Genomic DNA, 113,608 nt, shown 5'->3' with positions numbered 1-113,608 from the left:
GCGGCGCGCAGCGAGGACTTCAAGGTGAGCGAGGAGCAGCCGGGGTATCGGTGGCTGCGCCTGCATGCGGACGGGCGTTTGGAAACCGGGGTGGAGCGAGCGACGGACTTCGAGGTCAGGCTCGACTTTGACAGCCCGGGGTATTGAGAAACTGGGGCTTCTGCGCAGCCCAATCGCCGGCAAGCCGGCTCCCACATGAAGGCCCAGTGAGAGCCGGCTTGCCGGCGATTGGGGCGCAAGGCACCGCTGAAATTGTTGCGAAAAACCTGGCGCGGCGCCAAAACCCGGCGAACACGCTACACTGCGCATCCCTGCGCCCGCACCCACGGGCGCGAAGCCTAAGATTCCGGGGGCAGCATGTCGGGTTCCATCCTCTATATCCATGGCTTCAACAGCTCTCCACTGTCTACCAAGGCGCGCCAACTAGAGGCCGTGATGCAGCAGCTCGGGCTATCGGCCCAACTGCGCCTGCCCGCCTTGCACCATCACCCGCGCCAGGCCATCGCCCAGCTCGAAGCGGCCATCGCCGAGCTGGGTGCGCCGCTGCTGGTCGGCAGTTCGCTCGGCGGCTACTATGCCACCCACCTGGCCGAGCGCCATGGCCTGAAGGCGCTGCTGGTCAACCCGGCAGTCACCCCGCACAAGCGCTTCGACGGCTATCTCGGCAGCCAGCGTAACCACTACACCGGTGAAACCTGGGAGCTGACCCACGACCATGTGCAGGCGTTGGCCGAACTGGAAGTGCCGGCACTCAAAGACCCCAGCCGCTATCAAGTGTGGTTGCAGACCGCCGATGAAACCCTGGACTATCGCGACGCCGAACGCTATTACCGAGCCTGTGCCCTGCGCATCCAGGCCGGTGGCGACCACAGCTACCAGGGCTTTGCCACGCAGCTGCCGGCCCTGCTGGCGTTCGCCGGGGTTGCCCGGCAGCAATACGCGGCACTCGATTTTTCTGTATTTTGATTTTTTCGCATTCACCAGACTGACGACGAGAACCCATGGCCAATCCCAGCGCTAGCGCCTATAACGCAGACGCCATCGAAGTCCTCTCGGGCCTTGACCCGGTCCGCAAGCGGCCGGGCATGTACACCGATACCAGCCGGCCGAACCACCTGGCCCAGGAAGTCATCGACAACAGCGTCGACGAAGCCCTGGCCGGCCACGCCCGGTCGGTCCAGGTCATCCTGCATGCCGACCACTCGCTGGAAGTCAGCGACGACGGCCGCGGCATGCCGGTGGATATCCACCCCGAAGAAGGCGTGTCGGGTGTCGAGCTGATCCTCACCAAGCTGCACGCCGGCGGCAAGTTCTCCAACAAGAACTACCAGTTCTCCGGCGGCCTGCACGGCGTCGGCATCTCGGTGGTCAACGCCCTGTCGACCCAAGTGCGCGTGCGCGTCAAGCGCGACGGCAACGAGTACCAGATGACCTTCGCCGACGGCTTCAAGGCCAGCGAGCTGGAAGTGGTCGGCAGCGTCGGCAAGCGCAACACCGGCACCAGCGTGTACTTCAGCCCGGACCCGAAGTATTTCGATTCGCCGAAATTCTCCATCAGCCGCCTCAAGCACGTGCTCAAGGCCAAGGCCGTGCTGTGCCCGGGCCTGTTGGTGAGCTTCGAGGACAAGGCCAGCGGCGAGAAGGTCGAGTGGCACTACGAGGATGGCCTGCGCTCCTACCTGGTCGACTCGGTCAGCGAGTTCCTGCGCCTGCCCGACGAGCCGTTCTGCGGCAGCCTGGCCGGCAACAAGGAGGCCGTGGACTGGGCCTTGCTGTGGCTGCCCGAAGGTGGCGACAGCGTTCAGGAAAGCTACGTCAACCTGATCCCCACCGCCCAGGGCGGTACCCACGTCAACGGCCTGCGCCAGGGCCTTCTGGATGCGATGCGCGAATTCTGCGAGTTCCGCAACCTGCTGCCGCGTGGGGTGAAGCTGGCGCCGGAAGACGTCTGGGAACGCATCACCTTCGTGCTCTCGATGAAGATGCAGGAGCCGCAATTCTCCGGGCAGACCAAGGAACGCCTGTCGTCCCGCGAGGCCGCGGCCTTCGTTTCGGGCGTGGTCAAGGACGCTTTCAGCCTGTGGCTCAACGGCCACCCCGAAGTGGGCATGCAGCTGGCAGAGCTGGCCATCAGCAACGCCGGGCGCCGCCTGAAGGCGAGCAAGAAGGTCGAGCGCAAGCGCATCACCCAGGGCCCGGCGTTGCCGGGCAAGCTGGCCGACTGCGCCGGGCAGGACCCGATGCGCGCCGAGCTGTTCCTGGTCGAGGGCGACTCCGCCGGTGGTTCGGCCAAGCAAGCACGGGACAAGGAGTTCCAGGCGATCCTGCCGCTGCGCGGCAAGATCCTCAACACCTGGGAAGTGGACGGCGGCGAAGTGCTGGCCAGCCAGGAAGTGCACAACATTGCCGTGGCCATCGGTGTCGACCCTGGCGCCGCCGACCTGTCGCAGCTGCGCTACGGCAAGATCTGCATCCTCGCCGACGCCGACTCCGACGGCCTGCACATCGCCACCCTGCTGTGCGCCCTGTTCGTCCAGCACTTCCGCCCGCTGGTGGAAGCCGGCCACGTGTATGTCGCCATGCCGCCGCTGTACCGCATCGACCTGGGCAAGGAAATCTACTACGCGCTCGACGAAGCCGAGCGCGACGGCATCCTTGACCGGTTGGTCGCCGAGAAGAAGCGCGGTAAGCCACAGGTCACGCGATTCAAGGGCCTGGGCGAGATGAACCCGCCGCAGCTGCGTGAAACCACCATGGACCCGAACACCCGGCGCCTGGTCCAGCTGACCCTGGACGACCTGCCGGGCACCACCGAGATCATGGACATGCTGCTGGCCAAGAAGCGCGCAGGCGATCGCAAGAACTGGCTGGAAACCAAAGGCAACCTGGCCGAGGTCCTGGTTTGATTCGTCTGCTGGCCGCAGTGCTGCTGAGCCTTGTTGCCCTGCCAAGCCTGGCGGGCAACTGGCCAGAGCTGAAGCTGGTAGCCGAGCACCCGATCGACGGCATGCGCGGCGGCAACCTTTCCGGGTTGGCCATTTGCCGTGGCGCGCTGTGGGGTGTTTCCGACCGCGACGACGACCGCATCTACCGCCTTGACCAGCAAGGCAGCGTGTGGCGCGCCCAACCCTTGACCTTCACGCCGCCGCCGGTGCCGGAGAGCGGCTTGCCCTGGGGCTTGAAGACCCGCAATTGGGCCGCGTCGTACATCCGCGGAGGCGAGCTGGACTACGAAGGCATCACCTGCGATCAGGCCGACAACATCTACCTGGTCAGCGAAGCCCATGCAGCGGTGCTGCAATTGCCGCTCGAAGGTGAGCCAGATTGGCTGAAGATCGACCCGGCGATGATTCGCCAGGCCCGTGCCAGCGGCATGCTGCTGCACTTCAACGCCTTGTTCGAAGGCCTGGCGATCAACCCCGCCGGCGACCGCCTGTGGCTGGCCGCCGAGCGCGAGCGCCGCGGGCTGGTGGCGATCGAGCGCCAGCAGTCGGTGTGGACCTGCGGCGCCACCTGCGTGCTGCTGAGCGAGGCCGGGGTGGAAATGCAGCCGCCGCAGATGCCCAACGCGCGGGCGCTGGCGCGGGATTTTGCCGACCTGGCCTGGTTCGAGGGCAAGCTGTTCACTCTCGAGCGCAATGCCTACCGCATCTGCCGGCGTGATGCCGACAGCGGCAAGGTCGAGCGCTGCTGGTCGTTCGCCGCCGATGCGCTGGTGCCGCAGCGCCTCTACGATCAGCCGTTCGGCCTGGCCGAAGCGCTGGTGATCGACGCCAAGGGCGCCTGGGTCGGTATCGATAACAACAACGGCGACCGCGCCGATGGCGAAAGCCGGCCGGTGGTCTGGCGCTTCGACGCACCGCAAGGTGGCTGGAGCGCCAAACCATGAGCCAGGCACCGGGCAAGCGTGCGGGCAGGGTACTGATGATCGTCGCCTGGGCGGCGGCGATGTTCCTCGCCACGCGTTTCTTCGGGGACTGGGAGACGCGCCAGAGCAACCCCAACGCCCAGGTGCAATCGGCGCATGGCGAAGGCTTCATCGAGGTGCGCCTGCTGGGCAACGGCCAGGGCCATTTCGTGGCCGATGGCGCGATCAATGGCCAAGCGGTGCATTTCATGCTCGACACCGGCGCCACCGACGTGGCGATCCCCGAGGTGCTGGCTCGCGACCTGGCCCTGCAGCGTGGCAGCCCGGTGATGCTCAGTACCGCCAATGGCCGTACCGAAGGCTACCGCACGCGCCTGGACAGCCTGCAGCTTGGCGATATCCGCCTGCAGAACGTGCGTGCCCTGGTGGTGCCCGGGCTGGATGGGCAAACCGTGCTGCTCGGCATGAGCGCACTGAAACAACTTGAATTTACCCAGCGCGGCGGCACCATGCTGCTGCGCCAGAACCTGAAATGACGAGGCCCGCATGAGCGACTCACTGGAACTCAGCCTCGACGGCGTCGAACGCCGTTCGCTGGCTGACTTCACCGAACAGGCCTACCTCAACTACTCCATGTACGTGATCATGGACCGGGCCCTGCCGCATATCGGCGATGGCCTGAAGCCTGTGCAGCGACGCATCGTCTATGCCATGAGCGAGTTGGGGCTCGATGCCGATGCCAAGCACAAGAAATCGGCGCGTACCGTCGGCGACGTGCTCGGCAAGTTCCACCCCCACGGCGATTCGGCCTGCTACGAGGCCATGGTGCTGATGGCGCAGCCGTTCAGCTACCGCTACACGCTGGTCGATGGCCAGGGTAACTGGGGGGCGCCGGACGATCCGAAGTCGTTCGCCGCCATGCGTTATACCGAGGCGCGGCTGTCGCGCTATTCCGAAGTGCTGCTCAGCGAGCTGGGCCAGGGCACCGCGGACTGGGTGCCGAACTTCGACGGCACCCTGCAGGAGCCGGCGGTGTTGCCGGCGCGGCTGCCGAACATCCTGCTCAACGGCACCACCGGCATTGCCGTGGGCATGGCCACCGACGTTCCGCCGCACAACCTGCGCGAAGTGGCCAGCGCCTGCGTGCGCCTGCTCGACGAGCCCAAGGCCACCCTCGAGCAGCTGTGCGAGCATATCCAGGGCCCCGACTACCCGACCGAAGCCGAAATCATCACCCCGCGTGCCGAGATCCTGAAGATCTACGAAAGCGGCCGTGGCTCGATCCGCATGCGTGCGGTGTACCGCGTCGAGGACGGCGACATCGTCGTCACCGCGCTGCCGCATCAGGTCTCCGGCGCCAAGGTGCTGGAGCAGATCGCCGCGCAGATGCAGGCCAAGAAGCTGCCGATGGTCGCCGACCTGCGTGACGAGTCGGACCACGAGAACCCCTGCCGTATCGTCATCATCCCGCGCTCCAACCGGGTGGATGCGGCCGAGCTGATGCAGCACCTGTTCGCCACCACCGACCTGGAAAGCAGCTATCGGGTCAACGTCAACATCATCGGCCTCGATGGCCGGCCGCAGCTGAAGAATTTGCGCGCCTTGCTGCTGGAGTGGCTGGAGTTCCGCATCGGCACCGTTCGTCGCCGGCTGCAGCACCGCCTGGACAAGGTCGAGAAGCGCCTGCACCTGTTGGAAGGCTTGCTCACCGCGTTCCTCAACCTGGATGAAGTGATCCATATCATCCGCACCGAGGAGCACCCCAAGCAGGCGCTGATCGCCCGTTTCGAGCTGTCCGAGATCCAGGCCGAATACATCCTCGAGACCCGTCTGCGTCAGCTGGCGCGCCTGGAAGAGATGAAGATCCGTGGCGAGCAGGACGAGCTGCTCAAGGAGCAGGCCAAACTGCAGGCCCTGCTGGGCAGCGACGCCAAGCTGCGCAAGCTGGTGCGCAGCGAGCTGATCAAGGATGCCGAAACCTACGGCGATGCGCGCCGTTCGCCGATCGTCGAGCGCGCCGAAGCCAAGGCGCTGTCCGAAAACGAGCTGATGCCGACTGAGCCTGTCACCGTGGTGCTGTCGGAGAAGGGCTGGGTGCGTTGCGCCAAGGGCCACGACATCGATGCCACCGGCCTTTCCTACAAGGCGGGCGATGGCTTCAAGGCCGCCGCCGCTGGCCGTTCCAACCAATTTGCCGTGCTCATCGACTCCACCGGGCGCAGTTACTCGCTGCCAGCCCATAGCCTGCCTTCGGCGCGGGGCCAGGGCGAGCCGCTGACCGGCCGGCTGACGCCGCCGCCGGGCGCGACTTTCGAATGCGTGCTGTTGCCTGAAGACGATGCCCTGTATGTGGTGGCGTCCGACGCCGGTTACGGCTTCGTGGTCAAGGGTGAGGACCTGCAGGCCAAGAACAAGGCCGGCAAGGGCCTGATCAGCCTGCCCAACGGCTCCAAGGTGATGAGCCCGCGCCCGGTGGCCAACCGTGAGCAGGACTGGCTGGCGGCAGTGACCACCGAAGGCCGCCTGCTGGTGTTCAAGGTGGCCGACCTGCCGCAGCTGGGCAAAGGCAAGGGCAACAAGATCATTGGCGTGCCAGGTGATCGAGTGGCCAGTCGTGAAGAATATGTCACCGACCTGGCCGTGATTGCCGAGGGTGCGACCCTTGTTTTGCAAGCCGGCAAGCGTACCCTGTCACTGAAGCCCGACGACCTCGAGCATTACAAGGGCGAACGCGGCCGGCGTGGTAGCAAGCTGCCACGCGGCTTCCAGCGCGTCGATGGGTTGCAGGTAGAAGGCCCGGCCTGACCCGATGAGTGGTCTGGAACGGCATTTTCAGCGCCGTTCCAGGCGGAAATGCTGGAGTCGGGCCGATATTTCGCGGATGATAGTGCCCTTGCGGTGCCGGCGTGGCCGTGTGCCCGAATGAACGAATATCAGTATCACTGCGGTTTGCCGGGGGCGACCGCTTGGATGGGATGAATGAAATTTCTGCGCCTTCCATTTGCGCTGTTGATGACGGGCTTGCTGGGGCTGAGCGGATGCAGCATGCATCAGCCGGTTGCCCTGTATCAGCTCGACAGCGGTGATCCTGGCCAGCCTTCGCAAAGTGCGGGCATGGCCGTGGTGCTCGGCCCGGTGTCGATTGCCGATTACCTGCAACGTGAAACCTTCCTGCAGCGCCAGGCCGATGGCAGCCTGAGTTCGGCGACCGACGGTCGTTGGGCGGGTAGCCTGTCGGCAGACATCGATCAACTGCTGGTGCGTCAGCTGGCCTGGCGCCTGGACAGCCAGCGCGTGGTGCTGTCGCCGGCCAGCACCGGCTTCTCGCCAGACGTGCAGGTGTTGCTGTCGATCACCCGCCTGGACTCGGGCAAGAACCAGCCGGCGATTCTCGACGCCCAATGGCGTTTGCTCGACCGCCGTGGCCATGTGCGCGACAACCGCATCGTTCACCTCGAGCAGCAGCATGAGGGTACCGAGTCGTCGCAGGTGCAGGCTCAGGGGCAGCTGTTGCAGAAGCTGGCCGAACAGTTGAGCGCGGCGGTCAAGCCGCTGGCCAACCAGCCGGCGATCGCCGAGGAGGCGCCGAAGAAGCCTGCTGCACCGGTGCAGGTGAAGAAGGAGCCGGAGAAGTCGAAGATCCCGATGGCTTCGCCGATCCGTACCGATATGGAAGTCTATCGGTTCTGATACTTGCGCCAGTCACGAAAAAGCCCGCACATGTGCGGGCTTTTTTATTGCCTGGTTTGACGCATGCCCTTGTAGGAGCGGCCTTGTGTCGCGAAAGGGCCGCAAGGCGGCCCCAGGATCTTCGCGGCGCTGCTGATATTGCTGGGGCCGCTTTGCGGCCCTTTCGCGACACAAGGCCGCTCCTACAAACAGCGGCGCTTGGCCTTACGCCCTGCGCTCGTGCATCCGCGCCAGCTGGCGCTCCAGCATCGACGGATAAGGCTCCATCAGCCGCTCCACGCAGCAGGCGCCCTCAGGGCTGGCAATCGGCCGAATGCGGGCACGTTGGCGAATCAGTGCGTCATCGCTGATCGGCCGCTCCACCAGCAGCAGGTTACGGCTGTGCTGGGACAGCGCCAGGGCGTCCTGGGCCTTTTCCTCCAGCAGCAGGTCGACCTGCTCCAGCCCCTGCAGGTCGTCGCCCAGGGTCAGGCCAAGCTGCAGTTGCAGGGTGATGCCACTGTCGGCTACCTCGATCTGCAGGGCGTGCCCCAGGGCGCGCAGCAGCTCGCCGCAGCAAATGGCATTGGTCAGGTAGTCCTCGCCGCAGTCGCTGCTGTGGAACAGCACCAGGGTGCTGCCGTCATTGAGCGTGAAGGTTTCACCTTCGTACAGCGACGCCGCCTGTTCCAGGCAGTCGCGGTAGCGCTCCAGCAGTTCGGTCAGGCGTGTGCGCGGCAGGCGGCGCAGTTGCTCCTGGGAGCCGAGCTGCACCGCCAGCACTGCGGTGTACTGCGGTTCGTCGGACTTGACCACGGCCGGCTTGGGTGCGGGCTCTTCGTCCAGCAGCCCGGCAAAGGCCTCGTCGTCGTCGTCTTCGTCGACGTCGGCCGTGACCTTGGCGCGTGGCGCAGCTTTGGGCGCCGGCGCGGGCGCAGCCTCGTGCAGGTCGTCGAACTCGTCTTCCGGTTCTTCTTCAGGCGCAGGCTCCGGCTCCGGCGGTGGCGGCGGAGCCAGGCGGGCGTGCAGCTGGCGGGCGATATCGCCGATCTCATCCTGGCGGTCGATCGCCGGGGTGTAGGGGTGCGGGTCGCGCAGCCATACACGCAGCTGCAGCAGCGGCAGGGTGATGTGGCGGCCTTGGCGCAGGCTCAGGCTCAGCGCCAGGGCCAGCAGGATCGCGGCCAGGATGCCCATGCTCTGCAGGCTGATCAGCATCGGTTGCTGGAACTGGTTCATGTCCAGGCTGATGCGCAACTGCCCGGCGGTCACGTCCTGGAAGGTGATCTTGGTCTGGTACAGGCCTTGCGTCTCGCCCAGCAGGCTGTTGCGCGGGCGCTGGCCGGCCTCGGCGAGGATGCGGTTGTCGACGCTGTAGATCGCCGCATGGGCCACCAAGGGGTTCTTCACCAGGTTACCCAGCAGCACGTTGAGGCTGAGGATGTCGTTGGACACCAGCAGCTCGGTCGCCGAGGTGGCGGTCTGGGTGGTCAGGCTCTGGCCAAGGGCGTCGGCCTGTTCGTGCATGGCCTGCTTGAACTGCAGGCCCATCACGCAGGCATAGATCACCAACGCCAGCGCCACCAGGAAAATGTTGGTGCTGGCGATGCGCAGTGCCAGTGGAACGCGACGTTGGCGCAGGGCTCGGAAGATCATGAGGAAGAAGTTGTCTGGTTTGACGGGCGTGGGCCGGTTCACAGAGCGCGGCTCTTAGTGGCGGAAAAGTGTTGCGCAGTATAGCGACCCGTGTTTTGTCGGCAAAGTATCGATGGCGCCCGATGGTCACGGAAAATCGGTAGAATGCGCATTTTTCATCGAAGTCGGAGCCAGGTTGTGCGCGAAATCGTCCTGATCAACATCACCGGTGAGGACCGTCCCGGTCTCACCGCCGCAATTACCGGCGTCCTGCTCCAGGGCGGTGTGAACATCCTCGACATCGGCCTGGCCGTCATGCACGGCACCTTGTCGTTCGGCATCCTGGTCGATATCCCGGACAACGAAGTGGCCACCAGCCTGCTGCAGAGCGTGCAGTCCAAGGCCCATGAGCTGAACCTGCAGGCCCGCTACACGCCGATTTCCGAGGCCGATTACCAGCACTGGGCCGATGGCCACGGCGAGGCTCGCCACATCGTCACCCTGCTCAGCCGCAAGATCACCCCCGAGCAGCTGCAGCGGGTGAGTGCGGTCATCAGCCAGTACGGCCTGACCATCGAGCGCATCGAGCGCCTGTCTGCCCGCGTTGGCCTCGATGCCGCGAGCGAAAAAGGCAAGGCAGCCGTGGAAATTTCCGTGCGTGGCGTGCCGAGCGATGCCCAGGCCCTGCGCGCCGACTTCTTTGCCTTGTCCGAAGCGCTGAGCATCGACATTGCCTTCCAGAAGGACGACCTGTTCCGCCGCAACCGCCGCCTGGCGGTGTTCGACATGGACTCGACGCTGATCGAGGCCGAGGTCATCGACGAGCTGGCCAAGGCGGCGGGCGTCGGCGAGCAGGTCGCGGCCATCACCGAGCGGGCGATGCGCGGCGAGCTGGATTTTCGCGCCAGCTTCAAGGAGCGCATGGCGCTGCTCAAGGGCCTGGATGTCGGCGTGCTCGACGAGATCGGCGCTTCCCTGCGCCTGACCGAAGGCGCCGAGAACCTGTTCGCCGAACTCAAGCGCCTGGGCTACAAGACCGCGATCCTTTCCGGTGGCTTCACCTACTTCGCCAAGCAGGTGCAGGCGCGCCTGGGCATCGACTACGTGTTCGCCAACGAGCTGGAAGTGGTCGACGGCAAGGTGACCGGCGTGGCCGTGGAGCCGATCGTCGATGCCCAGCGCAAGGCCGAGCTGCTGCAGCAGTTGGCGAGCGAAGAGGGCTTGCAGCTGGAGCAGACGATTGCCGTGGGTGACGGGGCCAACGACCTGCCGATGCTGTCGCTGGCGGGCCTGGGTGTGGCCTTCCGCGCCAAGCCGCTGGTGCGTCAGTCGGCCAAGCAGGCGATTTCGACCCTGGGGCTGGATGGGGTGCTGTATCTGTTGGGGCTGCGCGACCGCGACGCCCGCGTCTGATCTGAAATATTGGGGCCGCTTTGCGGCCCTTTCGCGACACAAGGCCGCTCCTACAGGTGTACGCGATCCCCTGTAGGAGCGGCCTTGTGTCGCGAAAGGGCTGCAAAGCAGCCCCGAGGGCGAATCAACCCTGTGCAGGCACCGCCAGCAGCTCACCCATGCGGGTTGCCGAACCGGCACCCAGGGTTTCGGCCCATTTCACCTGCTCCGGCCCGAACAGCACGATGGCCGTGGAGCCCAGCTTGAAGCGGCCCAGCTCCGCACCTTTTTCCAGGTGGATCGGCGCACGGCTGCCTTCGTCATAGCGGAAGGTCTTCAGCTCACGCTTGGGTGGCGTGACCAAGCCTGCCCAGACCGTCTCGATCGAGGCAACGATCATCGCACCGACCAGCACCACGGCCATCGGCCCGCGCTCGGTATCGAACAGGCACACGACGCGCTCGTTGCGGGCGAACAGTTCAGGGACGTTTTCCGCCGTGGTCTGGTTCACCGAGAACAGGCGGCCCGGCACATAGACCATCTCGCGCAGGGTGCCGGCCAGCGGCATGTGCACGCGGTGGTAGTCCTTGGGCGACAGGTAGATGGTGGCGAACTCGCCGCCCATGAACGGCGCGGCCAGGGCCGGGTCGCCGCCGAGCAGCTCCAGGGCGCTGAAGCTGTGGCCCTTGGCCTGGAAGATGCGGCCGTGCTCGATCGGGCCGAGCTGGCTGACGGCACCGTCGGCCGGGCAGAGGATCGCCCCCGGGGTTTCGTCCAGCGGGCGCGCGCCCGGCTTCAGCGCACGGGTGAAGAAGGCGTTGAAGTGCTCGTAGGCACTCAGGTCTTCGACCAGCGCTTCGCTCATGTTCACCTGGTAGCGCTTGGCGAACCAGGCGGTGAAGGCATTCTTGAACCAGCGTGCGCGGCACTCGGCGACGCAGCCGGCCAACCGCGACAGCAGGTGGTGCGGCAGCAGGTACTGGCTGATGATGAACAAACGGGATTTCATGCAGGTTCCTTAAACTTCTACAGGCGTGTCCGGGTGGTTGCCCCATTCACTCCACGACCCGGCGTAGGCCTTGATGCGCGGGTAACCGAGGGCTTTGGCCACCAGGTAGGTGAAACCGGAGCGGCGGTGTGACTGGCAATGGGTGATCACTTCCTTGTCGGGCGTGATGCCCAGTTGCTGCAGGACTTCGGCGATGTCCTGGCGAATGCGCAGGTGGTCGTTGAGGTCCATGCCGGCGGTCCATTCGAAATTGATGGCGCCGGGGATATGCCCGCCCTTGGCTGCCAAGACCTTCTCGCCACTGAATTCTTGCGGTGCGCGGGCATCCCAGATGACCAGGTCGTCGGCGCCCAGGCGGCTCTGCAGGTATTCGCGGGTGGCGGTCGGCTCGCCATGCACGTGCAGGCGCACAGGCGTGTTGGCCGCAGGCGGCACTTCGGTGACCAGCTTGTCGGCCGGCCAGGCCTGGATGCCGCCGTTGAGGTAGTGATAGGCCCGATGGCCGATCACGTCGAGCAGCCAGATGAAGCGCCCGGCCCAGCCGCCGCCTTCGTCGTCGTAGACCACGTAGACGGCATCGTCGCGATGGCCGAGTTCGCTGAACAGTTTCTCCAGGTCGGCAACGGCCGGCAGCAGGCCGGGCGCAGGCGGCAGGCCCAGCTGGGTGCGCTTGCCCTCGACGAAGCGAGCGCCGGGGATGTGGCCGCTGACATAGCGGTTGGCGCTGCTCAGGTCGACCAGGATCAGTTGCGCTGAGCCCAGGCGCGGCAGCAGATCCTCGGGCTCGATCACCAGGGGCAATCCGGAAAAGTCTGTCATCCACGGTCTCCAGTGTGGAAAGAGGGGGCGATTGTAGCGCAAGGGTCAGGCATTGCGATTGGCAAACACCGCCAGGGCGCGTTCGATGCATTGCGCGGTTTTGCCAAAGGCCTGCACGCTGACGTCGGCCAGCGGTTTGCCGCCCTGGTCGGCCACTGCCAGCATCAGCACCTGGTCATTGACCGCCAGCGAGCGCAGCAGCACGTGTTCGCTGCGAAACAGCGCGCGCAGGGCCGGTGGCAACAGGGCAGAGAACTGGCCGTGGTTTTCTGGCGTCAGGCGCAGTTGCCCGGCCTTGCTGACCAGCTTCTGCAGCAGTTTGTTCTGGGTAAGGGGCAGGGCGATTGCCGCCGCCTCCTTCGGCAGGCCGGCCGCTTGCTGGACGCGCAGCAGGTCGTTGGCTTTGTCCAGGTTGAGCAGCAGGATGCGCTGCATACCGCATGCCTGCAGGGCTTCGCGCGCCTGGGTGGCCAGGTGCACGCCATTGCTGAACGGGCTGGGCTGGGCCAGCAGGCCCTGGCACAGGGTGCGCCAGAGGCCGAGCTGCTCGGCGTTGGGCGGTGGTGGCGCCAGCATGTCGGGGTGCGGGCGGCGTTGCTGCCAGGGCCAGAGCAATGCCTCGGCCGGGTGGAACAGCGCGTGCCGGGCATGGCGCCGGGCACTGGCGGCAGCCTGTTGGTGAACCTGCTGCTGCACGTCTTCCAGCGAGGTTTGCAGGTACAGCGCGGTCAGCAGCTGCCAGCGCAGCAGGTGCGGGTTGTCCCAGCCTACCTGGGCGGCCAGCGCGAGGTTGTTGGCCAGCAGCACGGTGTTGGCGGGCTGGTTGAACCAGCGGCGCAGGCCCGGTGTTTCGTCCAGGCGGTGCTGTTGGCTGAGCAGGTCTTCGTCGCGGGCGATACTCAGCACCTGGGCCAGTTGCTCGCGTTCTTCGAGCAGCAGGCGGTAACCCTGGGTGACCCACTGCGGCAGGCGCCATTGTTCGGCCACGGCTCGGCACAGGGCCATGATGCGCACGCCGAACAGCTCTTCTTCGACCTCGGCGGCCTCTTCGCCCTTGTGGATAACCCGAAGCTCCCAGGTGTCCAGCAGCTTGGGGCAGGTCAGCGCCATGGGCCACAGCGGCGAGAGGAACAGCAGGCTGCCCCAGTGGATTTCCTGCCACAACCGCGCCAGGCGGCTGGCGAACAGGCCGCTGGCCTGCTGCGCGGCATGCTGGCTGATCATCAGGAACTGGCCCAGCACCGGCGGAACCTCGGCCTCCGGCACTGCCGGCAGGCGGGTGAGCAGCTCGCGGGTGCGCGCCAGGCCCAGGCGGTTGAGGGCGATTTCAAGGCTCTCGGCCGGTTCTGCCTGGCTGGCGTTGGCCGAGTGATTGGCCTCGCGCATCACCGACAGCACCAGGGCCGGGCTGTCCTGCATCAGTTCGGCGATGTCGCGCAAGGAGCGGCGGCTATCGTTGATGGCGCTCATGACCCGGTCGTAACTCTGCTTCGGCACCGGTACACGCACACCGTCGAGCAGTTTTACCCAGGCCTCTAGGGTACGCGGATTCTGAGTGGACACCTTGGATTCCATTGGCATTTTGACATCAGTCCAAACTGGCTTTTCTCATTATGTGGCTATAGTCTGGCGCAGTTCTGCCGATAAGTAGAAGAAGAGTTTTAAAGCTCCCGTCCCTCACCCTGACCACGACAGCAAGTGCTTTGAACCTATGGCTAAAATTATCGGCATCATCGTCGTATTCGCGAGCGTGCTCGGCGGATATGTGCTCTCCCACGGCAAGATCGCGGCGCTGATCCAGCCGTTCGAAGTGCTGATCATCGGCGGTGCGGCCTTTGGCGCTTTCATGCAGGCCAACCCGGGTTACATGACCATGCATGTAATCAAGAAGTCGATGAAGATGTTCGGCTCGCGCTTCACCCACACCTTCTACCTGGAAGTGCTGGGCCTTATCTACGAGATTCTCAACAAGAGCCGTCGCGAGGGCATGATGGCCATCGAGGGCGACATCGAGGACGCCGCGGCCAGCCCGATCTTCGCCAAGTACCCTGCGGTGCTGGGCGATGAGCGCATGACCGCGTTCATCTGCGACTACCTGCGCATCATGTCCACCGGCAACATGGCGCCCCATGAACTCGAAGGCCTGTTCGACATGGAGCTGCTGAGCATGAAGGAAGAGCTCGAGCACCCGTCGCACGCGGTCTCCGGCATTGCCGACGGCATGCCGGGCTTCGGTATCGTCGCGGCGGTACTGGGTATCGTGGTGACCATGGCGTCGCTGGGTGAGGGCGATCAGAAGTCCATTGGCCTGCACGTGGGTGCGGCGCTGGTGGGTACCTTCTTCGGTATTCTGGCGGCCTACGGCTTCTTCGGCCCGCTGGCCAAGTGCCTGGAGCACGATGCCAAGGAGGAGCTCAACCTCTATGAGTCGATCAAGGCGTCGCTGGTGGCCTCGGCCTCCGGCATGCCGCCTTCGCTGGCCGTGGAGTTCGGGCGCAAGGTGCTGTACCCCAAGCATCGCCCAAGCTTCGCCGAGCTGGAACAAGCGGTTCGCGGTCGCTGATCCATGGAAAACAATCAGCCGATAATCATCAAGCGCGTCAAGCGCTATGGTGGCGGGCACCACGGGGGTGCCTGGAAGATCGCCTTCGCCGACTTCGCCACGGCGATGATGGCGTTCTTCCTGGTGCTGTGGCTGCTGTCCACCGCCACGCCGGAACAGAAGATCGCCATCGCCGGCTACTTCAAGGACCCGATCGGCTTCTCCGAGAGTGGTACGCCCTACGTCATCGACCTGGGCGGATCGCCCCAGCTGGCGCCGGAAAAGACCATCAACCCGGAAGAAAAGTCCGAGCCTACGCCTGATACCAGCATCCAGCTGGACAAGGACCAGGTCGAGACCATGGCCGAGCAGGTGGAGCGCGAGCGCCTGGAGCTGTTGCTGCAGGAGTTGCAGAACAAGGTCGAAGAGAACCCGCAGCTGCAGAAGTTCAAGGACCAGATCCTGTTCGAGATCACTCAGGACGGCCTGCGCATCCAGATCATGGATGCCGAGAACCGGCCGATGTTCGACATTGGCAGCGCGCGCCTGCAGCCGTACTTCGAAGACATCCTGCTGGCCATGGCCGACACCATCAAGGCGGTGCCGAACAAGATCAGCATCAGTGGCCATACCGATGCCAAGCCTTATTCGGGCAGCGGTGAGTTCGGCAACTGGGAACTGTCGGCCAACCGTGCCAATGCCGCGCGCCGTGCGTTGGTGGCCGGTGGCTACCCGGATGACCAGGTGGCGCGCGTGGTGGGCTACGCCTCGTCGTCGCTGTTCGACCGCAAGGACCCGTTCAACCCGGTCAACCGCCGTATCGACATCATCGTCCTGACCAAGAAAGCCCAGCGCAACATCGAGGGCGAGCAGGGCACGCCAGAGGCGACGCCGCCGGCCCAGGCGCCGGCACCTGCGGGTGCTGCACCGGGCGCTTCGGCGGCGCCGGGTGCCGATGAGGCGCCGATGCAGCCGCGTGAGCTGCGCCAGAAGCTGAACATCTTCGAGGATGGCACCTTGAAGATGGACGAGGCGAAGGACCAGTAAGGCCTGAGGGGCCGCTTTGCAGCCCCTGCCGGCGTTCAAAACCCCCGCCGGATCTTGGCCTTGAGGTCGGCATGGAAGTAGTCCGCATTGTCCCGGTCCGCCCAGCTGCCGCCAGGCGCTGGCAAGGTCAGGGCGCGGGCGAAGGTGCGCTCGTCGTGGTAGGCCCGTACGAACAGGTCGATGTGCGTGCGCTCGCGCATCACCGGCCACTTGCAAAGGTGCGCCGGCAGCGTATCGCCGGTGGGTTGAAAGAAGCTCACCCGGCGCCCGGCCATTACCGCGGCCCCGAGCAGCCAGGCGGTCCACCACTCTTCGCTGAACGCTTCTGGCAGCAGGCCGATCCAGTGGGTCGCATCACTCATGTGCTGGCAGAAACTGCCATACAGGTCTTCGCTGGTCTGCCCGTCGAAGTCGAACAGGACCAGTTGTGCGGGGATGCCTTCGAGCAGCAGGCGCTCGTTGAGAATGAAGGCGTCAAGCCGCTCTTCGTGGCGGTAGCTGATGAACACCGGCATCGCGGTTGCCCTCCCTGATAGAAGCCATGACCATCAGGGAAAGCAGCGGTGGGAGCAATAGATGACGCTAAATCCGGAATCGTCCTACTTTCTGCGGTAAAAAATCCTACAGATCAGTAGGCGTCTTCCGGCAGGCTGGCAATGATCGAGCGGTAGCTGTTCATCCGTTGCGGCTTGATGCGGCCGTCTTCCAGTGCCTTGAGCAGCGCACAACCGGGCTCGCGGTCATGTTTGCAGTCGCGGAAGCGGCAGGTGCCGAACAGGTCGCGGAATTCGATGAAGCCATCTTCCACATCGCTGCGGCTGACGTGGCCGAGGCCGAACTCGCGAATGCCCGGCGAGTCGATCAGGTCACCGCCATTGGGGAAGTGATACAGGCGCGCGGTAGTGGTGGTGTGGGTGCCCTGGCCGGACCATTCGGAAAGGTCGCCCACGCGGGTGCCGGCATCCGGCAGCAGGCTGTTGACCAGCGATGACTTGCCCACGCCCGACTGGCCGACGAACACGCTGATGTGCCCGTCCAGCATCTGCTGCAGGCGTTGCATGCCATCGCCCTGGTGCGCCGACACTTCCAGCAGCGGGTAGCCCAGCTCGCGGTAGACCTCGAGCAACGCGTGCAGGCCGGGGCCGTTGTGCTCGTCGATCAGGTCGGCCTTGTTCAGCAGCAGCAGCGGGCGGATACCGGCGTGCTCGGCGGCCACCAGGTAGCGGTCGATCAGGTTCGGGTGCGGCTCGGGGGCCGGGGCGAAGACGATCACGATCAAGTCGACGTTGGCCGCCACCGGCTTGAGCTGGCCGTGGTTGTTCGGCCGGCACAGCTCGGTGCTGCGCGGCATCTGCGCGACGATCACGCCAATGCCCTGGTTGCCCGCACGCCATACCACGCGGTCGCCGGTGACCAGCGCTGGCAGGTTGGCCCGCAGGTGGCAACGGAACACCTGGCCGGCAGCTTCGCCGTCCTGGGCCTCGACCTCGACCTGTACACCGAAGTGGGCGATCACCAGGCCGAGTTGTTCAGGTCCAAGGTCACCCCCCTCCAGCTCCTGCAGCGCATGCTGTTCGCGTTTGGCGGCGCGTGCGGCGCGTTCGTTCTGGATTTTTTCGATGCGCCAGTTCTGGCGGCGATTGAGCTGGCGTTTGGCCATGAAGGTTCCGTGGAGGGGCGAATGAAATCGGCGGGCAGTTTAGCACGCCAGGCGCCGGACCATGGCCCCTGGCGTTGCAGTGCGCATGCGCAGGCCATGCCCGCTAGGCTAATATGAGCGCCTATATGAGGAGCCCTGCATGCAGAACCCACAGAACCTGATCTGGATCGACCTGGAAATGACCGGCCTCGATCCGGACAACGACGTCATCATCGAGATGGCCACCATCGTCACCGACAGCGAGCTGAACACCCTGGCCGAAGGCCCGGTGATCGCCATCCACCACAGCGACGAAGTGCTGGCGCGCATGGACGAGTGGAACACCCGCACCCACGGCGCCTCGGGCCTGACCCAGCGCGTGCGCGAAAGCCAGGTCAGCATGGCCGAGGCCGAGGCGCAGACCATCGCCTTCCTCGAGCAGTGGGTGCCCAAGGGCAAGTCGCCGATCTGCGGCAACAGCATCTGCCAGGACCGCCGCTTCCTCTACCGCCACATGCGCGGCCTGGAAAACTACTTCCACTACCGCAACCTCGACGTCTCCACCGTCAAGGAGCTGGCTGCACGCTGGGCGCCGGAGGTGCGTGACAGCTTCAAGAAGGGCAGCACCCACCTGGCGCTGGACGATATCCGCGAGTCGATCGCCGAGCTGCGCCACTATCGCCAGCACTTCATCAAGGTGTGAGCCGAAGGGCGCAGATAATCTATCGGCGCCCTCTTTTGGTGCCTTGGGCAACTGGTTAGACTGCGCGCCTTTCTCGCACGGACCCGCACCATGTTGCTGATGCTCTACCTCATCGCCATCACCGCCGAAGCCATGACCGGCGCCTTGTCTGCCGGCCGTCGCGGCATGGACTGGTTTGGCGTGGTGCTGATTGCCTGCGTCACCGCCCTGGGGGGCGGCTCGGTGCGCGACGTGCTGCTCGGGCACTACCCGCTGACCTGGGTGAAGCACCCGGAATACCTGGTGTTGACCAGCCTTGCCGCGCTGCTGACGATTTTCATCGCGCCGATGATGCGCCGCTTGCGCTCGCTGTTCCTGGTGCTCGATGCCCTGGGGCTGGTGGCCTTTACCCTGATTGGTTGCATGACTGCGCTGGAGATGGGGCAGGGCATGCTGGTGGCATCGATCAGCGGGGTGATCACCGGGGTGTTTGGCGGGATCCTGCGGGATATCTTCTGCAACGACATTCCCCTGGTGTTTCGCCGTGAGCTGTATGCCAGCGTGTCGTTCGCGGCGGCGTGGTTCTACCTGGGGTGCGTGTATTTCAAGCTGCCGGCCGAGCAGGCGATGCTGCTGACCTTGTTCGGTGGCTTTCTGGTGCGCTTGCTGGCCATTCGTTTTCATTGGGAAATGCCCAAGTTCCACTACAACGACCAGCAGTGAGGCGGTGCCGCTGTGGGCCCTATCGCCGGCAAGCCGGCTCCCACGGGTAGGGCAGCGCCGCTGTCACTGTGGGAGCCGGCTTGCCGGCGATTGGGGCGCGCAGCGGCCCCTAGCGGTGCTCATGCTGCGCCAGCGCCCACTGCACATGCTCGCGCACTAGCTCCGACGGGTCGTCCTGGCGAGCCTTCAACGCCTCCAGCACCGGTATGGTCGAAGGCGCATTGCCCAGCCCCACCGCCAGGTTGCGCAGCCACCGCTCGTACCCCGCACGCCGCAGCGGCCCGCCTTCGGTCTTGCGCAGGAAGGTGCGTTCATCCCACAGGAACATCTCGGCCAGCTCGGCGTTTTCCAGCCCGTGCCGAGGCTGGAAGTCGTTTTCCTGGGTGGGCCGGGCAAAGCGGTTCCACGGGCAGACGATCTGGCAATCGTCGCAGCCGAACACCCGATTGCCCATCATCGCGCGCAACTCCACGGGAATCGCGCCCTTCAGCTCGATGGTCAGGTACGAGATGCAGCGCCGCGCATCCAGCACATAAGGCCCGACGAAGGCCTTGGTCGGGCAGATATCCAGGCAGGCCTCGCAGCGCCCGCAGTGTTCACTGGCATGCGCCTCGTCCACCGGCAGCGGTAGGTCGACGAACAGTTCGGCGAGGAAGAAGTAACTGCCGGCCTTGCGGTTGAGCAGCAGGGTGTTCTTGCCGATCCAACCCAGCCCGGCCTGTTCGGCCAGGGCCTTTTCCAGTACCGGAGCGCTGTCGACGAAGGCGCGGTAGCCGAACGGGCCGATCGCTTCCTGGATGCGGTCGGCCAGGTGCTGCACGCGCTTGCGCACCAGCTTGTGGTAGTCGCGGCCCAGGGCATAGCGCGACACATAGGCCTTTTCCGGCTGTGCCAGGCGTTGCGCCATCTGCGTGTCGCCGGGCAGGTAGTCCATGCGCAGTGACACCACGCGCACGGTGCCGGGGATCAGCTGTTCGGGGTGGGCGCGCTTGCTGCCGTGGGCGCCAAGGTATTCCATCTCGCCCTGGTAGCCGGCGTCGAGCCAGCGCTGCAGGTGATGTTCGTGCTCGCCAAGGTCCACCCCGGCGATGCCGACGTGGGCAAAACCGAGTTCTCGGCCCCAATTCTTGATCGATTGGGCCAGTGCGGCGAGGTCAGGTGCGGAAGCGGACATGGATGGGCAAGGCAATACGGGCTCAGGTGCGTATAATTCTGCCAGACATTGGAGCCTTTGACCCCATGCCCCAGACCAAACACCCCGGCCACGCCCCGCAACTGCTCACTGGCTTGACGGTCGCGCGCCTGCCTGCACGGCCTGCGCAGGCCCAAAAGGGCGACTTCGGCCACCTGCTGGTGGTCGGTGGCGACCTCGGCACCGGTGGCGCCGTGCTGCTCAGTGCCGAGGCGGCGCTGCGCTGCGGCGCTGGCCTGGTCAGCGTGGCGACCCGCCCCGAACACGTGGCCGCTAGCCTTGCGCGCCTGCCGGAAGTCATGTGCCTGGGGCTGAGTTCGGCCAACCAGCTCATGGCCCCGCTCGAGCGTGCCTCGGTGCTGGTGGTGGGCCCTGGCCTGGGCCAGGCGGCCTGGGGCCGCAGCCTGCTGTCGGCGGTGGCCAATGCCGAGCGGCCGCAGGTGTGGGACGCCGATGCCCTGAACCTGCTGGCGCGCACGCCGCTGGCCCTGCCCAGCGCCAGCATCCTCACCCCGCACCCGGGGGAGGCGGCGCGGCTGCTGGGCATTTCCACCGAGGCGGTGCAGGCCGACCGTGCTGGAGCCGCGCGCAAGCTGGCGCGGCGCTATGCCAGTGTGTGCGTGCTCAAGGGGGCCGGCACCCTGGTCGCCGACCCTGCGGGCAAGCTGGCGCTGTGCGAGCGCGGCCACCCGGCGATGGCCGGCGCGGGGCTGGGCGATGTGTTGACGGGGGTGCTGGGTGCGCTGCTGGCCCAGGGGCTGGCTACCTGGGATGCCGCGTGCCTGGGGGTGTGGCTGCACGCCTGTGCGGGCGAGCGCCTGGGGAGCAAAGGTAGAGGCTTGGCGGCCAGTGATCTGGCGCCGGTCATTCGTGAGTTGTTGGAGGAGCATTCTGCGTGTCTGGCATAACCCTGTTTCTGGCCGATGAAGCGGCCACGGTCGCCTTTGGCGGCAAACTGGCCGAGGTGACCGGCGGTCACGGCGTGATTTTTCTCGAAGGTGACCTGGGCGCTGGCAAGACCACCCTGTCCCGTGGCCTGATCCGTGGCCTGGGCCATACTGGAGCGGTGAAAAGTCCGACATTTACTGTGGTAGAACCCTACGAGATCGGCGACGTGCGTGCCTACCACTTCGACCTGTATCGCCTGGTCGATCCGGAAGAGCTGGAGTTCATGGGCATTCGCGACTACTTCGAAGGCGACCCGCTGTGCCTGTTCGAGTGGCCACAAAAGGGTGCGGGCGTTTTGCCAAAGCCTGACCTGACCATTACCATAAGCCCCCAAGCGGGCGGACGCTCGCTGAACCTTTCGCCGCAGGGGGCTCGCGGCGAGGCTTGGTGCACTGCACTGGCCGAACACAATAAACAGTAAGTGGGGTAGGTATGCGCATACGCGCACTGGTCGCTGTGGTTGGGCTGCTGCTGACAGCAGTGACCGTTGACGCTCTGGCCGTCACACAAGTCAAGAGCATGCGCCTGTGGCGCGCGCCGGACAACACACGGCTGGTCTTCGACCTGTCCGGCCCGGTGCAGCATAGCGTCTTCACCCTGAGCGCGCCCGACCGCCTGGTGATCGACATCAATGGCGCGACCCTGGCCGCGCCGCTGAACGTGTCCACTTCCAACACGCCGATCAGCAGCGTGCGCTCTGCCCAGCGCACGCCCACCGACCTGCGCGTGGTGGTCGACCTGAAAAAATCGGTCACCCCGAAGAGCTTCACCCTGGCGCCCAATGCCCAGTACGGCAACCGCCTGGTGGTAGACCTGTACGACCAGGAATCGGACGCCATTGCGGCCACCGCACCGCCGCCAACGCCCACCCCGACGCCTACCCCGGCGACCACGCCTGCCGTGCCGGTCAGCCCGGCGCAGCCTGCGATCAAGCTGCCGCCGGTACCCGCCGGCAAGCGCGACATCGTGGTCGCCATCGACGCCGGCCACGGCGGCGAGGACCCGGGTGCCTCCGGCTCGCGCGGCCAGCATGAAAAAGACATCGTGCTGCAGATCGCCAAGGAACTGCAGCGCCAGATCAACACCGAGAAGGGCTACCGCGCCGAGCTGACCCGCACCGGTGACTACTTCATCCCGCTGCGCAAGCGCACCGAGATCGCCCGTAAGAAGGGCGCCGACCTGTTCATTTCGATCCACGCCGACGCCGCGCCGTCGCGGGCCGCGTTCGGTGCTTCGGTGTTCGCCCTGTCCGACCGGGGTGCCACCTCCGAGACCGCGCGCTGGCTGGCCGACACGGAAAACCGCTCCGACCTGATCGGCGGTGCCGGCAACGTCAGCCTCGACGACAAGGACCGCATGCTGGCCGGTGTGCTGCTCGACCTGTCGATGACCGCCACCCTCAGCTCCAGCCTGAATGTCGGGCAAAAGGTGCTCGGCAACATGGGTCGGGTCACTTCGCTGCACAAGCAGCGCGTGGAACAGGCGGGCTTCATGGTGCTGAAATCGCCGGATATCCCATCGATCCTCGTTGAAACCGGGTTCATCTCGAACAACAACGAAGCCGCCAAGCTGGCCACCGCTAGCCACCAGCAGGCCCTGGCGCGTTCGATCCATACCGGCGTGCGCCAGTACTTCCAGCAAAACCCGCCGCCTGGCACCTACGTGGCCTGGCTGCGCGACAGCGGCAAGATTGCCCAGGGGCCGCGTGACCATACCGTGCGCCCTGGCGAGACGCTGGCGATGATTGCCGTGCGCTACCAGGTCAGCGTGCCGAGCCTGCGCAGCAGCAACAGCCTGAAGACCGATGAACTGAAAGTCGGCCAGCACCTCAGCATCCCCGCCACCACCCTGGCCTCGCAGCAATGAGTGGCGGTTCGCGCATCCAGCTGCTCAGCCCGCGGCTGGCCAACCAGATTGCCGCAGGTGAGGTGGTCGAGCGCCCGGCCTCGGTGGCCAAGGAGCTGCTGGAAAACAGCCTCGACTCCGGTGCCCGGCGCATCGATGTCGAGGTCGAGCAGGGCGGCGTCAAGCTGCTGCGGGTGCGCGACGACGGCGGCGGTATCTCCGCCGACGACCTGCCGCTGGCCCTGGCCCGTCACGCCACCAGCAAGATTCGCGAACTGGAAGACCTCGAAGGCGTGCTGAGCCTCGGTTTTCGCGGTGAGGCCCTGGCATCGATCAGCTCGGTGGCGCGCCTGACCCTGACTTCGCGCACTGCCAACGCCAGCGAAGCCTGGCAGGTGGAAACCGAAGGGCGCGACATGACGCCGCGGGTGCAGCCTGCCGCTCACCCGGTCGGTACCTCGGTGGAAGTGCGTGACCTGTTCTTCAACACCCCGGCCCGGCGCAAGTTCCTCAAGGCCGAGAAGACCGAGTTCGATCACCTGCAGGAAGTCATCCGGCGCCTGGCCCTGGCCCGTTTCGACGTCGGCTTCCACCTGCGCCACAACGGCAAGAGCATTCTCAGCCTGCACGAAGCGCACGACGAAACCGCCCGTGCCCGCAGGGTCGGCGCCATCTGCGGCCCAGGCTTCATGGAGCAGGCGCTGCCCATCGATGTCGAGCGCAACGGCCTGCGCCTGTGGGGTTGGGTCGGCCTGCCGACGTTCTCGCGCAGCCAGGCGGACTTGCAGTACTTTTTCGTCAATGGCCGCGCGGTACGCGACAAACTGGTCGCCCATGCCGTGCGCCAGGCCTATCGCGACGTGCTGTTCAATGGCCGTCACCCGACCTTCGTGCTGTTCCTCGAGCTCGAGCCCAATGGCGTCGACGTCAACGTGCACCCGACCAAGCACGAAGTGCGCTTCCGCGAGGGGCGCTCGGTGCATGACTTCCTCTACGGCACCTTGCACCGTGCGCTGGCCGACGTTCGCCCGGAAGACCAGCTGGCTGCGCCTGCTGCTGGGGCTGAAATCGCCCGCCCGAGTGGCCAGCAGGCGGGTGAGTTCGGCCCGCAGGGCGAAATGCGCCTGGCCTCGCCGGTGCTCGAACAGCCCCAGGCTCCGCAGTTTGCGGTTTCCAATGGCGGCAGTGGCGCGGGCTACCAGTACCAGTACACCCCGCGTCCATCCCAACCGCTGCCAGCGGCCGAGTCGCAGGCGGTCTATCGCGAGTTCTACAAGCCGTTGAACGACGGCGCCGGGGCGCCTGCCGCGCTGCCCGAGAGCCAGGGCGATATCCCGCCGCTGGGCTATGCCCTGGCCCAGCTCAAGGGCATCTACATCCTGGCCGAGAATGCCGTCGGGCTGGTGTTGGTGGACATGCACGCCGCCCACGAGCGCATCATGTACGAGCGGCTCAAGGTGGCGATGGCCAGCGAGGGCCTGAGCGGCCAGCCGTTGCTGGTGCCGGAGACGCTGGCGCTGAGCCAGCGCGAAGCCGACTGCGCCGAAGAGCATGGCCAGTGGTTCCAGCGCCTGGGCTTCGAGTTACAGCGTCTGGGCCCGGAAACCCTGGCGATCCGCCAGATCCCGGCCTTGCTCAAGCAAGCCGAGGCCAACCGCCTGGTGCAGGATGTGCTCGCCGACCTGATGGAATACGGCACCAGCGACCGCATCCAGGCGCACCTCAACGAACTGCTCGGCACCATGGCCTGCCACGGCGCCGTGCGCGCCAACCGGCGCCTGGCCATCCCCGAGATGAACGCCTTGCTGCGCGACATGGAAAACACCGAGCGCAGCGGCCAGTGCAACCACGGCCGCCCGACCTGGACCCAGATGGGCCTGGACGACCTGGACAAACTTTTCCTGCGCGGTCGATGAAATGAGCGGCAAGCCCCCAGCAATATTCCTCATGGGCCCAACGGCGGCCGGCAAGACCGACCTGGCCATCGAACTGACCAAGGTGCTGCCCTGCGAGCTGATCAGCGTCGACTCGGCGCTGGTCTATCGCGGCATGGACATCGGTTCGGCCAAGCCCTCCAAGGAGATCCTGGCCGCCCATCCGCACCGCCTGATCGACATTCGCGACCCGGCCGAAAGCTATTCGGCCGCACAGTTTCGCGCTGATGCCCTCGAGGCAATGGCCGAAATCACCGCACGCGGCAAGATCCCGCTGCTGGTGGGCGGCACCATGCTCTATTACAAGGCCCTGGTCGACGGCCTGGCGGACATGCCTGCGGCCGATGCCGCGGTGCGCGCCGAGCTGGAGGCCCAGGCGCAGGCGCTGGGCCTGGCCGAACTGCACCGGCAGCTGGCCGAAGTGGACCCGCAATCGGCCACGCGCATTCACCCCAACGACCCGCAACGCCTGATTCGGGCGCTGGAAGTGTACCGGGTGAGCGGCGAGAGCATGACGGCCCATCGGCAACGTCAATTCGCGGAAAGTCGCGGCGCAGACGCAGGCGCTGACTCGCATTTGCCCTATACTGTCGCGAGTTTGGCGATTGCTCCTACAGATCGTCACATTTTGCATCAGCGAATTGCGCTACGATTTTCGCAGATGCTGGAACAGGGCTTCATCGACGAGGTCCGATCGCTGCGAGCCAGAAGTGACTTGCACGCGGCGCTGCCGTCTATACGGGCAGTGGGGTATCGGCAGGTCTGGGACTACCTCGACGGCAAGCTGACTGAGAATGAGATGCGAGAACGCGGTATCATTGCTACCCGGCAGCTGGCCAAGCGGCAGTTCACCTGGTTGCGTAGCTGGCCCGACGTACACTGGCTCGACAGCCTGGCCTGCGACAATCTGTCCCGCACCTTGAAATACCTTGGGGCCGTCTCCATATTGAGATGAGTCCCTGCTGATTGCCGTCTATTCTTGCGAAGGGACGGCCAACTTATCGATTTCTTTGACTTTCTATTATTGATCCTTACAGGAGTGCGGCATATGTCAAAAGGGCATTCGCTACAAGACCCTTACTTGAATACCTTGAGAAAAGAAAAGGTTGCGGTTTCTATCTATCTGGTCAACGGCATCAAACTGCAAGGCCAGATCGAGTCGTTCGACCAGTTCGTCGTTCTGCTGAAGAACACTGTCAGCCAGATGGTTTACAAGCACGCCATTTCGACCGTAGTTCCTGTGCGTGCGATTCGCCTGCCTAGCCCGTCCGATTCCGAACACGGTGAAAGCGAGCCAGGCAACGCCTGATAGGAGCCTGCATTGTTCTTTGAGCGCCACGGTGGTGGTGAGCGAGCGCTGCTCGTTCACTTGGAAGGTCAGAACCCTGAGGCGCGCGAAGATCCGCAGGAGTTTCAGGAACTGGCATTGTCGGCCGGCGCCGACATCGTTTCGCTGGTCACGGTGGCCCGGCATCAGCCGACCGCCAAATACCTGATTGGCAGCGGCAAGGTCGAGGAATTTCGCGACCTGGTCAAAGCCGAACAGGTAGACCTGGTGATTTTCAATCACACCCTCACGCCCAGTCAGGAGCGCAACCTCGAACGTGTCTTCGAGTGTCGCGTGCTCGACCGCACCGGGCTGATCCTCGATATCTTCGCCCAACGGGCGCGTACCCATGAAGGCAAGCTGCAGGTCGAACTGGCCCAGCTTGAGCACATGAGCACGCGGCTGGTGCGCGGCTGGACCCACCTTGAGCGTCAGAAGGGTGGTATCGGCCTGCGCGGCCCGGGTGAAACCCAGCTTGAAACCGACCGTCGTTTGCTGCGGGTACGCCTGCGGCAGATCAAGGGGCGCCTGGAGAAGGTCCGCAGCCAGCGTGAGCAGGCTCGCCGTGGCCGCCGCCGTGCGGATATCCCGTCGGTTTCGCTGGTGGGCTACACCAACGCCGGCAAGTCGACGCTGTTCAACGCCTTGACCCAGTCCGAGGTGTACGCCGCCGACCAGTTGTTCGCCACCCTCGACCCGACGTTGCGCCGTCTCGAGCTCAACGACCTCGGGCCGATCGTGCTGGCCGACACCGTGGGCTTCATTCGCCACCTGCCGCACAAGCTGGTCGAGGCTTTTCGGGCTACGCTCGAAGAGTCGAGCAACTCCGACCTGCTGCTGCACGTGATCGACGCCCATGAGCCAGAGCGCATGGAGCAGATCGAGCAGGTGCTGGCGGTATTGGGCGAGATCGGTGCCGAAGGCTTGCCGATCCTCGAGGTCTATAACAAACTCGACCTGCTCGAAGATGTCGAGCCGCAGATCCAGCGCAACGCCGACGGCAAGCCGGAGCGGGTCTGGGTCTCGGCACGAGATGGACGTGGCCTGGAGCTGGTGGGTCAGGCGATTGCCGAGTTGCTGGGGGATGATCTGTTTGTCGGTACCCTGTGTCTGGAGCAGCGTTTTGCCCGCTTGCGCGCGCAATTCTTTGCCCTGGGTGCCGTGCAGAGTGAGGAGCATGACGAAGAAGGGCGCAGCCTGCTGAGTGTGCGACTGCCCATGGTCGAGTTGAATCGCCTGGTCAGCCGTGAAGGCATGGAGCCGCAAGTGTTTGTCGAGCAACACACTTTGCAATAAATGCCCGGCGAGGTCGCCGGGCGGCAGTGGCAGGCATTCTGTAGCATTGGACGGCGCGCCGTGGGCGCGTCTTTGCTTTATCAGATGGAGAGCGCTATGGCTTGGAACGAGCCGGGTGGCAACTCGAACAATCAGGATCCCTGGGGCGGTCGCCGTGGTGGCGGCGGCGGTGGTGGCGATAAAAAAGGCCCGCCGGATCTGGACGAGGCCTTCCGCAAACTGCAGGACAGCCTGAATGGCATGTTCGGCGGTGGCAAGAAACGTGGCGGCGGTGACCGCAATGTCGGCAAGGGCGGCGGCTACGGCCTGCTGGGCATCGGCCTGGCGGTACTGGCTGCGATCTGGCTGTACAGCGCCGTGTACGTGGTCGACGAGCAGGAGCAGGCCGTCGTGCTGCGCTTCGGCAAGTACTATGAGACGGTCGGTCCCGGCCTGAACATCTACTTCCCGCCAATCGATCGCAAGTACATGGAAAACGTCACGCGCGAGCGTGCCTACACCAAGCAGGGCCAGATGCTCACCGAAGACGAGAACATCGTCGAAGTGCCGCTGACCGTCCAGTACAAGATCAGCAACCTGCAGGACTTCGTGCTCAACGTCGACCAGCCCGAGGTGAGCTTGCAGCATGCCACCGACAGCGCCCTGCGCCACGTGGTGGGTTCCACTTCGATGGACCAGGTGCTGACCGAAGGCCGTGAGCAGATGGCCGTGGATATCCGCGAACGCCTGCAGCGCTTCCTCGACAACTACCGTACCGGTATCACCGTTACCCAGGTCAACGTACAGAGCGCGGCAGCCCCGCGTGAAGTGCAGGAAGCCTTCGACGACGTGATCCGTGCCCGTGAAGACGAGCAGCGTGCCCGCAACCAGGCCGAGTCCTACGCCAACGGCGTGGTGCCGGAAGCCCGTGGTCAGGCCCAGCGCATCATCGAGGACGCCAACGGTTACCGCGACGAAGTCATCGCCCGCGCCAAGGGTGAGGCGGACCGCTTCACCAAGCTGGTCGCCGAGTACCGCAAGGCACCTGACGTGACCCGCCAGCGCCTGTACCTGGAGACCATGCAAGAGGTCTACAGCAATACCAGCAAGGTCATGGTGGCCACCAAGGACGGGCAGAACAACCTGCTCTACCTGCCACTGGACAAGATGGTCGAAGGCAGCCGCAACACGTCCGCGCCGGTTACCAGCGCAACCCCGTCGGCCAACGACGCGGCAGCGCGTGCAGCGCAGGACCTGCAACAGCAACAGCAACAGCTGCGTACTAGGGAGAGCCGCTGATGAGCAATAAATCGCTGATCGCCCTGATCGCCGCTGTGGTTCTGGCCGTGGTGGCCTGGAACAGCTTCTACATCGTGTCGCAGACCGAACGCGCGGTACTGCTGCAGTTCGGCCGTGTGGTCCAGGCGGATGTCCAGCCGGGCCTGCACGTGAAGGTTCCGTATGTGAACCAGGTGCGCAAGTTCGACGCCCGTCTGATGACCCTCGACGCCCCGACCCAGCGGTTCCTGACCCTGGAGAAGAAAGCGGTGATGGTCGACGCCTACGCCAAGTGGCGCGTCAAGGATGCCGAGCGTTTCTACACCGCCACGTCCGGCATGAAGCAGATCGCCGACGAGCGTCTGTCGCGTCGTCTGGAAAGCGGCCTGCGTGACCAGTTCGGTAAACGCACCCTGCACGAAGTGGTATCCGGTGAGCGTGACGCGCTGATGGCTGACATCACCGCCTCGCTGAACCGCATGGCCAACAAGGAGCTGGGTATCGAGGTGGTCGACGTGCGCGTCAAGGCCATCGACCTGCCGAAGGAAGTCAACCGCAGCGTGTTCGACCGCATGAGCACCGAGCGTGAGCGTGAGGCTCGCGAGCACCGTGCCAAGGGTAACGAGCTGGCTGAAGGTATCCGTGCCGATGCCGACCGTCAGCGCCGTGTACTGCTGGCCGAAGCCTATCGCGAAGCTGAAGAGACCCGTGGTGATGGCGACGCCCAGTCGGCCGCCATCTATGCCAAGGCCTACACCCAGGACGCCGATTTCTATGCGTTCTACCGTAGCCTGCAGGCATACCGCGAAAGCTTCTCCAGCAAGAGCGACGTGCTGGTCCTGGATCCGAAGAACGAGTTCTTCCGCTTCCTCGACAAGAGCAAACCCTGATGCATTGAGGGGCGCATACCCCGCCTGGCAGCTAAAACACCAGGCGGGGTGCATCCTGAATGAAAAGGGGTGTATGATGCGGCAGCCGGGAAATTTCCCGGCTTTTTTGCGTCTGCAAGGTTGATTGGCAAACGGCCAGTTGACGGTTTGGTCAGGTCGCAAGGCAATTCGAGGGTATTGGGTACGGTGGTGGCGCTGGGATCAGTGCTGCCTGCTGCTGTGCGCCAATGCCTGCTTTACTGACGGCTCGCCTGCAGGCAAGCCGCCCGGACCAGAGGGGAAATGGCGTAATGGCAACGGTAGACCGCTGGCTGCTGCCAGATGGCATCGAGGAAGTACTGCCACCTGAGGCTGCGCGCATCGAGATCGCGCGCCGCCAGGTGTTGGACCTGTTCCAGAGTTGGGGCTACGAACTGGTCGTCACCCCGCATATCGAGTACCTGGAGTCGCTGCTCACCGGCGCCGGCCAGGACCTGGACCAGCGCACCTTCAAGGTGGTCGACCCACAGTCCGGCCGCCTGATGGGCTTCCGCGCCGACTTCACCCCGCAGGTGGCGCGTATCGACGCCCACACCCTGCGCCGTGAAGGCCCGAGCCGCCTGTGCTATGCCGGCAGCGTGCTGCACGCCGAGCCGCGCGCCCTGTCCACTTCGCGCAGCCCGATCCAGCTGGGTGCCGAGCTGTACGGCGACGCCAGCCCCACCAGCGATGTCGAGGTCATCAGCCTGATGCTCGCCACGCTGCAACTGACCGACGTCGCGGACGTGCACATGGACCTCGGCCATGTCGGCATCTACCGCGGCCTGGCGCGCGCCGCCGGCCTGTCGGGCGCTGTCGAGCAGCAGTTGTTCGACGCCCTGCAGCGCAAGTCGGTGGATGAAGTGCAGGCGCTGACGGCCGACCTGCCGAAGGACCTGGGCAACATGCTGCGCGCCCTGGTCGAGCTGTGCGGTGGCCGTGAAGTGCTGGCCGAAGCCCGCGTGCGCCTGGGCCGTGCCCCGGCCAGCGTGCTGGCGGCGCTGGACGATTTGCTGGCGATCGCCGATCGCCTGGCTTCGCGTTACCCCGAGCTGCCGCTGTACTTCGACCTCGGCGAGCTGCGCGGCTACAACTACCACACCGGCGTGGTGTTTGCGGTGTTCGTGCCGGGCGAAGGTCAATCGATCGCCCAGGGCGGCCGTTATGACGACATCGGGGCCGATTTCGGCCGGGCGCGCCCGGCCACCGGTTTCTCCACGGATTTGAAGACCCTGGTCACACTGGGGCGAGCGGAGGTCGTATTGCCAACTGGCGGCATCTGGATGCCCGACAGTGGTGACGCGGCCCTCTGGCAGCAGGTCTGCCAGTTGCGCAACGAGGGCCAGCGAGTGGTCCAGGCCCTGCCTGGCCAGCCGTTGAGTGCTGCTCTCGAGGCGGATTGTGATCGTCAATTGATTCAGCAAGACGGGCGCTGGCAGGTACTGCCGCTGACCCAATGAGTTTCTGCGCCGGCAGTTGGCCGGCAACCAAGTTTGCGTGAATGAGGACAAGTGTTATGGGTAAGAATGTCGTCGTCCTAGGCACCCAGTGGGGTGATGAGGGCAAAGGCAAGATCGTCGATCTGCTGACCGAACATGCTGCCGCCGTAGTGCGCTACCAGGGTGGCCACAACGCGGGCCACACCCTGGTGATCAACGGTGAAAAAACCGTTCTGCACCTGATTCCGTCCGGCATCCTGCGTGAAGGCGTGCAGTGCCTGATCGGCAACGGCGTGGTCGTTGCCCCGGATGCCCTGATGCGTGAAATCACCAAGCTGGAAGAGAAGGGCGTGCCGGTGCGCGAGCGCCTGCGCATCAGCCCGGCTGCGCCGCTGATCTTGTCGTACCACGTGGCCCTGGACCAGGCCCGCGAGAAAGCCCGTGGCGAAGCCAAGATCGGCACCACCGGCCGTGGTATCGGCCCAGCCTACGAAGACAAGGTCGCTCGCCGCGGCCTGCGCGTTGGCGACCTGTTCCACCGCGAGCGTTTCGCCGCCAAGCTGGGTGAGCTGCTGGATTACCACAACTTCCAGCTGGTGAACTACTACAAAGAGCCGGCCATCGACTTCCAGCAGACCCTGGACGAGTGCATGGCCTACGCCGAACAGCTCAAGCCGATGATGCTCGACGTCACCGCCGAGCTGCACAACCTGCGCCGCGCCGGCAAGGACATCATGTTCGAAGGCGCCCAGGGCTCGCTGCTGGACATCGACCACGGTACCTACCCGTACGTGACCAGCTCCAACACCACTGCCGGCGGCATCTCCACCGGTTCCGGCGTTGGCCCGATGTACCTGGACTACATCCTGGGCATCACCAAGGCGTACACCACTCGCGTAGGTTCCGGCCCGTTCCCGACCGAACTGTTCGACGAGACCGGCGCTACCCTGGCCAAGCGTGGCCACGAGTTCGGTTCGACCACCGGCCGTGCCCGTCGTTGCGGCTGGTTCGATGCCGTGATCCTGCGTCGCGCCATCGACGTCAACAGCATCTCGGGCATCTGCCTGACCAAGCTGGACGTGCTGGACGGCCTGGAAACCATCAACATCTGTGTTGGCTACAAGAACGAGAACGGCGCCGTCATCGACGCACCGTCCGACGCCGACAGCTACATCGGCCTGGAGCCGGTGTACGAAGAGATGCCAGGCTGGAGCGAATCGACCCTGGGTGCCAAGACCCTGGAAGAGCTGCCAGAAGCTGCACGCGCTTACATCAAGCGCATCGAGGAGCTGACCGGCGCGCCGATCGACATCATCTCCACCGGCCCGGACCGCAACGAGACCATCGTGCTGCGTCATCCGTTCGCCTGATCTGCCCACCAGGCTGATCTGACGCCGTGGCCCTGAAAGGGGCCGCGGCGTTTTCATTTCTGCTGCTGGACCTTGGCACTTATCCCTGCTGCCCTCGGCACAACCCTTGCTGTAAGAAGTTTCTGTAGATGCCATCAAAATAATGGCGCCAGAATGCACGAGGGTTTCACCGTGTCTGCCATCCTCTCATTGTTACGAAGCCGCCTGTTGCGGCCTGTGTTTGTTGCCTTGGGTATCGCCCTTTTGGTGCAGGTGCTGGTTGCCGTTGCGCTGACACGAAGCACCGTCACTGCCCTGGAGGCCGATCTTGGCGAGCGCCTGGGCAATGACAGCCGCAAGCTCGCCAGTGAGCTGGAGCAGGCGGGCCAGGACGTGCGCTCGGGGCTCGAAAGCCTTTCCAGCAGCACCCGCCAGCGCCTCAGTGCAGGCCTGTCCGAGCGCCTGCAGAATGAACAGCAGCAACTGCGCGCGACCCTGGAAAAGAACCTCAAGGATTCCGCCAACGACATGGCCGAATTGCTGGCCTCGGTCGCCCCACGGGCGATCTGGGACAACGACGTGCCGACGCTGTCCGACTTCGCCCGCCGCGCCCAGCGCAATCCCAACGTGCTGTTCGTGATCTACGACGACGCCCAGGGCCAGCACCTGACGCGCTACCTGAACCGGCAGAACCCGATCAACCAGGCCCTGATCGAAAAAGGGCAGGGGGAGCGGGCGCTGGACAAGGTGCTTGAAGCTGCCCGCCGCGACCCATCGGTGTACTTCGTCGAGGCATCGATCAGCCCCAATGGCGCGGAAATCGGCAAGGTCCTGATGGGGGTTTCCACCGCCGCTGTGGACGAGGAACTCAAGGCCCTGGACCAGCGCTTCAGTGCCCTGATCGCCAGTGGCGAGCAACTGGTCGGCGACAGCCTTGGCGCGGCGGCGGCAGACAGCGGCAAAGCCCTGCGCGACCGGCTGGAAGCCGCGCAGGGCAGCGCCACAGCCATGCAGGCCAACACCGCGCAAACCGTGCGCGATGCAGCGGCGGAGCTGCGCTGGCGTATCGGCCTGGGCCTTGTGCTGGTCGGCCTGGGTGTACTGCTATTGGTTGCCCTGGTGCTGGGCCGCCGCGTGCTGAGCAAGCTGCGCCTGCTGATCACTGCGCTGAACGACCTGGCCGCCGGCGAAGGCGACCTGACCAAGCGCGTGAACCTGGACAGCCGCGACGAGATCGGCGACATGGCCTCGGCAGTCAACCGCTTCGTCGACAAGCTGCAGCCGATCGTGCGCGAGGCCGGTGAAGTGGCCCAGCGCACTGGCGTCGAAATCGGCGCCATGGCCCAGCGCAACGCCGGTGCCGACGCCGCTGCGGCCTTGCAGCGCGATGAAGTGGCCGCCAGCCTGCGTGACCTCTCGAGCATGGCCGACGAAGCCCAGGCCGAGAGCCAGGCGATGCAGGCGGCGCTGCGCCAGGTGGTGGACATTCGCCAGGCCACCGATGAGAACAGCCGCACCTCGACGCAATTGGCCGGGCTGATCGAAAACCTCGCCGGGCAGGTCGAAACCGGCTCGCAGGTGATCGAGCGGCTGGCCAAGCAGAGCGAGCAGATCGAAGTGGTGCTGACGGTGATCCACGGCATCGCCGAGCAGACCAACCTGCTGGCCCTCAACGCCGCCATCGAAGCTGCGCGTGCCGGCGAGACCGGGCGCGGGTTTGCCGTGGTCGCTGATGAAGTGCGGGCATTGGCGAGCAAGACGCAAAGCTCCACCGGCGACATCCAGTCGCACATCGCTGCGTTGCAGAAGGGCGCCAAGGAGGCGGTGGCCACCATCAGCCAGGCCGGCCTCAAGGCCAGCGAAGGCCTGCTGGTGCTGCGCGACAACGAGCGCCGCCAGCAGTCGGTGCAGGCGGCGGTGGAGCAGGTGCATGCGGCCATCGGCCTGGCTACCCGCGCCGCGGAGCAACAGGCGAACGGGGCGCAAGCGGTGCGCGGGCGTGTCGAGAACATCCATGCCCAGGCCGAGCGCTCGGCCGAGGTGGTGATGCAGACCACGGCCAGCAGCAAGGTGCTCGATGACCTGGCCGCGCAATTGCGCGCCAGCCTGGGCCAGTTCCGGGCCTGAGACCGAGCAACACCTCTTGTGGGAGCCGGCTTGCCGGCGATGGGCCGCGCCGCGGCCCCTCCTGCTTTGCTAAGCTCCCGGGCGCCCCATGACAAAAGGACTTGTACATGCCCGCCCAACTCATCGCCGCCCCAGCCGACCTGGACTTCCTGCACAGCGACAGCGTGCCGCTGAACGCCCCGCTGACGGCCCTGCAAGCCTACTGCGCCATGACCTCGCACACCCCCGCCTGGCTAGCCGGCGCCTTCCGCCTGCGCGACTTCATCTCCCGCCGCTTCAACGTCGCCGACATCCAAGGCTTTACGCCCCGCGGCCCCGAGCACGTGCCAAAAGTGGGCGAGCGTCTGGATTTCTTCACGGTCGAGGACATCAGCGACCGGCAACTGGTCCTGACGTCGCGTGATACGCACCTGGCGGTGATGGTTTACATGGACGTGGACAGGCAGCATTTGAGCGTGACCACGTCGGTAGTGTGCTTCAACACCTTTGGCCTTTTATACATGGTGCCGGTCGGAAGGGTTCATGGTGTGATCGTGCGGCGGATGCTGGGCAATCTGCAGGGGTATCGTTTCGAGCTTCAGTGAGAAACATATTCTTACTCGATAAATCAGAATTCTTACCGGACCTTGTAGGCAATTTCCCAAAGTTTGCCTTGGTTGGTGCGTGCTATTGCGTGGCTTGGCACTCGGAATTAGTGTCAACCGGCCTCAATTCAGGCGCAACTGCAAAACGACAATGTCAGAGCATTGTCGTTATCAGCCCAACATTACCAAGGAGAGGTAAGCATGGCTTTCGATGCTTATATTCAAATCACAGAAATTGCTGGCGAAGCACTGGACGAGCAATACACCAACTGGATCGAGATTGCTGGCTACAAGTTCGGTGCCAACCAGAGCACTTCTGCCACCGCCAGTTCCGCCGGCGGCGCGTCATCAGGCCGCACCACCTTGACCCACTTCTCCTTCACCAAGCACTTGGACAGTGCCAGCTGCAAGCTGCTGGAAGCTAGCTGCGCCGGCCAGCACCTGAAGGAAGTGAAGTTGGTGCTGTGCCGTGCGGGCGGCGACAAGCTCAAGTACTACGAAGTCGTCCTCGAAGAAGTGATCATCGCCGACTACACTCAGAGCGCCAGCGCCGGGGTGCCGATGGAAGTGGTCCAGCTGAACTACGGGCGTATAAAGACCACCTACACGCGACAGAAGCGCCTCGATGGCAGCGCCGGCGGCAATGTGACCGGCGGCTGGGATCGCATCAGTAACAAGAAATATGCTTGAGGTGCAACCATGACTCAGGCACGTAGCTACATTAATCCGCAAGCGCAGTCCTATGGGTCGCTGAAGGCCGATACACCCATGAATGCGAATCAGCGGGCAAAGTTTGATGTGTTGAATGCGCATATCGCCAACACTGTTGTTTTCCCTGGCGAACTGATAATCGTGGGTGACCCAAGCACGCCATCCTGTACTGCTCATGAGGCATTTCTCATGGGTAAGGCGTTAGGTATACACCTTGACATCGAATTGAACGGCGGTGGGATTGACGGGTTCCTTCTGGAGAACTTTGAGCTACTTCAGAGCCTGCTGGCTCGTGTTTCCATCGGCGCTGGTACAGCTAGTGACGCCTGGAGCAAACATCTTGAAGCTATCAGGAAAACGTTAGGAGAGATAGAGCAGCTACACCGAGATTATTTGCATCAAGGCACGTTGAAAGCGCGTGATGAATTTTACGTAAAACGTACAACGTTGTTTTTGAAGTTGGAGGCGCAGCTAGATAGTATGGCTGCGTATGGGGCAGGGTTGCGCAATCGGGGTAAAATAAAGCATGCGTTGAATATATCTACCAAAAGATTTGTCCGCAGCGCTGAAATTAAAGGTTATGCAGAAAAGATATCCGGTGTGGCGAAGGCGGCTAGTTGGGTAAAGAAAGGGACGTATTTAGGGATGGCGCTTGATGTGGCGTCAACCGAACTGTCCATTCGTAACGCTTGCGTACTTGGGCGGGAAGAGGATTGTAGAAAGGCTAAATATGTAGATAGGAGTTCGCTAGTTGCGGGCTTGGGGCTAGGAGGAATCGGTGGACATGTCGGGGGCGTATTGGGGCCAATTGCATGTGTTGCTTTAGGTATTCCCACCGGTGGAGCGGCAACCCTCACATGCGTGGTGTTGGGTGGTGCGGCTGGAGGTATTGTGGGTGGTGAGTTTGGCGACATGTTGGGGGAAAGGGTGGGGGAGATTTTGTATGAGGCTGTGCGATGAGCAACTTGCATTTAGCCGTGCTTGGTGTGTTTGTAATTATTTCGCCGTTCTTTATGTTTGGTGTGTGGATATTTGTTGCGTATCGATATCTGGAGCGTATCGAATCAAGCTTGTCAAATAGCCGAATGGTGGTTGTGAATAGAGAAATATATTCTCATGCTGGGTTGCTCGGGAAAGTCATGCGGCTAGGGTCGATTTCTGCAATGCTATCTATGAAATATTTTAGCCTTCGAAAGGGTCTATTGGATAGTGAGGACGTTAGCAAGGCTCCCGACGACCTGCAGAGGCTGTTAGTGCGTTTGTGGACTGTACAAATTTTGCTGATTGCACTGATTGTGCTTTTTTTTGTTTGGATAGAGTACTGGAGGTAAGCTCGTGTGTGTCGTTCAATAATCCAGGCTGCTCGCCAGCCTGGATTCACTCTCACGCCTTGTTCAAATACATCCGCGTAGTCAGCAGATAAACCGGCAACCCCGACACCACAATCAACAACGCCGCATAAGGCGCCGCCGCCGCAAACTCAACGTTGGCGGTATGCGCCCAGACCTCTGTGGCCAGGGTGGTCATGCCCGTCGGGCTGAGCAGCAGGGTGGCAGTCAGCTCCTTCATGGCATCGAGGAACACCAGGGCGAAGGCGGCTGCCAGGGCAGGGAAGATGATCGGCAGGGTCACCCGGCAGAACGCCGCAAAGCTGCTGGCACCCAGGGTGCGGGCCGCTTCTTCCAGCGTCGGCGAGGCCTTGTTCAGGGCAGTGCGCACCGGGGCCTGCGCCAGAGGCAGGAACAGCAGCGCATAGGCCAGCAGCAACAGTGCAGTGGTCTGGTACAGCGCCGGCACATAGTGCAATGCGAACACCACCAGGGTCAGCGCGATCACCAGGCCGGGCAGGGCGTGCAGCAGGTACGGCAGGCGCTCGGCCCAGAGCGCCAGGCGGCCCTTGTAGCGCACCACCAGGAAGCTTACCGGCAACGCCAGCAGTACGCAGAACCCTGCGCCGCCCAGCGACACCGACAGCGAGGTAAGCAGCGCCTTGCTGATCGCCGCCACCGGGAAGGCTGCAGAAGAACCCACGCTCAGCCAATAGCCGAGCATGGCCAGTGGAATGCCGCTGCCCAGTATTGCGAGCCCCAGGCAGAACAGCTGCGCCAGCGGCGTCCAGCCACGCAGGCGTACCGGTTGCGCCCGGCGCGCCACGCCCTGGCCGATGCGCACGTGGCGGGCCTTGCCGCGTACCTTCAGTTCCAGCCACAGCATCACCAGGCACAGCGCCAGCAACACCGCCGACAGCATGGCCGCGTTGGCGTTGCTGAACTCCAGCTCGAACTGCTGGTAGATCGCCGTGGTGAAGGTCTGCAGGCCGAGAATCGACAGGGCGCCGAACTCCACCAGCATGTGCAGGGCAATCAACAGCGCACCGCCAAGCATCGACGGCCACAGCAGCGGCAGGGTGACCTTGGTGAACACGCCCCAGCGGCTGCAGCCCAGGGTGCGCGCCGACTCCTCCAGCGAGGTGTCGAGGTTGCGCAGGGTCGCGGCCACCGGCAGGAACACCAGTGGGTACTTGGACAGCGCCATGACCATGATTGCCCCGCCCAGGCCTTCGAAGTCCGAGCTCAGCGATACCCAGGTAAAGCTGCTGACGAACGACGGCACGGCGAACGGCAGGCACAGCACCACGCCCCACAGCCGGCGGCCTGGCAGGTTGCTGCGTTCGAGCAACCAGGCCAGCGCCATGCCGACCACCATGCAGGCCAGCGTCACCCCGACCATCAGCATCAGGGTGTTGCGCATCAGGCCCCAGACGAATGGCCGCCAGAGCAGGTGCAGCGCTTCGCGCCAGCCGGCTTCCCAGGCTTTCATGGCGACGTACAGCAATGGCAGCAAGCTCATCGCCACCAGGAACAGCACGGGCAGCACCACCCAGATGGAGGGGCGCTTGCGGCGCGGCACGAAACGTACCGGCGCCGGCTGGGACAGGGCGGCAGTCATCAGAGCAGGCCGACCTCGCGTTCAAGCTCGATCGCTTCCTCGGCATTGCCAAGGTCCGCTGGCGAGATCTTTGGCGGGCGCAGGTCTTCGAACGGCTTCAGGCCGCGGTCGGAAACCATGCCCTTGTGCAGTGGGTATTCGGCGGTGGTCTGGGTGATCACGCGCTGGCCTTCTTCGCTGGCCATCCAGTTGAGCAGGGCCTGGGCTTCCTTCGGATGCTTGCTGGCCTTGACCGCGCCTGCGCCCGAGATGGTCACCAGGTTGCCGGCGTCGCCGTCGGCCAGGTAGTACAGCTTGGAATCGAGCTTGCCGCGCTCGCGCTCCAGGGCGTACCAGTAGTAGTTGTTCACCAGCACGGCGGCGACTTCGCCTTTTTCCACGGCCTTCAAGGCCACCATGTTGTTGGTGTAGGTCTTGCCGAAGGCTTTCAGGCCGGTCAGCCATTCTTCGGTGGCTTCACGCCCGTGCATCTTGAGGATGGCCACGGCCTGTTCCTGGAAGGCACCGCTGGTCGGCACGTAGCCGACGCGGCCTTCCCATTCGGGGCCGGCGAAATCCATCACGGTGGTCGGCAGGTCTTTCTCGTCGACCTTCTTGGGGTTGAACACCACCACCCGGGTGCGTGCGGTCACGCCCATCCAGGTGCCGTTGGCGCCCACGTACTCCTTGGGCAGCATGTTCAGCGTGGCGTCGTCGATCTTCGCCAGCAGGCCCAGCTCGCCCAGGTTGTTCAGGGGTGGGGATTCTTCGGTATAGATGATGTCGGCCGGCGAGCGGTCGCCTTCCTCGATGATCTGGCTGGCCAGCTGGTTGCTGCTGCCCTTGCGGATATTGATGTGGATGCCGGTCTTGGCCTCGTAGGCCTTGGCGATGGCTTCGCCGATTTCCTTGTGCTGACCGTTGTACATGGTCAGGGTGACCGGGTCGTCTGCCATGGCGGCCGGAGCGCCGATCACCAGGCTCAGAACTGCGGCGGCCAGGGTGCGCATCAGCGGTTGCGGACGGATCGTCATGCGGGTACTTCCTCGCTTACGGCTACATATTCAGAAACAATGGTAAACGAAATCGTTTCTCAAGTGGCCGGGTGACGAGAAATTCATGGGCAGACCATGGTGCAAGGGCTGCACAGGCGCTGCGAGTGGGGGAGGGGTTAAATCGCAGGCAAGAAAAAACCCACTAGCAAGCTAGTGGGTTTTTGTATGGTGCCCAGGAGAAGACTCGAACTTCCACGACCTTGCGGTCACTGATACCTGAAACCAGCGCGTCTACCAATTCCGCCACCTGGGCAAAGCTTTACATCAGCTGATGAAGGCGACTATCGATCGCTTTCACACAGTAGTAACAGATCCTTGGTCATCTGTTACTTGAAATACTTGGTGCCCAGGAGAAGACTCGAACTTCCACGACCTTGCGGTCACTGATACCTGAAACCAGCGCGTCTACCAATTCCGCCACCTGGGCACACATTCGAGACTACAAGATGCTTTACAGCGTCGTTCATCTCTACTACAACTTCGGGGTTGTCCGTCGTTGTGGTGCGCACTATACGGACGCTCCCGAGGGCTGTAAAGCCCCCAATCGAAAAAAATTTCAAAAAATTCAACTTGTTGATTCCACAGCCCTATTGCTGCTCGCAGGACATGCCGTTGGGGCTGTCCAAGGCTGACATTTCCGGTTTCAATACGCCTATGCCAGAATTCCTATCTATATACCCCAAGGTGAACCCCTTCTGATGGCCGATTGGCAATCCCTCGATCCCGAGGCCGCTCGCGAAGCGGAAAAATACGACAACCCCATTCCCAGCCGTGAGCTGATCCTGCAGCGCCTTGCCGACCGTGGTGAGCCAGCGGCGCGCGAGGAGCTGGCGGCAGAGTTCGGTCTTCACGAAGAAGACCAGATCGAAGCCCTGCGCCGCCGCCTGCGTGCCATGGAGCGTGACGGCCAGCTTATCTATACCCGGCGCGGCACTTATGCCCCGGTAGACAAGCTGGACCTGATCTGCGGCCGTGTCTCGGGCCACCGCGATGGCTTCGGCTTCCTTATTCCTGACGATGGCAGCGACGACCTGTTCCTCAGCCCGTCGCAGATGCGCCTGGTGTTCGATGGCGACCGCGCCCTGGCGCGGGTCTCCGGCGTGGACCGCCGTGGCCGGCGCGAAGGCGTGCTGGTCGAGGTCATCTCCCGCGCCCATGAAAGCGTGGTGGGCCGCTACTTCGAAGAAGGCGGCATCGGCTACGTGACCCCGGACAACCCGAAGATCCAGCAGGAAGTGCTGGTGACCGCCGGGCGTAACGGCGGCGCCAAGATCGGCCAGTTCGTCGAGATCAAGATCACCCACTGGCCGACCCCACGCTTCCAGCCGCAAGGCGACGTGGTCGAGGTCATCGGCAACTACATGGCGCCGGGCATGGAAATCGACGTTGCCCTGCGCAGCTACGATATCCCGCACGTCTGGCCGCAGGACGTGATCAAGGAAGCGCGCAAGTTCCGCTCCGAAGTCGAAGAGAAGGACAAGGAAAAGCGCATCGACCTGCGCCACCTGCCGTTCGTCACCATCGACGGCGAGGACGCCCGCGACTTCGACGATGCCGTCTATTGCGAACCGCTGGGCAAGCTGCGCCTGTTCTCCGGTGGCTGGCGCCTGTACGTGGCCATCGCCGACGTGTCGAGCTACGTGCGCCTGGGTTCGGCCCTGGACGTCGAGGCCCAGCAGCGCGGCAACTCGGTGTACTTCCCCGAGCGCGTGGTGCCGATGCTCCCCGAAGAGCTGTCCAACGGGCTGTGCTCGCTGAACCCGCACGTCGATCGCCTGGCCATGGTCTGCGAAATGACCATCAACAAAGCCGGGCAGATGGTCGACTACCAGTTCTACGAAGGGGTGATCCACTCCCATGCGCGCCTGACCTACAACAAGGTCAGCAGCATGCTCGAGCATGCCCGTACCCGTGAGGGCAAGGCCCTGCGCGAGGAATACAAGGCGGTCGTGCCGGACCTGAAGAACCTGTACAACCTGTACAAGGTGCTGGTGGATGCGCGCCATGTGCGTGGCGCCATCGACTTCGAGACCCAGGAAACCCGCATCATCTTCGGTGCCGAGCGCAAGATCGCGGAAATCCGCCCGACCGTGCGCAACGATGCCCACAAGCTGATCGAGGAATGCATGCTGGCGGCCAACGTCGCCACCGCCGAATTCCTCCACAAGCATGGTGTGCCGGCGCTGTACCGCGTGCACGACGGCCCGCCGCCGGAGCGCCTGGAAAAGCTGCGCGCCTTCCTCGGCGAGCTGGGCCTGAGCCTGCACAAGGGCAAGGACCCATCGCCCAAGGACTACCAGGCCCTGCTGGCGAGCATCGCCGAGCGCCCGGACTTCCACCTGATCCAGACCGTGATGCTGCGCTCGTTGAGCCAGGCGGTGTACAGCACCGACAACAACGGTCACTTCGGTTTGAACTACGAGGCGTACACCCACTTCACCTCGCCGATCCGCCGTTACCCGGACTTGCTGGTGCACCGCGCCATCCGCAGCATCATCCGCTCCAAGGTCGATACCCCGCACGTCAAGCGTGCCGGCGCCATGAGCATTCCCAAGGCGCGTATCTACCCCTACGACGTGAATACCCTTGACCAGCTTGGCGAGCAATGCTCGATGACCGAGCGCCGCGCCGACGAAGCCACTCGCGACGTGGTCAACTGGCTCAAGTGCGAGTTCATGAAAGACCGCGTGGGCGAGACCTTCCCGGGCGTGATCACCGCCGTCACCGGTTTCGGCCTGTTCGTCGAGCTGACCGATATCTACGTGGAAGGCCTGGTGCACGTCAGTGCGCTGCCGGGCGACTACTACCACTTCGACCCTGTGCACCACCGCCTGTCGGGTGAGCGTACCGGGCGCAGCTTCCGCCTGGGCGACACCATCGAGGTGAAGGTCATGCGCGTCGACCTCGACGAGCGCAAGATCGACTTCGAAGTGTCCGAGCAGCAGCTCGCCGCACCGATCGGCCGCAAGGGCCGTGGCGCCGCACCTGCCGCCGACAAGCCCGAGCAGCCGCCGGTGGTGGAGGCCAAGGCTACGCCCAAGCCGCGCAGCCGCAAGAGCGAAGCCGCTGAAGCGTACTTCCCCAAGGACGCTGTGCAGCGCAACGCCGAAGTGCGCAAGAGCCGCGAGATGAAGAAGGCGCTGATGAGCGAGGCGCGCACCGGCGGCCACGCCAGCAGCAAGTCGGAGAAGGGCGCCAAGCCGTCCGGCAAGCCGACCAAGCACCGTAAAGGCCCGCCGAAGTCCGGCGCGCCACGCAAGAGCAAGAACAAGTCATGAGTCAGCTGGAAAAGATCTACGGCGTGCACGCCGTGCAGGCGCTGCTGCAGCACCATCCGAAGCGGGTCAAGCAGATCTGGCTGTCGGAAGGGCGCAGCGAGCCGCGCATCCAGGCGTTGCTGGCGCTGGCCGCCGAAAACCGCGTTGCGGTCGGCCAGGCCGAGCGCCGTGAGCTGGATGCCTGGGTCGAGGGCGTGCACCAGGGCGTGGTGGCCGAGGTCAGCCCGAGCCAGGTATGGGGCGAGCTGATGCTCGAGGAATTGCTCGAGCGCACCGAAACCCCGCCGCTGATCCTGGTGCTGGACGGTGTCACCGACCCGCACAACCTCGGCGCCTGCCTGCGCACGGCCGATGCGGCCGGTGCCACGGCGGTGGTGGTGCCCAAGGACAAGTCGGCGACCCTGACGCCGGTGGTGCGTAAGGTTGCCTGCGGCGCTGCGGAGGTGATTCCGCTGGTGGCCGTGACCAACCTCGCGCGTACCCTGGAAAAGCTCCAGCAGCGCGGCCTGTGGGTGGTCGGCACCGCGGGCGAGGCGGAACAGGAGATCTATCAGCAGGACCTGACCGGGCCTCTGGTGATGATCATGGGCGCCGAAGGCAAGGGCATGCGCCGCCTGACCCGCGAGCACTGCGATTTCCTGGTGAAGTTGCCGATGGGCGGTAGCGTCAGCAGCCTGAACGTTTCGGTGGCCACCGGGGTGTGCCTGTTCGAGGCCGTGCGTCAGCGCCAGGCCAAGCGCTGACCCCATGGCTCTATCGCCGGCAAGCCGGCTCCCACAGTGAATGGTTTGGCTGATCCTGTGGGAGCCGGCTTGCCGGCGATAGGGCCCTTTAAGCTGAGAAAGTGTTTCCGGCTGTTCAAATAATCGCCAATCACCTTGCTTGTGTGCCCCGCCTTCTCTACAATTGCGCCCCTTGCCGAGCTGGCAGGCGCGCATGTGCCTCCCCTCCATGGCAAGACACACAGTGTCATTCACTCCTTGTCTGACTAGATATCCTGGCAGACTACTAACCCGTAAGGAGCATTCATGCGTCATTACGAAATCATCTTCCTGGTTCACCCGGACCAGAGCGAGCAAGTCGGCGGCATGGTTGAGCGTTACACCAAGCTGATCGAAGAAGACGGCGGCAAAATCCACCGCCTGGAAGACTGGGGCCGTCGTCAACTGGCCTACGCAATCAACAATGTTCACAAGGCTCACTACGTGATGCTGAACGTTGAGTGCACCGGCAAGGCCCTGGCCGAGCTGGAAGACAACTTCCGCTACAACGATGCCGTTATCCGTAACCTGGTCATCCGTCGCGACGAAGCCGTTACCGGCCAGTCCGAGATGCTGAAGGCTGAAGAGAACCGCAGCGAGCGCCGTGAGCGTCGCGAGCGTCCTGAGCATGCTGACTCCGCCGAAGGCGACGACAGCAATGACAGCGACTCCAGCGATAACGCTGACGAGTAATCCACGGACCTTTAGAGGAGCCTATTAAATGGCACGTTTCTTCCGTCGTCGTAAATTCTGCCGCTTCACTGCTGAAGACGTGAAAGAGATCGACTTCAAAGATCTCAACACCCTGAAAGCTTACGTATCCGAAACCGGCAAGATCGTTCCAAGCCGTATCACCGGTACCAAAGCTCGTTATCAGCGTCAGCTGGCTACCGCTATCAAGCGCGCCCGCTTCCTGGCCCTGCTGCCCTACACCGACAGCCACGGCCGCTGAGACCGGGTCGTCGACAAGTAGTAAGGGATTAGCATGCGAGCGTTAGCAAGTTTCATCATGCGCGGTCGTGTGCAGGCCACCCTGGTGGTGGTCATCAGCGCGGTACTGCCGCTGCTGTTCTGGTTGAGTGCCGCTGCCGGCAGCCTTGTGCTGCTGCGGCGCGGGTTCAAGGATGCTTCAACGGTCATCGCCGGCGGCCTGCTGGCCGGGCTGGCCGTGTGGTACATGGGCGACCCCATCACCTTCATGGTGATCGCAGGTGCCCTGAGCCTGGCCGCCATGTTGCGTGCCGAGCATCCCTGGAGCCGAGTGTTGGTGGTCAGTGCCGTGTTCGCCGTGGTTTTCAGCCACGTGCTCGACCTGGCGCTGGCCCAGACCTTCGATGTGCTGGCCAAGGCGTTTGCCGAAGCCATGCCGAAGATCGAAGGGCAACCGGTACTCTCCGGAGAGCTGATCCGCCCTGTGCTGGTCGCCTCCACAGCAGTGACGGTGCAATTGTTCAGTGTGCTGGCCCTGGTGCTGGCGCGCTATTGGCAGGCAGCGTTGTACAACCCTGGAGGCTTCGGCCGCGAATTTCGCGCGCTGAGGCTGCCGAAACAGACCATGGCGGTCTTGGTGGCAGTGATGGTGGTGGCTCCGTTCATCGGGCCGCAGTTCATCATCCTGGCATCGGCATCGAGCCTGGTACTGGTCCTGGCCGGCATCGCCTTGATGCACGGGCTGGTGGCACAGGGGCGACTGGCCGGGTTCTGGCTGGTGGGCATGTACGTGACGTTGCCGCTGATCATGCAGCTGATTTATCCGTTACTGATGGTTCTGGCCATTGTCGACAGCCTGATTGATTTTCGCGGTCGCAAGTCCCCCCCGGGGAAAGACTCCGCGAACGGTGAAGGTTAAAAGTTAAGAGGTTTTACCAAATGGAACTGATCCTGCTGGAAAAAGTCGCTAACCTGGGCAACCTGGGCGACAAAGTTAAGGTTAAGGCTGGTTACGGCCGTAACTTCCTGCTGCCATTCGGCAAGGCCACCGTTGCCAACGCCGCCAACCTGGCTGCGTTCGAAGAGCGTCGCGCCGAGCTGGAAAAAGCAGCTGCTGACCGTAAAGCTTCGGCTGAAAGCCGCGCTGCCCAACTGGCCGAGCTGGAAGTGACCATCACTGCCACCGCTGGCGACGAAGGCAAGCTGTTCGGTTCGATCGGCACCCACGACATCGCTGACGCCCTGACCGCCTCCGGCGTTGAAGTGGCCAAAGCTGAAGTGCGTCTGCCGAACGGCACCATCCGTCAAGTTGGCGAATACGACGTAGCCGTGCACCTGCACAGCGACGTTGAAGCCACTGTACGTGTGGTCGTCGTAGCTGCCTAAGCTGCGCTGACTGGCTAGCCCCTCGCGGGTTAGCCGGTTAACATCGGGCACGGTCCTGTTTTCGACAGGCCGTGCCCTTTGTCTTTTTCATCCTCCAGAATTCTTTCGTGGCCATGAACGAGATTACCAACCCCGAACAACTCGACCTGCAAACCGCTGCCCTGAAGGTGCCGCCGCATTCCATCGAGGCCGAACAGGCCGTGCTCGGTGGCCTGATGCTGGACAACAACGCCTGGGAGCGGGTGCTGGATCAGGTCTCGGATGGTGACTTCTACCGGCATGACCACCGCCTGATCTTCCGCGCCGTGCACAAGCTCGCGGACGCCAACCAGCCGTTCGACGTGGTCACCCTGCACGAGCAGCTGGACAAGGAAGGCCTGTCGACCCAGGTCGGCGGCCTGGCCTACCTGGCAGAGCTGGCCAAGAACACGCCGTCGGTGGCCAACATCAAGGCCTACGCCGCGATCATTCGCGAGCGGGCCACGTTGCGCCAGCTGATCAGCATCAGTACCGACATCGCCGACAACGCCTTCAACCCGCAAGGGCGCAACGCCGAAGAGATCCTCGACGACGCCGAGCGGCAGATCTTCCAGATCGCCGAGGCGCGGCCGAAGACCGGCGGCCCGGTGGGCGTCAACGAGCTGTTGACCAAGGCCATCGATCGCATCGACACGCTGTTCAACTCCGACAGCGACATCACCGGCGTGTCCACCGGCTACACCGACCTGGACGAGAAGACCAGCGGCCTGCAGGCCGCCGATCTGATCATCGTTGCGGGCCGTCCGTCGATGGGCAAGACCACCTTCGCCATGAACCTGGTGGAGAACGCCGTACTGCGCACCGACAAGGCCGTGCTGGTGTTCTCCCTGGAGATGCCAGGTGAATCGCTGATCATGCGTATGCTCTCTTCGCTGGGCCGCATCGACCAGACCAAGGTACGTTCCGGCCAGTTGGACGACGATGACTGGCCGCGCCTGACCTCGGCGGTCAACCTGCTCAACGACCGCAAGCTGTTCATCGACGACACCGCCGGCATCAGCCCCTCGGAGATGCGTGCGCGCACCCGCCGCCTGGCGCGTGAACACGGCGAAATCGCCATGATCATGGTCGACTACCTGCAGCTCATGCAGATTCCGGGCTCTGCCGGTGACAACCGCACCAACGAAATTTCCGAGATCTCCCGCTCGCTCAAGGCCCTGGCCAAGGAATTCAACTGCCCGGTCATCGCCCTGTCGCAGCTCAACCGTTCCCTGGAACAGCGCCCGAACAAGCGCCCGGTGAACTCCGACTTGCGTGAATCGGGTGCAATCGAGCAGGACGCCGACGTGATCATGTTCGTGTACCGCGACGAGGTGTACCACCCGGAGACCGAGCACAAGGGCGTTGCCGAAATCATCATCGGCAAGCAGCGTAACGGCCCCATCGGCTTCGTGCGCCTGGCGTTCATCGGCAAGTACACCCGCTTCGAGAACCTCGCGCCGGGCATGTACAACTTCGACGACGACGAGTAAGTCGCCGCCCCATCGCCGGCAAGCCGGCTCCCACAGGTACCCCACCCTCCTCAAGAGCGGTGCTGATCCTGTGGGAGCCGGCTTGCCGGCGATGAGGCCCAATCAGGCACACAATGAATCCGACAACCACCGTCGGATTTGGTCAAATTTTGTGCTATATTCCGCGCCCGCGATTTCCCTGCACACCAGAACCGGTCACTGACATGCAAGCAGCCAAACCTCTCTACGACTATCCCAAGTACTGGGCCGAATGCTTCGGGCCAGCACCTTTCCTGCCGATGAGCAGGCAGGAGATGGATCTGCTCGGCTGGGATTCCTGCGACATCATCATCGTGACCGGTGATGCCTACGTCGACCATCCGTCGTTCGGCATGGCCATCATCGGCCGCCTGCTGGAAGCCCAGGGCTTTCGCGTGGGCATCATCGCCCAGCCGAACTGGCAGTCCAAAGACGACTTCATGAAGCTCGGCGAGCCGAACCTGTTCTTCGGTGTCGCGGCCGGCAACATGGACTCGATGATCAACCGCTACACCGCCGACAAGAAGATGCGCTCCGACGACGCCTACACCCCAGGCGGGTTGGCCGGCAGCCGTCCGGACCGCGCCAGCCTGGTGTACAGCCAGCGCTGCAAGGAAGCCTACAAGCACGTGCCGATCGTGCTGGGCGGCATCGAGGCCTCGCTGCGCCGCATCGCCCACTACGACTACTGGCAGGACAAGGTTCGCCACTCGATCCTGATCGACGCCAGCGCCGACATCCTGCTGTTCGGCAACGCCGAGCGTGCAGTGGTGGAAGTGGCCCAGCGCCTGTCCAACGGCGAGAACATCGAAACCATCACCGACGTGCGCGGCACCGCCTTCGTGCGCCGCGATACGCCGCAGGGCTGGTTCGAGATCGACTCCACCCGCATCGACCGCCCAGGCCGTGTCGACAAGATCATCAACCCGTACGTGAATACCCAGGACACCCAGGCCTGCGCCATCGAGCAGGCCAAGGGCGACCAGGAGGATCCGAACGAGGCCAAGGTGGTGCAGATCCTCGATAGCCCGAGCGTCACCCGCGAGAAGTCGGTGATCCGCCTGCCGTCGTTCGAGAAAGTGCGCAACGACCCAGTGCTGTACGCCCACGCCAACCGCGTGCTGCACCTGGAAACCAACCCGGGCAACGCCCGCGCCCTGGTGCAGAAGCATGGTGAAGTGGATGTGTGGTTCAACCCGCCACCCATTCCCATGAGCACCGAGGAAATGGACTACGTGTTCGGCATGCCCTACGCCCGTGTGCCACACCCGGCCTACGGCAAGGAGCGCATCCCGGCCTACGAGATGATCCGCTTCTCGGTCAACATCATGCGTGGCTGCTTCGGTGGCTGCACCTTCTGCTCGATCACCGAGCACGAAGGCCGCATCATCCAGAACCGTTCGCACGAGTCGATCCTCAACGAAATCGAAGAGATGCGCGACAAGGTGCCGGGCTTCACCGGCGTGGTCTCCGACCTTGGCGGCCCGACCGCCAACATGTACCGCATCGCCTGCAAGAGCCCGGAGATCGAGAAGCACTGCCGCAAGCCGTCGTGCGTGTTCCCGGGCATCTGCGAGAACCTCAACACCGACCACAGCTCGCTGATCGAACTGTACCGCAAGGCCCGTGCCTTGCCGGGTGTGAAGAAGATCCTGATCGCCTCCGGCCTGCGCTACGACCTGGCGGTGGAATCGCCGGAGTACGTCAAGGAGCTGGTCACCCACCACGTGGGCGGCTACCTGAAGATTGCCCCGGAGCACACCGAGCGTGGCCCGCTGGACAAGATGATGAAGCCGGGCATCGGTACCTACGACCGCTTCAAGCGCATGTTCGAGAAGTTCTCGAAAGAGGCGGGCAAGGAGCAGTACCTGATCCCGTACTTCATCGCCGCCCACCCCGGCACCACCGATGAAGACATGATGAACCTGGCCCTGTGGCTCAAGGGCAACGGCTTCCGCGCCGACCAGGTGCAGGCGTTCTACCCATCGCCCATGGCCTCGGCCACGGCCATGTACCACTCGGGCAAGAACCCGCTGCGCAAGGTCACCTACAAGAGCGAGGGCGTGGAAATCGTCAAGAGCGACGAGCAGCGCCGCTTGCACAAGGCGTTCCTGCGCTACCACGACCCGAAGGGCTGGCCGATGCTGCGCGAAGCACTGCAGCGCATGGGCCGCGCTGACCTGATCGGCCCGGGCAAGCACCAGCTGATCCCGCTGCACCAGCCGCAGACCGACACCTACCAGAGCGCGCGTCGCAAGAACTCGACGCCAGCGGGCAGCCACAAGGTGGGCAAGGAGCAGAAGATCCTCACCCAGCACACCGGCCTGCCACCGCGTGGCAGCGATGGCAGCAAGCCGTGGGACAAGCGCGAGAAGGCCAAGGCCGAGGCGTTCGCCCGCAACCAGCAGGCGGCCAAGGAACGCAAGGAAGCGGCCAAGGGTGGCGGCAAGGGCAAGAAACCGCGCCAGCCTGTCATTCCGCGCTGATTGCAGGGGCTGCTTTGCAGCCCAATCGCTGGCAAGCCAGCTCCCACAGGTAAAGCGCAGGCCTTAGGTTCCGTGCAATCTCTGTGGGAGCTGGCTTGCCAGCGATTGGGCCGCAGAGCGGCCCCTCGATCAATCAGGCTTCTTGTCCACCCACTTTGGCAACACCGGCGAGACAAAGTCGTTCATCCCATCCAGCAGTGCATCCGCCTGCTGCTCCAGCAGCAACATCGCCCGATGTTGCGGCCGCACGAATCCCTCTTCGACGATATGGTCGAGGAACCCGCCAAGCTTTTCATAGAACCCGTTCACATCGAGCAGCCCCAAAGGCTTGGCGTGATAGCCCAGTTGCCCCCAGGTCCACACCTCGAACAGTTCTTCCAGCGTGCCCAGCCCGCCCGGCAGGGCGATGAAGGCGTCGCTCAGCTCGGCCATGCGGGCCTTGCGCGCGTGCATGCCGTCGACCACTTCCAGGCGAGTCAGGCCCTTGTGGCCGATTTCGGCGTTCATCAGGCTTTCGGGAATGATGCCGATCACCTCGCCACCGGCGGCCATGGCGGCGTCGGCCACGGTACCCATCAGGCCCACCGCGCCACCGCCATAGACCAGGGTCAGGCCGCGGCGGGCGATGGCCTGCCCAAGGGCAACGGCAGCTTCGCGGTAGGCAGGGTTGGCACCGATGCTGGCGCCGCAGAACACACAAACGGAACGTACAGGCATTGTTCATCTCCAGTCACTTTGCGTGACAGGGTACGGCGCAGGCCTGGCGCTTCCAAGGCCGCGTTCACTCCGGGCGGGAGAATTCGCAGCTCGCGCCGGTGGCGCCGTGGGCGTAGGCTGCGAGCAGGCTGTTCATGAAATTGGACAAGGACATGGGCGTTGCTCCTAAATGAGAGGTTGTCCCATCGTCTAGTAAAAGGGCATGATGTGCTCTTAGATTGGTTGTATACAATCCATTGAACAATTCTACTGCCTGGCCACTTGACGCCACTGTTGATTCATATCAGCCAGCGGACGAACGGTTTCAGGCAGTCTCGCAATTGATAAAAACCCTGCCAAGGAGATTCATGATGTTTGCGAAAGCTGTAGCGGTATCCCTGCTGACCCTCGCCAGCGCTTCCGTCTTCGCAGCCGAGTGTTCGGTGACTGTCGACTCGACCGACCAGATGTCCTTCAACACCAAGGAAATCGTCATCGACAAGAGCTGCAAGCAATTCACCGTGAACCTGGAGCATTCCGGCAACCTGCCGAAGAATGTCATGGGCCATAACATCGTCATCAGCAAGGCCGCTGACATGCAGCCGATCGCTACCGATGGTCTGGCCGCCGGTATCGACAAGAACTACCTGAAAGAAGGTGACGAGCGCGTCATCGCCCACACCAAGATCATTGGCGCCGGCGAGAAAGACTCGGTGACCTTCGATGTGGCCAAGCTGGTTGCAGGCACCGACTACGGCTTCTTCTGCTCGTTCCCAGGGCACATCTCGATGATGAAGGGCACTGTCGTCGTCAAGTGATGAGCTGATGCTCGGGAGGGCGTTGCCTTCCATTCGCGGGGCAAGCCCGCTGCCACTCGGTATGCACCTTGTGGCAGCGGGCTTGCCCCGCGAAGTTTTTATGGGGCGAACGGCAGTTCGCGCTTGTGCTGGGTCTTGCGGTAGGTCGCCACGATGATGTCGAACGCTTCCTGCTCCACCGGCAGCCCATGCAGGAACGCATCGATCTGCTGGTAGGTCACCCCGTGCGAGGCCTCGTCCGGCTTGCCCGGCTCCAGGTCTTCCAGGTCGGCGGTCGGCACTTTCTCCACCAGTGACTCCGGCGCGCCAAAGCTGCGGGCAATGGCCCGTACCTGGTTCTTCACCAAGCCACTGAGCGGTGCCAGGTCGCAGGCACCGTCACCAAACTTGGTGAAGAAGCCCATCACCGCTTCAGCCGCGTGGTCGGTACCGATCACCAGCCCTGCGCGAGCGCCGGCAATGGTGTACTGCGCCACCATGCGCGTGCGCGCCTTGACGTTGCCGACGACGAAATCCACCAGGCTCGGCGAGCCGCCTTCCAGCGCCTTCACTTCCTTGGCCAGCGCCCGCACCGCCGGGGCGATGTCGACCGTGTGCAGTTCGTCGGCCTTGATCACGTCCAGGCAGGCCTGGGCGTCGTGCTCGTCATGCTGCACCTGGTACGGCAGGCGCACGGCGATGAAGCGGTAGGCTGGGTCGCCGGTCTCGGCGCGCAACTCGTTGATGGCGCGCTGGGCGAGCAGGGCGGCGGTCAGCGAGTCGACGCCGCCGCTGATACCCAGCACCAGGGTCTTGAGCCGGGCGTTGGCCAGGCAATCCTTGATGAACGCCACGCGCCGGGCGACTTCGGCCTGCAGCGCTGCAGCGTCTGCGAACGGCGGCTGCACCTTCAGCGCCTGGGCAATCTCTTGCTGAACGGCTTGCATGGGTTACTCCTTGCTGGGGACTTTGAATACGTGACGCATGTAGGCGACGAAGTTGGGGTCGCGGCACTGGGTCTTGGCAGCTTCGTCGGAGATCTTGGCCACCGGCGAGCCATTGCAGTCAGTCATTTTAAGCACGATGTTCATTGGCGCCACGCCTGGTATGTCGCAGGTCAGGTTGGTGCCAATGCCGAAACTGACGTTGATGCGCCCGCGCAGGGCACGGAAGATTTCCAGCGAGCGGGTCAGGTTCAGGCCATCGGAGAACACCAGGGTCTTGGTCATCGGGTCGATGCCCAGTTTCTGGTAGTGGGCGATGGCTTTTTCCGCCCAGGCCACCGGCTCGCCCGAATCGTGGCGCAGGCCGTCGAACAGCTTGGCGAAGTACAAGTCGAAATCGCGCAGGAAGGCATCCATGGTGATGCAGTCGGTCAGCGCGATGCCAAGCAGCCCGCGGTATTCGCGGACCCAGCAGTCGAGGGCGGCGATCTGGCTGTCGATCAGCCGCGGGCCGAGCTGCTGGTGGGCCATGAACCACTCGTGGGCCATGGTGCCCAGCGGCTTGATATCCAGTTTCCATGCCAGGTCGACGTTGCTGGTGCCAACGAAGCGGCCCGGGAACTCGTCGCGCAGCACCTGCACCACTTCGGCTTGCACGCGGCTGGAGAAGCGCCGGCGCGTGCCGAAATCGGCGACCTGCAGCTCGGCCAGCTCATCGTCGCTGGCATGCGCGCGCAGCCAGTCGAACTTGCGGTGCAGCTGGTCGCGCGCTTCGGCCAGGCGCATGTGCGGGTGCAGGTGGCGGTTGCGCACTTCGCTGATGAGGGCCAGCAGCGGCACTTCGAAGAGGATCACATGCAGCCAGGGGCCACGCAGGCGCAGGCACAGCTGGCCCTCTTCGATGCCCAGGTGCACGTAGCGCAGGTTGAAGCGGAACAGGCGCAGAAAACGCAGGAAGTCGGGCTTGAGGAAGCTGATGCGTTCGAGGAAGGCCAGCTGGCCATCATCCAGGGTGAGGTCGCTGAGCAGTTCGAGCTGGCGGCGGATCTCGCCCAGGTAGGGGCGCAGGTCCTCGCCGTTGCGGCAGCGGAATTCCCATTCCACGTCGGCGTCCGGGTAGTTGTGCAGCACGCCCTGCATCATGGTGAGCTTGTAGAAATCGGTGTCGAGCAGGTTGTGCACGATGCGCTCGGCGAATGCGCTCTCGCTCATCAAGGGGGCTCCAGAAGCGGCGAATGGCGGCCATTGTGCCAGTCTTTTCAGTTTTGTTGTGTCAGCACCGGCCCTATCGCCGGCAAGCCGGCTCCCACAGCGTTAATTGTGGGAGCCGGCTTGCCGGCGATGGCGCCATCACGGCCAAAACAGGTGTTTTTCCGTGCACCAGCTAGCCTTGAAACAGTGCCGCCTGTAGCAGTCGCGCACCAGCGGTGTGCAGTTCGGTGACGGTGTGCGGTTACAGGGCGGTTGCACGTAAACACTTGCCAGGGTTGCAATGATGGCACAGCGCGGTTGCTCCTTGTCTGTACGAGTGGTGGCGCCTGCCGCACGGCAGACGGTTGCACGCTCAATAAAGAAAAGGCCGCCGGTCGCCTGCCTGGCCCTTGCCCAGTGTGTTTTCCCGGAAGACAAAACCGATGGCACGGCCCTTGCTCGGAGCACAGGGCTGAGAAGTTGTAGTGCCAACCAAAAAAAACTCTAGGAGCACCACCTCATGTCGCAGACGTTTTACAAGAAAGGTTTCCTGGCTCTTGCCGTGGCAACGGCCCTGGGTGTTTCTTCGTTTGTACAGGCCGACGTGAAGATCGGCGTCGCGGGCCCCATGACCGGGGCCAACGCAGCGTTTGGCGAGCAATACATGAAAGGTGCCCAGGCGGCGGCAGACAAGGTCAACGCTGCGGGCGGCATTAACGGCGAGAAGATCGTGCTGGTCAAAGGCGACGACGCCTGCGAGCCGAAACAGGCCGTTGCCGTGGCCAACCGCCTGGTCGATCAGGACAAGGTGATCGGCGTGGTCGGGCACTTCTGCTCCTCCAACACCATCCCCGCCTCCGAGGTGTATGACGAGGCCGGCGTCATCGCCATCACCCCAGGCTCCACCAACCCGCAGGTCACCGAGCGCGGGCTGAACGCGATGTTCCGCATGTGCGGCCGTGACGATCAGCAGGGCATCGTCGCCGGCAACTACATCGTCGACGTGCTCAAGGGCAAGAAGGTCGCGGTCATCCACGACAAGGACACCTACGGCCAGGGCCTGGCCGATGCCACCAAGGAGCAGCTGAAGAAACGCGGCGTGGAACCGGTGCTGTATGAAGGCCTGACCCGCGGCGAGAAGGACTTCAGCGCCCTGGTCACCAAGATCCGCGCCGCTGGCGCCGACGTGGTGTACTTCGGTGGCCTGCACCCCGAAGCCGGCCCGCTGGTGCGCCAGCTGCGCGAGCAGGGCCTGAAGGACGTCAAGTTCATGTCCGATGACGGCATCGTCACCGACGAACTGGTGGCCACTGCCGGCGGTGCGCAGTTCGTCGACGGCGTGTACATGACCTTTGGCGCCGACCCGCGCCTGCTGCCGGAAAGCAAGGCGGTGGTCGAGGAGTTCCGCAAGGCCGGTACCGAGCCTGAAGGCTACACCCTGTACGCCTACGCCTCGATCCAGGCGCTGGCCGCCGGCTTCAACGGCGCCAAGTCGAACAAGGGCGAAGACGCCGCCAAGTGGCTCAAGGCCAACCCCGTCGAAACCGTGATGGGCAAGAAGGAATGGGACAGCAAGGGCGACCTGAAAGTCTCCGACTACGTGGTCTACCAGTGGGATGCCCAAGGCAAGTACCACCAGCTGGAAAAACAAAAATAACAATGGCCAACGGCCCGGGCGCTGATGCCCGGGCCAGTGCCCCGCGGTACCTGTCTTTATCCGAAGATCTGCACAGTTCTGCGCTGCGAGGGCCGCTGCATCCGGGGCCCGCCGTGGTCGGCGCTCGTGCAATCTCAATCAGGTGAGATTGCGTTATGGATGGTATTTTCCTGCAGCAACTGGTCAACGGCCTGACCCTCGGGTCGGTCTATGGCCTGATCGCCATCGGCTACACAATGGTCTATGGCATCATCGGCATGATCAACTTCGCGCACGGCGAGGTGTATATGATTTCCGCGTACCTCGCGGCAATCAGTCTGGCATTGCTGGCCTATTTCGGCGTCGAGTCGTTCCCGCTTTTGATGCTGGGGACCTTGTTGTTCACCGTCGTCGTCACGGGCGTCTATGGCTTCACCATCGAACGCATCGCCTACAAACCCCTGCGTAACTCCACCCGCCTGGCACCGCTGATCAGCGCCATCGGTATCTCGCTGATCCTGCAGAACTACGCGCAGATCAGCCAGGGCGCCCGCCAGCAAGGCGTGCCAACCCTGCTCGAAGGCGCCTGGCGCGTCGACGTGGGCACAGGCTTCGTGCAACTGACCTACACCAAGATCTTCATCCTGGTCGCCGCCTTCGTCGGCATGGGCCTGCTCACCTACGTGATCAAGTACACCAAGCTCGGCCGCATGTGCCGCGCCACCCAGCAAGACCGCAAGATGGCGTCGATCCTGGGCATCAACACCGACCGGGTGATCTCCTACGTCTTCGTCATCGGGGCCGTGATGGCCGCCCTGGCCGGCGTGCTGATCACCATGAACTACGGCACCTTCGACTTCTACGCAGGCTTCATCATCGGCATCAAGGCGTTCACCGCCGCCGTGCTCGGTGGTATCGGCTCGCTGCCTGGGGCGATGCTGGGCGGGATCATCCTGGGGATCTCCGAATCGCTGTTCTCCGGCCTGATCAACTCCGACTACAAGGACGTATTCAGCTTCTCGCTGCTGGTGATGATCCTTATCTTCCGCCCACAAGGCCTGTTGGGTCGCCCGCTCGTGGCTAAGGTGTGAACATGTCGATTGCCAAGATTGCTTCTGCCTCCGAAACCAAGGGTTTCGATCTCAAACGCAGCGTGCTCGAGACGATCGTCGCGGGCCTGCTGGCGCTCATCGTGTTCGGCCCGATCGTCGGCGTGGTGCTCGACGGCTACACCTTCAATGCCGAGCCGCGCCGGGTGGCCTGGCTGGTCGGCGGGGTGATGCTGGGGCGCTTTCTGCTCAGCCTGTACGTACAGACCGCCGCCGGGCGGCGCATGCTCGAGGGCTTCGACAGCGGCGGTTCGGGCGTGCATGTCAACGCCCCGGGCTACAAGTCGCGGCTGCGCTACATCATCCCGGCGCTGATCGTGATCGCCATCATCTTCCCGGTGTTCGCCAACAAGTACCTGCTGACCGTGGTCATCCTCGGCCTGATCTACGTGCTGCTGGGCCTGGGCCTGAACATCGTGGTGGGCCTGGCCGGCCTGCTCGACCTGGGCTACGTGGCCTTCTACGCTATTGGCGCCTACGGCCTGGCGCTGGGCTACCAGTACCTGGGCCTGGGCTTCTGGAGCGTGCTGCCGCTGGCGGCCATCGCCGCGGCGCTGGCGGGGTGCATACTCGGCTTCCCGGTGTTGCGCATGCACGGTGACTACCTGGCCATCGTGACCCTGGGCTTTGGCGAGATCATCCGCCTGGTGCTGAACAACTGGCTGTCGTTCACCGGCGGCCCGAACGGCATGCCGGCGCCGTCGCCAACCTTCTTTGGCCTGGAGTTCGGCCGCCGGGCCAAGGACGGTGGGGTGCCGATCCACGAGTTTCTCGGCATCGATTACAACGCCAACCTGAAGTTCGTGTTCATCTACGCGGTGCTGTTCCTGGTGGTGCTGGCGGTGCTGTACGTCAAGCACCGGCTGACCCGCATGCCGGTCGGCCGCGCCTGGGAAGCGCTGCGCGAAGACGAAATCGCCTGCCGCTCGATGGGCCTGAACCACGTGCTGGTCAAGCTCTCGGCGTTCACCCTCGGTGCTTCCACCGCGGGCCTTGCCGGGGTGTTCTTCGCCACCTACCAGGGCTTCGTCAACCCCTCGTCATTCACCTTCTTCGAGTCGGCGCTGATCCTGGCCATCGTCGTGCTCGGTGGCATGGGCTCGACCGTCGGCGTGGTGATCGCCGCCTTCGTGCTGACCGTGGCGCCGGAGCTGCTGCGCAGCTTCTCCGAATACCGCGTGCTGCTGTTTGGCGTGCTGATGGTGCTGATGATGATCTGGCGACCGCGCGGGCTGATTCGCATCAGCCGCACCGGTGTGGTCCCGCGTAAAGGAGTGGCGCCATGAGCGACGAAATCATTCTCTCGGTCGACAACCTGATGATGCAGTTCGGTGGCATCAAGGCGCTCAGCGATGTCAGCCTGAAGGTCCGGCGCAACCAGATCTTCGCCCTGATCGGCCCCAACGGCGCCGGCAAGACCACCGTGTTCAACTGCCTCACCGGCTTCTACAAGGCCAGCGGCGGGCGCATCGAGCTGAACGTGCGCGGCAGCCACACCAACGTCATCCAGTTGCTCGGCGAGCGCTTCCAGGCGACCGACTTCGTGTCGCCGGCGAAATTTGCCAACCGCCTGTACTACAAGATGTTCGGCGGTACCCACCTGGTCAACCGCGCGGGCCTGGCGCGCACCTTCCAGAACATCCGCCTGTTCAAGGAAATGTCGGTGGTGGAAAACCTGCTGGTGGCCCAGCACATGTGGGTCAACCGCAACCTGCTGGCCGGGGTGCTCAACACCAAGGCCTACCGCAAGGCCGAGAGCGATGCCCTGGACCATGCGTTCTACTGGCTGGAGGTGGTCGACCTGGTCGATTGCGCCAACCGCCTGGCCGGCGAGTTGTCCTACGGCCAGCAGCGCCGCCTGGAAATCGCCCGGGCCATGTGCACGCGGCCGAAGATCATCTGCCTGGACGAGCCGGCTGCCGGCCTCAACCCGCAGGAGACCGAGGCGCTGAGCCGCATGATCCGCGTGCTGCGTGACGAGCATGACATCACCGTGGTGCTCATCGAGCACGACATGGGCATGGTCATGAGCATCTCCGACCATATCGTCGTGCTCGACCACGGCAACGTGATCGCCGAAGGCGCGCCACAGGACATCCGCCACAACCCGACGGTGATCGCCGCCTACCTGGGTGCCGACGAAGAGGAGCTGGTATGAGTGCACCCATTCTCGAGCTGAAGGAACTGGACGTGTTCTACGGGCCGATCCAGGCCCTGAAGAAAGTCTCGATGCACATCAACGAAGGCGAGACGGTGAGCCTGATCGGTGCCAACGGTGCCGGCAAGTCGACCTTGCTGATGTCGATCTTCGGCCAGCCGCGTGCGGCGGCCGGGCACATCGTCTATCGCGGCACCGACATCACCCGCAAGTCGTCGCACTACATCGCCTCCAACGGCATCGCCCAGTCGCCGGAAGGGCGGCGGGTGTTCCCCGACATGACCGTCGAGGAAAACCTGATGATGGGCACCATCCCCATTGGCGACAAGCATGCCAGCGAAGACATGCAGCGCATGTTCGAGCTGTTCCCGCGCTTGAAGGAGCGGCGCAACCAGCGGGCCATGACCATGTCCGGCGGCGAGCAGCAGATGCTGGCCATTGCGCGGGCGTTGATGAGCCGGCCCAAGCTGTTGCTGCTCGACGAGCCTTCGCTGGGGCTGGCGCCGATCGTGGTCAAGCAGATCTTCGCGACCCTGCGTGAACTGGCCAAGACCGGGATGACCATCTTCCTGGTGGAGCAGAACGCCAACCATGCGCTGAAGCTGTCCGACCGGGCGTATGTGATGGTGAACGGGGAGATCCGCATGACCGGCACCGGGCAGGAGCTGTTGGTCAACGAAGAGGTGCGCAACGCCTACTTGGGCGGGCACTGAAGACAGTTGGGGGCTGCTGCGCAGCCCAATCGCCGGCAAGCCGGCTCCCACAGGCTCACCCCTGCCGTTGTGGGAGCCGGCTTGCCGGCGATTGGGCCGCACAGCGGCCCCTGGCACATGTGGACAACTTGTCGCATATCTTTCTCGAAGCGCACTACAAACCCTTCGCAAACCCTTGTTTCCACAGGCGCTATGTTTTCCACGGATAATGTGGAACCGCCTGTGGAAAACATGGTGGCACCTCGCTCGATCCCTTTGATTGCAAGGGCTTCAAGCATCTGTTCATTTTTTGATCAGTGATGCTTTGTGGATGATTGCACAGGCTTTTTTCCACAGATCTGATACGCCTTGAATTCACCGATTGCCTGTGGATAACTCTGTGAAAAACCCTTGGACAGACCGCTGCAGACGGCATGCTTGAAAGCGTTGAGCCATCAGCCGCCGACCACAGTTCGCTGAAAGGGTTCCGCTGGGCAGCCAAGTTGCCCCCAATCCGTGGGGAAAGGCTTGTGGATAACATGCGTATACCTGACGCCAGCCGCTCTGCAGCGGGGCTTTCGCGACTATGTACAAAAAATGACCAGCTGCTTTGACGCCTTGCTGCCAAGGCCAAGCAAAGGCATGCTGGATGGCCTGCCGAAGACCCTATCCACCGCGAGGAACAGAGCATGACGTCCACCGTATTCATCACTGGCGCGACTTCCGGTTTTGGCGAGGCCACTGCCCGCCGTTTTGCCGATGCCGGCTGGAAGCTGGTACTCACCGGGCGCCGCAAGGACCGCCTGGATGCCCTGTGCGCCGAGCTGTCGGCCAAGACCGAAGTGCACGGCCTGGTGCTTGACGTGCGCGACCGCAAAGCCATGGAACAAGCGCTCGCCAGCTTGCCTGCCGGCTTCGACAAGCTGCGCGGCCTGGTCAATAACGCAGGCCTGGCACTGGGAGTGGATGCGGCGCAGAACTGCAGCCTGGACGACTGGGAAACCATGGTCGACACCAACATCAAGGGCCTGATGTACACCACCCGCTTGCTGCTGCCACGCCTGATCGCCCATGGCCGCGGTGCATCGATCCTCAACGTCGGCTCCGTGGCCGGCAACTATCCGTACCCGGGCGCCAACGTGTACGGCGGCACCAAGGCCTTCGTCGGCCAGTTCTCGCTGAGCCTGCGCTGCGACCTGCGCGGCACGGGCGTGCGCGTCAGCAACATCGAGCCGGGCCTGTGCGAGAGCGAGTTCTCGCTGGTGCGCTTCGGCGGCGACCAGGCCAAGTACGATGCCACCTACGCCGGCGCCGAGCCGATCCAGCCGCAGGACATCGCCGAGACCATCTTCTGGATCCTCAACCAGCCGGCGCACATCAACATCAACAGCCTCGAGCTGATGCCGGTGAGCCAGGACTGGGCGGGGTTCTCGATCGACCGCTCGGCCAAGGGCTGATTCAGACGCGGGGCAAGCCGGTTCCCACAGGTGCTGGTGAATGTGGGGGAGCGGGCTTGCCCCGCGAATGCGTCAGCTCAGGCGCTGCAAACCTTCCAGGCAAGTCGCCAGGTGATAGGGCGTCGTCGAAGGCATGTCATGCCGGCTCACCGCACCCTCAGCGTCGCGGCACTCATACCAGCCACCTGCATGCAGGAACCGCTGCTCCATGGCCTGCAACTGCAGAGCCAGTTGCGCTTCATTACCTGAACGCAGCACCAGCGCCCGCAGATACTCCGCCTGCGCCCAGATGCGCTGGGTGGCATCGATGACCTTGCCGTCTACATCGAGCATGGCCAGCACCGCCCCATCCTTCACCCCGCACTGCTCGGCATAGCCAAAGGCGCGATCGATGGAGGTGTGCAGCGCTGTGCCGCGCAGCAGCGGCGAAGTCTGCAGCAGGTAGAACCATTCGAACTGGTGCCCCGGTTCGAACCAGTTATCCACAGCACCCCGAGGCTTCTCCAGCATCAGCCCGTGCTGCGGTTCGATGAAGTGCGCCTGCAGCGCCTCGCACAGTTGCAGCAGGTCGTGGCGAACCGCGTCGTCTTCACGCACGGCGAGCACCTGCAGGAAGGCTTCGGCCAGGTGCATCTGCGGGTTCTGCAAGGGGCCGCTGCCCAGGTCGGACCAATCTTCGCCCAGGCTGGCTTCGTACAAGCCATCGTCGCGAGCGAACTGCTCGGCCACGATCTCAAGGGCAGCATTGAGGGCGGACTCCACCAGCCCTTCGCGCACCTTGCCCCAGTAGTGGGCGCAGGCGAAGACGATGAAGGCGTGGGTGTAGAGGTCCTTGCGCCGGTCCAGCGGCTTGCCTTGGGCATCGATGCTGTAGAACCAGCCGCCGTGCTCGGCATCATGGAAATGCCGCTGCAGCGAGCGGAACAGTGCAGCAGCGCGTTCGGCTGCCCCCGGCTGCTCGATGCGGCTGCTGAACAGGTAGAGCTGACGCGCACAGGCCATGGCCCGGTAGCGCTGCACCGGCAGCGGCTGGTGCCCGGCGTCGAGGGCTTCGTAGGGCAGGGCCATGTCGGCGTTCCAGCCCGGGCCCTGCCACAGCGGCACGATGCGTTCGGCGAAGTGCTGGTTGAAGCGGGCCAGTGCGGGCTGAAGGGGGCAGGGGTTGGGCATGAAGGTGCTCGTCAGGGTCAGGCAGTGCGCCATGGTAGCAGAACTCGGGCTCAGCCCGGATTGCCCAGGCCCTGCCAATGCCGGGCGCCGACGAAGATGAAACGCAACTGCTGGGTGATCTTTTCCTGTGCGGTGAGTGCCTGTGGATAACCCTGTTCAGGGCTGTCGATCAGTTCGGGCAGGGTGGCAAACACGGTTTTCACCACCAGGTCGGCCATCACTGCCAGGGCGGCCTTGTCCAGGTGCCGCCAGCGCTTCATGCGCGCAAGGTCGGTGGCCAGGTCGTCGCTGATGCCCTGGCGCAGGCCGGCAATGGCCTGGCGCACCGCTTGCGAGCCGCCGTACTGCTCGCGCGCCAGGAACAGGAATTGCGCACGGTGTGCGGCCACCACGTCGAGGAAGATGCGTACCGAAGCGTCGGTGATGCCGCCGAGCTCGAACTCGTTCTGCCGCACCAGGCGGATGGTATGGCGGAAGGTGGCGTCCACTTCGGCCACCAGCGCCAGGCCCAGGGCGTCCATGTCGGGGAAGTGCCGGTAAAAGCCGGTGGGCACGATACCTGCCGCCTTGGCCACTTCGCGCAGGCTGATGCTGCCGAAACCGCGGCCGCTCTGCATGAGCTGGCAGGCAGCGTCGAGCAGGGCCTGGCGGGTCTGGAGCTTCTGTTCGGCGCGCGGCAGCATGGCAGGTAATTCTGAGACGGTAAGGCTGGGCACTCTAGATAAAAAAACGAAGCCCGGTCAATGGACCGGGCTGGGAGGGGAGCAAGCGCTGTGCGTCAGGTTGTTGTTATCGGCCATGGCGATCAGCTCACATGGCTGATTTCAACCAGACGATCCGAGCCACCTTCGGCAACACGGCCAGAGCGTTCGATCAGGCGGTCGGAGCCACCTTCGGCAACACGGCCAGAGCGTTCGATCAGGCGGTCCGAGCCACCTTCGGCGACGCGGCCGGAGCGTTCGATCAGGCGATCCGAGCCACCTTCAGCGACGCGGCCGGAGCGTTCGATCAGGCGATCCGAGCCACCTTCAGCGACGCGGCCACTGCGTTCGATCAAGCGATCAGAACCACCTTCGGCTACGGTTTTCAGGGGTTGGGCGATTTCGGCGGCGCTGGAGCGCGATTCGGCGGTCAGGTGCTGGTCGGCAGCTGGCACAGCGAAAGCGTTGGCGGCCAGAATGGACAGGGTCAGGGTAAGCAGGGCGCGTTTCATGGTCTCGGTGCTCCTTGGCGGGGCTGGAAAGTGGGTACGGAGCCAATGCTACGCCCGGGAGCACCAGAGAGAAGTTCATACGGGTAATGGTAACAATCGACCGGATTGATAGACCTTTTCAGGGGCTCTAATCCAATGCTTTCAAGGTCATGGATGGCTACTGGCCGGTATCTGCTGCGCACCCCGCCAAGACCAATGGCCGAGGCAGAAGCTGCGAAAAACTTCGCTATCATGCACGCCACCGATAAAACCCCACGGGTTTTCATCAGTCCCAGATATTGAGTGCCATCGCTGTGCCCGCTTTGTGCCATGCCGTCAGGAGAACCACGCAATGACGCGTCCCGCCAGAATCCTCGTCTGGACCCTCACCACCCTGCTGACCTTGCTGGCGATCCTGGTGGTGCTGATCGCCACCTTCGACTGGAATCGCGTCAAACCACTGCTCAACGAGAAGGTCTCCGAGGCCTTGCACCGGCCCTTCGCCATCAACGGCAACCTCGCCGTGCACTGGCGCACCGAGCCCGAAGAAGGCGGCTGGCGTGCCTGGGTGCCCTGGCCGCACTTCATCGCCGAGGACCTGACCCTGGGCAACCCCGAGTGGCTCAAGACGCCGCAGATGGTCGGCCTTGAGCGTGTCGAGTTTCGCCTGGCGCCGCTGCCGCTGGTGCTGCAGCAGATCGTCATCCCGCGCATCGACCTGGTCAAACCTACCGCCAGCCTGACCCGCCTGGCCGATGGCCGGGCCAACTGGACCTTCGACCTCGGCCCCAAGGACGAAAACGCCGAGCCTTCCAAGTGGCAGCTGGACATCGGCGCCATCGGCTTCGACCAGGGCAACGTCAGTTTCGATGACCAGACCCTGAAAACCAGCATGAAGGTGCAGGTCGACCCGCTGGGCAAGCCGATCCCGTTCAGCGACATCGTCGGCAAGGCCAGCGCCGAAAAGGCCGGGGGTGCCCAGGACTACGCCTTCGGCTTCAAGGCCCAGGGGCGCTACAAGGACCAGCCAGTGTCCGGCACCGGCAAGATCGGCGGCCTGCTGGCGCTGCAGGATGCCAACCAGCCATTCCCGCTGCAGGCCGATGTGCGCATCGCCGACACCCACGTGGTCTTGGCCGGCACCCTGACCGACCCGCGCAACCTGGGCGCCCTCGACCTGCGCCTGCGCCTGTCGGGCGCAAGCCTTGGCAACCTCTACCCGCTGACCGGCGTGACCCTGCCCGACACCCCTGCCTACGAAACCGACGGCCACCTCACGGCCAACCTGCATGCCGCCGGGGGCGCGACCTTCAATTACCAGGGCTTCAACGGCAAGATCGGCGACAGCGACATCCATGGCGACCTGGCCTTCGTCGCCAGCCAGCCGCGGCCCAAGCTCTCCGGCAAGCTGGTGTCCAACCAGCTGCTGTTCAAGGACCTGGCGCCGCTGATCGGCGCCGATTCCAACGCCGAGCAGAAGGCCCGCGGCGGTGCCAGCAAACAGCCAAGCGGCAAGGTGCTGCCGGTGGAGGAGTTTCGCACCGAACGCTGGCGCGCCATGGATGCGGACGTCACCTTCGCCGGCAAACGCATCGTGCACAGCGAGCAGCTGCCGTTCAATGACCTGTCTGCCCACGTGATCCTCGAAGACGGCCTGCTGCGCCTGGAGCCGCTGCGCTTTGGCGTGGCCGGCGGCAACCTGGCCTCGAACATTCGCCTGGACGGGCGCAGCGTGCCCCTGCAGGGCCGCGCCCAGCTGACCGCGCGCGGCTTCAAGCTCAAGCAGCTGTTCCCAACTTTTGCGCCCATGCAGACCAGCTTTGGCGAGCTCAATGGCGATGCCGACATCAGCGGCCGCGGCAACTCGGTGGCGGCGCTGCTGGGCACGGCCAATGGCGACCTGCGCATGCTGATCAACGATGGGGCGATCAGCCGCAGCCTGATGGAGATCGCCGGGCTCAACGTCGGCAACTATGTGGTCGGCAAGCTGTTTGGCGACGAGGACGTGAAGATCAATTGCGCGGCGGCCGATGTCGGCATCAAGGATGGCCTGGCGACCACGCGGCTGTTCATCTTCGATACCGAGAACGCGATCATCTACATCAATGGCACGGCGAATTTTGCCAGCGAGCAGCTGGATTTGAAGATCAGCCCGGAATCCAAGGGCCTGCGGCTGTTCTCGCTGCGCTCGCCGTTGTATGTGCGCGGGCCGTTCGCCAAGCCGAGCGCGGGTGTACAGGCGGTGCCGCTGGCCTTACGCGGGGCGGGGATGGTGGCCTTGGGTGTCGTTGCAGGGCCTGCGGCGGGGTTGCTGGCGCTGGTGGCGCCGAGCAGTGGCGACCAGCCCAACCAGTGCACGCCATTGCTGCAGCAGATGAAAGCCGGCAAGGCGCCGGCGGCGGTGAAGGGCAGGAAATAGCAAGGGGGCCGCTTTGCGGCCCTTTCGCGACACAAGGCCGCTCCTACAGAACAACGCGGTCGTCTGTAGGAGCGGCCTTGTGTCGCGAAAGGGCTGCAAAGCAGCCCCGTGCTATTACAACCCTTGCAGCAAGTCGGACATATCGTCCGCGTGCTCTTCTTCCTGGGCCAGGATGTCTTCAAAGATGCGCCGCGTAGTCGGGTCGGTATCGCCGATGTACTGGATGATCTCGCGGTAGCTGTCGATCGCAATGCGCTCGGCCACCAAGTCCTCCAGCACCATCTCCTTCAGCGAATTACCCGCCACGTACTGGGCATGGGAATTCTTGGTCAGGTTGTCCGGGTTGAAATCCGGCTCCCCGCCCAGCTGCACGATGCGCTCGGCCAGTTTGTCGGCGTGCTCGGCTTCCTGGTTGGCATGCTCGAGAAACTCTTCGGCCGCGACGCTCGCCTTGATGCCGCTGGCCATGAAGTAATGGCGCTTGTAGCGCAACACGCAGACCAGCTCGGTGGCCAGCGACTCGTTGAGCAGGCGCAGGATTTCCTTGCGGTCAGCCTGGTAGCCCTCGGTCACGGCGCCTTGTTCCACATGCTGGCGGGCGCGCTTGCGCAGGGTTTGCACATCGGTCAGTTCAACGTTGCTCATGGTTGTCTCCAAACAGATCAGGACGGTGGGTCAAGGTGTGACGGAGGCTTTCGCGTCTCGTACCGCTTCGCTGTCCTCTTCTCGTTGCTTGCAAGTCTTGAAGCCCTTGGCATCGACGTGGCCGGTGGCGTCGAAACGCACGTAGTAGGGCTGCTGGCGGCCGTCTTGGTTGAGGATGTAGTCGTTGCAGGTGCCCCCGTGCGGCAAATCGATCACGTTGGATGGGCTGCCGCCGAGGGCAATGACCTTCTGCATGGTCATGCCGTTTTCCACTTGCTTGACCAGCGGCTGGTCACGGTAGGTGACGTAGTCCACCGGGTTTTCCGGGCGGCTGCCGCAGGCGGCCAGGGTGGCGCTTGCCAGAAGGATTGCCAGGGTCTGCTTGTACATGGTCCCGCTCCTTGCACAGGGTCTGTTCTGGGTTGGAACCGCAGCGCGCGTCAGGAGTTCGATTGCGATGGTCATCAAGGCCGCTGTAGTGTGGGCCGATCGTCCATGGAGAGGGGGCTGGGCAATGGGGCAGGAATTGGCCACGCGCTACCCGCTGGTGCTGGTACCGGGCATGCTCGGCTTCGTCAGGGTGCTGCTGTACCCCTACTGGTTCGGCATCGTGCCGGCGTTGCGCAAGGGTGGCGCGCAGGTGTTTCCGGTGCAGGTTTCGCCATTGCACTCAAACGAGGTGCGCGGCGAGCAGCTGCTGGCGATCATCGAGGACATCTGCCAACGCACCGGCGCCGACAAGGTCAACCTGATCGGCCATAGCCAGGGCGCCTTGAATGCCCGCTACGCCGCCGCCAAGCGGCCAGACCGGGTTGCCTCGGTCACCTCCGTGGCCGGGCCCAACCACGGCTCGGAACTGGCAGACCACCTGGAGCGCACGGCGCCGGGCGACTCGCCCCAGGGCCGGCTGCTCAAGGCCGCACTGCACGGCCTGGGGATGTTGCTGGTGTGGCTGGAAACCGGTTGGCGCCGCGACCCGCTGCCAGTTGACGTGCACGCCTCGCACCAGGCCCTGACCAGTGCCGGCGTGGCGCGCTTCAACCAGGCTTATCCACAGGGCTTGCCCGACACCTGGGGCGGTGAAGGGCCGGGCGAGGTGAATGGCGTGCGCTACTACTCCTGGTCCGGCACCCTGCAGCCTGGGCTCACCGACCAGGGGCGCAACCGCTTCGACGGCAGCAACCGCTTCTGCCGCCTGTTCGCGCGCAGCTTCGTCAAGGAAAAGGGCCACTGCGACGGCATGGTCGGGCGCTTCAGTTCACACCTGGGGCAGGTGATCGGCGACGACTTCCCGCTCGATCACCTGGACATCGTCAACCAGTCATTGGGCGCCGTCGGCAAGGGCGCCGAGCCTGTGCGCCTGTTCACCGAGCACGCCGCGCGGCTCAAGGCTGCGGGGCTGTAGCCGCACGGCGTACAGGCGTGGTCCAGCGTTCGGCGAGGACCACGCCGGCCAGGGTCAGCAGGCCGCCGATCAGGTGGTAGCTGGCCAGGCGTTCGTCGAGCACGCCGGCGGCGATCAGCGCGGTCACCACCGGCAGCAGGTTGAAGAACAGCGTCGTGCGGCTCGGCCCCAGGCGGTGCACGGCCTGCATCCACACCAGCGGTGCGACCATCGAGGCCAGCACGCAGGCATACAGCACCAGGCCGACGTTATGGGCATTCAGGCCGGTCTTCTCCGAGAGCAGGAACAGCGGCAGCAGCACCAGAATCGCCACCAGCACCTGCAGGTACAGCAGCTGCAAAGGCGGCAGGCGCAGCTGCCATTTTTTCAGCAGGAAGCTGTACAGCGCATAGGCCAGGGTGGCCACCAGCATCAGCAGGTCGCCGCTGTTCAGGCCCTGTTCGAGCAGCGCGCCTGGGTGGCCGGCAGACACCACTTCGAGCACGCCATAAAACGACACCAGCGCGCCGAACAAGGCGCCGAAGGTCAGGCGCTGGCCGAGCCAGGCGATCGACAGGGCCAGCGACATCAGCGGCATCAGCGAGAGGATGATGCCCATGTTGGTGGCGCTGGTGATGCCGGCGGCGAAGTACGCCAGGCTCTGGTACAGCGCCATGCCCAGCACGCCGAGCACGAACACCTTGCCCAGGTGCGGGCGAATCGCCGTGCGGTTGCGCCACACCTTGGGCAGCAGGAACGGGGTGAACAGCAGGCCGGCCAGCAGCCAGCGGTAGAAGCCGATTTCGGCAGGGTGGATGGCACCGGCGGAGAGCTTGGTGACCACGGTATTGCCAGCCCAGATGAGGATGGCGGTGAGGGGGAAGAGGTAATTCATGCCGCTGTGATTCTCTGAGGTGTTGCGAAAGGGCCGCCCAGGGGGCCCCGATAAGCACCTATTATCCGCTGTCCGTCCGCAAGCCTATACTCGTATCCAGACAACCTGCCCCTGCAAGCAGACACCATGGCCCGCAAATACCTCGACATCCCCCAGTTCGACGAGCTCCCGGCGCCGGTGTATTTCCGCCACGACGAGTTCGGCGCCGACACCCACAGCGCCCCCCATCGCCACGCCTGGGGCCAGCTCAACTACACCGCCCATGGCGTCATGCACCTGGACGTCGATGGCCAGCGCTTCCTTTCACCCCCGCACTACGCGGTGTGGGTGCCGCCGGGCACCGAGCATGGCTGCTACAACCCCCAGGCCATCGTCTACCGCTCGGTCTATCTGCAGCGCAGCCTGTGCGAAGGCTTGCCGCAACAGCCGTGCAGCCTGGTGATCAGCGACATTCTCAAGGCCATCCTCGGCGACTTCGCCCGGCGCGATCTGAAGGTGGCGCAGGATGAGCGCGACCAGCGCCTGGTCCAGGTGCTGCTCGACCAACTGCTGCTGGCGCCGACCCAGACCTGCTACCTGCCATTCGCCCGCAGCGACGGCCTGCGCCAGGTGCTCGACGCCCTTGGTGCCGAGCCCGGCGACAACCGCCCGCTGGCAGCCTGGGCGGCGCAGGTGCATGTCAGCGAGCGCACCCTGGCGCGCCAGTTTCTGCGCGAGCTGGGCATCAGCTTCGGCGAGTGGCGCCTGCGCCTGCGCTTCTTGCGCGCCATCGAAGCGCTGGAAGCCGGCCAGCCGATCCAGGCGATTGCCTTCGACCTGGGCTACAGCAGCGCCTCGGCCTTCATCGCCATGTTCCAGCGCCAGGCCCAGTGCACGCCGGAGCAGTACCGGCGGCAGGCACGGGCAGGTTTGTAAAAATTCTTGTCTACACTGTTCAGCACCACCGTGCACTGGGCGCGGAGACAAGGAGACCACTCCATGAAAATGCTGCAAATGCCGTTGCTGGTATTGGCTGTGTTGTTCAGCGCGCAAGGATTCGCCGCCACCGCGCAACAGGAAAAGATGAAAACCTGCAACGCCGACGCCACCACCAAGGCACTCAAGGGTGATGAGCGCAAGGCGTTCATGAGCACGTGCCTGAAGAAAGACGCGACTCCTGCGCCCACCCAGCAGGAAAAGATGACCTTGTGCAACAAAGACGCCAGCGACAAAGCGCTCAAGGGCGATGCGCGCAAGACGTACATGAGCGACTGCCTGAAGAAGAAATGACCTGCGCCTATGCCTGTGGCCACAAGGCTGGCAGACTGCGGGTCTTTCCGCTGTCTGCCGTCGAGGCTGTATGACCTTCACCCCCCGCCAGATCACCCTTGCCAGCCTGATCATCGTGATGGCTGGCTTGCTCCTGGCCCTGCCCCTGAAGTTGCTGCCCAGCCTGCTCGCCGGCCTGTTGGTGTTCGAGCTGGTCAACATGCTCACGCCACGCCTGCAACCGCTGATTGCCGGGCAGCGCGCGCGCTGGCTGGCGGTGGCGCTGCTGGGCACGCTGGTGGTCAGCACCCTGACGCTGCTGATCGCCGGTGCGTTCAGTTTCCTGCTGCACGAGGCAGAAAACCCGGGCGCTTCGCTGGACAAGTTCATGGGCCTGGTCGAACGTGCCCGAGGCCAGCTGCCGCCATTCATCGAGGCCTACCTGCCGGCCAGTGCGGCCGAGTTCAAGGTGGCCATCGGTGACTGGATCAGAAGCCACCTGAGCGACCTGCAACTGGTGGGCAAGGGCATGGCGCACATGTTCGTGACCCTGCTGATCGGCATGATTCTCGGGGCCATCATCGCCCTGCAGCGCATCCCCGACCTGTCGCGTCGCAAGCCCTTGGCGGCGGCCCTGTTCGAGCGCCTGAACCTGCTGGTGCAGGCGTTTCGCAACATCGTCTTCGCGCAGATCAAGATCTCCCTGCTCAATACCGCGTTCACCGGTATTTTCCTGGCCGTGGTGATGCCGCTGTTCGGCGTGCACCTGCCGCTGACCAAGACCTTGATCGTGCTGACCTTCCTGCTGGGGCTGCTGCCGGTGATTGGCAACCTGATGTCCAACACGCTGATCACCATCGTCGGCCTGTCGCTGTCGATCTGGGTGGCGGCGGCGGCGCTGGGGTACCTGATCGTCATCCACAAGGTCGAGTACTTCCTCAACGCGCGGATCGTGGGCGGGCAGATCAGTGCCAAGGCCTGGGAGCTGTTGCTGGCGATGCTGGTGTTTGAAGCGGCGTTCGGATTGCCGGGGGTGGTGGCGGGGCCGATCTATTACGCCTATCTGAAGAGTGAATTGAAGCGAGCGGAGCTGGTTTGATGAATGCTGGGGCCGCTTTGCGGCCCTTTCGCGACACAAGGCCGCTCCTACAGACGACCGCGTCCTCCTGTAGGAGCGGCCTTGTGTCGCGAAAGGGCTGCAGAGCAGCCCCCAAAGGTCAGGCCGCCCCGTAACGCTTGCGCGCCTCGATCGCCAACCCGCTACCGATGCTGCCAAAGATATTGCCTTCCACATGCCGCGCATTGGGCAGCATCGCCGCCACGCTGTTGCGCAGCGCCGGGATACCGCTGGAGCCACCGGTAAAGAACACCGTGTCCACCTGCCCCTGGCTCACCCCCGCCTTGCCCAGCAGCTCGGTCACGCTGCCGCGCACCCGCTCCAGCAACCCTTCGATGGCGCCTTCGAACACTGCACGGGTCAAATCCACGCCCAGCTCGCGCTCGACCCGGCCCAGGTCGATACGGCGGCTCTGCTGCTCGGTCAGCTCGATCTTGCTGGCCTCCACTTCCATTGCCAGCCAGTGCCCGGCGCGCTGTTCGATCAGCTTGAACAGGCGGTCGATGCCCAGGGTGTCCTCGATGTCGTAGCGCATGCTGCCCAGGGCCAGCTGCGATTTTTGCGAGTACAGGGCGTTGATGGTGTGCCAGGTGGCCAGGTTGAGGTGGTAGCTGGTGGGCATCAGCGCGCCGCTCTTCATCCGGCTGCCGTAGCCGAACAGCGGCATCACGCCTTGCAGGCTCAGCTGCTTGTCGAAGTCGGTACCGCCGATGTGCACGCCGCCGGTGGCGAGGATGTCGCTCTGGCGCTCGGCCACCTGGTGGCGCTCGGGGGAGAGGCGGATCAGGGTAAAGTCCGAGGTACCGCCGCCGATATCGACGATGAGCACCAGCTCTTCGCGGCTGATCCCCGACTCGTAGTCGAAGGCTGCGGCGATCGGCTCGTACTGGAACGACACGTCCTTGAAACCGAGCTTGCGCGCTACCTCGGCCAGGGTGTCCTCGGCCTCCTGGTCGGCGGCCGGGTCTTCGTCGACGAAGAACACCGGGCGGCCCAGCACCACCTGGTCGAATTCGCGGCCAGCAGCGGCCTCGGCGCGCTTTTTCAGCTCGCCGATGAACATGCCCAGCAGGTCCTTGAACGGCAGGGCGCTGCCCAGCACGCTGGTGTCGTGCTTGATCAGCTTGGAGCCCAGCAGGCTCTTGAGCGAGCGCATCAGGCGGCCTTCGTAGCCTTCCAGGTACTCGTGCAGTGCCAGGCGGCCATACACCGGGCGGCGCTCTTCGATATTGAAGAAGACCACCGAGGGCAGGGTGATCTTGCCGTCTTCCAGGGCGATCAGCGACTCGCTGCCCGGGCGGTGCCAGCCGACCGTGGAGTTGGAGGTGCCGAAATCGATGCCCAGGGCGCGGGCCGGGGATACGTCAGACATGGGAAAAAGGCTTCCGGAGGCAAAACGGCCGCGCAGTTTATGCCAGTTGGCCAGAGAATCAAGACCGGCCGTCTGCCTTGCAGCAGCGCCAAGCGCACCTTGAAAGGCTATGCTTGACCCCTATCTTCTGTTGCAACACGCAAATTCACATTGGTGATCCATAGATGGACTTCAAAGACTACTACAAGATACTCGGCGTAGAGCCCACGGCGGACGAGAAGGCGATCAAGGCCGCGTACCGCAAGCTGGCGCGCAAGTATCACCCCGATGTCAGCAAGGAGCGCGACGCCGAGGAGAAATTCAAGGAGGCCAATGAGGCCTACGAGGTGCTGGGCGATGCCCAGAAGCGCGCCGAGTTCGACGAAATCCGCAAGTACGGCGGCCAGCACGGCCGGCCATTCCAGGCCCCACCGGGCTGGGAAAGCCGAGGCGGTGGTGGTGGTGGCGGCTTCGAGGGCGGCGACTTCTCCGACTTCTTCAGCTCGATCTTCGGCGCCCGCGGCTCCAACCCCTTCGGTGGCGCCCGGCAACAACGCAGTGCCGGCAGGCGAGGGCAGGACGTGGAACTGGAACTGGCGATCTTCCTTGAAGAAACCCTGAGCAAGGAATCCAAGCAGATCAGCTTCCAGGTGCCGCAGACCAACGCCGCCGGCCAGCGCACCGGCTTTACCACCAAGACCCTGAACGTGAAGATTCCGGCCGGGGTCAGCGATGGCGAACGCATCCGCCTCAAGGGCCAGGGCGCGCCGGGCGTGGGCGGCGGGGCGAATGGCGACCTGTTCCTGACCATCCGCATGGCGCCGCATCCGCTGTTCGATGTCGAAGGGCATGACCTGATCATCACCGTGCCACTGGCGCCGTGGGAGGCCGCGTTGGGCACCAAGGTGGCGGTGCCGACCCTGGACGGCAAGATCAACCTGACCATCCGCCCCGACAGCCAGAGCGGCCAGCGCCTGCGCGTACCGGGCAAGGGCCTGGCGAACAAGCAAGGCGAGCGCGGCAACCTGTATGCCCAGCTCAAGGTGGTGATGCCGCCGAGCTCCGATGCTACTGCCCGTGAACTGTGGACCCAGCTCTCCGAGAAAGCTGCGTTCAACCCGAGGACACAATGGAGTAAGTGATCATGAGCAGCACCCTGATCGTTCAACTGGACATGCGCACCCTTTGCCAGGAGGCCGACATCACGGCCGACTACGTGGTCGAAATCGTCGAACACGGCATCGTTGAACCTTCGGGGCGAACGCCGGAGGATTGGTTGTTCGACGACCAGGCGCCGCTGGTGGCCAAGCGTGCGGTGAAGCTGCACCGGGAGCTGGAGCTGGAGTGGGAAGGGGTGGCGCTGGCGCTGGAACTGCTGCAGGAGGTGCAGCAGTTGCGCAGCGAGAACAGCATGTTGAGGCAGCGGTTGGGGCGTTTTACCCAGATGTGATGTTGGCTTCATCGCCGGCAAGCCGGCTCCCACAAGGGGCTGTGTGCGGGGCGGCTTGCCACTGCCAGCGAATCAGCCTGGCTCAGCCCCAGGATTGAGCACCACCTGCATGAAGGTCAGGTCCAGCCACCTGCCGAATTTCACCCCCACCTGCGGCATCTGCCCGGTCACCACGAAGCCCAACCGTTCATGCAGGCGCACCGAGGCCACATTGCCGCTCTCGATGGCCGCCACCATCACATGCTTGCCACACCCCCGCGCCCGCTCGAGCAGCGCCGCCATCAATTGCGGCCCCAACCCTTTGCCACGCTGGTCGTCGCGCACATACACCGAATGCTCCACGGTATGGCGAAACCCCTCGAACGGCCGCCAGTCGCCGAACGAGGCATACCCCAGCACGCCCGTTTCATCCGCCGCCACCAGGATCGGATAGCCCTGTTGCGCCCGCGCCTCGAACCAGGCCTGGCGGTTGGCAAGGTCCACCGGGGTTTCGTTCCAGATCGCCGTGGTGTTGCGCACCGCGTCGTTGTAGATCTCGAGGATGCCCGGCACGTCGGTGGCCAGGGCGTCGCGGATTTCGTGGCTCATTACAGCGTCTCGCAAGGTCGATGGCTGCAGATTAAATGGTTACCAGCCCGCGCACACCTTCGGCCTGCATGTTTTCCCCGCGCCCGCGCTGGATGATCTCGCCGCGGGCCATGACCAGGTACTGGTCGGCCAGCGCCTCGGCAAAGTCGTAGAACTGCTCGACCAGCAGGATGGCCATGTCGCCGCGCGCGGCCAGGCGGCGGACCACTGCTCCGATTTCCTTGATCACCGAGGGCTGGATGCCTTCGGTGGGCTCGTCGAGAATCAACAGCCGCGGGCGGCTGGCCAGGGCGCGGCCGATGGCCAACTGTTGCTGCTGGCCGCCGGACAGGTCGCCGCCGCGGCGCTGTTTCATCTGCTCCAGCACCGGGAACAGTTCGTAGATGAACGCCGGCACTTCGCGGGCCTCGCGGGCGGGGAAGCGCGACAGGCCCATGAGCAGGTTTTCCTCGACGCTCAGGCGCGGGAAGATTTCGCGCCCCTGGGGCACGTAGGCGATGCCGGCCTGCACCCGCTGCTGCGGCTTGAGCGTGGTGATGGGTTTGCCTTCCCATTCGACGCTGCCTTCGCGGGCGGGCGTCAGGCCCATCAGGCAGCGCAGCAGGGTGGTCTTGCCCACGCCGTTGCGCCCGAGCAGGCAGGTGACTTCGCCGACCCGGGCCTCGAAGGACAGGCCGCGCAGGATGTGGCTGCCGCCATAGTACTGGTGCAGGGTGTCGATCTTGAGCATGTGAGAATTCCTGATGTTGTTGCAGTGCCTGCACCGGCCCCATCGCCGGCAAGCCGGCTCCCACAGGTGCGGCGCAGTTCTCGGTCCTGTGGGAGCCGGCTTGCCGGCGATGGGGCCAGTACAGTCGACGAGAATCATCGGCCCAGGTACACCTCGACCACCCGCTCATCCGCCTGTACCTGCTCAAGCGACCCTTCTGCCAGCACACTGCCCTGGTGCAGCACGGTGACATGGTCGGCAATGCTGCCGACGAACCCCATGTCATGCTCCACCACCATCAGCGAGTGCTTGCCTGCCAGCCCCTTGAACAGCTCGGCGGTGAACTCGGTCTCGGCATCGGTCATGCCCGCCACCGGTTCGTCGAGCAGCAGCAATTGCGGCTCCTGCACCAGCAGCATGCCGATCTCCAGGAACTGCTTCTGCCCGTGCGACAACAGGCCGGCCTGGCGCTGGGCCAGTGGCAGCAGGCGCAGGGTGCCGAGCACTTGTTCGATGCGTGCGCGTTGCTCGCCGTCCAGGCGCGCGGCAAGGCTGGCCCACACCGACTTTTCGGCCTTCAGTGCCAGCTCCAGGTTCTCGAACACCGTCAGCGCCTCGAACACCGTGGGTTTCTGGAACTTGCGGCCGATGCCGGCCTGGGCGATCTGGTATTCGCTCAGGCGGGCAAGGTCCAGGGTGTCGCCGAAAAAGGCAGTGCCGCTGTCGGGCCGGGTCTTGCCGGTGATCACGTCCATCATCGTGGTCTTGCCGGCGCCATTGGGGCCGATGATGCAGCGCAGCTCGCCCACGCCGATGTACAGGTTCAGCGCGTTGAGGGCCTTGAACCCGTCGAAGCTGACGCTGATGCCCTCAAGGCTGAGCACCGTGCCGTGGCGTGTGTCGAGCCCGGCGCTGCGGCGGTTGCCCAGGCCGATGGCGTCGCGGCTGGCGCCGAGGTTGTCGAAGACCGGTTCGAGCATGAACTCGGGGTGAACGGGGGGCACGCCTCTCATGGCTGGCTCCTTTTCTTCAGCAGGCCGACCACGCCCTTGGGCAGGTACAAAGTGACGAGAATGAACAGCGCGCCGAGGAAGAACAGCCAGTACTCCGGGAAGGCCACGGTAAACCAGCTCTTCATGCCATTGACCAGGCCGGCGCCGAGCAGCGGGCCGATCAGCGTGCCGCGGCCACCCAGGGCGACCCATACGGCAGCCTCGATGGAGTTGGTCGGCGACATCTCGCTGGGGTTGATGATGCCCACCTGCGGCACGTACAGCGCACCGGCCAGGCCGCACAGCACGGCGCTGAGCACCCACACCAGCAGCTTGAAGCCGCGGGGGTCGTAGCCGCAGAACATCAGGCGGTTCTCTGCATCGCGCACGGCAGTGAGCAAGCGCCCGAACTTGCTGGTGGTCAGGCGCCAGCACAGGTACAGGCTGGCCAGCAGCAGGCCGACGGTGAGCAGAAACAGCATCGCCCGCGTGCCTTGCGCGGCAATGTCGAAGCCCAGGATGGTGCGAAAGTTGGTGAAGCCATTGTTGCCGCCAAAGCCGGTTTCGTTGCGAAAGAACAGCAGCATGCCGGCGAAGGTCAGGGCCTGGGTCATGATCGAGAAGTACACGCCCTTGATCCGCGAGCGGAAGGCGAAGAAGCCGAACACCAGCGCCAGCAGGCCTGGCGCCAGCACCACCAGGCACATGGCCCAGGCGAAATGCTGGGTGCCGGCCCAGTACCAGGGCAGCTCGCTCCACGACAGGAAGGCCATGAATGCCGGCAGGCCGTCAGCGGCGGCCTGGCGCATCAGGTACATGCCCATGGCGTAGCCACCCAGGGCGAAGAACAGGCCATGGCCGAGCGACAGCAGCCCGGCATAGCCCCAGACCAGGTCCAGGGCCAGGGCGACGATGGCGTAGCAGAGGATCTTGCCCACCAGCGTGAGGGTGTAGGCCGAAACCTGCAGCGCATGCCCCGCCGGCAGCAACGAGAGCAGCGGCATGGCCAGCAACAGCAGCACGACGATGGCGCCGATGGCCAGCGTCAGGCGCGGCCCAGCTTTTTGTGAAGCGGTGACAAGCAGTGGCTGGTTCATCAGTCGATTACCCGTCCCTTGAGGGCGAACAGGCCTTGCGGGCGCTTCTGGATGAACAGAATCACCAGCGCAAGGATGAGGATCTTGCCCAGCACGGCGCCGATCTGCGGCTCCAGCAGCTTGTTGGCGATGCCAAGGCCGAAGGCCGCCCAGAGGCTGCCGGCCAGTTGCCCGACCCCGCCAAGCACCACCACCAGGAACGAGTCGATGATGTAGCCCTGGCCCAGGTCCGGGCCGACGTTGCCGACCTGGCTCAGGGCCACGCCGCCGAGCCCGGCGATGCCGGAGCCCAGGCCGAAGGCAAGCATGTCGACGCGCCCGGTCGGCACCCCGCAGCAGGCCGCCATGTTGCGGTTCTGGGTGACCGCACGCACGTTCAGGCCCAGCCGCGTGCGGTTGAGCAGCAGCCAGGTGAGCAGCACCACGGCCAGGGCGAAGCCGATGATCACCAGGCGGTTGTAGGGCAGCACCAGGTTGGGCAGCAGCTGGATGCCGCCGGACAGCCAGGCCGGGTTGCTGACTTCGACGTTCTGCGCGCCGAACAGCAGGCGGATGGCCTGGATCAGGATCAGGCTGATGCCCCAGGTCGCCAGCAGGGTTTCCAGCGGGCGGCCGTAGAGGTGGCGGATGACCGTGCGCTCCAGCGCCATGCCGACCCCGGCGCTGACGGCGAAGGCCACCGGCAGGGCGATCAGCGGGTAGAACTCGATGGCGCCGGGGGCGTAGCGCTGCAGCAGCACCTGGACCATGTAGGTGCTGTAGGCGCCGAGCATCAGCATCTCGCCATGGGCCATGTTGATCACCCCCAGCAGGCCGAAGGTGATCGCCAGGCCCAGGGCCGCCAGCAGCAGGATCGAGCCCAGCGACAGGCCGCTGAAGGCCTGGCCGAGCAGTTCGCCGGCCAGTAGCTTGCGCTTGACCTGGGCCAGGCTGGTTTCTGCGGCGGTGCGCACGCCGGGGTCGGTTTCTGCTCCGGGTTGCAGCAGGGCTTCCAGGCGCGTGCGGGCCAACGGGTCGCCGGTTTCGCCGAGCAGGCGCACGGCGGCCAGGCGTACCGCAGGTTCGCTGGCGCCCAGTTGCAGGTTGGCCAGGGCCAGCGCCAGGGCGGCATGCACGGCGGCGTCGGGCTCGCTGGCGAAGCGCCGGTCGAGGAAGGCCACCTGGGCGGGTTGGGCGCTTTTTTGCAATTGCTGGGCGGCGGCCAGGCGGGTGTCAGCCTTGTCGCTGAGCAACTGGTGGCTGGCCAAGGCGTTATCGATCAGGCCGCGCAGGCGGTTGTTCAGGCGCAGTTTGCGGGTGTCATCGGCGGCGATGCGGCCCTGGCGCAGGTTTTCCAGCAGTGCCAGGCGCGCGGGGTCGGGTTGCGCCGCCCAGCTTTCGAGCAGTTGAGCCTGCTCGGTGGGCTTGGCGGTGAGGAAAAATTCGCCCTCGCTGGCCTGGGTGGCCAGGGGCAGCAAGAGGAGGAGGATGAGCAGGAGTTTGAGCATGCGGGCAATCCTGGGAATCAGCGGTGGATTCATCGCCGGCAAGCCGGCTCCCACAGGCGCCGCCATCGCCCAAAGGGCTGTGGAACTCCTGTAGGAGCTGGCTTGCCAGCGATTGGGCTGCACAGCAGCCCCAGTGCACTCAGTTACCTTTCACCGCGTAATCAGGCCGCTTGTCATTGCCCGGAATGAACGGGCTCCACGGCTGCGCCCGCAGCGGCTGCTCGGTCTCCCACACCACACTGAACTGCCCGTCATCCTGAATCTCGCCGATCATCACCGGCTTGTGCAGGTGGTGGTTGGTCTTGTCCATGGTCAGGGTAAAGCCCGACGGTGCCTGGAAACTCTGCCCGGCCAGCGCCTCGCGTACCTTGTCGACATCGGTGGACTTGGCCTTTTCCACCGCTTGCGCCCACAGGTGGATACCCACGTAGGTGGCTTCCATCGGGTCGTTGGTCACGGCCTTGTCGGCGCCCGGCAGGCCCTTGGCCTTGGCGTAGGCCTTCCAGTCGGCGACGAACTTCTGGTTCACCGGGTTATCCACCGACTCGAAGTAGTTCCACGCCGCCAGGTGGCCCACCAGCGGCTTGGTGTCGATGCCGCGCAGCTCTTCTTCGCCCACCGAGAACGCCACCACCGGCACTTCGGTGGCCTTCAGGCCCTGGTTGGCCAGCTCCTTGTAGAACGGCACGTTGGAGTCGCCGTTGACGGTGGAGATCACCGCCGTCTTGCCGCCGGCGGAGAACTTCTTGATGTTGGCGACGATGGTCTGGTAATCGGCGTGGCCGAACGGCGTGTACACCTCCTCGATGTCCTTGTCGGCCACGCCTTTGCTGTGCAGGAAGGCGCGCAGGATCTTGTTGGTGGTGCGCGGGTAGACGTAGTCGGTGCCCAGCAGGAAGAAGCGCCTGGCGCTGCCGCCGTCTTCGCTCATCAGGTATTCCACGGCCGGGATGGCTTGCTGGTTGGGCGCCGCGCCGGTGTAGAACACGTTGGGCGACATCTCTTCACCCTCGTACTGCACCGGGTAGAACAGCAGGCCGTTGAGCTCTTCGAACACCGGCAACACGGATTTGCGCGACACCGAGGTCCAGCAGCCGAACACCACCGCGACCTTGTCCTGGCTCAGCAGCTGGCGGCTCTTTTCGGCGAACAGCGGCCAGTTGGACGCAGGGTCCACCACCACCGGCTCGAGCAGCTTGCCGTTGACCCCGCCCTTGGCGTTGATCTCGTCGATGGTCATCAGCGCCATGTCCTTGAGCGACGTCTCGGAGATCGCCATGGTGCCCGACAGCGAATGCAGGATGCCGACCTTGATGGTGTCGGCGGCCTGGATGCTCCAGCTCAGGCCCATCGCCGCGATCGATGCGCTGAGGGTAAAAGCCTTGATCAGACTGCGACGCTTCATGTGCTCTCTCCGCTGAGTTTTTTAGGGTGTTGGCCAAGCGGGGAGGGCATTGCAAGGGGTGTGCCGAGTGGCGGAAGGTGCGCAGTAGAGGGGTTGTGCGAGGTATTAGGGCGTGAAGTGGATCCAGCTTGGTGCCTGGTGGATCTGTGTGCACAGCATTGGGGCCGCTGCGCGGCCCATCGCTGGCAAGCCAGCTCCCACAAGGATTGCATTGTTCTTGAGAGCAACGCTGTACCTGTGGGAGCCGGCTTGCCGGCGATTGGGCTGCAAAGCAGCCCCTTGCAGAATCAGCCGTTACGCACAGCCGTGCGCGGATGCCGCTTGCTGCGCACAAACTGATAAGTCACCGCCAGCAGCACGAACCAGATCGGCGTCACCAGCAGCGCCGCACGGGTGTCGTCTTCAAGACTCAGCAACACCAGAATGAAGGCGAAGAACGCCAGGCACACGAAGCACATGAAGCGCCCGCCCGGCATCTTGTAGTTCGAGGCCTGGTGCAGCGCTGCGCGATGCTTGCGGTACTTCAGGTACGACAGCAGGATCAGCGTCCAGACGAACATGAACAGCACCGCCGACACCGTGGTCACCAGGGTGAACGCCTCGACCACGTTGGGCACCAGGTAGATCAGCACCGCGCCCAGCAACAGGCAGGTGCAGGAGAAGTACAGGCCGTTGGCAGGCACCGCGCGGCGCGACAGCTTCTCGAACGCTCGCGGTGCATCGCCTTCCTGGGCCAGGCCGTAGAGCATGCGGCTGGTGGAGAACACGCCGCTGTTGGCCGACGAGGCGGCCGAGGTCAGCACCACGAAGTTGATGATGCTCGCCGCCGCCGGCAGGCCGGCCAGCACGAACAGCTCGACGAACGGGCTCTTGCCCGGCACCACGTCGCGCCATGGGGTCACGGCCATGATCGCGATCAGCGCCAGCACGTAGAAGACGATGATGCGGATCGGGATCGAGTTGATCGCCCGCGGCAGGGTGCGCTCGGGGTTTTTCGCTTCGGCGGCGGTGGTGCCGACCAGCTCGATGCCGACGAAGGCGAACACGGCAATCTGGAAGCCGGCGAAAAAGCCCATCAGGCCATTGGGGAACATGCCGCCGTCATTCCACAGGTTGGCCAGCTGCGCGGTGCGCCCGCTCGGCGATTCGAAGCCGCTGATGACCATGTACAGGCCGGTGGCGACCAGGCCGAGGATGGCGACGATCTTGATCAGGGCGAACCAGAACTCCAGCTCGCCGAACATCTTCACGGTCACCAGGTTCAACGACAGCAGCACCGCCACGCAGGTCAGCGCCGGTATCCATTGCGGCAGGTCGGGGAACCAGAACTGCGTGTAGGCGGCGATCGCCACCACGTCGGCGATGCCGGTGACCACCCAGCAGAACCAGTAGGTCCAGCCGGTGAAATAGCCGGCCCAGGGGCCGAGCAGGTCGGCGGAGAAGTCGATGAACGATTTGTAGTTGAGGTTCGACAGCAGCAGTTCGCCCATGGCGCGCATGACGAAGAACAGCATGAAGCCGATGATCATGTAGACGAAGATGATCGACGGCCCCGCCAGGCTGATGGTCTTGCCCGAACCCATGAACAGGCCGGTGCCGATGGCGCCGCCGATGGCGATCAGCTGGATGTGGCGGTTGGTCAGGTTGCGCTGCAGGTGCTGGTCTTCAGCAGGAGGGGTTGGGGTCATTGGCTGCATTCCATTGAGGGTCAGTCTTTTTCTGAAAGCCGAGTAGGCTAACACGAGCGTCCCAGATCGGGGCGCGACAGATCGACTCGAGTTTTGCGGCGCAGGGGGCCGCTTTGCGGCCCTTTCGCGACACAAGGCCGCTCCTACAGCACTACGCGTTCGTCTGTAGGAGCGGCCTTGTGTCGCGAAAGGGCTGCAAAGCAGCCCCAAGGCCCTCAAGCGCTAGCCAGCACCCGACGCCGACGCAAGACCCAGCAATCCACCACCCACATCACCACCATCGACACCCCCACCAGCGGGAACATCACCCCCAGCACCAGCATCACCCCCACCGCGGTCTTCCAGCGCGGCAGGTCATGGCGCAGCGGCGGTACGCCCAGGCCACCTTCAGGCCGGCGCTTCCACCACATCACCAGCCCGCTCACCGAGCCCAGCAGAATCATCAGGCACACCAGCAGAATGACGACCTGGTTCAGCGCCCCGAACATCTTGCCTTCATGCAGCATCACACCCAGCTCGGTCGCCCGGGCAACCGGGCTGTAGTCCTGCCAGCGCACATCGGCCAGCACCTTGCCGGTGTATTGATCGATATGCATTGTGGCGTCGTTGCGTGGGTCGTCGGCGAACACCGCCACGGTGTAGACGCCCTCTGCCGTGGTCGGCAGGGTAATGCTGTAACCCGGCTCGACGCGGCGTGCATTGGCCACGTCTTCCACCTGCTGCAAGTTCACCTGCGGCGCTGCCGGCATGTTCGACATGCCAGGGTGCCCGGCATGCTCGGCGTGCGCGCCGGACTGTGGCATCGGCGTGTTCTCCATGGCCCACGGCACGGTCTGGCGGTGGGCGCTGTTGAGTTCACGGGCCTGCTGGTCGGACTTGGGCACGTCATTCCACATGGCCGCCGGGAAGCGGTTCCACAGGTCGGCATATTGCTTGCCCCACAGCCCGGTCCAGGTCATGCCGCTGAGCAGCATCAACAGCAGCAGCGCCGAACCCCAGAAACCGGTCACGGCATGCAGGTCGCGCCAGAACACCCGGCCTTTGGCCCCCAGGCGCGGCCACAGCACGCCAGCGCTGCCGCGCCCACGTGGCCACCACAGGTACAGGCCGGACACCACCAGCACGATGCCCCAGCCGGCGGCCAGCTCCACCAGGCGGTCGCCGACCGTGCCGACCATCAGCTCGCCGTGCAGGGCGCGGGCGATGGCCTGCAGGTTCTGCTTGGCATCCTGCTCGCCGAGGATCTTGCCGCTGTAGGGGTCGACGAACACATTCAGCTCGCGGCCAGCGTCATGCACCACGAACTGCGCGCTGCGTTCGGCGTCGACCGGTGGCAGGTACTGGCCGACGTGGCCCTTGGGGTAGGCCTGGCGCACTTCGGCCAGCATCAGGTCGGCGCCCTGGCGGTGATGGCCGGCTTCGACCACCATCAGCTCGCGATACAGCAACGGGTCGAGCTGCGGCTTGAACAGGTAGATGATCCCGGTGATCGCCAGCAGGATCATGAACGGGGCGACGAACAGCCCGGCATAGAAGTGCCAGCGCCAGGCCAGGTTGTAGAAGGACACGCGTGTTCCTCTCATGGGAACCTCCAGTTTTTACCCGCAAGGGGCGCGGCCCGGGGCCGCGCCTTTGGTTAGCGTCAGAAGCTCAGGTCGACCTTGGTCCAGAAGGTCCTGCCTGGTTCGTTCAAAGGTTGTGGGTCCATGGCCGGGTAGCCGAACCCGGCGTTGCCGGCCAGGTTCAGGTGTTCGGCGTAGGTCTTGTCGAACAGGTTGTCGACGCCGGCGCTGAGCTTGAGGTTGTTGTTCACCTTGTAGGCGCCGTTGAGCGAGAACACGCCGAAACCTGCGCTCTTCTCGTAGTCCTTGCCGACCACGTTGCCCTGGTTCTCGGCGATGCGGTTCTGCGCTGCCACCAGTCGCCAGAGCGCCCCGGCGCTCCAGGTGTCGCGGCTGTAGGTCAGGCCCAGGCGGCTTTCCAGCGGCGGCATCTGCGGCAGTGCCTTGCCGTCGCTGCTGTTCTTGCCCCAGGCGTAGGCCAGGGTGGCATCGGCCTTCCAGCTCTCGGTCAGCTTGTAGGCCGCGCCCAGTTCGCCGCCCATGATGCGGGCGTCGATGTTCTGCGCCTGGGTGCTGCTCATGCCCATCATGGCGCTGCGGTAGTCGAACAGGATGTAGTCGCGCACCTGCCCGACATAGCCCGAGGCCCAGGCGTCCAGGCGCTCGTCGCGGTACTGGATGCCGAAGTCGAGCTGGGTGGTCTTCTCCGGCTTGATGCTGTCGAAGGCATTGGTGGAGCCGGTAGGGCCCTGGTCGGGGGAGAACAGCTCCCAGTAGTCGGGGAAGCGCTGGGCATGGCCCAGGCCGATGTAGGTGGTGGCAGGCAAAGCCGCCAGGTCGTGCTCGTAGCGCACGAAGCCGCTGGGCAAGGTGTCGGCGCGGGTGTCGCCGTTGGTGGCGCTGTCATCGCGAAAATCCCGGGCCGAGGCGCGGTCCAGGCGGGCGCCGGTGATCAGGCGGTCCTGGCCGGTGGCGTACCAGGTGAGCTCGCCGAAGGCGCCGTAGTTGTGGAAGTCGGCGTCCTTTTCCCAGGGCTTGTCCTTGTAGGCGTCGACGCCCATGGCGCTGCGCCCGCGGTGCTCGTTGGTCTGCGCGTCGATGCCGCTGATCAGCTGCACATCGGCCCAGCGCCAGGTAGCCTTGATGCGTGCGCCCAGGGTGCGGCGGTCGACGGCGGCGGCCATTGGCCCGGCCATCATGCCCATGCCCGAGGGGGTGCGCAGGGTGTAGTTGTCCATCACGTGGTCGGCGTAGTTGTAGTAGACCTGCGCCTCGATCTTGTCGAGCACTTCGCCGAGGTTGGACTTCTCGAAGCGCAGGCCCAGGCTTTCGCGCTTGAACTGCGCACCGTCCATGCCACGCCCGGCATAGCGCGCCTCGCCGTCGCCCTTGCCGGCGGTGAGTTCCAGCAAGGTGTCCTGGTCGGGGGTCCAGCCCAGGGTCACGTCGCCGTTCCACTTGTCCCAGCGCGAGGGCACGGTATCGCCGCTGCCGTCCTGGTAGTCATCGGAATGCGACTGGTTGCCGACGAAGCGCGCGTAGGCCTGGCTGTTGCCGGCGGCGACGTCGATCAGCTTGTCGAAGCGGCCGTTGGAGCCGGCCAGGAGGCTGGCGTTGACGCGGCTGCCGAGGGCGCCGAACTTCTCCGGTTCACGTTCGAAGAGGATGGTCCCGGCCGAGCCACCGGGGCCCCAGATCACGCTTTGCGGGCCTTTGATCACGGTGAGGCGGTCGTAGGTTTCCGGCGAGATGTAGGACGTTGGCGCGTCCATGCGGTTAGGGCAGGCACCGAGCATCACCCCGCCGTTGGTGAGGATGTTCAGGCGCGAGCCGAACATGCCGCGCAACACCGGGTCGCCGTTGGTGCCACCGGCGCGGATTGCCGAGAAGCCGGGGATGGTCTTGAGGTAGTCGGCGCCGTCGCTGGCCGGCACTGGCTGGCGTGGGTCCTTCGGGTTGGTGACCACGGTCAGCGGCGAGCTGGGCGCGATAGCGGTGATCACTGTCGGGCTCAGCTCGGCCAGGTCGTGTTCATGGCCTTCGTGGCCAGGGTCGGCGGCCAGGGCCATGGGCGCCAGCAGCGAGCCGCAAAGGGCGGCGAGGGTGCCTTTGAATGCATAGGCAAAAGCAGGGGTACAACCGGACATAGGAATTCCGTCGATCAGTCATGAGTAAGCGCGAAGCCTCCTGGCTCCGTGCAGCAAATATGGGGTTTCAGACGTTGATCGAGGCGGGTGGCGCGCGGCTGCGCGCACCGGGAAACACGGCCTGCCGGGCGTGGCCCTGGTGTGTCGCGGTGGGGCCTGGGGTAGCGGGGGTGACGCTGGCCGCGCTGAGCGGGCTGAGGGTTTGCGGTAATGCCGGGCAGTTGAACAACAGGCTGCAGTAGCCGCACTTTTCCCACATCACATGCAGCTGGCCATCGTTGCCGTGGCCATGATGTGCGTCGCTGGCATGCTCATGGCCAGCGGCCATGGGCATCTCCATCGGCATGTTCATGCCGGCGTGGTGGCCCATCGGCATCGACTGGGAAACCAGCGGGCCGATGAAGATCATCCACATGGCGAACAGGCTCAGCCAGCCGCCCCCGACGCGCCTGCGGTCAGGGCGGGAGGTACGGCTGAGACGGTTGCGCGGCAGGCTCATGGTGCGAGCGCCTGTCAGCTAGCGGTCAGTGGGCGTGTTCATGACCTTGCGGCTGGTCGGCCGGCGGCTGCTTCTGCACGGCGACATCGACGGTAATGTTGCCGGCCTTCTCGAAGTGCAGGGTCAGCGGGAAGCGCTTGCCGTCGCTGAGCAGGCTGCGGTCCTTGGGCTGCATGAGCATCACGTGGTAGGCGCTGGGGGCGAAGACCAGGTCCTTGCCGGCGGGCACCACCACGCTCTGGACCTGCTGCATCTTCATGGCGCCGTTGCTGCTCATGACATGCTCGTGCAGCTGCGCGTCGGCGGTGATGGGGCTGTCGACGCTCAGCAGGCGGTCATCGGCCTTGCCGTTGTTGTGCACGACGAAGTACGCCGCGACATTGGGCGCGTTGGGTGGCAGTTCCAGCGACCAGGGGTGGGCGATGTGCAGGTCGCCCACGGTGTATTCGTGGGCATTGGCGAAGGCGCCGGGCAGCAGCAATGCGGCCACTACGAGAGCTTGCTTGAGCATGGGTGGATCTCCGTTCTGTTCAGGTTCAGGCAGACAGCGTGATGAACTCAGGCCAGGGGAGAGGCGCGGGGATTGAGCGCAGGCCATAACTGGCGCGGCGTGGGCTGATAGCGGGAGGGCGGTGGGGTGAACCCGGCCAGCAGCGTGGGCGGGTTGTGCAATTGCGGCGGGTAGCCTGGCAATGCCAGCAGCGGTGCGGCGCCGGAGCAGCACCAGCAGTGCTGCATGTTGGAATGGTCGTCGCTTTGCGAGCCGAGGTCGATTTTGGCCAGGGCCTGTACGTCGACCTTGGCCTTGCCGGCCACGCTGGAACAGAAAGCCCCCCACAGCAGCTGCTCGGCCGGGCCCTTGGGCGCGGCAGAAGACAGCGGCATGGCCAGCAGGTTGAACAGCACTGCGAGGCAGGCTATCCAGGCGATGTGCCGACGTGGGGGCATGGAGAGATCCGGTCAGGAATCGTGGTGGCTATTGTACGGCGGAGTATAGGTAAAAATGCCGGGGTGCGGTGAAGTGACGCAGGTGGGTGGTGTGATCTGGACCGCTGCGCAGCCCCTATCGCCGGCAAGCCGGCTCCCACAGGTGCTCCACGGGCTTTGAGAGCAGTGTGGATACCTGTGGGAGCCGGCTTGCCGGCGATAGGGGCGATACAGCCATCAAGCCTTGTTACGCCCCATCAAGCCACGCACGGTCTCCTGCAGGTCCGCAGGCAGCACCACGACCTTGGCATTGCTGCTGCTGGCCAAGTTCTCCATGGCCCCCACATAGCGCTCGCCCAGCAGGTACATGGCCGGCACCGTCTCGTTGCCCACCGCTTCCTTGACCAGCGAGATGGCGCGCGCCGAGGCTTCGGCCAGGTTGATCTGCGCTTCGGCATCGAGCTTGGCCGACTGCAGGCGTGCCTCGGCTTCGAGGATTGCGGCCTGCTTGGCGCCTTCGGCACGGGTCACGTCGGCCTTGCGCTCACGCTCGGCGGCGGCCTGGCGCTCCATGGCCAGCTGCATGTTCTCGGACGGCTTGATGTCCTGGATTTCCACCGAGCGCACGGTCACGCCCCAGTCTTCGGTCTGCTCGGACATCGCCTCGCGCAGGCGCGCCTTGATCTGCTCGCGGCTCGACAGCGCTTCGTCCAGGTCCATGGCGCCGACGATGGCGCGCAGCGAGGTCATGGTCAGGCTGGTGACGGCGAACGAGAAGTTCTGCACGCCATAGGACGCTTTCTGCGGGTCGACCACCTTGGCGAAGCACAGGGCGTTGGCGACGATCACGGCGTTGTCGCGGGTGATGATTTCCTGCTCCTGCACATCGAGGATGATGTCCTTGGTCGGCAGGCGGTAGGCGACCACGTCCATGTACGGGATGACGATGTTGAGGCCCGGCTTGAGGGTGCTGTGGTAGCGGCCCAGGCGCTCGACGATCCACTCCTCGCCCTGGGGCACGATGCGTACCCCCTTGAACACGGTGACCAGGACGAACAGGGCTATGACGGCTACGACGATGAGGCTGGTCATTATGCAAACTTCCTTTTAGTTGCGAGATCAGGCCCGAATGACCCGGGCGGTATTACCTTCGATGGCGACGAGCCGCACACGCTCGCCGGCGGGGATATCGCTGTCGGCGATGCACACCCACTCCTCGTTGCCCAGCAGCGGCTTCTGGAAGCGCACCCGGCCCTTCTGGAATTGCGAAACGGCGCTGGTCAGCAATCCGACCTCGCCGATCACGCTGTCGGCGGTCCAGCGCACATCAGGCTGCTTGCGCTTGAACAGCTTGAACCAGAGCAACGTGGTGGCCGAGGAGAACAGCACCCACAGCAGCACCTGCATATCCAGCTGCAGGCTGGGGGCGGCCAGGGCGATGAGGGAAACCAGCACGGCACCGATGCCGAACCAGATGATGAAGAACGTGGGCAGGACCAGTTCGAGCAGAATCAGGCCGATGCCGAACACCAGCCAGATCCACCATTGCATTTCCATATGAGTGACGCCTTCCGGGGAGGGGGCTAGAGTCTAATGCCGTCCAGAAGCCAATGGCCACTCAGATCTGTCTGGGTAAATGGTGGGCAATGGTCACAAAAGCTGTAGGAAATGTGGGAGTGCTAGCCGCCTGAGCGTTCAGGGCTCGAGTCTGGCCAGCAGCAGATCAGCACGGGCGAACGTCAAGTCGACTTCGGGCAGCGTCGGGCGCTGCAGTATCAACACAGGCACGCCAAGCTCCCTCGCCACCTCGAGCTTCGGTTCGGTCGCCACGCTGCCGCTGTTCTTGCTGACCAGCACATCGATCCCCCTGCGGGCAAACAAGGCCCGCTCGTCATCGAGCTGAAACGGCCCCCGCGCGCCGATCACCTCGCAGCGTTCATTGCCGGGGCAGGCCTCCAGCGCCCGCAGGGTCCAGAACTGCTCCGAGGGTATCTCGTCGAGATGCTGCAACGGCTCTCGCCCCAAGGTGAACAACGGCCTGTGGAAGGGCTTGAGTGCCTCGATCAGCCCCGCCCAGTCCGCCACTTCACGCCAGTCATCACCGGGCTGCGCCTGCCAGGCCGGGCGGCGCAAGGCCCAGCAGGGGATGCCGACGGCGCGGGCGGCGCTGGCAGCATTGCGGCTGATCTGCGCGGCGTAGGGGTGGGTGGCATCGATCAGCATGGTGATGCCCGCCTCGCGCAGGTAGCGGGCCAGGCCCTCGGCGCCGCCGTAGCCGCCGACCCGCACCTGGCAGGTGAGGTCCTGTGGCACCCGGCCGATTCCGGCCAGGCTGTAGACATGTTCCGGCCCAAGCTGGCGGGCGATGGCCAAAGCTTCGGTGACGCCACCGAGCAGCAGGATGCGCCGGCTCATTGCACACCCGCCTTGCCGACGATGCCGCCCTGGCGGTCGATGGCGAACACTTCCACCTGCACCTGCGCCGGCACCACGCTGCGGGCGAAGGCCAGGGCATGGGCGCACACCGCATCACCCAGGGCGACTCCGGCCGCGTGAGCCAGGGCCAGGGCCTGCTGGCTGGTGTTGGCAGCAATGATCGCCGCCTGCAAGTGTGCATCGGCGCCCACGTCCGCTGCCCAGCCGGCCAGCTGCGGCAGGTCGATGCTCGAATGGCGGCTGTGCAGGTCCATGTGCCCGGCGGCCAGCTTGCTGATCTTGCCGAAGCCGCCGCACAGGCTCAGGCGTGGCACCGGCACCTTGCGCAGGTGCTTGAGCACCGCGCCGACGAAGTCGCCCATCTCGATCAGGGCGATTTCCGGCAGGCCGTAGACCCGGCGCATGGTGTCTTCGCTGGCGTTGCCGGTGCAGGCGGCGATGTGGCGGTAGCCATTGGTGTGGGCCACGTCGATGCCCTGGTGGATCGAGGCGATGTACGCCGAGCACGAGAACGGCCGCACGATGCCGCTGGTGCCGAGGATCGACAGCCCGCCGAGAATGCCCAGGCGCGGGTTCATGGTCTTGAGGGCCAGCGCTTCGCCGTCTTGCACGTTCACCGTGACTTCGAAACCGCCCGGGTAGGCGCAGTCCTGGGCCAGCTGCTGCAGGTGCTCGCCGATCATCCGCCGGGGCACCGGGTTGATCGCAGGCTCACCCACGGCCAGCACCAGGCCTGGGCGCGTGACCGTGCCTACGCCAAGCCCGGCGACGAAACGCACGCCCGGCTCAGCCACCAGGCGCACCTGGCTGTAGAGCAGCGCGCCGTGGGTGACATCCGGGTCGTCCCCGGCATCCTTGAGCGTGCCGGCTTCGGCCCGCTCGCCGTCGCGGCGGCAGAACTCAAGGCGCATCTGCACCACCTTGCCCTTGGGCAGGGTGATGCTCACGGCGTCATCCACCTGGCCGGTGAGCAGCAGGCGCGCCGCCGCCAGGCTGGTGGCGGTGGCGCAGCTGCCGGTGGTCAGGCCACTGCGCAGCGGGGCCGGTTGTTCGCGGGTTTCTTCACGCATCGACGGGTTTCACCACCTCGAGCAAGGTGATCGGCAAGGCCTGGCGCCAGGTATCGAAGGCGCCCAGGGGCTGGGCCTGGGCAACATGGATGCGGGTCAGTTCGCCGCCGTGTCGTTCGCGAAAATGCGCCAGGGCCAGTTCGCTTTGCAAGGTCACGGCATTGGCCACCAGGCGCCCGCCCGGGCGCAGGCGCTCCCAGCACAGCGCCAGTACGCCTTCGCGGGTGACGCCGCCGCCGATGAAGATCGCATCCGGGCGCTCAAGCGCGCTCAGCGCATCCGGCGCCTTGCCCCGCACCAGTTGCAGCCCGGGCACGCCCAGGGCGTCGCGATTGTGTTCGATGAAACCCTGGCGGCCTTCATCGGCCTCGATCGCCACTGCCCGGCAGGCAGGATGGGCGCGCATCCATTCGATGCCGATCGAGCCGCAGCCGGCGCCCACGTCCCACAGCAGTTCGCCCGGCTGTGGCGCCAGGCGGGCGAGGGTGATTGCGCGCACATCGCGCTTGGTCAGCTGGCCATCGTGGCGGAACGCGGTGTCTGGCAAGCCGGCCAGGCGCGACAGGCGCGGTGCATCCGCCGTGGCCTGGCATTCGATGGCGACCAGGTTGAGCGCGGCCGCCGCCGGGTAGGGCCAATCGTCGGCACTGCCCGAAAGCTGGCGCTCGGCCGGCCCACCCAGGTGTTCGAACACCTGCAGGCGGCTCGGCCCGAAGCCGCGTTTGCGCAGCAGCGCCGCGATGGCCGCGGGGCTGTCGCCATCATTGCTCAGCACCAGCAGGCGCATCCCGCTGTACAGGTGGGCATTGAGCGCAGCCAGCGGGCGCGCCACCACCGACACCACCTGCACCTCCTGCAGTGGCCAGCCAAGGCGCGCGGCGGCCAGGGCACAGGAGGAGGGCATCGACAGCACCTGCATTTCTTCGGCCGCGACCTGCCGTGCAAGGCTGGCGCCCACGCCGTAGAACATCGGGTCGCCGCTGGCCAGCACGCACACCGGCTCGCCGCGCAGTGCCAGCACCGGGGCCAGGGAAAACGGGCTTGGCCAGTCCTGCCGCGCGCCACTGATGCAGCGCGGCAGCAAGGCCAGCTGGCGAGGGCTGCCGATGATCCGCGAAGCGCCCAGCAAGGCGCGCCGGGCCTGCTTGCCCAGGCCGCTGAAACCTTCTTCGCCAATGCCTATTACTGTCAGCCAGGGTGCCATTCGATCCAATCCGCCCATCATCCGCGACCACCGGCTTTTCATGCCGCCGGACAAAGCAGGCATAATACCGCGCCTTCTACACTCAAGCGCATTTTCAGCGATTGCCGGACGCCCCTTTGAAGCAGGTCCATACCCCTACCGTTTCGCCCCGTCCCTCGGCCTGCCCGGGGTTGTGGCGTATCGTCAGTGCCCGTGACGGCGGCATCTGCCGCATCAAGCTGCCCGGCGGCCTGCTGCTGGCCGAGCAGGCCGAGGCGGTGGCGGGGGCGGCCGAGCGCTATGCCTCGGGGGTGATCGAGGCGACCAACCGCAGCAACCTGCAGATTCGCGGCATCGGCAACGACCACGCAGGGTTGCTCGACAGCCTGCTGGCAGCCGGGCTCGGCCCACGGGATGCGGCCAGCGATGATGTGCGCAACCTGATGCTCAGCCCCTTGGCCGGGCATGACCCGTCGATGCTGCTGGATGTGCGGCCGCTGGCCGGGCAGATTCTCGACCTGCTGCAAGGCACGCCACGCTTTCACCAGCTGTCGGCCAAGTTTGCCGTGCAGCTGGACGGCGGCGAAGGCCTGGCCATGCTCGAACACCCCCACGACCTGTGGCTCTGCGCCTTGCGCCTCGAGCAGCAGACCTGGCTGGCATTTGGCCTGGCCGGCAGCCCGGCCAGTGGTCGCGTGCTCGGCGCCGTACCGCTGGCGCAGGGCCTGGCGCTGGTGCGGGCGGTGCTCGAACGCTTCCTCGACCTGGCGACCCCCGAGCAGGCGCGCATGCGCCAGTTGCTGCAGGCGTGCCCCGCCGACCGGTTCGTCGATGGCCTTGGCCTGCAGGTGCGCCGCGATGCGGCCGTGCTCGGCTGGCGCCGTGAGGCGGCTCCAAGCCCATGGCTGGGCGCCATCGACCAGCAGCAGGGCCTGGCCCTGGGCGTGGCGCCACCGCTGGGCAGGTTCACCCCCGCGATGCTGCGAGGCATCGCCCAGGTCGCCCGCGAACTAGGCGACGCCAGCGTGCGCCTGAGCCCTTGGCAGAGCCTGGTGCTGACCAACATCGACCCCGCCGGCCTGGCGCAGGCCCAGCGCACGCTGTCGGCCCTGGGCCTGCTGTGTCACGCCCACGAACCCCTGGCGCGCATCGTCGCCTGCACCGGTGCCAGCGGCTGCGCCAAGGCGCTCGGGCAGACCAAGGCCGACGCGCTGGCGTTGTCGGCGCTGCTGCCCGCAGGCGCCCCGGCCAGCGTGCACCTGTCGGGCTGCGCCCGCTCCTGTGCCATGGCCCATGCCGCCCCGGCCACCCTGCTGGCCCGTGCCCCGGGCCGCTACGACCTCTATGTGCGTGACGCGCGCCAACCGGGCTTCGGTGCCCTGCGCGCCACCGACCTCACCTTGAATGAAGCAGGCGCCATGCTCGCCCTGCCGACGGAGCACCTTGATGATTGACTACATCCGCGATGGTCAGGAGATCTATCGCAATTCCTTCCGGATCATCCGCGAGGAAGCCCGGCTCGAGCGGATTCCCGCCGACCTGGAAAAGCTGGCCGTGCGGGTGATCCACGCCTGCGGCATGGTCGAGGCGATCGACGGCCTGCAGTTCTCCGAAGGTGCCGGCCGTGCCGGGCGTGAAGCCCTGGCCAACGGCGCGCCGATCCTCTGCGATGCGCACATGGTGGCCGAAGGCATCACCCGTGCGCGCCTGCCGGCCAACAACCAGGTCATCTGCACCCTGCGCGACCCCAGCGTCCCGGGCCTGGCCAAGGACGCCGGCAACACCCGCTCGGCGGTGGCGCTGGAGCTGTGGCGGTCGCACCTGGAAGGCAGCGTGGTGGTGATCGGCAACGCGCCGACCGCGCTGTTCTACCTGCTGGAAATGCTTGACGCCGGCGCACCCAAGCCTGCGCTGATCCTCGGTTTCCCGGTCGGCTTCGTTGGCGCGGCAGAGTCCAAGGCGATGCTCGCCGCCGACAGCCGCGGCGTGCCGTTCGTGATCATGCAGGGCCGCCTGGGCGGCAGCGCGATGGCTGCTGCCGCAGTCAACGCCCTGGCCACGGAGGTGGAATGATGGCGCCGCGCGGACGTCTGCTGGGCCTGGGCGTAGGCCCGGGCGACCCTGAACTGATCACCGTCAAAGCCCTGCGCCTGTTGCGCGAGGCCCCGGTAGTCGCCTACTTCGTGGCCAAGGGCAAGCGTGGCAATGCCTTTGGCATCATCGAGGCGCACCTGCAAGGCGAACAGGCCCTGTTGCCGCTGGTGTACCCGGTGACCACCGAGGCGCTGCCGGCGCCGCTGTCCTACGAGCAGGTGATCAGCGACTTCTACGATGAAGCCAGCGTGCAGGTGGCCGAACACCTGGACGCCGGGCGCGACGTGGCGGTGATCTGCGAGGGCGACCCGTTCTTCTACGGCTCCTACATGTACCTGCATGACCGCCTGGCGCAGCGCTTCGAGGCCGAAGTGATCCCGGGCGTCTGCTCGATGCTAGGCGGCGCTTCGGTGCTGGGCGCACCGCTGGTGTATCGCAACCAGAGCTTGTCGGTGCTGTCGGGCGTGCTGCCTGCCGAGGAGCTCAAGCGGCGCCTGGCCGACGCCGATGCGGCGGTGATCATGAAGCTTGGGCGCAACTTCCCCAAGGTACGTGAGGTGCTGGTGGAACTGGGCCTGGACGGGCGTGCGCTGTACGTCGAGCGCGCCACCATGGCCAACCAGAAGATCGTGCCGCTGGACGAGGTCGACCCGCAATCCTCGCCTTACTTCTCGCTGATCATCGTGCCGGGTGAAAAATGGCAGGGATGAGCATGCACAGCGCCCCGGCAATCATCGTCCTCGGCCCGGGCAGCCTGGCCACGGCGCAACGGATCCAGCAGCGCTATCCGGCGGCGACGATTCACGGCCTCAGTGGCCGGGTCGAAGGCGCCGAGGCGTATTACCAGGCGTTCGGCGACACGCTGCGCGCGCTGTACCTGCAGGGCACGCCGATCGTCGCCTTGTGCGCGGCAGGCATCGTCATCCGCAGCCTTGCCAGCCTGCTTGGCGAGAAGGGCGAGGAGCCGCCGGTGCTGGCAGTGGCCGAGGACGGCAGCGCCGTGGTGCCGCTGCTTGGCGGGCTGAGTGGCGTCAACGTCATGGCCCGCGAGCTGGGCGACGCGCTGGGCGTGGCGGCAGCCATCACCACCAGTGGCGAGCTGCGCTTTGGCACCTGCCTGCTGAACCCGCCCGAAGGCTATGCCTTGGCGGATATCGAGCAGGGCAAGCGCTTCGTCTCCGACCTGCTGGCGGGCGAAGCGGTGCGTGTCGAAGGCGACGCGCCCTGGTTGCTGCAGGCTCAGTTGCCGGCCAGCGACAGTGCCCAGCGCACCATTCATGTGGGCTGCGATGCACGCCCGGCCAGCCGCGACGAGTTGCTGATCCACCGCCGCTCGCTGGTGGTGGCGCTTGCCGAAGCCGGGCCGGATCTGCTGGCGCGGATTCGCGATGCGCTGCGCGAGGCCGGCCTGGCGGAGCAGGCTCTGGCTTGCCTGCTGGCCGTCGATACCTTGATGGCCGAGCCCGCGCTGCATGAAGCGGCTGCGGCACTTGGCGTGGGCCTGCGGTTTGCGCCGCCTTCCGCCAGCCTGGCCAGCCTGCTGGCCGACGAAATACCGGGCGCCACGCTGGTGGAGCAGGCGGACATGGTCATCGCCATCGCCCCGGCACCTGTCGATGTGGCCCGGGTCGGTCGCCGCCGTGGCCGCCTGGCAGTGATCGGCCTTGGCCCGGGCGCCGCCGAACTGATGGTGCCTGCGGTGAAGGCCGAGCTGGCGCGTGCCGAAGACGTGCTGGGCTATGAAACCTATGTGCGCATGGCCGGCCCGTTCCGCGACGACCAGGTGCTGCACTGCACCGACAACCGTGAAGAAATGCAGCGCGCCAGGCATGCCTTCGAGCTCGCCGCCCAAGGCCGTTCGGTGGTGGTGGTGTCGTCGGGCGACCCGGGCGTGTTCGCCATGGCTGCCGCAGTGCTCGAAGCGCTGCACGCATCCGACGACCCGGCCTGGCACCGTGTCGACCTGCAAATGCTGCCGGGGGTTTCAGCGTCGCTGGCCACCGCTGCCCAGGCCGGTGCGCCGCTGGGGCATGACTTCTGCGTGATGTCGCTGTCGGATAACCTCAAGCCCTGGTCAATCATCGAAAAACGCCTGGACCTGGCGGCCCAGGCCGACCTGGTACTGGCCTTCTACAACCCGATTTCCAAATCCAGGCCGCACCAGCTTGGGCGGGCGCTGGAGGTTGTGCGTCGGCACCGGGAGGGGAATACACCTGTAGTCCTTGGCCGTGACATCGGTAGGCCGGGGCAGACGCTCAAGGTGGTGTCGCTGGCCGAGCTGGTGCCGGAGATGGTCGACATGCGCACCATGGTGCTGCTGGGGTCCTCCACTACCTGCCAGTTCCCCAAGGCCGATGGCACCCAGTGGGTGTACACGCCGCGCTGGTATCCGAGCGCAGGCTGAGCACCAAGGGAAACGGGTCATGCCTGCTCCCCCGTCATTTGCAGCATAGGGTGAAGGCCCCTCGACGATCCCCGTCGGGGCCTTCAAGGTACTCTGCACATGACCGATCAAAACCCTGTCAGTGGCGACAGCATCGCCGTCGTCGAACAATCCCTCCTCGCGCTGAGCGCTGGCATTTCCGCGCAAAAACGCCGCGATGCCAAAACCACCTTCCAGTTCGCCTCTCGCGTGGCTTCCAAGCAGCACGATCGCGATGGCGAATCCGAGGCCTGGTTCAACAAGTTCCTGGAAGTGATGCGCACCTGTGGCTGGGTGGTGGGCAAGCGCTCCTACGAGCGTGACTACGACCAAAGCCGCTCGCTGACCCTGGGGCCGGTGGCCTTCAAGGTCGCCAGTGCCGCGGGCCAGGCCTTGCTCGGCGGCCCCTTGGGCGAGGCCATCACCCAGTTGATCGGCAAGGGCCTGGAGGCGCTGGGCGGCATCACCGAAGCGCAGGAAATCTACAAGCAGAACATCAAGGGCCACCCGGTCTCGACCACGGGCCTGGCGGCCTGTATCGAAACTCCCGAGGGTGAACTGTTCATGCTGGTGAACGCCTTCAGTGCTTCGCCGAGCGAAAACGACCTGGATACCCTGGTGTTCGAGTGGAGGAGCTCGAGCACGGAGCGGTACAGCGGTTCGGTCGTGCTGAGCTTCAACGAGGTGGTGTACACCGACGAGGTGCGGGCGTCGATCGAAGGCAAGCTCATCGACAAGGCAGTTAAGGCCGTCAGCGAATTCGAGATCTGATCTGCAGCGGGGCCTGATGGCCCCGTTTTCTTTTTCTGCGCTTGAAACTCGAGGTATTTCGATGAGTAAGGAAAGCTATTCCCTGTGGCTCGCTGGCGGCACGGCCTTGCTGGTCGCGCAGGCAGCGCTGCCACAAAGGCAGTACGCGCTGGACTCTCTGCTGTACGCCCAGCTGCATTCAGACAAGCTCAATGGCTCACGTTTTGCCAACTATGCGCGTTGGTACAGCGGCTACCGCACGGCATTGGAGGAGCGTGGCTGGGTTCTCACCCGCAGTCACAGCGATTACCAGGAGAGTGCCGTCGCCTTGCCGCTGAATTTGCTCAGGGACAGGTTGCAGGCACGCCACCCCGGCCTATCCGGCTATCTGCAAGCGGCCGTTACCCAGCTGACCCAGAATCCGGCGCAGCAGTGCCTGAATTCATTCACCGTGGCCAAAAGCGGCGTCGTCCATGAACTGGGCGTTCTGTTACCGGGCCCATCGATCGATCTCTGCGGGCTGGCCCAAGACGGTTTGGCGAAAGGGATCGACCTGCGCGAAAGCGTTGTGATACTGAGCGACTACGTGTCTGAATCTGATCACCGCAAGCTGCACGCCGTGCTCGAGTCCAGCGAGCATGGCAAACACATCAGGCAGCTGGGCCTGCTCGAACAGGAGGCTAGCCATGGACCGACATGAAGCCGTCGTGGTGGGTGGCAGCCTGGTGTCCTTGCTCCCTGGAACCAACCCGCGTCAGCGCGAGGCGGTGAAGCTGGCGTCGTTGTGGGCCGAGGATGCGACCATGAATGACGTGCCGCACGAATCGGCCGAAGCGCAGTACCGCTATTACCTGAGAAAGTTGATGCACCTGGGCACGGACGCGAGGTCGGCAGAACAGGTCCACTGGCCTGATCCACAGCGTGCGATAAAGGTCGAGCAGGTGCTGGCCAGGATCGGTGCCGTCGCCGGGCAAGCGCACGCCAGCCACATGTCACTGACGTTCGAAGCGCTGAAAAGAAACGGCCAGCCATTGCTGAATTTCGAGTCACACAGCAATCAGCGCGCGCAATTTCAGCTGTTGTCCTGCGCGCCTTCGAGTAGCAATTACGTTGACATCGTCCTGTATCACGAAGCGGGGGAGGGTTCGGCCTTCACGGCGGGCTTTCTGTTTCGCGAGCGGCGCAACATGCGGGTCAACGCCGAGCTGGTGCGCTTCAATACCCTGCAGTTCGACCTGCTTTGGCGCAGCAAGGTCGAGCGAGGGCTGCACGTGATGTCGCTCAAGGACATCCATGAGATGGAGATCTAGGGCAGCAGGTAGCCCTTGATCCCGGTAAAGATGATCTGCGCCGCCAGCGCGCAGACGAACAACCCCATCAGCCGGCTGACGATCTGCAGGCCCTGGTCGCCGAGGATGCGCTCGATGCCATGCGAGAGGTACAGCACCAGGCCCACGGTGAAGCTGGCCAGGGCAATGCTGATGATCGCCAGCAGCTTGTCGTCCCAATGCGGTTGCCCCACGCCCATCACCAGCAGTGCACCGATGGTGCCGGGGCCTACCGTGAGCGGGATGGTCAGCGGCACGATGGTCACATCCTGCTGCACGTTGTCGGCCTGAACGGCCGGCTTGCCCTGGGCCATGCTCAGGGCCGAGATGAACAGCACGCTGCCGGCGCCGATGCGAAAGGCGTCGGCGGTGATGCCGAAGATGCCGAAGATCACCCGGCCGAACAGATACAACAGCACGCTGGCAACCAGCGCCGCAAAGGCCACCTTCCAGGCCAGCTGCTTGCGCTCCTTGCTGGAGTGGCCGCGGGTCAGGCTGATGAAGCACGACAGCACGAAGAATGGGCTGTAGAGCACGAGCATCTTGAGGTAGACACTGAACAACTCATGGAGCATGAGCGCGATTCCTGGCAGGGCCGTCGAGGGCAGGGCTTACCCGTGACGCGGGGGATGCAGCCACTATAGTTCAGGAGGTATGCAGCGGATCGTCAGCCTTGGCTTCGCGCTGCCTGGCCCAGTACTGGATCAGCTCGCGCAGCTGCGAAAGCTCCACCGGCTTGGCCATGTGCCCATCCATGCCGGCCAGGCGCGCGCGCTCCTTGTGCTCGGCCAGGATGTGCGCGGTCAGGGCCACGACCGGCGTGCGCCGGCGCTGGTTGGCCAGCTCCCAGTCGCGCAGCTGCTGGGTCGCGGAGAAGCCATCGAGAATCGGCATTTCGCAGTCCATCAACACCAGGTCATAGCGCTGGGCCTTCATCGCCTGCAGGGCTTCTTCGCCGTTGCTGGCGGTGTCCGGGTCGAGGTTCAGCTTGCCCAGCATGCCGCGGATCACCTTGGTCGAGATGCTGTTGTCTTCGGCCACCAGCACGCGGAAATCCCCCGGAAGCTCCGGCGCCGATGGCGTGTTCGCCACGCTGCTCGGCACCGCCTGCTCGCGGCCGCGCTGGGCCAGTTCTTCGGCCAGGGTGGTCTTCAGGGTGTAGCCGGCCACCGGCTTGGCGAGGATGCGCTTGACCCCGGCGTTGCGGGCGATGACCTTGCTCGGCGCGTTGCTGATGCCGGTGAGCATCACCACCAGGATGTCGTGGTTCAGGCTCGGGTCTTCCTTGATCTTGGCCGCCAGCTGCATGCCGGTCATGCCAGGCATGTTCTGGTCGAGCAGCACCGCGTCGAAGTAGTCGCGCAGGTGCGCCTTGGTCCGCAGCAGGGCCAGCGCTTCCTTGCCGGATGGCACCGCGCTGACATTCATGCCCCAGGCGCTGCACTGTTGCACCAGCACCTTGCGGCAGGTGTCGTTGTCGTCCACCACCAGCACCCGGGCGTCGCGCAGCGGGCCGTCGAGGTCGGCCGGCGGCTGCTCCAGGCGCGAGGGGTCGAGCGGCAGGGTCAGCCACAGGGTGTTGCCCATGCTGGTGCTGCTCTTGATGCCGAACTCGCCCTGCATCAGGCCGATGAGCTGCTTGGCGATCACCAGGCCCAGGTGGCCACCGAGCTTGTTGCTGGAAAGGAAGTGGTGGCTGTGCAGTTCGGCCTGCAGCAGGGCTTCGCGCTCGGCGGCCGGCAGCGGCTCGCCGCTGTCCTGCACGGCGATGCGCAGGCGTGGCACTTCGCCGCGCTGGTCCAGCGCCACCACCAGCAGGATCTCGCCCTGGTCGGTGTTCTTCAGGGCGTTTTCCAGCAGGCTCGACAGGGCCTGGCGCAGGCGCGTCGGGTCGCCGCTGATCACCCTCGGTACCTGCGGCTGGGTGAAGCTGATCAGCTCGATGTTCTGCTGCTCGGCCTTGGCCCGGAAGATGTTCAGGCAATCTTCGATCAGGGCGTTGAGGTCGAACTGCACGTCGTCCAGTTCGATCTGCCGCGATTCGAGCTTGGAAATGTCGAGAATCTCGTTGATCAGCGTGAGCAGTTCGTTGCCGGCGCTGTGGATGGTCTGCACGTAGTCGCGCTGCTTGACCGACAGCGGCGTGCCCAGCAGCAGCTCGGTCATGCCCAGCACGCCGTTCATGGGGGTGCGGATTTCGTGGCTGATCTTGGCGAGGAACTCGGCCTTGGCATTGATTTCGGCATCGCTGGCGGCCAGCGCCCGGCTGGCGCTGAAACGCTCTTCGCTCATGCGCCGCAGGCGCTCGCTGACGGCCAGGTTGAGCAGCAGCCCGCACACCACCGTCAGGCCCATGAGGATGCACAGCAGCCATGGCGTGGAGGTGCGGGTGAGGCCCAGCAGGGCCGGCAGCAGCACCAGGCCACCGAGGTTGAACACCAGCATGGCCAGGCTGAACAGCCGTGCCGGCGTGTAGCCCTTGTACCAGTGGTAGCTGCTGACCAGCAGCATGGTCAGGCTGCCCAGGGCCAGCAGGGCATAGGTCATCAGGTTGAGCGGCAGGGTGTCGACGAACAGCAGGATCAGCCCGCTGACCGCAGTGACCAGCATTTCGCCCTGCAGCAGGCGGTCGAGCCGCGGCGAGCGGCAGGGGGCGAAGAAGTGCTGGGTGAAATACAACCCCGCCAGGCCCGCCAGCACGAGTGTGAGGTAGGCGGCCGGGGTTTGTGCGCTGTGCCACAGGTGCCACCAGGGGCCGCTGAGGTTGAGCAGGATCAGGCCGCTGAGCAGCATCAGGCCGTGGTACAGGGCAAGAATCAGGGTGGTGCTGGAGCGGGTGTAGAGGAAGCGGATCAGGTTGTGCAGGATCAGCATCAGCAAACCGCCGAAGAGCATGCCGAACAGCAACGGCAGGCTGTGGTCGGAGGCGGCCACGGCCGCAGGCTCGAGGCTGATGGCCGGGCGCAGCTGGTGCTCGGAGACCAGGCGCAGGTAGATATCCAGCGGGTGCGTGCTGTTGGGCAGTGGCAGTACATGGTCGCTGCCGCGCAGGGTTGGGCTGGCATTGCCGGCCTGGCGGCCATGGCGCAGCTGGCGCAGCAACTTGTCGCCATCGAGGGCGTACAGGTCCAGGTGCGAGAGGTCGGGGGCGAATACCCGCAGCAGTTGCTCCTGGTCACCCGGTTCCAGGCGGTAATGCAGCCACAGTGCCTGTTCGGCAGGGGCGGCATCGAGTTCGCCGAGGGTGGTGGGGCTGAACTGGCTGCGATAGCGATCGGAACGCACATCGCTCAATTGCAGGTTGGCCTGTTCGTCGAGCAGAACGGACCAGCCACCGCCTTGCTCGGCCGAAGCCGGGAGCAGGCAGAGCAAGGTCAGCAAGCTGACGATCAGAGCTGTGGCAATCCGAAGCCGACGCACTACGAGATCCCTTCCTAGCCGATGTGCCGGGTATTAACTATGCGCGGCGCGCCAAGTCGAAGGCAAGGCCCCAGTGGGGCCTCGTCGACGAGCCGAATGCCGCATGCGCAAGGCGCAGCGGCCATTCGGTAAAACTTACTGCTGGTGTTCACCGCGCTCGCGGGCGATGGCCCGGTAGCCGATGTCGGTGCGGTAGAAGCTACCGTTCCAGGACACTTCCTTGGCCAGGCGGTAGGCCTGCTGCTGGGCGTCGGCCACGCTGGCGCCCATGGCGGTGGCGCAGAGCACGCGGCCGCCGTTGCTGACCACTTGGCCATCCTTGAGCGAAGTGCCGGCGTGGAACACCTTGCCTTCGATCTTGGCGGCTGCATCCAGGCCGTTGATCACCTCGCCCTTGGCGTAGTCGCCCGGGTAGCCACCGGCGGCCAGCACCACGCCCAGGCTCGGGCGCGGGTCCCACTGGGCCTCGACCTTGTCCAGGGCCTTGGCGAAGGCGGCTTCGATCAGCAGCACCAGGCTCGACTCCAGGCGCAGCATGACCGGCTGGGTTTCAGGGTCGCCGAAGCGGCAGTTGAACTCGATGACCTTGGGGTTGCCCGCCTTGTCGATCATCAGGCCGGCATACAGGAAGCCGGTGTACACGTTGCCTTCCTCGGCCATGCCGCGCACGGTCGGCCAGATCACCTGGTCCATCACGCGCTGGTGCACGTCGGCGGTGACCACCGGCGCCGGGGAGTAGGCACCCATGCCGCCGGTGTTGGGGCCGGTGTCCTGGTCGCCGACGCGCTTGTGGTCCTGGCTGGTGGCCATGGGCAGCACGTTGTGGCCGTCGACCATGACGATGAAGCTGGCTTCCTCGCCGTCGAGGAACTCTTCGATCACCACGCGCGAACCTGCGTCACCGAAGGCGTTGCCGGCGAGCATGTCACGCACGGCGTCTTCGGCTTCCTGCAGGGTCATGGCGACGATCACGCCCTTGCCTGCGGCCAGGCCGTCGGCCTTGATCACGATCGGCGCGCCCTTTTCCTTCAGGTAGGCCAGGGCTGGCTCGATCTCGGTGAAGTTCTGGTAGTCGGCGGTCGGGATCTTGTGGCGTGCCAGGAAATCCTTGGTAAAGGCCTTGGAGCCTTCCAGCTGGGCCGCGCCCTTGGTCGGGCCGAAGCAGTCCAGGCCGCGGCTGCGGAACAGGTCGACGACGCCAATGACCAGTGGCGCTTCTGGGCCGACGATGGTCAGGTCGACGTTCTTCTCGGCGAAATCGGCCAGTTGCTCGAGGGCGGTGACGTCGATGGCGACGTTCTCGCACTTGGCTTCGATGGCGGTGCCGGCGTTGCCCGGGGCAACGAAGACTTTCTCGACGCGTGGGTCCTGGGCGACTTTCCAGGCCAGGGCGTGCTCACGGCCGCCGCTGCCGATGATCAAAACTTTCATGTCAAAACCTCTGTTTGGCGGCGATCCTCGTTCCCTGTAGGAGCGGCCTTGTGTCGCGAAAGGGCTGCAAGGCAGCCCCAGGGTTCATGCGGCGATGCTTGAAACCTGGGGCCGCTTTGCGGCCCTTCGCGACGCAAGGCCGCTCCTACAGGGCCGGGGATCGCCCGGCCATCTTGATTAGTGGCGGAAGTGGCGCATGCCGGTGAACACCATCGCGATGCCGGCTTCGTCGGCAGCGGCGATGACTTCAGCATCACGCATCGAACCACCCGGCTGGATCACGGCGCTGATACCCACTTTAGCCGCATTGTCGATGCCATCACGGAACGGGAAGAACGCATCCGAGGCCATCACCGCGCCCTGCACCTGCAGGCCAGCATGCTCGGCCTTGATGGCAGCAATGCGGGCGGAGTTGACGCGGCTCATCTGGCCGGCGCCGACGCCGATGGTCTGGCGCTGCTTGGCGTAGACGATGGCGTTGGACTTGACGAACTTGGCCACTTTCCAGGCGAACACCAGGTCGTGGATCTCTTGCTCGGTCGGTGCACGCTTGGTGACGATCTTCAAATCTTCGGCGGTGATCATGCCGTTGTCGCGGCTCTGCACCAGCAGGCCACCGTTGACGCGCTTGAAGTCCCAACCGGCAGCACGCTCGGCAGGCCACTCGCCGCACTCGAGCAGGCGCACGTTCTGCTTGGCCGCGACCACGTCGCGGGCAGCCTGGGAGATTTTCGGGGCGATGATCACTTCGACGAACTGGCGCTCGACGATGGCCTTGGCGGTTTCGCCGTCCAGCTCGCGGTTGAAGGCGATGATGCCGCCGAACGCCGACTCGGTGTCGGTGGCGTAGGCCAGGTCGTAGGCCTTGCGGATGCCGCCTTCGTCTTCAGGCACCACGGCCACGCCGCACGGGTTGGCGTGCTTGACGATGACGCAGGCCGGCTTGACGAAGCTCTTCACGCACTCCAGCGCGGCATCGGTGTCGGCCACGTTGTTGAACGACAGCTCCTTGCCCTGCAGCTGGATGGCGGTGGAAACGCTGGCCTCGCCTTTTTTCGCTTCAACGTAGAACGCCGCGCTCTGGTGCGGGTTCTCGCCGTAGCGCATTTCCTGGGCCTTGACGAACTGGCTGTTGAAGGTGCGCGGGAATTCGCTGCGCGCTTCGGTGGACAGCGTGTCCTTGGCCTGGTCGATGGTGCCCATGTAGTTGGCGATCATGCCGTCGTAGGCGGCGGTGTGCTCGAACGCCTTGAGCATCAGGTCGAAGCGCTGGGCGTAGGTCAGGCCACCGGCCTTGAGGCCTTCGAGGACGCTGGCGTAGTCGCTGGCATTGACCACGATGGCCACGTCCTTGTGGTTCTTGGCTGCCGAACGGACCATGGTCGGGCCGCCGATGTCGATGTTCTCGATGGCGGTCGGCAGGTCACAGCCAGGCTTGGCGATGGTGGCTTCGAACGGGTACAGGTTGACGGCGACCAGGTCGATCGGCTTGATGCCGTGCTCGTTCATGATGGCGTCGTCGACGCCGCGACGGCCGAGGATGCCACCGTGGATCTTCGGGTGCAGGGTCTTGACCCGGCCATCCATCATTTCGGCGAAGCCAGTGTAGTCGGCCACTTCCACCGCGTTCACGCCGTTGTCCTTGAGCAGCTTGTAGGTGCCGCCGGTGGACAGGATCTCGACACCGAGCTGTTGCAGCTCACGAGCGAATTCGAGGATACCGGTCTTGTCGGAGACGCTGATCAGGGCGCGGCGGACTGGCAGGCGGGTAGTCTGGTCGGTCATTTCGGATTCCAATAACGCGGTGGAGTCAGCAAAAAAGGCGCCTCTGTTCAGGGAGCCGCCTTTTCTGATTGGGATTCTGGCTTACAGCAAGTCGTACTGCTTGAGCTTCTTGCGCAGGGTGCCTCGGTTGAGCCCGAGCATCTCGCTGGCCTTGGTCTGGTTGCCCTTGACGTAATTCATCACGCTCTCGAGCAGGGGCGCCTCGACTTCGGAGAGCACCAGGTTGTACACGTCAGTGACGGTTGCGCCTTCCAGGTGTGCGAAGTAGTTGTGCAGCGCCTTCTCGACGCTGTCGCGAAGGGTCTGGCCCTCTTCGCTCGGCGTGTTGAGGTGCTGTTTGAGGTTGGCGTTGTCGCTCACGGGCGTTGTTCCACTCACTAATGTCTCGGTCATCATCGTCATGCGGCCACCCCTTGTTCGTCCTCTGTCTCAAGGCTCTGTCGACGTTCGCTGAAGTACTCGCGAACGTTGGCGCACTGCGCTTGTGTGTCTTCCAAAGCGTTGAACCGGGAGCGAAACTCCTTGCCGCCGGGTCGTGTTGCCAGGTACCAGCCAACGTGCTTGCGGGCGATACGAACGCCCATCACATCGCCATAGAAGGCGTGCAGCGCAGCCAGGTGCTCCAGCAGGATTCGTTCCACTTCGTCCAGCTTGGCGGCAGGCAGGTGCTCGCCGGTCGCCAGGTAATGCGCGATCTCGCGAAAGATCCAGGGGCGCCCTTGGGCGGCCCGGCCGATCAGCAGACCGTCGACCCCGGTGGCGTCCAGCACCGCCCGGGCCTTTTCTGGCGAAGTGATATCGCCGTTGGCAAAAACCGGGATGGACACCGCCTGCTTGATGGCAGCGATGGTGTCGTATTCGGCTTCGCCGGTGTACAGGTCGGCGCGTGTGCGGCCATGCACCGCCAGCGCCTGGATGCCGGCCTGTTCGGCGAGCTTCGCCACGTTCAGGCCGTTCTTGTTCGCCCGGTCCCAGCCGGTACGAATCTTCAGGGTCACCGGGACGTCCACCGCACCGACCACGGCGTGGAGGATCTCGCTGACCAAAGCTTCATCTCTCAATAAAGCAGAGCCTGCAGCTTTGTTGCAGACTTTTTTTGCCGGGCAGCCCATGTTGATATCGATGATCTGGGCACCCGCCTCGACGTTGGCCCGGGCCGCCGCCGCCATCATCTGCGCATCGCCACCGGCGATCTGTACCGAGCGTGGCTCGGGATCACCTTCGTGGATGCGGCGCAGGCTCGACTTGCGGCTGTTCCACAGGCTCATGTCGCTGCTGACCATCTCCGACACCACCATGCCCGCGCCCAGGCGCTGGCAAAGTGTACGGAAAGGCTGGTCCGTGACCCCGGCCATGGGCGCGAGGATCAGGTTGTTGCGTAGTGTGTATGGGCCGATGCGTACCGCCGACATAGGTGTTCCCTGTTGTGGGGCCGAATCATTGGAGTCGAAAAAGGGTTGGCATGATACCCGCTCTCGGTGACCGGATAAAGATGGATTTGGATAAATTCTGAACAGTTGTCGGCTTATGCCCTAACGCAAACCGAGCGCCTTTGCAGGCCCCCGCAGGGCAGGCTGCGGGGCACTGGTTATTCGGGGGAGCGGAAGCTGAGGCTGTAGTTCACGGCCTTGGGGCCCGGGTCGAGGATGTCCAGGGCGATGTGGATCGGCGTCTGGCTGGGCATTTCGCCACGCCCGGCCAACTCGCCGGAGAGGTATTCGCTGGGTTTGAAGCGACGGCTGGCGATGAGCTGGCCGTTGAGGTCGGCGAAACGCAGCTCCAGCAGCGGGAACGGCTGGGCGAACGGGGCACGGTTGTAGATGATCGCGTCGACGATCAGCGCGCCCTTGAAGTCCGGGTGGCTGCGCACCACCAGGTTGCTGCTCTTGATGCGCGCGATATCGACGCGGGTCGGCACCTGGCAGCCCAACATCGGGCACAGTTGCTGAAAGATCGGCCGGTACTGGTCCTGGCGGGCCATTTCGTCGAAGTGGAACCACACGTACTGGAATGCCAAAAGGCCTGCGGCCAGCAGGGTCAGCACGCCCCACAGCAGGCGCTTGCCCCAGTTGGGCTTGGGTTTTTCCCAGCCCAGTTGCAGCGGGTCATCGACCACGTCGACCAGCGGTTCCTTGCGCGAGGGGCGCTCGGCCTTGGCGGCAAAGCCAGGCTCCAGGCGCTCGCCGGGCAGCGGCTCGACAGGCTCGTCATCGCGCGCCGACAGATGGATGTCCATTTCGTCGTCATCCCGGGCGCTCAGGCCTTTTGCATGGATGACGTCATCGTCGTCGCTGGCATGCGGCTCGTCGAAACGCTCGGGCTCGGCAGGCGCGGCACGCTCGTCTTCGAGGTCCAGGTCCAGGTTGGTGCCCAGGGTCGGCTCGGTGCGATCACCGGGGGCCGGCTCCAGGTCCAGTGGCTCCTGCTCCAGCAATACCGGGGCGGGCGCGTGATGGGCTGGGGTCTCCGGGTGCTCGTCGGTGGCGGTGCCGAACAGCGCATCGTCATCCTCGTCGCCGGCCGGCTCGTCGCGCCGCGCCTGCAAGGCCTGCGAGGGTGCGGCAGGGCGCGGTTCCTCAGGCTTGCTGCGGCGCTCCAGGCGCGCCAGTTCCTGGTCCAGGTCGAGCTCGTCCAGGGCTTGCGCGGTGGCGGCCCAATCCTCGGGTTCGACCGGCGGGCGCACGACAGGGGCCGGCTCCGGTACCGGCGCCGCCACGGGCTCGACCAGCGCTGCTGGTGCAGGCGCTGCAGCAGGCTCGCCGCCGGCCTTGGCGCGGGTCTGCTCGAGCAACTGCTTCGCCGCATTGAACACCTGCAGGCAATGCCCGCAGCGCACCACGCCGCGCGCTACGCTCAGCTGGTGGTGAGTGACGCGAAAGCTGGTCTGGCAATGCGGGCACTGGGTGACGAAACTGTCGGTCATGCGGCGATCCGGGGGGCTGTGCAGAGGTTAAGTCTAGGCCCGCTTAGCGGCGGCGACCACTGATGCGCACCCAGCCGTCGCGTACGACGATCGGGTCCAGCTCGAAGTCGGCGGCGTAGGCGGCGGCCACTTCCTCACCCTGTTCGGCGAGGATGCCCGACAGCGCCAGCAAGCCACCTGGGCGAACCAGCCCCGACAGTTGCGGCGCCAGCGAGACCAGCGGCCCTGCGAGGATGTTGGCGACCAGTACGTCGGCCTGCATGGCCGGCATCTGCTCGGGCAGGTACAGGGCGAACTTGTCATCGCTGATGCCGTTGCGCTGGGCGTTGTCGCGCGAAGCTTCCAGGGCCTGCACGTCGATGTCGGTACCGACCGCCTCACGGGCGCCGAGCAGCAGCGCGGCGATGGCCAGGATGCCCGAGCCGCAGCCGAAGTCGAGCACCTGGGTGCCTTGCATCTGCTGGCCGTCGAGCCATTCCAGGCACAAGGCGGTGGTCGGGTGGGTGCCGGTGCCAAAGGCCAGGCCCGGGTCGAGCAGCAGGTTGACCGCGTCCTTTTCCGGCGCCTCGTGCCAGCTCGGCACGATCCACAGGCGCTGACCGAAACGCATCGGCTGGAAGTTGTCCATCCAGCTGCGTTCCCAGTCCTGGTCCTCGATCACCTCGGCGTGGTGCTCGGGCAGTTCGGCGTTGGTCAGCAGGCGCAGGTGGGCGAACACCGCTTCAGGCTGGGCGTGCGCTTCGAACAGGGCCAGCAAGTGGGTGTGCGACCACAGCGGGGTGGTGTTGAGGTCGGGTTCGAAGATCGGCTGGTCTTCGGCATCCATGAACGTGACCGAGACGGCGCCGACTTCGAGCAGGGCGTCTTCGTAGGTTTCGGCTTGTTCCGGGCTGATGGCCAGGCGTACTTGCAGCCAAGGCATGGCGGGCACCTTTGGTAAATCGACAGGGGCAGCCCGAGGCTGCGCGAAGGCTGGCAGTTTACGCGAGTGCAGGGGGTTTGTAGAGCAGGGGCGCGCGTGCGTGTCGCCTTCTTCGCGGGGCAAGCCCGCTCCCACAGGATTATCGCTGCACTTGAGTTGGCGCAGTTCCTGTGGGAGCCGGCTTGCCGGCGATGAGCACCTGCCAGGCAATAAAAAACCCCGGCACTGGGCCGGGGTTTTCATGCATCACGCTAACGCGATCACTCCTGGTTGGCCAGTTTGTGCTCGAGGTAGTGGATGTTGACGCCGCCTTTGCAGAAACCTTCATCACGCACCAGGTCGCGGTGCAGCGGGATGTTGGTCTTGATGCCGTCGACGACGATCTCGTCCAGGGCATTGCGCATGCGCGCCATGGCTTCGTCGCGGTCCTTGCCGTAGGTGATCAGCTTGCCGATCAGCGAGTCGTAGTTCGGCGGAACCGAGTAGCCGCTGTACAGGTGCGAATCTACGCGCACGCCGTTGCCGCCTGGGGCGTGGAAGTGCTTCACCTTGCCGGGGCTCGGGATGAACTTCTTCGGGTCTTCGGCGTTGATACGGCATTCCAGCGAGTGGCCACGGATGACCACGTCTTCCTGGCGGATCGACAGCTTGTTGCCAGCGGCGATGCTGAGCATCTCCTTGACGATGTCGATACCGGTGACCATTTCCGACACCGGGTGCTCAACCTGCACGCGGGTGTTCATCTCGATGAAGTAGAAACGGCCGTTCTCGTACAGGAACTCGAAGGTACCGGCACCGCGGTAGCCGATCTCGACGCACGCATCGACGCAACGCTTGAAGACTTCCTGGCGGGCCTTCTCATCGATGCCCGGGGCCGGTGCTTCTTCCAGTACCTTCTGGTGACGGCGCTGCAGCGAGCAGTCGCGGTCGCCCAGGTGGATGGCGTTGCCCTGGCCGTCGGACAGCACCTGAACTTCCACGTGGCGTGGGTTGGTCAGGAACTTCTCCAGGTAGACCATCGGGTTGCCGAAGGCAGCGCCGGCTTCGGTACGGGTGAGCTTGGCCGAGGCGATCAGGTCCTCTTCCTTGTGCACCACGCGCATGCCGCGACCACCACCGCCACCGGCGGCCTTGATGATCACCGGGTAGCCGACGTCACGGGCGATCGCCAGGGCGACCTCCTCGTCTTCGGGCAGCGGGCCATCGGAGCCTGGTACGGTCGGTACGCCGGTCTTGATCATCGCGTCCTTGGCCGAAACCTTGTCGCCCATCAGGCGAATGGTGTCGGCTTTCGGGCCGATGAAGGCGAAACCGGATTTCTCCACCTGCTCGGCGAAGTCGGCGTTTTCCGCCAGGAAGCCGTAGCCAGGGTGAATGGCGGTGGCGCCTGTCACTTCAGCCGCGGCGATGATCGCCGGGATGTGCAGGTACGAATCTTTGGACGAAGCAGGACCAATGCAGACCGACTCGTCTGCCAGGCCCAGGTGCATCAGTTCGCGGTCGGCCGTGGAGTGCACGGCGACGGTCTTGATGCCCAGCTCTTTGCAGGCACGCAGGATCCGCAGGGCAATTTCCCCGCGGTTGGCGATCAGGACTTTTTCCAGCTTCCCAGACATCGTTGGCTCTCCGCGAATCAAACGATGGTGAACAGCGGCTGGTCGAACTCAACCGGCTGACCGTCTTCCACCAGGATGGCGTCGATGACACCGCCGACATCGGCTTCGATGTGGTTCATCATCTTCATCGCTTCGACGATGCACAGGGTGTCGCCTTTCTTCACGCTCTGGCCAACTTCAGCGAAGTTCGGCGAGGTCGGCGAAGGCTTGCGGTAGAAGGTGCCGACCATTGGCGAGCGGACCACGGTGCCTTTGAGGGCTGGGGCGGCAGCGGCAGCTTCGGCAACCGGGGCAGCAGCGGCAGCAGGCGCTGCGACAGGGGCGGCAGCCATCGGGGCTGGTGCGTAGAACTGCTGGGCAGCTGGGGTCTTGCTGTGACGGCTGATACGGACCGACTCTTCGCCTTCCTTGATCTCCAGTTCGTCGATGCCAGACTCTTCCAGCAACTCGATCAGTTTCTTGACTTTACGGATATCCATTAATCATCAACTCCCAAAGGTTCGGTCAGGGGGCGTAATTTAAAAACGTATCTGAGACGTTTCTCTCGAACCCCGGCCCACGTGGGCCAAGGTCGCAATCATCAGGGCTGTGCGTTGGCAGCCAGTTGTTCCAGCGCGGACTCCAGGGCCAGGCGATAACCGCTGGCGCCCAGGCCGCAGATCACCCCTACGGCGACATCGGAAAAGTAGGAGTGGTGACGGAACGGTTCGCGTTTGTGCACGTTGGACAGGTGCACTTCGATGAATGGGATGCTCACCGCAAGCAATGCGTCACGTAATGCGACGCTTGTGTGGGTGAAAGCAGCCGGATTGATCAGGATGAAGTCCACACCCTCGTTGCGTGCGGCATGAATACGGTCGATCAGTTCGTACTCGGCATTGCTCTGCAGGTACTGCAGATGGTGACCAGCGGCGCGGGCTCGCTGCTCCAGGTCCTGGTTGATCTGGGCCAGGGTCATGGCGCCGTAGTGGCCAGGTTCCCGGGTACCGAGCAGGTTCAGGTTGGGGCCGTGAAGCACCAGTAGGGTTGCCATCTGCGGATTCCTTGGATTTGTAGGGCAATTCGACACAGCGCGGCGAGTGTGCCGTAAAGCGACGGCAAGTGTCCAGTTCCCGGCAATAGCCAGCACGATGTCCGAGGTTCGCGCGAAGTATGTGACCAAATAATTAAATCTGGTCACTCATGCGCAGAAAGTTGCCGGCTCGCGGGAAGTTATAGACCGAGTTTGCCGCGCACGCGCGCAAGAACGTCGGCGAAATCGACGGCGTTTATCTCGCCAATCACCCGATCAGTGGTCATTTCGCTGCCGTTCGCGGCAAAGAACAGCAGCGCCGGTGGGCCGAACAACTGGTAGCGGTCGAGCAGGGTGCGCTGCTCGGCGTTGCTCTGGGTGATGTCGAAACGCAGCAGTTTGAAGGCGCCCAACTGGGCTTGCACCGGGGGGGCGTTGAGCACTTCGTGCTCGATCACCTTGCAGCTGATGCACCAGTCGGCGTACCAGTCCAGCAGCACCGGCTGGCCGCTGGCCTTGGCTTGCGCCAGGGCGGCGTCCAGGGCTGCGGGCGTGGTGATGGTTTGCCAGGCGCTTTGCTGGGCTGGGCCACTGCTGGCAGTGGCAACGCTGGGCGGCGGCAGCGGGCGCAGCGGGTCGCCCTGGCCGCTCAGTGCGCCATACCAGCAGGCCAGGGCGTACACCAGCAAGGCCAGGCCAAGCAGTTGGGCCAGGCGTTGGCGTGGCGTCTTGATCACGAACTCCAGGGCGCCGAGGAACAGCGCCACGCCGGCGGCCAGCAAGCCGACCAGCAACAAGGTCGCAGGCCCGGGCAGCACGCGGCTGAGCAGGCCGATGGCCAGGCCCAGCAGCAATACGCCGATGGCGTTTTTCACTGTGTTCAGCCAAGGGCCGCTCTTCGGCAGCCAGGCCGCGCCGCCTGTGGCCACCAGCAGCAGCGGCGCGCCCATGCCCAGGCCCAGGGCGAACAGTTTGAGCGCACCGCCCAGGGCATCGCCGCTGGCACTGATATAAAGCAGGGCGCCGGCCAGCGGCGCCGAGACGCACGGCGACACCAGCAGGCTCGACAGCACGCCAAGCACTGCAGCGCCCAGTAGCGAGCCGCCCTTGGTGCGGTTGGCCACGCTGTCCAGGCGGTTGCTCAGGGCTTGCGGCAGTTTCAGCTCGAACAGGCCGAACATGGCCAGGGCGAACAGCACGAAGAACAGCGCGAACGGCACCAGCACCCAGGCCGATTGCAGCCGCGCCTGCAGGTTCAGGCCCGCGCCGAACAGCCCCATCAATGCGCCCAGCACGGCGAAGCTGGCCGCCATCGGCAGGATGTACGCCAGCGACAGCGCAAGGCCACGCGGGCCGCCGACCTGGCCGCGCAGCACCACGCCGGAGAGGATCGGCAGCATGGGCAGCACGCAGGGCGTGAAGGTCAGGCCGACCCCGGCGAGGAAGAACAGCAGCAACGACTTCCAGCTCCAGGCCTGTTCACCGCTGGCCGGCACTGCGCCACCTTCGCCATCGATGCTCAGCCGTTCGGTCTCGGGTGGGTAGCACAATCCCTTGTCGGCACAGCCCTGGTAGCCCACCAGCAAGGTGAAGGCGCGGGCGTCGGTGCGCGGCAGTTCGATGTCGAGCACGCCGTGGTAGACCTCCACGTCGCCGAAGAACTCGTCGTGCTTGGCGTCGCCCTTGGGGATGTTCGGCGTGCCCAGGGCGATGTCCGCAGGCTCGGTGCGGAACTGGAAACGATGGCGGTAGAGGTAGTAGCCCTCGGTGGCGACGAAGCGCAGCTTGATGCTGTGCGCGTCGGCCTGGATCAGGTCGAGCTTGAAGGCCTCGTGCACCGGCAGGAAGTCGGCACCGTTGGACAGCGAGGCGGCGCCGAGGGTGGCGCTGGGGCGGTTGTCGAGCAGGCCCGTGGCGAAGGCAGGGGCGGCCAGCAGCAGGAACAGCAGGAAAAACAGGCGGCGCATGACGGACTCGCGAGGTGGAACGTGCCGGGCATGATAGCGGAGTTGCCGGGGGTTGGCAGGGGGGTGTCTGGGGGCGCGACGCATGGTCGCTGGTTGTGTTGCGCCAGTACTGGCCCTATCGCCGGCAAGCCGGCTCCCACACGTACCCCACAGATCTCAAGTGCTGTGGGGTTGCCTGTGGGAGATTCTATGGTTGGGGGCAAAGTTTTTTGCCCCCGTTACTGATGTATTCGCTTTGGTTTTTCATCAGGGCGAACGCAATTCTGGCTAATTTCCGGGACAGGATGACGAGGGCCTGCGTG

At 64.7% G+C, this 113,608-nt stretch carries 104 protein-coding genes, 2 tRNA genes and 2 pseudogenes (1 of these 108 cut by a window edge); 57 read left to right on the top strand and 51 right to left on the bottom strand.

Features of this window, described 5'->3' with window-relative positions:
* From cpdA to L6D75_RS10560, 7 genes are all read left to right on the top strand, one after another.
* A protein-coding gene (gene cpdA / locus L6D75_RS10590; RefSeq protein ID WP_176516122.1) for a 3',5'-cyclic-AMP phosphodiesterase crosses the window boundary here: on the top strand, positions 1–147 show its end. 657 nt of this gene lie to the left of the window's left edge; 147 of the gene's 804 nt are visible here — the last part of the coding sequence; the start codon falls outside the window, past its left edge; its stop codon occupies positions 145–147.
* 210 nt (positions 148–357) lie between these two features.
* Positions 358–966, top strand: coding sequence for a YqiA/YcfP family alpha/beta fold hydrolase (locus L6D75_RS10585; protein ID WP_176516120.1), 609 nt, complete (start codon positions 358–360; stop codon positions 964–966).
* Between the two features lie 35 nt (positions 967–1,001).
* Positions 1,002–2,906 (top strand): DNA topoisomerase IV subunit B, encoded by a 1,905-nt coding sequence (parE, locus tag L6D75_RS10580; protein ID WP_176516119.1) that lies wholly within the window; start codon positions 1,002–1,004, stop codon positions 2,904–2,906.
* Positions 2,903–3,889 carry an esterase-like activity of phytase family protein gene (locus L6D75_RS10575; RefSeq protein WP_176516117.1) on the top strand — a complete coding sequence of 329 codons (987 nt, stop codon included), beginning with the start codon at positions 2,903–2,905 and terminating at the stop codon, positions 3,887–3,889. Before parE ends, L6D75_RS10575 begins: the two co-directional genes overlap by 4 nt.
* The gene (locus L6D75_RS10570; protein WP_176516115.1) at positions 3,886–4,404 is read left to right on the top strand and encodes a retropepsin-like aspartic protease family protein; all 519 of its coding nucleotides are present in this window, start codon (positions 3,886–3,888) and stop codon (positions 4,402–4,404) included. Before L6D75_RS10575 ends, L6D75_RS10570 begins: the two co-directional genes overlap by 4 nt.
* Before the next feature lie 10 nt (positions 4,405–4,414).
* Positions 4,415–6,673 carry a DNA topoisomerase IV subunit A gene (parC, locus tag L6D75_RS10565; protein ID WP_176516113.1) on the top strand — a complete coding sequence of 753 codons (2,259 nt, stop codon included), beginning with the start codon at positions 4,415–4,417 and terminating at the stop codon, positions 6,671–6,673.
* 174 nt (positions 6,674–6,847) lie between these two features.
* Entirely contained in the window at positions 6,848–7,558 is a 711-nt protein-coding gene (locus L6D75_RS10560; protein WP_176516111.1) for a PqiC family protein, read from the top strand.
* 204 nt (positions 7,559–7,762) lie between these two features.
* On the opposite strand, the gene L6D75_RS10555 is transcribed toward L6D75_RS10560, so the two are convergent.
* Entirely contained in the window at positions 7,763–9,235 is a 1,473-nt protein-coding gene (locus L6D75_RS10555; RefSeq protein WP_176516109.1) for an AhpA/YtjB family protein, read from the bottom strand.
* 135 nt (positions 9,236–9,370) lie between these two features.
* Here L6D75_RS10555 and serB point away from each other — a divergent pair, with 135 nt between their 5' ends.
* The gene (gene serB / locus L6D75_RS10550) at positions 9,371–10,585 is read left to right on the top strand and encodes a phosphoserine phosphatase SerB (protein WP_176516107.1); all 1,215 of its coding nucleotides are present in this window, start codon (positions 9,371–9,373) and stop codon (positions 10,583–10,585) included.
* Between the two features lie 124 nt (positions 10,586–10,709).
* Here the strand turns inward: serB and asd are convergent, their stop codons facing one another.
* From asd to L6D75_RS10535, 3 genes are read right to left on the bottom strand one after another with little or no spacing between them, the layout of a single operon-like run.
* On the bottom strand, positions 10,710–11,573 hold the full coding sequence (gene asd, locus L6D75_RS10545; RefSeq protein WP_176516105.1) for an archaetidylserine decarboxylase: 864 nt from the start codon (positions 11,571–11,573) through the stop codon (positions 10,710–10,712).
* Between the two features lie 9 nt (positions 11,574–11,582).
* Positions 11,583–12,392, bottom strand: coding sequence for a rhodanese-like domain-containing protein (locus L6D75_RS10540; protein ID WP_176516103.1), 810 nt, complete (start codon positions 12,390–12,392; stop codon positions 11,583–11,585).
* 45 nt (positions 12,393–12,437) lie between these two features.
* Positions 12,438–13,973 (bottom strand): HDOD domain-containing protein, encoded by a 1,536-nt coding sequence (locus L6D75_RS10535; RefSeq protein ID WP_176516101.1) that lies wholly within the window; start codon positions 13,971–13,973, stop codon positions 12,438–12,440.
* 130 nt (positions 13,974–14,103) lie between these two features.
* On the opposite strand from L6D75_RS10535, the gene motA reads away from it, so the two are divergent.
* Together motA and motB are read left to right on the top strand one after the other, a co-directional pair.
* On the top strand, positions 14,104–14,955 hold the full coding sequence (motA, locus tag L6D75_RS10530) for a flagellar motor stator protein MotA (protein ID WP_176516099.1): 852 nt from the start codon (positions 14,104–14,106) through the stop codon (positions 14,953–14,955).
* Positions 14,956–14,958: 3 nt separating this feature from the next.
* The gene (gene motB / locus L6D75_RS10525) at positions 14,959–15,981 is read left to right on the top strand and encodes a flagellar motor protein MotB (RefSeq protein ID WP_176516097.1); all 1,023 of its coding nucleotides are present in this window, start codon (positions 14,959–14,961) and stop codon (positions 15,979–15,981) included.
* 35 nt (positions 15,982–16,016) lie between these two features.
* Here motB and L6D75_RS10520 read toward each other — a convergent pair whose 3' ends face one another.
* Entirely contained in the window at positions 16,017–16,496 is a 480-nt protein-coding gene (locus L6D75_RS10520) for a molecular chaperone Tir (protein ID WP_176516095.1), read from the bottom strand.
* A 113-nt stretch (positions 16,497–16,609) separates the two neighbouring features.
* The gene (rsgA, locus tag L6D75_RS10515) at positions 16,610–17,641 is read right to left on the bottom strand and encodes a small ribosomal subunit biogenesis GTPase RsgA (protein ID WP_176516093.1); all 1,032 of its coding nucleotides are present in this window, start codon (positions 17,639–17,641) and stop codon (positions 16,610–16,612) included.
* A 139-nt stretch (positions 17,642–17,780) separates the two neighbouring features.
* Between rsgA and orn the strand changes: the two genes are divergently transcribed.
* Both orn and L6D75_RS10505 read left to right on the top strand, forming a co-directional pair.
* A complete protein-coding gene (gene orn, locus L6D75_RS10510) occupies positions 17,781–18,323 on the top strand; it encodes an oligoribonuclease (protein WP_176516091.1) in 543 nt (180 codons plus the stop codon).
* A gap of 90 nt (positions 18,324–18,413) precedes the next feature.
* The gene (locus L6D75_RS10505; protein ID WP_027920741.1) at positions 18,414–19,025 is read left to right on the top strand and encodes a trimeric intracellular cation channel family protein; all 612 of its coding nucleotides are present in this window, start codon (positions 18,414–18,416) and stop codon (positions 19,023–19,025) included.
* Between the two features lie 109 nt (positions 19,026–19,134).
* Here L6D75_RS10505 and queG read toward each other — a convergent pair whose 3' ends face one another.
* A complete protein-coding gene (gene queG / locus L6D75_RS10500; RefSeq protein WP_176516089.1) occupies positions 19,135–20,199 on the bottom strand; it encodes a tRNA epoxyqueuosine(34) reductase QueG in 1,065 nt (354 codons plus the stop codon).
* Between the two features lie 65 nt (positions 20,200–20,264).
* Here queG and L6D75_RS10495 point away from each other — a divergent pair, with 65 nt between their 5' ends.
* From L6D75_RS10495 to L6D75_RS10425, 16 genes and pseudogenes are all read left to right on the top strand, one after another.
* Positions 20,265–21,125 (top strand): NAD(P)H-hydrate dehydratase, encoded by an 861-nt coding sequence (locus tag L6D75_RS10495; protein ID WP_176516086.1) that lies wholly within the window; start codon positions 20,265–20,267, stop codon positions 21,123–21,125.
* Positions 21,113–21,586 carry a tRNA (adenosine(37)-N6)-threonylcarbamoyltransferase complex ATPase subunit type 1 TsaE gene (tsaE, locus tag L6D75_RS10490; protein ID WP_176516084.1) on the top strand — a complete coding sequence of 158 codons (474 nt, stop codon included), beginning with the start codon at positions 21,113–21,115 and terminating at the stop codon, positions 21,584–21,586. The genes L6D75_RS10495 and tsaE overlap by 13 nt, the downstream gene beginning before the upstream one ends.
* Before the next feature lie 11 nt (positions 21,587–21,597).
* A complete protein-coding gene (locus L6D75_RS10485) occupies positions 21,598–23,031 on the top strand; it encodes an N-acetylmuramoyl-L-alanine amidase (RefSeq protein WP_176516081.1) in 1,434 nt (477 codons plus the stop codon).
* Positions 23,028–24,926 (top strand): DNA mismatch repair endonuclease MutL, encoded by a 1,899-nt coding sequence (gene mutL / locus L6D75_RS10480; protein ID WP_176516079.1) that lies wholly within the window; start codon positions 23,028–23,030, stop codon positions 24,924–24,926. Before L6D75_RS10485 ends, mutL begins: the two co-directional genes overlap by 4 nt.
* Position 24,927: 1 nt before the next feature.
* Entirely contained in the window at positions 24,928–25,899 is a 972-nt protein-coding gene (miaA, locus tag L6D75_RS10475; protein WP_176516077.1) for a tRNA (adenosine(37)-N6)-dimethylallyltransferase MiaA, read from the top strand.
* A gap of 93 nt (positions 25,900–25,992) precedes the next feature.
* Complete coding sequence (gene hfq / locus L6D75_RS10470; protein ID WP_176516075.1) at positions 25,993–26,253, top strand: RNA chaperone Hfq; 261 nt, start codon at positions 25,993–25,995, stop codon at positions 26,251–26,253.
* 12 nt (positions 26,254–26,265) lie between these two features.
* Complete coding sequence (gene hflX / locus L6D75_RS10465) at positions 26,266–27,567, top strand: ribosome rescue GTPase HflX (RefSeq protein ID WP_176516073.1); 1,302 nt, start codon at positions 26,266–26,268, stop codon at positions 27,565–27,567.
* A 96-nt stretch (positions 27,568–27,663) separates the two neighbouring features.
* Positions 27,664–28,845 carry an FtsH protease activity modulator HflK gene (hflK, locus tag L6D75_RS10460; protein WP_176516070.1) on the top strand — a complete coding sequence of 394 codons (1,182 nt, stop codon included), beginning with the start codon at positions 27,664–27,666 and terminating at the stop codon, positions 28,843–28,845.
* Entirely contained in the window at positions 28,845–29,714 is an 870-nt protein-coding gene (hflC, locus tag L6D75_RS10455; RefSeq protein ID WP_176516067.1) for a protease modulator HflC, read from the top strand. Before hflK ends, hflC begins: the two co-directional genes overlap by 1 nt.
* 290 nt (positions 29,715–30,004) lie before the next feature.
* The gene (locus tag L6D75_RS10450) at positions 30,005–31,192 is read left to right on the top strand and encodes an ATP phosphoribosyltransferase regulatory subunit (protein ID WP_176516066.1); all 1,188 of its coding nucleotides are present in this window, start codon (positions 30,005–30,007) and stop codon (positions 31,190–31,192) included.
* A 56-nt stretch (positions 31,193–31,248) separates the two neighbouring features.
* Positions 31,249–32,541 carry an adenylosuccinate synthase gene (locus tag L6D75_RS10445; protein WP_008095424.1) on the top strand — a complete coding sequence of 431 codons (1,293 nt, stop codon included), beginning with the start codon at positions 31,249–31,251 and terminating at the stop codon, positions 32,539–32,541.
* 153 nt (positions 32,542–32,694) lie between these two features.
* Positions 32,695–33,741: pseudogene (locus tag L6D75_RS27460) on the top strand (methyl-accepting chemotaxis protein); the annotation flags it as partial.
* A 21-nt stretch (positions 33,742–33,762) separates the two neighbouring features.
* The gene (locus tag L6D75_RS27455; protein ID WP_371871976.1) at positions 33,763–34,647 is read left to right on the top strand and encodes a methyl-accepting chemotaxis protein; all 885 of its coding nucleotides are present in this window, start codon (positions 33,763–33,765) and stop codon (positions 34,645–34,647) included.
* 107 nt (positions 34,648–34,754) lie between these two features.
* Entirely contained in the window at positions 34,755–35,231 is a 477-nt protein-coding gene (locus tag L6D75_RS10435) for a DUF2867 domain-containing protein (RefSeq protein ID WP_176516064.1), read from the top strand.
* A gap of 201 nt (positions 35,232–35,432) precedes the next feature.
* A complete protein-coding gene (locus tag L6D75_RS10430) occupies positions 35,433–35,921 on the top strand; it encodes an Hcp family type VI secretion system effector (protein WP_176516062.1) in 489 nt (162 codons plus the stop codon).
* 9 nt (positions 35,922–35,930) lie between these two features.
* On the top strand, positions 35,931–36,902 hold the full coding sequence (locus L6D75_RS10425; protein ID WP_176516060.1) for a hypothetical protein: 972 nt from the start codon (positions 35,931–35,933) through the stop codon (positions 36,900–36,902).
* 423 nt (positions 36,903–37,325) lie between these two features.
* Here the strand turns inward: L6D75_RS10425 and L6D75_RS10420 are convergent, their stop codons facing one another.
* From L6D75_RS10420 to L6D75_RS10405, 4 genes are all read right to left on the bottom strand, one after another.
* Positions 37,326–38,891 (bottom strand): ABC transporter permease, encoded by a 1,566-nt coding sequence (locus tag L6D75_RS10420; protein WP_176516058.1) that lies wholly within the window; start codon positions 38,889–38,891, stop codon positions 37,326–37,328.
* On the bottom strand, positions 38,891–39,904 hold the full coding sequence (locus tag L6D75_RS10415; protein WP_176516057.1) for an extracellular solute-binding protein: 1,014 nt from the start codon (positions 39,902–39,904) through the stop codon (positions 38,891–38,893). Before L6D75_RS10415 ends, L6D75_RS10420 begins: the two co-directional genes overlap by 1 nt.
* A gap of 187 nt (positions 39,905–40,091) precedes the next feature.
* Positions 40,092–40,178 (bottom strand) — tRNA-Leu (locus tag L6D75_RS10410).
* Between the two features lie 87 nt (positions 40,179–40,265).
* Positions 40,266–40,352 (bottom strand) — tRNA-Leu (locus L6D75_RS10405).
* Between the two features lie 271 nt (positions 40,353–40,623).
* Here L6D75_RS10405 and rnr point away from each other — a divergent pair.
* The 8 genes from rnr to L6D75_RS10365 all read left to right on the top strand — a co-directional run bounded on the left by rnr (position 40,624) and on the right by L6D75_RS10365 (position 50,295).
* Positions 40,624–43,203 (top strand): ribonuclease R, encoded by a 2,580-nt coding sequence (gene rnr / locus L6D75_RS10400; protein ID WP_176516055.1) that lies wholly within the window; start codon positions 40,624–40,626, stop codon positions 43,201–43,203.
* Positions 43,200–43,946 (top strand): 23S rRNA (guanosine(2251)-2'-O)-methyltransferase RlmB, encoded by a 747-nt coding sequence (rlmB, locus tag L6D75_RS10395; RefSeq protein ID WP_008089831.1) that lies wholly within the window; start codon positions 43,200–43,202, stop codon positions 43,944–43,946. The genes rnr and rlmB overlap by 4 nt, the downstream gene beginning before the upstream one ends.
* 285 nt (positions 43,947–44,231) lie before the next feature.
* Complete coding sequence (rpsF, locus tag L6D75_RS10390; RefSeq protein ID WP_003249557.1) at positions 44,232–44,657, top strand: 30S ribosomal protein S6; 426 nt, start codon at positions 44,232–44,234, stop codon at positions 44,655–44,657.
* A gap of 28 nt (positions 44,658–44,685) precedes the next feature.
* Positions 44,686–44,916 (top strand): 30S ribosomal protein S18, encoded by a 231-nt coding sequence (gene rpsR, locus L6D75_RS10385; RefSeq protein ID WP_003249563.1) that lies wholly within the window; start codon positions 44,686–44,688, stop codon positions 44,914–44,916.
* A gap of 33 nt (positions 44,917–44,949) precedes the next feature.
* A complete protein-coding gene (locus L6D75_RS10380; protein WP_176516053.1) occupies positions 44,950–45,813 on the top strand; it encodes a hypothetical protein in 864 nt (287 codons plus the stop codon).
* Positions 45,814–45,833: 20 nt separating this feature from the next.
* A complete protein-coding gene (rplI, locus tag L6D75_RS10375; RefSeq protein WP_008101037.1) occupies positions 45,834–46,280 on the top strand; it encodes a 50S ribosomal protein L9 in 447 nt (148 codons plus the stop codon).
* A 113-nt stretch (positions 46,281–46,393) separates the two neighbouring features.
* A complete protein-coding gene (dnaB, locus tag L6D75_RS10370; protein ID WP_176516051.1) occupies positions 46,394–47,791 on the top strand; it encodes a replicative DNA helicase in 1,398 nt (465 codons plus the stop codon).
* A gap of 203 nt (positions 47,792–47,994) precedes the next feature.
* A complete protein-coding gene (locus tag L6D75_RS10365; protein ID WP_176516049.1) occupies positions 47,995–50,295 on the top strand; it encodes a YgiQ family radical SAM protein in 2,301 nt (766 codons plus the stop codon).
* 129 nt (positions 50,296–50,424) lie between these two features.
* On the opposite strand, the gene L6D75_RS10360 is transcribed toward L6D75_RS10365, so the two are convergent.
* Entirely contained in the window at positions 50,425–51,012 is a 588-nt protein-coding gene (locus L6D75_RS10360; protein WP_176513234.1) for an LOG family protein, read from the bottom strand.
* A gap of 350 nt (positions 51,013–51,362) precedes the next feature.
* Here L6D75_RS10360 and azu point away from each other — a divergent pair, with 350 nt between their 5' ends.
* On the top strand, positions 51,363–51,809 hold the full coding sequence (gene azu / locus L6D75_RS10355; protein WP_176513236.1) for an azurin: 447 nt from the start codon (positions 51,363–51,365) through the stop codon (positions 51,807–51,809).
* A gap of 98 nt (positions 51,810–51,907) precedes the next feature.
* Here azu and nadE read toward each other — a convergent pair whose 3' ends face one another.
* The gene (gene nadE / locus L6D75_RS10350; protein ID WP_176513238.1) at positions 51,908–52,735 is read right to left on the bottom strand and encodes an ammonia-dependent NAD(+) synthetase; all 828 of its coding nucleotides are present in this window, start codon (positions 52,733–52,735) and stop codon (positions 51,908–51,910) included.
* A gap of 3 nt (positions 52,736–52,738) precedes the next feature.
* Positions 52,739–53,944: a nicotinate phosphoribosyltransferase gene (gene pncB / locus L6D75_RS10345; protein ID WP_176513240.1), complete on the bottom strand. Its 1,206-nt coding sequence runs from the start codon at positions 53,942–53,944 to the stop codon at positions 52,739–52,741.
* Positions 53,945–54,443: 499 nt separating this feature from the next.
* On the opposite strand from pncB, the gene L6D75_RS10340 reads away from it, so the two are divergent.
* From L6D75_RS10340 to L6D75_RS10315, 6 genes are all read left to right on the top strand, one after another.
* Positions 54,444–55,580, top strand: coding sequence for an ABC transporter substrate-binding protein (locus tag L6D75_RS10340; RefSeq protein WP_176513242.1), 1,137 nt, complete (start codon positions 54,444–54,446; stop codon positions 55,578–55,580).
* Positions 55,581–55,735: 155 nt separating this feature from the next.
* Positions 55,736–56,650: an ABC transporter permease subunit gene (locus L6D75_RS10335; protein ID WP_176513244.1), complete on the top strand. Its 915-nt coding sequence runs from the start codon at positions 55,736–55,738 to the stop codon at positions 56,648–56,650.
* Positions 56,651–56,652: 2 nt separating this feature from the next.
* Complete coding sequence (gene livM, locus L6D75_RS10330; protein ID WP_176513246.1) at positions 56,653–57,954, top strand: high-affinity branched-chain amino acid ABC transporter permease LivM; 1,302 nt, start codon at positions 56,653–56,655, stop codon at positions 57,952–57,954.
* On the top strand, positions 57,951–58,826 hold the full coding sequence (locus tag L6D75_RS10325) for an ATP-binding cassette domain-containing protein (RefSeq protein ID WP_176513247.1): 876 nt from the start codon (positions 57,951–57,953) through the stop codon (positions 58,824–58,826). The genes livM and L6D75_RS10325 overlap by 4 nt, the downstream gene beginning before the upstream one ends.
* Entirely contained in the window at positions 58,823–59,539 is a 717-nt protein-coding gene (locus L6D75_RS10320) for an ABC transporter ATP-binding protein (protein ID WP_176513249.1), read from the top strand. Before L6D75_RS10325 ends, L6D75_RS10320 begins: the two co-directional genes overlap by 4 nt.
* A gap of 668 nt (positions 59,540–60,207) precedes the next feature.
* Positions 60,208–60,975, top strand: a complete 768-nt coding sequence (locus L6D75_RS10315; RefSeq protein WP_176513251.1) for an SDR family oxidoreductase — start codon at positions 60,208–60,210, stop codon at positions 60,973–60,975.
* Between the two features lie 72 nt (positions 60,976–61,047).
* Here L6D75_RS10315 and L6D75_RS10310 read toward each other — a convergent pair whose 3' ends face one another.
* The 3 genes from L6D75_RS10310 to L6D75_RS10300 form a co-directional block, all read right to left on the bottom strand.
* Positions 61,048–62,145, bottom strand: coding sequence for an AGE family epimerase/isomerase (locus L6D75_RS10310; RefSeq protein WP_176513253.1), 1,098 nt, complete (start codon positions 62,143–62,145; stop codon positions 61,048–61,050).
* Between the two features lie 50 nt (positions 62,146–62,195).
* Entirely contained in the window at positions 62,196–62,828 is a 633-nt protein-coding gene (locus L6D75_RS10305) for a TetR family transcriptional regulator (protein ID WP_176513255.1), read from the bottom strand.
* A gap of 122 nt (positions 62,829–62,950) precedes the next feature.
* Positions 62,951–63,358 (bottom strand): phage infection protein, encoded by a 408-nt coding sequence (locus tag L6D75_RS10300; protein ID WP_176513257.1) that lies wholly within the window; start codon positions 63,356–63,358, stop codon positions 62,951–62,953.
* Positions 63,359–63,689: 331 nt separating this feature from the next.
* Here L6D75_RS10300 and L6D75_RS10295 point away from each other — a divergent pair, with 331 nt between their 5' ends.
* On the top strand, positions 63,690–65,756 hold the full coding sequence (locus tag L6D75_RS10295) for an AsmA family protein (protein ID WP_176513259.1): 2,067 nt from the start codon (positions 63,690–63,692) through the stop codon (positions 65,754–65,756).
* Positions 65,757–65,870: 114 nt separating this feature from the next.
* Here the strand turns inward: L6D75_RS10295 and L6D75_RS10290 are convergent, their stop codons facing one another.
* Both L6D75_RS10290 and osmE read right to left on the bottom strand, forming a co-directional pair.
* Positions 65,871–66,401: a ferritin-like domain-containing protein gene (locus L6D75_RS10290; protein ID WP_176513261.1), complete on the bottom strand. Its 531-nt coding sequence runs from the start codon at positions 66,399–66,401 to the stop codon at positions 65,871–65,873.
* 30 nt (positions 66,402–66,431) lie between these two features.
* Complete coding sequence (gene osmE / locus L6D75_RS10285) at positions 66,432–66,791, bottom strand: osmotically-inducible lipoprotein OsmE (RefSeq protein ID WP_176513263.1); 360 nt, start codon at positions 66,789–66,791, stop codon at positions 66,432–66,434.
* Positions 66,792–66,915: 124 nt separating this feature from the next.
* Between osmE and L6D75_RS10280 the strand changes: the two genes are divergently transcribed.
* Positions 66,916–67,806, top strand: a complete 891-nt coding sequence (locus L6D75_RS10280; protein WP_176513265.1) for an esterase/lipase family protein — start codon at positions 66,916–66,918, stop codon at positions 67,804–67,806.
* Here the strand turns inward: L6D75_RS10280 and L6D75_RS10275 are convergent.
* On the bottom strand, positions 67,787–68,680 hold the full coding sequence (locus L6D75_RS10275) for a DMT family transporter (RefSeq protein WP_176513267.1): 894 nt from the start codon (positions 68,678–68,680) through the stop codon (positions 67,787–67,789). The two genes, L6D75_RS10280 and L6D75_RS10275, sit on opposite strands and share 20 nt — an antisense overlap.
* A gap of 126 nt (positions 68,681–68,806) precedes the next feature.
* On the opposite strand from L6D75_RS10275, the gene L6D75_RS10270 reads away from it, so the two are divergent.
* The 3 genes from L6D75_RS10270 to L6D75_RS10260 all read left to right on the top strand — a co-directional run bounded on the left by L6D75_RS10270 (position 68,807) and on the right by L6D75_RS10260 (position 71,027).
* Positions 68,807–69,595 carry an AraC family transcriptional regulator gene (locus L6D75_RS10270; RefSeq protein WP_176513269.1) on the top strand — a complete coding sequence of 263 codons (789 nt, stop codon included), beginning with the start codon at positions 68,807–68,809 and terminating at the stop codon, positions 69,593–69,595.
* Positions 69,596–69,658: 63 nt separating this feature from the next.
* Positions 69,659–69,949: a PsiF family protein gene (locus tag L6D75_RS10265; protein WP_176513272.1), complete on the top strand. Its 291-nt coding sequence runs from the start codon at positions 69,659–69,661 to the stop codon at positions 69,947–69,949.
* A gap of 70 nt (positions 69,950–70,019) precedes the next feature.
* Complete coding sequence (locus tag L6D75_RS10260; RefSeq protein WP_176513274.1) at positions 70,020–71,027, top strand: AI-2E family transporter; 1,008 nt, start codon at positions 70,020–70,022, stop codon at positions 71,025–71,027.
* 118 nt (positions 71,028–71,145) lie between these two features.
* On the opposite strand, the gene L6D75_RS10255 is transcribed toward L6D75_RS10260, so the two are convergent.
* Positions 71,146–72,417, bottom strand: coding sequence for an Hsp70 family protein (locus tag L6D75_RS10255; RefSeq protein ID WP_176513276.1), 1,272 nt, complete (start codon positions 72,415–72,417; stop codon positions 71,146–71,148).
* 164 nt (positions 72,418–72,581) lie between these two features.
* Here L6D75_RS10255 and cbpA point away from each other — a divergent pair, with 164 nt between their 5' ends.
* Positions 72,582–73,538 (top strand): curved DNA-binding protein, encoded by a 957-nt coding sequence (gene cbpA, locus L6D75_RS10250; RefSeq protein ID WP_176513278.1) that lies wholly within the window; start codon positions 72,582–72,584, stop codon positions 73,536–73,538.
* Positions 73,539–73,540: 2 nt separating this feature from the next.
* Positions 73,541–73,846, top strand: a complete 306-nt coding sequence (locus tag L6D75_RS10245; protein ID WP_176513279.1) for a chaperone modulator CbpM — start codon at positions 73,541–73,543, stop codon at positions 73,844–73,846.
* 72 nt (positions 73,847–73,918) lie between these two features.
* Here L6D75_RS10245 and L6D75_RS10240 read toward each other — a convergent pair whose 3' ends face one another.
* The 17 genes from L6D75_RS10240 to cbiE form a co-directional block, all read right to left on the bottom strand.
* The gene (locus L6D75_RS10240; RefSeq protein WP_176513281.1) at positions 73,919–74,434 is read right to left on the bottom strand and encodes a GNAT family N-acetyltransferase; all 516 of its coding nucleotides are present in this window, start codon (positions 74,432–74,434) and stop codon (positions 73,919–73,921) included.
* 31 nt (positions 74,435–74,465) lie between these two features.
* Positions 74,466–75,164 (bottom strand): urea ABC transporter ATP-binding subunit UrtE, encoded by a 699-nt coding sequence (urtE, locus tag L6D75_RS10235; RefSeq protein WP_176513283.1) that lies wholly within the window; start codon positions 75,162–75,164, stop codon positions 74,466–74,468.
* Between the two features lie 134 nt (positions 75,165–75,298).
* Positions 75,299–76,156, bottom strand: a complete 858-nt coding sequence (urtD, locus tag L6D75_RS10230) for an urea ABC transporter ATP-binding protein UrtD (protein ID WP_176513285.1) — start codon at positions 76,154–76,156, stop codon at positions 75,299–75,301.
* A complete protein-coding gene (urtC, locus tag L6D75_RS10225) occupies positions 76,153–77,232 on the bottom strand; it encodes an urea ABC transporter permease subunit UrtC (protein ID WP_176513287.1) in 1,080 nt (359 codons plus the stop codon). Before urtC ends, urtD begins: the two co-directional genes overlap by 4 nt.
* Positions 77,232–78,752, bottom strand: coding sequence for an urea ABC transporter permease subunit UrtB (gene urtB, locus L6D75_RS10220; protein ID WP_371871945.1), 1,521 nt, complete (start codon positions 78,750–78,752; stop codon positions 77,232–77,234). The genes urtC and urtB overlap by 1 nt, the downstream gene beginning before the upstream one ends.
* A 106-nt stretch (positions 78,753–78,858) precedes the next feature.
* A complete protein-coding gene (gene urtA, locus L6D75_RS10215; RefSeq protein WP_176513291.1) occupies positions 78,859–80,124 on the bottom strand; it encodes an urea ABC transporter substrate-binding protein in 1,266 nt (421 codons plus the stop codon).
* A 287-nt stretch (positions 80,125–80,411) separates the two neighbouring features.
* Positions 80,412–81,812 carry a D-serine/D-alanine/glycine transporter gene (gene cycA, locus L6D75_RS10210; protein WP_371871946.1) on the bottom strand — a complete coding sequence of 467 codons (1,401 nt, stop codon included), beginning with the start codon at positions 81,810–81,812 and terminating at the stop codon, positions 80,412–80,414.
* A gap of 215 nt (positions 81,813–82,027) precedes the next feature.
* Complete coding sequence (locus L6D75_RS10205; protein WP_176513295.1) at positions 82,028–83,395, bottom strand: PepSY-associated TM helix domain-containing protein; 1,368 nt, start codon at positions 83,393–83,395, stop codon at positions 82,028–82,030.
* Between the two features lie 59 nt (positions 83,396–83,454).
* Positions 83,455–85,521 carry a TonB-dependent copper receptor gene (locus L6D75_RS10200; protein ID WP_176513297.1) on the bottom strand — a complete coding sequence of 689 codons (2,067 nt, stop codon included), beginning with the start codon at positions 85,519–85,521 and terminating at the stop codon, positions 83,455–83,457.
* A 67-nt stretch (positions 85,522–85,588) separates the two neighbouring features.
* Positions 85,589–86,020: a DUF2946 domain-containing protein gene (locus tag L6D75_RS10195; protein WP_176513299.1), complete on the bottom strand. Its 432-nt coding sequence runs from the start codon at positions 86,018–86,020 to the stop codon at positions 85,589–85,591.
* A gap of 25 nt (positions 86,021–86,045) precedes the next feature.
* Positions 86,046–86,531, bottom strand: coding sequence for a copper chaperone PCu(A)C (locus L6D75_RS10190; protein WP_176513301.1), 486 nt, complete (start codon positions 86,529–86,531; stop codon positions 86,046–86,048).
* Between the two features lie 47 nt (positions 86,532–86,578).
* A complete protein-coding gene (locus tag L6D75_RS10185) occupies positions 86,579–86,968 on the bottom strand; it encodes a DUF2946 domain-containing protein (RefSeq protein WP_176513303.1) in 390 nt (129 codons plus the stop codon).
* 216 nt (positions 86,969–87,184) lie between these two features.
* The gene (locus L6D75_RS10180) at positions 87,185–88,039 is read right to left on the bottom strand and encodes an SPFH domain-containing protein (protein ID WP_176513305.1); all 855 of its coding nucleotides are present in this window, start codon (positions 88,037–88,039) and stop codon (positions 87,185–87,187) included.
* 27 nt (positions 88,040–88,066) lie between these two features.
* Positions 88,067–88,504: an NfeD family protein gene (locus L6D75_RS10175; RefSeq protein WP_176513307.1), complete on the bottom strand. Its 438-nt coding sequence runs from the start codon at positions 88,502–88,504 to the stop codon at positions 88,067–88,069.
* 138 nt (positions 88,505–88,642) lie between these two features.
* Positions 88,643–89,362 carry a cobalt-precorrin-6A reductase gene (locus L6D75_RS10170; RefSeq protein WP_176513308.1) on the bottom strand — a complete coding sequence of 240 codons (720 nt, stop codon included), beginning with the start codon at positions 89,360–89,362 and terminating at the stop codon, positions 88,643–88,645.
* Complete coding sequence (locus L6D75_RS10165) at positions 89,359–90,453, bottom strand: cobalt-precorrin-5B (C(1))-methyltransferase (RefSeq protein WP_176513310.1); 1,095 nt, start codon at positions 90,451–90,453, stop codon at positions 89,359–89,361. Before L6D75_RS10165 ends, L6D75_RS10170 begins: the two co-directional genes overlap by 4 nt.
* Positions 90,446–91,657 carry a precorrin-6y C5,15-methyltransferase (decarboxylating) subunit CbiE gene (cbiE, locus tag L6D75_RS10160; RefSeq protein WP_176513312.1) on the bottom strand — a complete coding sequence of 404 codons (1,212 nt, stop codon included), beginning with the start codon at positions 91,655–91,657 and terminating at the stop codon, positions 90,446–90,448. The genes L6D75_RS10165 and cbiE overlap by 8 nt, the downstream gene beginning before the upstream one ends.
* A gap of 101 nt (positions 91,658–91,758) precedes the next feature.
* Here cbiE and cobG point away from each other — a divergent pair, with 101 nt between their 5' ends.
* The 7 genes from cobG to L6D75_RS10125 all read left to right on the top strand — a co-directional run bounded on the left by cobG (position 91,759) and on the right by L6D75_RS10125 (position 98,212).
* Positions 91,759–93,090 carry a precorrin-3B synthase gene (gene cobG / locus L6D75_RS10155; RefSeq protein WP_176513314.1) on the top strand — a complete coding sequence of 444 codons (1,332 nt, stop codon included), beginning with the start codon at positions 91,759–91,761 and terminating at the stop codon, positions 93,088–93,090.
* Positions 93,083–93,709: a precorrin-8X methylmutase gene (locus tag L6D75_RS10150; RefSeq protein ID WP_176513316.1), complete on the top strand. Its 627-nt coding sequence runs from the start codon at positions 93,083–93,085 to the stop codon at positions 93,707–93,709. The genes cobG and L6D75_RS10150 overlap by 8 nt, the downstream gene beginning before the upstream one ends.
* Positions 93,706–94,440 carry a precorrin-2 C(20)-methyltransferase gene (locus L6D75_RS10145; protein WP_176513319.1) on the top strand — a complete coding sequence of 245 codons (735 nt, stop codon included), beginning with the start codon at positions 93,706–93,708 and terminating at the stop codon, positions 94,438–94,440. Before L6D75_RS10150 ends, L6D75_RS10145 begins: the two co-directional genes overlap by 4 nt.
* A gap of 2 nt (positions 94,441–94,442) precedes the next feature.
* The gene (gene cobJ / locus L6D75_RS10140) at positions 94,443–96,134 is read left to right on the top strand and encodes a precorrin-3B C(17)-methyltransferase (RefSeq protein WP_176513334.1); all 1,692 of its coding nucleotides are present in this window, start codon (positions 94,443–94,445) and stop codon (positions 96,132–96,134) included.
* Between the two features lie 99 nt (positions 96,135–96,233).
* On the top strand, positions 96,234–96,923 hold the full coding sequence (locus L6D75_RS10135) for a hypothetical protein (RefSeq protein WP_176513321.1): 690 nt from the start codon (positions 96,234–96,236) through the stop codon (positions 96,921–96,923).
* Positions 96,924–96,984: 61 nt separating this feature from the next.
* Entirely contained in the window at positions 96,985–97,602 is a 618-nt protein-coding gene (locus L6D75_RS10130; RefSeq protein WP_176513323.1) for a hypothetical protein, read from the top strand.
* On the top strand, positions 97,589–98,212 hold the full coding sequence (locus L6D75_RS10125) for a hypothetical protein (protein ID WP_176513326.1): 624 nt from the start codon (positions 97,589–97,591) through the stop codon (positions 98,210–98,212). Before L6D75_RS10130 ends, L6D75_RS10125 begins: the two co-directional genes overlap by 14 nt.
* Here the strand turns inward: L6D75_RS10125 and L6D75_RS10120 are convergent.
* From L6D75_RS10120 to L6D75_RS10060, 13 genes and pseudogenes are all read right to left on the bottom strand, one after another.
* Positions 98,209–98,805, bottom strand: coding sequence for a MarC family protein (locus tag L6D75_RS10120; protein ID WP_176513328.1), 597 nt, complete (start codon positions 98,803–98,805; stop codon positions 98,209–98,211). The two genes, L6D75_RS10125 and L6D75_RS10120, sit on opposite strands and share 4 nt — an antisense overlap.
* 70 nt (positions 98,806–98,875) lie before the next feature.
* Positions 98,876–101,650, bottom strand: coding sequence for a hybrid sensor histidine kinase/response regulator (locus L6D75_RS10115; protein ID WP_176513330.1), 2,775 nt, complete (start codon positions 101,648–101,650; stop codon positions 98,876–98,878).
* 135 nt (positions 101,651–101,785) lie between these two features.
* Positions 101,786–103,081 (bottom strand): phosphoribosylamine--glycine ligase, encoded by a 1,296-nt coding sequence (gene purD / locus L6D75_RS10110; RefSeq protein ID WP_176513332.1) that lies wholly within the window; start codon positions 103,079–103,081, stop codon positions 101,786–101,788.
* A 177-nt stretch (positions 103,082–103,258) separates the two neighbouring features.
* Positions 103,259–104,866, bottom strand: coding sequence for a bifunctional phosphoribosylaminoimidazolecarboxamide formyltransferase/IMP cyclohydrolase (gene purH, locus L6D75_RS10105; RefSeq protein WP_012316411.1), 1,608 nt, complete (start codon positions 104,864–104,866; stop codon positions 103,259–103,261).
* An 81-nt stretch (positions 104,867–104,947) separates the two neighbouring features.
* A complete protein-coding gene (gene fis, locus L6D75_RS10100; protein WP_008093076.1) occupies positions 104,948–105,268 on the bottom strand; it encodes a DNA-binding transcriptional regulator Fis in 321 nt (106 codons plus the stop codon).
* Entirely contained in the window at positions 105,265–106,278 is a 1,014-nt protein-coding gene (gene dusB / locus L6D75_RS10095; protein ID WP_176518065.1) for a tRNA dihydrouridine synthase DusB, read from the bottom strand. The genes fis and dusB overlap by 4 nt, the downstream gene beginning before the upstream one ends.
* 176 nt (positions 106,279–106,454) lie before the next feature.
* Positions 106,455–107,789 carry a DUF3426 domain-containing protein gene (locus tag L6D75_RS10090; RefSeq protein ID WP_176518064.1) on the bottom strand — a complete coding sequence of 445 codons (1,335 nt, stop codon included), beginning with the start codon at positions 107,787–107,789 and terminating at the stop codon, positions 106,455–106,457.
* A 43-nt stretch (positions 107,790–107,832) separates the two neighbouring features.
* Positions 107,833–108,711, bottom strand: coding sequence for a 50S ribosomal protein L11 methyltransferase (prmA, locus tag L6D75_RS10085; RefSeq protein WP_176518063.1), 879 nt, complete (start codon positions 108,709–108,711; stop codon positions 107,833–107,835).
* 260 nt (positions 108,712–108,971) lie between these two features.
* Entirely contained in the window at positions 108,972–110,327 is a 1,356-nt protein-coding gene (gene accC, locus L6D75_RS10080; RefSeq protein ID WP_008093082.1) for an acetyl-CoA carboxylase biotin carboxylase subunit, read from the bottom strand.
* A gap of 17 nt (positions 110,328–110,344) precedes the next feature.
* Complete coding sequence (gene accB, locus L6D75_RS10075) at positions 110,345–110,806, bottom strand: acetyl-CoA carboxylase biotin carboxyl carrier protein (RefSeq protein WP_176518062.1); 462 nt, start codon at positions 110,804–110,806, stop codon at positions 110,345–110,347.
* 101 nt (positions 110,807–110,907) lie between these two features.
* On the bottom strand, positions 110,908–111,360 hold the full coding sequence (aroQ, locus tag L6D75_RS10070; RefSeq protein ID WP_176518061.1) for a type II 3-dehydroquinate dehydratase: 453 nt from the start codon (positions 111,358–111,360) through the stop codon (positions 110,908–110,910).
* A gap of 179 nt (positions 111,361–111,539) precedes the next feature.
* The gene (locus L6D75_RS10065; protein ID WP_176518060.1) at positions 111,540–113,306 is read right to left on the bottom strand and encodes a protein-disulfide reductase DsbD; all 1,767 of its coding nucleotides are present in this window, start codon (positions 113,304–113,306) and stop codon (positions 111,540–111,542) included.
* Positions 113,307–113,493: 187 nt separating this feature from the next.
* Positions 113,494–113,608: pseudogene (locus L6D75_RS10060) on the bottom strand (IS110 family transposase); the annotation flags it as partial.

It is taken from the genome of Pseudomonas faucium, from assembly GCF_021602585.1.
GTDB classification, from domain to species: Bacteria; Pseudomonadota; Gammaproteobacteria; order Pseudomonadales; family Pseudomonadaceae; genus Aquipseudomonas; species Aquipseudomonas faucium.
This window is presented reverse-complemented; position numbering and strand designations above follow the sequence as displayed.

Bases quoted from the DNA above. Each gene is read 5' to 3' on its own strand.
- pncB (WP_176513240.1), bottom strand. From the start codon at position 53,944: ATGAGCGAGAGCGCATTCGCCGAGCGCATCGTGCACAACCTGCTCGAC.
- L6D75_RS10165 (WP_176513310.1), bottom strand. From the start codon at position 90,453: ATGCGTGAAGAAACCCGCGAACAACCGGCCCCGCTGCGCAGTGGCCTG.
- hfq (WP_176516075.1), top strand. From the start codon at position 25,993: ATGTCAAAAGGGCATTCGCTACAAGACCCTTACTTGAATACCTTGAGA.
- L6D75_RS10305 (WP_176513255.1), bottom strand. From the start codon at position 62,828: ATGCTGCCGCGCGCCGAACAGAAGCTCCAGACCCGCCAGGCCCTGCTC.
- L6D75_RS10380 (WP_176516053.1), top strand. From the start codon at position 44,950: ATGCGAGCGTTAGCAAGTTTCATCATGCGCGGTCGTGTGCAGGCCACC.
- parC (WP_176516113.1), top strand. From the start codon at position 4,415: ATGAGCGACTCACTGGAACTCAGCCTCGACGGCGTCGAACGCCGTTCG.
- aroQ (WP_176518061.1), bottom strand. From the start codon at position 111,360: ATGGCAACCCTACTGGTGCTTCACGGCCCCAACCTGAACCTGCTCGGT.
- rnr (WP_176516055.1), top strand. From the start codon at position 40,624: ATGGCCGATTGGCAATCCCTCGATCCCGAGGCCGCTCGCGAAGCGGAA.
- L6D75_RS10200 (WP_176513297.1), bottom strand. From the start codon at position 85,521: ATGTCCGGTTGTACCCCTGCTTTTGCCTATGCATTCAAAGGCACCCTC.
- L6D75_RS10360 (WP_176513234.1), bottom strand. From the start codon at position 51,012: ATGCCTGTACGTTCCGTTTGTGTGTTCTGCGGCGCCAGCATCGGTGCC.
- L6D75_RS10540 (WP_176516103.1), bottom strand. From the start codon at position 12,392: ATGACAGACTTTTCCGGATTGCCCCTGGTGATCGAGCCCGAGGATCTG.
- L6D75_RS10195 (WP_176513299.1), bottom strand. From the start codon at position 86,020: ATGAGCCTGCCGCGCAACCGTCTCAGCCGTACCTCCCGCCCTGACCGC.
- L6D75_RS10335 (WP_176513244.1), top strand. From the start codon at position 55,736: ATGGATGGTATTTTCCTGCAGCAACTGGTCAACGGCCTGACCCTCGGG.
- L6D75_RS10585 (WP_176516120.1), top strand. From the start codon at position 358: ATGTCGGGTTCCATCCTCTATATCCATGGCTTCAACAGCTCTCCACTG.
- L6D75_RS10150 (WP_176513316.1), top strand. From the start codon at position 93,083: ATGATTGACTACATCCGCGATGGTCAGGAGATCTATCGCAATTCCTTC.
- accB (WP_176518062.1), bottom strand. From the start codon at position 110,806: ATGGATATCCGTAAAGTCAAGAAACTGATCGAGTTGCTGGAAGAGTCT.
- L6D75_RS10135 (WP_176513321.1), top strand. From the start codon at position 96,234: ATGACCGATCAAAACCCTGTCAGTGGCGACAGCATCGCCGTCGTCGAA.
- L6D75_RS10185 (WP_176513303.1), bottom strand. From the start codon at position 86,968: ATGCCCCCACGTCGGCACATCGCCTGGATAGCCTGCCTCGCAGTGCTG.
- purD (WP_176513332.1), bottom strand. From the start codon at position 103,081: ATGAAAGTTTTGATCATCGGCAGCGGCGGCCGTGAGCACGCCCTGGCC.
- nadE (WP_176513238.1), bottom strand. From the start codon at position 52,735: ATGCAAGCCGTTCAGCAAGAGATTGCCCAGGCGCTGAAGGTGCAGCCG.
- L6D75_RS10420 (WP_176516058.1), bottom strand. From the start codon at position 38,891: ATGACTGCCGCCCTGTCCCAGCCGGCGCCGGTACGTTTCGTGCCGCGC.
- rplI (WP_008101037.1), top strand. From the start codon at position 45,834: ATGGAACTGATCCTGCTGGAAAAAGTCGCTAACCTGGGCAACCTGGGC.
- livM (WP_176513246.1), top strand. From the start codon at position 56,653: ATGTCGATTGCCAAGATTGCTTCTGCCTCCGAAACCAAGGGTTTCGAT.
- L6D75_RS10280 (WP_176513265.1), top strand. From the start codon at position 66,916: ATGGGGCAGGAATTGGCCACGCGCTACCCGCTGGTGCTGGTACCGGGC.
- L6D75_RS10270 (WP_176513269.1), top strand. From the start codon at position 68,807: ATGGCCCGCAAATACCTCGACATCCCCCAGTTCGACGAGCTCCCGGCG.
- fis (WP_008093076.1), bottom strand. From the start codon at position 105,268: ATGACGATGATGACCGAGACATTAGTGAGTGGAACAACGCCCGTGAGC.
- L6D75_RS10430 (WP_176516062.1), top strand. From the start codon at position 35,433: ATGGCTTTCGATGCTTATATTCAAATCACAGAAATTGCTGGCGAAGCA.
- L6D75_RS10125 (WP_176513326.1), top strand. From the start codon at position 97,589: ATGGACCGACATGAAGCCGTCGTGGTGGGTGGCAGCCTGGTGTCCTTG.
- L6D75_RS10265 (WP_176513272.1), top strand. From the start codon at position 69,659: ATGAAAATGCTGCAAATGCCGTTGCTGGTATTGGCTGTGTTGTTCAGC.
- L6D75_RS10260 (WP_176513274.1), top strand. From the start codon at position 70,020: ATGACCTTCACCCCCCGCCAGATCACCCTTGCCAGCCTGATCATCGTG.
- L6D75_RS10300 (WP_176513257.1), bottom strand. From the start codon at position 63,358: ATGAAACGCGCCCTGCTTACCCTGACCCTGTCCATTCTGGCCGCCAAC.
- rpsF (WP_003249557.1), top strand. From the start codon at position 44,232: ATGCGTCATTACGAAATCATCTTCCTGGTTCACCCGGACCAGAGCGAG.
- urtA (WP_176513291.1), bottom strand. From the start codon at position 80,124: ATGAAGCGTCGCAGTCTGATCAAGGCTTTTACCCTCAGCGCATCGATC.
- L6D75_RS10245 (WP_176513279.1), top strand. From the start codon at position 73,541: ATGAGCAGCACCCTGATCGTTCAACTGGACATGCGCACCCTTTGCCAG.
- rsgA (WP_176516093.1), bottom strand. From the start codon at position 17,641: ATGGCCAAACGCCAGCTCAATCGCCGCCAGAACTGGCGCATCGAAAAA.
- L6D75_RS10365 (WP_176516049.1), top strand. From the start codon at position 47,995: ATGCAAGCAGCCAAACCTCTCTACGACTATCCCAAGTACTGGGCCGAA.
- L6D75_RS10535 (WP_176516101.1), bottom strand. From the start codon at position 13,973: ATGCCAATGGAATCCAAGGTGTCCACTCAGAATCCGCGTACCCTAGAG.
- L6D75_RS10145 (WP_176513319.1), top strand. From the start codon at position 93,706: ATGATGGCGCCGCGCGGACGTCTGCTGGGCCTGGGCGTAGGCCCGGGC.
- L6D75_RS10570 (WP_176516115.1), top strand. From the start codon at position 3,886: ATGAGCCAGGCACCGGGCAAGCGTGCGGGCAGGGTACTGATGATCGTC.
- L6D75_RS10240 (WP_176513281.1), bottom strand. From the start codon at position 74,434: ATGAGCCACGAAATCCGCGACGCCCTGGCCACCGACGTGCCGGGCATC.
- L6D75_RS10290 (WP_176513261.1), bottom strand. From the start codon at position 66,401: ATGAGCAACGTTGAACTGACCGATGTGCAAACCCTGCGCAAGCGCGCC.
- L6D75_RS10175 (WP_176513307.1), bottom strand. From the start codon at position 88,504: ATGGAAATGCAATGGTGGATCTGGCTGGTGTTCGGCATCGGCCTGATT.
- L6D75_RS10295 (WP_176513259.1), top strand. From the start codon at position 63,690: ATGACGCGTCCCGCCAGAATCCTCGTCTGGACCCTCACCACCCTGCTG.
- L6D75_RS10310 (WP_176513253.1), bottom strand. From the start codon at position 62,145: ATGCCCAACCCCTGCCCCCTTCAGCCCGCACTGGCCCGCTTCAACCAG.
- L6D75_RS10130 (WP_176513323.1), top strand. From the start codon at position 96,985: ATGAGTAAGGAAAGCTATTCCCTGTGGCTCGCTGGCGGCACGGCCTTG.
- L6D75_RS10485 (WP_176516081.1), top strand. From the start codon at position 21,598: ATGCGCATACGCGCACTGGTCGCTGTGGTTGGGCTGCTGCTGACAGCA.
- L6D75_RS10315 (WP_176513251.1), top strand. From the start codon at position 60,208: ATGACGTCCACCGTATTCATCACTGGCGCGACTTCCGGTTTTGGCGAG.
- miaA (WP_176516077.1), top strand. From the start codon at position 24,928: ATGAGCGGCAAGCCCCCAGCAATATTCCTCATGGGCCCAACGGCGGCC.
- cbiE (WP_176513312.1), bottom strand. From the start codon at position 91,657: ATGGCACCCTGGCTGACAGTAATAGGCATTGGCGAAGAAGGTTTCAGC.
- urtC (WP_176513287.1), bottom strand. From the start codon at position 77,232: ATGAACCAGCCACTGCTTGTCACCGCTTCACAAAAAGCTGGGCCGCGC.
- purH (WP_012316411.1), bottom strand. From the start codon at position 104,866: ATGACCGACCAGACTACCCGCCTGCCAGTCCGCCGCGCCCTGATCAGC.
- accC (WP_008093082.1), bottom strand. From the start codon at position 110,327: ATGTCTGGGAAGCTGGAAAAAGTCCTGATCGCCAACCGCGGGGAAATT.
- L6D75_RS10445 (WP_008095424.1), top strand. From the start codon at position 31,249: ATGGGTAAGAATGTCGTCGTCCTAGGCACCCAGTGGGGTGATGAGGGC.
- motB (WP_176516097.1), top strand. From the start codon at position 14,959: ATGGAAAACAATCAGCCGATAATCATCAAGCGCGTCAAGCGCTATGGT.
- dusB (WP_176518065.1), bottom strand. From the start codon at position 106,278: ATGTCGGCGGTACGCATCGGCCCATACACACTACGCAACAACCTGATC.
- L6D75_RS10340 (WP_176513242.1), top strand. From the start codon at position 54,444: ATGTCGCAGACGTTTTACAAGAAAGGTTTCCTGGCTCTTGCCGTGGCA.
- L6D75_RS10415 (WP_176516057.1), bottom strand. From the start codon at position 39,904: ATGACGATCCGTCCGCAACCGCTGATGCGCACCCTGGCCGCCGCAGTT.
- cobJ (WP_176513334.1), top strand. From the start codon at position 94,443: ATGCACAGCGCCCCGGCAATCATCGTCCTCGGCCCGGGCAGCCTGGCC.
- L6D75_RS10450 (WP_176516066.1), top strand. From the start codon at position 30,005: ATGGCAACGGTAGACCGCTGGCTGCTGCCAGATGGCATCGAGGAAGTA.
- L6D75_RS27455 (WP_371871976.1), top strand. From the start codon at position 33,763: ATGGCCTCGGCAGTCAACCGCTTCGTCGACAAGCTGCAGCCGATCGTG.
- mutL (WP_176516079.1), top strand. From the start codon at position 23,028: ATGAGTGGCGGTTCGCGCATCCAGCTGCTCAGCCCGCGGCTGGCCAAC.
- L6D75_RS10120 (WP_176513328.1), bottom strand. From the start codon at position 98,805: ATGCTCCATGAGTTGTTCAGTGTCTACCTCAAGATGCTCGTGCTCTAC.
- motA (WP_176516099.1), top strand. From the start codon at position 14,104: ATGGCTAAAATTATCGGCATCATCGTCGTATTCGCGAGCGTGCTCGGC.
- hflK (WP_176516070.1), top strand. From the start codon at position 27,664: ATGGCTTGGAACGAGCCGGGTGGCAACTCGAACAATCAGGATCCCTGG.
- L6D75_RS10425 (WP_176516060.1), top strand. From the start codon at position 35,931: ATGACTCAGGCACGTAGCTACATTAATCCGCAAGCGCAGTCCTATGGG.
- L6D75_RS10275 (WP_176513267.1), bottom strand. From the start codon at position 68,680: ATGAATTACCTCTTCCCCCTCACCGCCATCCTCATCTGGGCTGGCAAT.
- orn (WP_176516091.1), top strand. From the start codon at position 17,781: ATGCAGAACCCACAGAACCTGATCTGGATCGACCTGGAAATGACCGGC.
- L6D75_RS10435 (WP_176516064.1), top strand. From the start codon at position 34,755: ATGCCCGCCCAACTCATCGCCGCCCCAGCCGACCTGGACTTCCTGCAC.
- L6D75_RS10255 (WP_176513276.1), bottom strand. From the start codon at position 72,417: ATGTCTGACGTATCCCCGGCCCGCGCCCTGGGCATCGATTTCGGCACC.
- asd (WP_176516105.1), bottom strand. From the start codon at position 11,573: ATGAAATCCCGTTTGTTCATCATCAGCCAGTACCTGCTGCCGCACCAC.
- L6D75_RS10170 (WP_176513308.1), bottom strand. From the start codon at position 89,362: ATGAGCCGGCGCATCCTGCTGCTCGGTGGCGTCACCGAAGCTTTGGCC.
- azu (WP_176513236.1), top strand. From the start codon at position 51,363: ATGTTTGCGAAAGCTGTAGCGGTATCCCTGCTGACCCTCGCCAGCGCT.
- L6D75_RS10505 (WP_027920741.1), top strand. From the start codon at position 18,414: ATGTTGCTGATGCTCTACCTCATCGCCATCACCGCCGAAGCCATGACC.
- rpsR (WP_003249563.1), top strand. From the start codon at position 44,686: ATGGCACGTTTCTTCCGTCGTCGTAAATTCTGCCGCTTCACTGCTGAA.
- prmA (WP_176518063.1), bottom strand. From the start codon at position 108,711: ATGCCTTGGCTGCAAGTACGCCTGGCCATCAGCCCGGAACAAGCCGAA.
- L6D75_RS10065 (WP_176518060.1), bottom strand. From the start codon at position 113,306: ATGCGCCGCCTGTTTTTCCTGCTGTTCCTGCTGCTGGCCGCCCCTGCC.
- cycA (WP_371871946.1), bottom strand. From the start codon at position 81,812: ATGACCCCAACCCCTCCTGCTGAAGACCAGCACCTGCAGCGCAACCTG.
- L6D75_RS10560 (WP_176516111.1), top strand. From the start codon at position 6,848: ATGAAATTTCTGCGCCTTCCATTTGCGCTGTTGATGACGGGCTTGCTG.
- L6D75_RS10205 (WP_176513295.1), bottom strand. From the start codon at position 83,395: ATGAGAGGAACACGCGTGTCCTTCTACAACCTGGCCTGGCGCTGGCAC.
- urtE (WP_176513283.1), bottom strand. From the start codon at position 75,164: ATGCTCAAGATCGACACCCTGCACCAGTACTATGGCGGCAGCCACATC.
- L6D75_RS10520 (WP_176516095.1), bottom strand. From the start codon at position 16,496: ATGCCGGTGTTCATCAGCTACCGCCACGAAGAGCGGCTTGACGCCTTC.
- L6D75_RS10320 (WP_176513249.1), top strand. From the start codon at position 58,823: ATGAGTGCACCCATTCTCGAGCTGAAGGAACTGGACGTGTTCTACGGG.
- L6D75_RS10180 (WP_176513305.1), bottom strand. From the start codon at position 88,039: ATGACCAGCCTCATCGTCGTAGCCGTCATAGCCCTGTTCGTCCTGGTC.
- osmE (WP_176513263.1), bottom strand. From the start codon at position 66,791: ATGTACAAGCAGACCCTGGCAATCCTTCTGGCAAGCGCCACCCTGGCC.
- L6D75_RS10190 (WP_176513301.1), bottom strand. From the start codon at position 86,531: ATGCTCAAGCAAGCTCTCGTAGTGGCCGCATTGCTGCTGCCCGGCGCC.
- hflC (WP_176516067.1), top strand. From the start codon at position 28,845: ATGAGCAATAAATCGCTGATCGCCCTGATCGCCGCTGTGGTTCTGGCC.
- L6D75_RS10495 (WP_176516086.1), top strand. From the start codon at position 20,265: ATGCCCCAGACCAAACACCCCGGCCACGCCCCGCAACTGCTCACTGGC.
- urtD (WP_176513285.1), bottom strand. From the start codon at position 76,156: ATGAGAGGCGTGCCCCCCGTTCACCCCGAGTTCATGCTCGAACCGGTC.
- L6D75_RS10090 (WP_176518064.1), bottom strand. From the start codon at position 107,789: ATGACCGACAGTTTCGTCACCCAGTGCCCGCATTGCCAGACCAGCTTT.
- parE (WP_176516119.1), top strand. From the start codon at position 1,002: ATGGCCAATCCCAGCGCTAGCGCCTATAACGCAGACGCCATCGAAGTC.
- L6D75_RS10325 (WP_176513247.1), top strand. From the start codon at position 57,951: ATGAGCGACGAAATCATTCTCTCGGTCGACAACCTGATGATGCAGTTC.
- queG (WP_176516089.1), bottom strand. From the start codon at position 20,199: ATGTCCGCTTCCGCACCTGACCTCGCCGCACTGGCCCAATCGATCAAG.
- rlmB (WP_008089831.1), top strand. From the start codon at position 43,200: ATGAGTCAGCTGGAAAAGATCTACGGCGTGCACGCCGTGCAGGCGCTG.
- dnaB (WP_176516051.1), top strand. From the start codon at position 46,394: ATGAACGAGATTACCAACCCCGAACAACTCGACCTGCAAACCGCTGCC.
- urtB (WP_371871945.1), bottom strand. From the start codon at position 78,752: ATGAATCCACCGCTGATTCCCAGGATTGCCCGCATGCTCAAACTCCTG.
- cbpA (WP_176513278.1), top strand. From the start codon at position 72,582: ATGGACTTCAAAGACTACTACAAGATACTCGGCGTAGAGCCCACGGCG.